The sequence below is a fragment of the Lysinibacillus sp. NPDC056232 genome, assembly GCF_042267565.1.
Lineage (GTDB): Bacteria > Bacillota > Bacilli > Bacillales_A > Planococcaceae > Lysinibacillus.
In genome coordinates this window covers 7,812-106,310 of record NZ_JBHJTF010000013.1, presented here as the reverse complement: position 1 = coordinate 106,310, position 98,499 = coordinate 7,812, and the positions used below count along the sequence as shown (strand labels likewise).

107 protein-coding genes, 1 tRNA gene, 2 pseudogenes and 2 other annotated features (1 of these 112 cut by a window edge) are annotated in these 98,499 nt (G+C 38.5%); of the genes and pseudogenes, 99 read left to right on the top strand and 11 right to left on the bottom strand.

Going from position 1 to position 98,499, the window contains the following annotated elements; all coding sequences use genetic code 11:
• The first annotated feature begins 417 nt into the window (after nt 1–417).
• Nucleotides 418–792, top strand: a complete 375-nt coding sequence (locus tag ACFCYJ_RS12240; RefSeq protein WP_376074208.1) for a VOC family protein — start codon at nt 418–420, stop codon at nt 790–792.
• Nucleotides 793–892: 100 nt separating this feature from the next.
• Here the strand turns inward: ACFCYJ_RS12240 and ACFCYJ_RS12235 are convergent, their stop codons facing one another.
• The gene (locus ACFCYJ_RS12235) at nt 893–1,639 is read right to left on the bottom strand and encodes a hypothetical protein (protein WP_376074207.1); all 747 of its coding nucleotides are present in this window, start codon (nt 1,637–1,639) and stop codon (nt 893–895) included.
• Nucleotides 1,640–1,910: 271 nt separating this feature from the next.
• Between ACFCYJ_RS12235 and ACFCYJ_RS12230 the strand changes: the two genes are divergently transcribed.
• The 5 genes from ACFCYJ_RS12230 to ACFCYJ_RS12210 all read left to right on the top strand — a co-directional run bounded on the left by ACFCYJ_RS12230 (nt 1,911) and on the right by ACFCYJ_RS12210 (nt 6,337).
• Entirely contained in the window at nt 1,911–3,098 is a 1,188-nt protein-coding gene (locus ACFCYJ_RS12230) for an acyl-CoA dehydrogenase family protein (protein WP_376074206.1), read from the top strand.
• A 13-nt stretch (nt 3,099–3,111) separates the two neighbouring features.
• A complete protein-coding gene (locus ACFCYJ_RS12225) occupies nt 3,112–3,981 on the top strand; it encodes a transporter substrate-binding domain-containing protein (RefSeq protein WP_376074205.1) in 870 nt (289 codons plus the stop codon).
• 165 nt (nt 3,982–4,146) lie between these two features.
• Nucleotides 4,147–4,854, top strand: coding sequence for an amino acid ABC transporter permease (locus tag ACFCYJ_RS12220; protein WP_376074204.1), 708 nt, complete (start codon nt 4,147–4,149; stop codon nt 4,852–4,854).
• Nucleotides 4,855–4,866: 12 nt separating this feature from the next.
• Nucleotides 4,867–5,568, top strand: coding sequence for an amino acid ABC transporter permease (locus ACFCYJ_RS12215; protein WP_134022231.1), 702 nt, complete (start codon nt 4,867–4,869; stop codon nt 5,566–5,568).
• Between the two features lie 13 nt (nt 5,569–5,581).
• A complete protein-coding gene (locus ACFCYJ_RS12210; RefSeq protein WP_370077824.1) occupies nt 5,582–6,337 on the top strand; it encodes an amino acid ABC transporter ATP-binding protein in 756 nt (251 codons plus the stop codon).
• A 63-nt stretch (nt 6,338–6,400) separates the two neighbouring features.
• Here the strand turns inward: ACFCYJ_RS12210 and helD are convergent, their stop codons facing one another.
• Nucleotides 6,401–8,707 carry an RNA polymerase recycling motor HelD gene (gene helD, locus ACFCYJ_RS12205; protein WP_376074203.1) on the bottom strand — a complete coding sequence of 769 codons (2,307 nt, stop codon included), beginning with the start codon at nt 8,705–8,707 and terminating at the stop codon, nt 6,401–6,403.
• Nucleotides 8,708–9,338: 631 nt separating this feature from the next.
• Here helD and ACFCYJ_RS12200 point away from each other — a divergent pair.
• From ACFCYJ_RS12200 to ACFCYJ_RS12180, 5 genes are all read left to right on the top strand, one after another.
• Nucleotides 9,339–10,295, top strand: coding sequence for an AAA family ATPase (locus ACFCYJ_RS12200; protein WP_376074202.1), 957 nt, complete (start codon nt 9,339–9,341; stop codon nt 10,293–10,295).
• 23 nt (nt 10,296–10,318) lie between these two features.
• A complete protein-coding gene (locus ACFCYJ_RS12195) occupies nt 10,319–10,954 on the top strand; it encodes an RNA ligase family protein (RefSeq protein ID WP_376074201.1) in 636 nt (211 codons plus the stop codon).
• Nucleotides 10,955–11,051: 97 nt separating this feature from the next.
• A tRNA-Cys gene (locus ACFCYJ_RS12190) sits at nt 11,052–11,123 on the top strand.
• Between the two features lie 334 nt (nt 11,124–11,457).
• Nucleotides 11,458–12,507 (top strand): YHYH domain-containing protein, encoded by a 1,050-nt coding sequence (locus ACFCYJ_RS12185; protein WP_376074200.1) that lies wholly within the window; start codon nt 11,458–11,460, stop codon nt 12,505–12,507.
• Nucleotides 12,497–13,120 carry a hypothetical protein gene (locus ACFCYJ_RS12180; RefSeq protein WP_376074199.1) on the top strand — a complete coding sequence of 208 codons (624 nt, stop codon included), beginning with the start codon at nt 12,497–12,499 and terminating at the stop codon, nt 13,118–13,120. Before ACFCYJ_RS12185 ends, ACFCYJ_RS12180 begins: the two co-directional genes overlap by 11 nt.
• A 64-nt stretch (nt 13,121–13,184) precedes the next feature.
• On the opposite strand, the gene ACFCYJ_RS12175 is transcribed toward ACFCYJ_RS12180, so the two are convergent.
• On the bottom strand, nt 13,185–14,375 hold the full coding sequence (locus ACFCYJ_RS12175; RefSeq protein ID WP_376074198.1) for a coenzyme F420-0:L-glutamate ligase: 1,191 nt from the start codon (nt 14,373–14,375) through the stop codon (nt 13,185–13,187).
• Nucleotides 14,376–14,673: 298 nt separating this feature from the next.
• On the opposite strand from ACFCYJ_RS12175, the gene ACFCYJ_RS12170 reads away from it, so the two are divergent.
• Nucleotides 14,674–15,594: a LysR family transcriptional regulator gene (locus ACFCYJ_RS12170; protein WP_376074197.1), complete on the top strand. Its 921-nt coding sequence runs from the start codon at nt 14,674–14,676 to the stop codon at nt 15,592–15,594.
• A gap of 310 nt (nt 15,595–15,904) precedes the next feature.
• Here ACFCYJ_RS12170 and ACFCYJ_RS12165 read toward each other — a convergent pair whose 3' ends face one another.
• Nucleotides 15,905–16,786: a LysR family transcriptional regulator gene (locus ACFCYJ_RS12165; protein ID WP_376074196.1), complete on the bottom strand. Its 882-nt coding sequence runs from the start codon at nt 16,784–16,786 to the stop codon at nt 15,905–15,907.
• Nucleotides 16,787–16,899: 113 nt separating this feature from the next.
• Between ACFCYJ_RS12165 and ACFCYJ_RS12160 the strand changes: the two genes are divergently transcribed.
• A complete protein-coding gene (locus ACFCYJ_RS12160; RefSeq protein WP_376074221.1) occupies nt 16,900–17,916 on the top strand; it encodes a YeiH family protein in 1,017 nt (338 codons plus the stop codon).
• A 124-nt stretch (nt 17,917–18,040) separates the two neighbouring features.
• Here the strand turns inward: ACFCYJ_RS12160 and ACFCYJ_RS12155 are convergent, their stop codons facing one another.
• The gene (locus ACFCYJ_RS12155) at nt 18,041–18,376 is read right to left on the bottom strand and encodes a heme oxygenase (RefSeq protein WP_053482858.1); all 336 of its coding nucleotides are present in this window, start codon (nt 18,374–18,376) and stop codon (nt 18,041–18,043) included.
• Nucleotides 18,377–18,604: 228 nt separating this feature from the next.
• Here ACFCYJ_RS12155 and ACFCYJ_RS12150 point away from each other — a divergent pair, with 228 nt between their 5' ends.
• From ACFCYJ_RS12150 to ACFCYJ_RS12085, 14 genes are all read left to right on the top strand, one after another.
• Nucleotides 18,605–19,291 carry a response regulator gene (locus tag ACFCYJ_RS12150; RefSeq protein WP_376074195.1) on the top strand — a complete coding sequence of 229 codons (687 nt, stop codon included), beginning with the start codon at nt 18,605–18,607 and terminating at the stop codon, nt 19,289–19,291.
• Nucleotides 19,275–20,702 carry a HAMP domain-containing sensor histidine kinase gene (locus ACFCYJ_RS12145; protein ID WP_376074194.1) on the top strand — a complete coding sequence of 476 codons (1,428 nt, stop codon included), beginning with the start codon at nt 19,275–19,277 and terminating at the stop codon, nt 20,700–20,702. The genes ACFCYJ_RS12150 and ACFCYJ_RS12145 overlap by 17 nt, the downstream gene beginning before the upstream one ends.
• A 124-nt stretch (nt 20,703–20,826) precedes the next feature.
• Nucleotides 20,827–21,690: a peptidylprolyl isomerase gene (locus ACFCYJ_RS12140; RefSeq protein ID WP_376074193.1), complete on the top strand. Its 864-nt coding sequence runs from the start codon at nt 20,827–20,829 to the stop codon at nt 21,688–21,690.
• Nucleotides 21,691–21,702: 12 nt separating this feature from the next.
• The gene (locus ACFCYJ_RS12135) at nt 21,703–22,404 is read left to right on the top strand and encodes a polyphosphate polymerase domain-containing protein (RefSeq protein ID WP_376074192.1); all 702 of its coding nucleotides are present in this window, start codon (nt 21,703–21,705) and stop codon (nt 22,402–22,404) included.
• A 28-nt stretch (nt 22,405–22,432) separates the two neighbouring features.
• A complete protein-coding gene (locus tag ACFCYJ_RS12130) occupies nt 22,433–23,116 on the top strand; it encodes a DUF4956 domain-containing protein (protein ID WP_376074191.1) in 684 nt (227 codons plus the stop codon).
• Between the two features lie 46 nt (nt 23,117–23,162).
• Nucleotides 23,163–24,956 (top strand): CotH kinase family protein, encoded by a 1,794-nt coding sequence (locus ACFCYJ_RS12125; protein WP_376074190.1) that lies wholly within the window; start codon nt 23,163–23,165, stop codon nt 24,954–24,956.
• An 86-nt stretch (nt 24,957–25,042) separates the two neighbouring features.
• Nucleotides 25,043–25,645: a class I SAM-dependent methyltransferase gene (locus ACFCYJ_RS12120; protein WP_376074189.1), complete on the top strand. Its 603-nt coding sequence runs from the start codon at nt 25,043–25,045 to the stop codon at nt 25,643–25,645.
• A 457-nt stretch (nt 25,646–26,102) separates the two neighbouring features.
• A complete protein-coding gene (locus tag ACFCYJ_RS12115; protein ID WP_376074188.1) occupies nt 26,103–27,326 on the top strand; it encodes an ABC transporter substrate-binding protein in 1,224 nt (407 codons plus the stop codon).
• 297 nt (nt 27,327–27,623) lie between these two features.
• On the top strand, nt 27,624–28,499 hold the full coding sequence (locus tag ACFCYJ_RS12110) for a branched-chain amino acid ABC transporter permease (protein ID WP_376074187.1): 876 nt from the start codon (nt 27,624–27,626) through the stop codon (nt 28,497–28,499).
• A gap of 13 nt (nt 28,500–28,512) precedes the next feature.
• Nucleotides 28,513–29,448 carry a branched-chain amino acid ABC transporter permease gene (locus tag ACFCYJ_RS12105; RefSeq protein WP_376074186.1) on the top strand — a complete coding sequence of 312 codons (936 nt, stop codon included), beginning with the start codon at nt 28,513–28,515 and terminating at the stop codon, nt 29,446–29,448.
• Nucleotides 29,448–30,227 (top strand): ABC transporter ATP-binding protein, encoded by a 780-nt coding sequence (locus tag ACFCYJ_RS12100; protein ID WP_376074185.1) that lies wholly within the window; start codon nt 29,448–29,450, stop codon nt 30,225–30,227. The genes ACFCYJ_RS12105 and ACFCYJ_RS12100 overlap by 1 nt, the downstream gene beginning before the upstream one ends.
• On the top strand, nt 30,227–30,934 hold the full coding sequence (locus ACFCYJ_RS12095) for an ABC transporter ATP-binding protein (protein WP_376074184.1): 708 nt from the start codon (nt 30,227–30,229) through the stop codon (nt 30,932–30,934). The genes ACFCYJ_RS12100 and ACFCYJ_RS12095 overlap by 1 nt, the downstream gene beginning before the upstream one ends.
• Nucleotides 30,935–30,974: 40 nt before the next feature.
• Nucleotides 30,975–31,136 (top strand): hypothetical protein, encoded by a 162-nt coding sequence (locus ACFCYJ_RS12090; RefSeq protein ID WP_376074183.1) that lies wholly within the window; start codon nt 30,975–30,977, stop codon nt 31,134–31,136.
• A gap of 336 nt (nt 31,137–31,472) precedes the next feature.
• Nucleotides 31,473–31,973, top strand: coding sequence for a cupin domain-containing protein (locus ACFCYJ_RS12085; protein WP_376074182.1), 501 nt, complete (start codon nt 31,473–31,475; stop codon nt 31,971–31,973).
• 116 nt (nt 31,974–32,089) lie between these two features.
• On the opposite strand, the gene ACFCYJ_RS12080 is transcribed toward ACFCYJ_RS12085, so the two are convergent.
• Together ACFCYJ_RS12080 and rluF are read right to left on the bottom strand one after the other, a co-directional pair.
• A complete protein-coding gene (locus ACFCYJ_RS12080) occupies nt 32,090–32,215 on the bottom strand; it encodes a hypothetical protein (protein ID WP_376074181.1) in 126 nt (41 codons plus the stop codon).
• Nucleotides 32,216–32,368: 153 nt separating this feature from the next.
• The gene (gene rluF / locus ACFCYJ_RS12075; protein ID WP_376074180.1) at nt 32,369–33,070 is read right to left on the bottom strand and encodes a 23S rRNA pseudouridine(2604) synthase RluF; all 702 of its coding nucleotides are present in this window, start codon (nt 33,068–33,070) and stop codon (nt 32,369–32,371) included.
• A 345-nt stretch (nt 33,071–33,415) separates the two neighbouring features.
• Here rluF and adh point away from each other — a divergent pair, with 345 nt between their 5' ends.
• The 6 genes from adh (at nt 33,416) to ACFCYJ_RS12045 (ending at nt 38,962) form a co-directional block, all read left to right on the top strand.
• Complete coding sequence (adh, locus tag ACFCYJ_RS12070) at nt 33,416–34,936, top strand: aldehyde dehydrogenase (RefSeq protein WP_376074179.1); 1,521 nt, start codon at nt 33,416–33,418, stop codon at nt 34,934–34,936.
• A 21-nt stretch (nt 34,937–34,957) separates the two neighbouring features.
• Nucleotides 34,958–35,317 carry a DUF779 domain-containing protein gene (locus ACFCYJ_RS12065; RefSeq protein WP_376074178.1) on the top strand — a complete coding sequence of 120 codons (360 nt, stop codon included), beginning with the start codon at nt 34,958–34,960 and terminating at the stop codon, nt 35,315–35,317.
• 457 nt (nt 35,318–35,774) lie between these two features.
• Nucleotides 35,775–36,002: a hypothetical protein gene (locus tag ACFCYJ_RS12060; RefSeq protein ID WP_376074177.1), complete on the top strand. Its 228-nt coding sequence runs from the start codon at nt 35,775–35,777 to the stop codon at nt 36,000–36,002.
• Entirely contained in the window at nt 35,983–36,945 is a 963-nt protein-coding gene (locus tag ACFCYJ_RS12055; RefSeq protein WP_376074176.1) for a DUF4003 family protein, read from the top strand. The genes ACFCYJ_RS12060 and ACFCYJ_RS12055 overlap by 20 nt, the downstream gene beginning before the upstream one ends.
• A gap of 42 nt (nt 36,946–36,987) precedes the next feature.
• Nucleotides 36,988–38,415: an aldehyde dehydrogenase family protein gene (locus ACFCYJ_RS12050; RefSeq protein WP_376074175.1), complete on the top strand. Its 1,428-nt coding sequence runs from the start codon at nt 36,988–36,990 to the stop codon at nt 38,413–38,415.
• A 67-nt stretch (nt 38,416–38,482) separates the two neighbouring features.
• A complete protein-coding gene (locus ACFCYJ_RS12045) occupies nt 38,483–38,962 on the top strand; it encodes an acyl-CoA thioesterase (protein WP_376074174.1) in 480 nt (159 codons plus the stop codon).
• Between the two features lie 48 nt (nt 38,963–39,010).
• On the opposite strand, the gene ACFCYJ_RS12040 is transcribed toward ACFCYJ_RS12045, so the two are convergent.
• A complete protein-coding gene (locus ACFCYJ_RS12040) occupies nt 39,011–40,321 on the bottom strand; it encodes a protoglobin domain-containing protein (protein ID WP_376074173.1) in 1,311 nt (436 codons plus the stop codon).
• Nucleotides 40,322–40,626: 305 nt separating this feature from the next.
• Between ACFCYJ_RS12040 and ACFCYJ_RS12035 the strand changes: the two genes are divergently transcribed.
• Nucleotides 40,627–40,836, top strand: coding sequence for a hypothetical protein (locus ACFCYJ_RS12035; RefSeq protein ID WP_376074172.1), 210 nt, complete (start codon nt 40,627–40,629; stop codon nt 40,834–40,836).
• A gap of 172 nt (nt 40,837–41,008) precedes the next feature.
• On the opposite strand, the gene corA is transcribed toward ACFCYJ_RS12035, so the two are convergent.
• Both corA and ACFCYJ_RS12025 read right to left on the bottom strand, forming a co-directional pair.
• Nucleotides 41,009–41,968 (bottom strand): magnesium/cobalt transporter CorA, encoded by a 960-nt coding sequence (gene corA / locus ACFCYJ_RS12030; protein WP_376074171.1) that lies wholly within the window; start codon nt 41,966–41,968, stop codon nt 41,009–41,011.
• A 270-nt stretch (nt 41,969–42,238) separates the two neighbouring features.
• Nucleotides 42,239–42,922: a class I SAM-dependent methyltransferase gene (locus ACFCYJ_RS12025; RefSeq protein ID WP_376074220.1), complete on the bottom strand. Its 684-nt coding sequence runs from the start codon at nt 42,920–42,922 to the stop codon at nt 42,239–42,241.
• A 122-nt stretch (nt 42,923–43,044) separates the two neighbouring features.
• On the opposite strand from ACFCYJ_RS12025, the gene ACFCYJ_RS12020 reads away from it, so the two are divergent.
• The 8 genes from ACFCYJ_RS12020 (at nt 43,045) to ispD (ending at nt 51,785) form a co-directional block, all read left to right on the top strand.
• Nucleotides 43,045–43,350, top strand: a complete 306-nt coding sequence (locus ACFCYJ_RS12020; protein WP_376074170.1) for a magnetosome magnetite crystal formation protein family — start codon at nt 43,045–43,047, stop codon at nt 43,348–43,350.
• Between the two features lie 201 nt (nt 43,351–43,551).
• Nucleotides 43,552–44,022 (top strand): CtsR family transcriptional regulator, encoded by a 471-nt coding sequence (locus tag ACFCYJ_RS12015; RefSeq protein WP_053596026.1) that lies wholly within the window; start codon nt 43,552–43,554, stop codon nt 44,020–44,022.
• Nucleotides 44,023–44,036: 14 nt separating this feature from the next.
• The gene (locus ACFCYJ_RS12010) at nt 44,037–44,585 is read left to right on the top strand and encodes a UvrB/UvrC motif-containing protein (protein WP_376074169.1); all 549 of its coding nucleotides are present in this window, start codon (nt 44,037–44,039) and stop codon (nt 44,583–44,585) included.
• Nucleotides 44,582–45,691, top strand: coding sequence for a protein-arginine kinase McsB (gene mcsB, locus ACFCYJ_RS12005; protein ID WP_376074168.1), 1,110 nt, complete (start codon nt 44,582–44,584; stop codon nt 45,689–45,691). The genes ACFCYJ_RS12010 and mcsB overlap by 4 nt, the downstream gene beginning before the upstream one ends.
• Nucleotides 45,681–48,125 (top strand): ATP-dependent Clp protease ATP-binding subunit, encoded by a 2,445-nt coding sequence (locus ACFCYJ_RS12000; RefSeq protein ID WP_376074167.1) that lies wholly within the window; start codon nt 45,681–45,683, stop codon nt 48,123–48,125. The genes mcsB and ACFCYJ_RS12000 overlap by 11 nt, the downstream gene beginning before the upstream one ends.
• Nucleotides 48,126–48,292: 167 nt before the next feature.
• Nucleotides 48,293–49,669 carry a DNA repair protein RadA gene (radA, locus tag ACFCYJ_RS11995; RefSeq protein ID WP_376074166.1) on the top strand — a complete coding sequence of 459 codons (1,377 nt, stop codon included), beginning with the start codon at nt 48,293–48,295 and terminating at the stop codon, nt 49,667–49,669.
• Between the two features lie 322 nt (nt 49,670–49,991).
• Complete coding sequence (locus tag ACFCYJ_RS11990) at nt 49,992–51,077, top strand: PIN/TRAM domain-containing protein (RefSeq protein WP_376074165.1); 1,086 nt, start codon at nt 49,992–49,994, stop codon at nt 51,075–51,077.
• A gap of 12 nt (nt 51,078–51,089) precedes the next feature.
• Entirely contained in the window at nt 51,090–51,785 is a 696-nt protein-coding gene (gene ispD, locus ACFCYJ_RS11985; RefSeq protein ID WP_376074219.1) for a 2-C-methyl-D-erythritol 4-phosphate cytidylyltransferase, read from the top strand.
• Between the two features lie 181 nt (nt 51,786–51,966).
• On the opposite strand, the gene ACFCYJ_RS11980 is transcribed toward ispD, so the two are convergent.
• A complete protein-coding gene (locus ACFCYJ_RS11980) occupies nt 51,967–53,625 on the bottom strand; it encodes an SWIM zinc finger family protein (RefSeq protein WP_376074164.1) in 1,659 nt (552 codons plus the stop codon).
• Nucleotides 53,626–53,900: 275 nt separating this feature from the next.
• Here ACFCYJ_RS11980 and ispF point away from each other — a divergent pair, with 275 nt between their 5' ends.
• The 57 genes and pseudogenes from ispF to ACFCYJ_RS11695 all read left to right on the top strand — a co-directional run.
• Complete coding sequence (gene ispF, locus ACFCYJ_RS11975) at nt 53,901–54,377, top strand: 2-C-methyl-D-erythritol 2,4-cyclodiphosphate synthase (RefSeq protein WP_376074218.1); 477 nt, start codon at nt 53,901–53,903, stop codon at nt 54,375–54,377.
• Nucleotides 54,378–54,468: 91 nt separating this feature from the next.
• Nucleotides 54,469–55,929 (top strand): glutamate--tRNA ligase, encoded by a 1,461-nt coding sequence (gene gltX / locus ACFCYJ_RS11970; RefSeq protein WP_376074163.1) that lies wholly within the window; start codon nt 54,469–54,471, stop codon nt 55,927–55,929.
• A gap of 50 nt (nt 55,930–55,979) precedes the next feature.
• Nucleotides 55,980–56,198, top strand: a binding site (T-box leader).
• Nucleotides 56,199–56,398: 200 nt separating this feature from the next.
• Nucleotides 56,399–57,049, top strand: coding sequence for a serine O-acetyltransferase EpsC (gene epsC / locus ACFCYJ_RS11965; protein WP_376074162.1), 651 nt, complete (start codon nt 56,399–56,401; stop codon nt 57,047–57,049).
• Nucleotides 57,046–58,446 (top strand): cysteine--tRNA ligase, encoded by a 1,401-nt coding sequence (gene cysS / locus ACFCYJ_RS11960; RefSeq protein WP_376074161.1) that lies wholly within the window; start codon nt 57,046–57,048, stop codon nt 58,444–58,446. Before epsC ends, cysS begins: the two co-directional genes overlap by 4 nt.
• Before the next feature lie 5 nt (nt 58,447–58,451).
• Nucleotides 58,452–58,871 carry a Mini-ribonuclease 3 gene (locus ACFCYJ_RS11955; RefSeq protein WP_483869481.1) on the top strand — a complete coding sequence of 140 codons (420 nt, stop codon included), beginning with the start codon at nt 58,452–58,454 and terminating at the stop codon, nt 58,869–58,871.
• The gene (gene rlmB / locus ACFCYJ_RS11950) at nt 58,871–59,623 is read left to right on the top strand and encodes a 23S rRNA (guanosine(2251)-2'-O)-methyltransferase RlmB (RefSeq protein ID WP_376074159.1); all 753 of its coding nucleotides are present in this window, start codon (nt 58,871–58,873) and stop codon (nt 59,621–59,623) included. Before ACFCYJ_RS11955 ends, rlmB begins: the two co-directional genes overlap by 1 nt.
• Before the next feature lie 2 nt (nt 59,624–59,625).
• Nucleotides 59,626–60,138, top strand: coding sequence for an NYN domain-containing protein (locus ACFCYJ_RS11945; RefSeq protein ID WP_323648548.1), 513 nt, complete (start codon nt 59,626–59,628; stop codon nt 60,136–60,138).
• 67 nt (nt 60,139–60,205) lie between these two features.
• The gene (sigH, locus tag ACFCYJ_RS11940) at nt 60,206–60,853 is read left to right on the top strand and encodes an RNA polymerase sporulation sigma factor SigH (RefSeq protein ID WP_376074158.1); all 648 of its coding nucleotides are present in this window, start codon (nt 60,206–60,208) and stop codon (nt 60,851–60,853) included.
• 7 nt (nt 60,854–60,860) lie between these two features.
• Nucleotides 60,861–61,076 carry a 50S ribosomal protein L33 gene (gene rpmG / locus ACFCYJ_RS11935; protein ID WP_376074217.1) on the top strand — a complete coding sequence of 72 codons (216 nt, stop codon included), beginning with the start codon at nt 60,861–60,863 and terminating at the stop codon, nt 61,074–61,076.
• A 48-nt stretch (nt 61,077–61,124) separates the two neighbouring features.
• The gene (gene secE / locus ACFCYJ_RS11930) at nt 61,125–61,310 is read left to right on the top strand and encodes a preprotein translocase subunit SecE (protein ID WP_053596042.1); all 186 of its coding nucleotides are present in this window, start codon (nt 61,125–61,127) and stop codon (nt 61,308–61,310) included.
• A gap of 312 nt (nt 61,311–61,622) precedes the next feature.
• Nucleotides 61,623–62,156 (top strand): transcription termination/antitermination protein NusG, encoded by a 534-nt coding sequence (gene nusG, locus ACFCYJ_RS11925; protein ID WP_376074157.1) that lies wholly within the window; start codon nt 61,623–61,625, stop codon nt 62,154–62,156.
• 227 nt (nt 62,157–62,383) lie between these two features.
• On the top strand, nt 62,384–62,809 hold the full coding sequence (gene rplK / locus ACFCYJ_RS11920; protein WP_004233593.1) for a 50S ribosomal protein L11: 426 nt from the start codon (nt 62,384–62,386) through the stop codon (nt 62,807–62,809).
• 119 nt (nt 62,810–62,928) lie between these two features.
• Complete coding sequence (gene rplA, locus ACFCYJ_RS11915; protein WP_376074156.1) at nt 62,929–63,627, top strand: 50S ribosomal protein L1; 699 nt, start codon at nt 62,929–62,931, stop codon at nt 63,625–63,627.
• 61 nt (nt 63,628–63,688) lie between these two features.
• Nucleotides 63,689–63,835, top strand: a sequence feature (ribosomal protein L10 leader region).
• A 32-nt stretch (nt 63,836–63,867) separates the two neighbouring features.
• Nucleotides 63,868–64,368 carry a 50S ribosomal protein L10 gene (gene rplJ, locus ACFCYJ_RS11910; protein WP_079562380.1) on the top strand — a complete coding sequence of 167 codons (501 nt, stop codon included), beginning with the start codon at nt 63,868–63,870 and terminating at the stop codon, nt 64,366–64,368.
• A gap of 71 nt (nt 64,369–64,439) precedes the next feature.
• On the top strand, nt 64,440–64,802 hold the full coding sequence (gene rplL, locus ACFCYJ_RS11905) for a 50S ribosomal protein L7/L12 (RefSeq protein ID WP_079562379.1): 363 nt from the start codon (nt 64,440–64,442) through the stop codon (nt 64,800–64,802).
• A gap of 77 nt (nt 64,803–64,879) precedes the next feature.
• Nucleotides 64,880–65,482, top strand: a complete 603-nt coding sequence (locus ACFCYJ_RS11900; RefSeq protein ID WP_376074155.1) for a class I SAM-dependent methyltransferase — start codon at nt 64,880–64,882, stop codon at nt 65,480–65,482.
• Between the two features lie 241 nt (nt 65,483–65,723).
• Entirely contained in the window at nt 65,724–69,299 is a 3,576-nt protein-coding gene (gene rpoB, locus ACFCYJ_RS11895; RefSeq protein ID WP_376074154.1) for a DNA-directed RNA polymerase subunit beta, read from the top strand.
• A gap of 208 nt (nt 69,300–69,507) precedes the next feature.
• Nucleotides 69,508–73,194, top strand: a complete 3,687-nt coding sequence (rpoC, locus tag ACFCYJ_RS11890) for a DNA-directed RNA polymerase subunit beta' (protein WP_376074153.1) — start codon at nt 69,508–69,510, stop codon at nt 73,192–73,194.
• Between the two features lie 137 nt (nt 73,195–73,331).
• Entirely contained in the window at nt 73,332–73,580 is a 249-nt protein-coding gene (locus ACFCYJ_RS11885) for a ribosomal L7Ae/L30e/S12e/Gadd45 family protein (protein ID WP_376074152.1), read from the top strand.
• Nucleotides 73,581–73,678: 98 nt separating this feature from the next.
• The gene (gene rpsL / locus ACFCYJ_RS11880; protein WP_008181595.1) at nt 73,679–74,098 is read left to right on the top strand and encodes a 30S ribosomal protein S12; all 420 of its coding nucleotides are present in this window, start codon (nt 73,679–73,681) and stop codon (nt 74,096–74,098) included.
• Nucleotides 74,099–74,247: 149 nt separating this feature from the next.
• Entirely contained in the window at nt 74,248–74,718 is a 471-nt protein-coding gene (gene rpsG / locus ACFCYJ_RS11875) for a 30S ribosomal protein S7 (protein WP_079562374.1), read from the top strand.
• A 42-nt stretch (nt 74,719–74,760) separates the two neighbouring features.
• Complete coding sequence (fusA, locus tag ACFCYJ_RS11870; protein WP_376074151.1) at nt 74,761–76,839, top strand: elongation factor G; 2,079 nt, start codon at nt 74,761–74,763, stop codon at nt 76,837–76,839.
• Nucleotides 76,840–76,978: 139 nt separating this feature from the next.
• Nucleotides 76,979–78,166 (top strand): elongation factor Tu, encoded by a 1,188-nt coding sequence (tuf, locus tag ACFCYJ_RS11865; RefSeq protein ID WP_079562372.1) that lies wholly within the window; start codon nt 76,979–76,981, stop codon nt 78,164–78,166.
• A gap of 201 nt (nt 78,167–78,367) precedes the next feature.
• Nucleotides 78,368–79,051, top strand: a complete 684-nt coding sequence (locus ACFCYJ_RS11860) for a response regulator (RefSeq protein ID WP_376074216.1) — start codon at nt 78,368–78,370, stop codon at nt 79,049–79,051.
• 6 nt (nt 79,052–79,057) lie between these two features.
• The gene (locus ACFCYJ_RS11855; RefSeq protein WP_376074150.1) at nt 79,058–80,074 is read left to right on the top strand and encodes a sensor histidine kinase; all 1,017 of its coding nucleotides are present in this window, start codon (nt 79,058–79,060) and stop codon (nt 80,072–80,074) included.
• Between the two features lie 96 nt (nt 80,075–80,170).
• The gene (locus tag ACFCYJ_RS11850) at nt 80,171–80,932 is read left to right on the top strand and encodes an ABC transporter ATP-binding protein (RefSeq protein WP_370077728.1); all 762 of its coding nucleotides are present in this window, start codon (nt 80,171–80,173) and stop codon (nt 80,930–80,932) included.
• Nucleotides 80,922–82,877 (top strand): FtsX-like permease family protein, encoded by a 1,956-nt coding sequence (locus ACFCYJ_RS11845; RefSeq protein ID WP_376074149.1) that lies wholly within the window; start codon nt 80,922–80,924, stop codon nt 82,875–82,877. The genes ACFCYJ_RS11850 and ACFCYJ_RS11845 overlap by 11 nt, the downstream gene beginning before the upstream one ends.
• A gap of 166 nt (nt 82,878–83,043) precedes the next feature.
• Complete coding sequence (locus ACFCYJ_RS11840) at nt 83,044–84,360, top strand: Na+/H+ antiporter family protein (RefSeq protein ID WP_376074148.1); 1,317 nt, start codon at nt 83,044–83,046, stop codon at nt 84,358–84,360.
• Between the two features lie 479 nt (nt 84,361–84,839).
• A complete protein-coding gene (gene rpsJ, locus ACFCYJ_RS11835; RefSeq protein ID WP_004233624.1) occupies nt 84,840–85,148 on the top strand; it encodes a 30S ribosomal protein S10 in 309 nt (102 codons plus the stop codon).
• A 44-nt stretch (nt 85,149–85,192) separates the two neighbouring features.
• On the top strand, nt 85,193–85,822 hold the full coding sequence (gene rplC / locus ACFCYJ_RS11830) for a 50S ribosomal protein L3 (RefSeq protein WP_376074147.1): 630 nt from the start codon (nt 85,193–85,195) through the stop codon (nt 85,820–85,822).
• A gap of 26 nt (nt 85,823–85,848) precedes the next feature.
• Entirely contained in the window at nt 85,849–86,472 is a 624-nt protein-coding gene (gene rplD / locus ACFCYJ_RS11825; RefSeq protein ID WP_376074146.1) for a 50S ribosomal protein L4, read from the top strand.
• Nucleotides 86,472–86,756 carry a 50S ribosomal protein L23 gene (rplW, locus tag ACFCYJ_RS11820; RefSeq protein WP_053482811.1) on the top strand — a complete coding sequence of 95 codons (285 nt, stop codon included), beginning with the start codon at nt 86,472–86,474 and terminating at the stop codon, nt 86,754–86,756. Before rplD ends, rplW begins: the two co-directional genes overlap by 1 nt.
• 48 nt (nt 86,757–86,804) lie before the next feature.
• Entirely contained in the window at nt 86,805–87,635 is an 831-nt protein-coding gene (gene rplB, locus ACFCYJ_RS11815) for a 50S ribosomal protein L2 (protein WP_049662846.1), read from the top strand.
• A gap of 60 nt (nt 87,636–87,695) precedes the next feature.
• The gene (gene rpsS / locus ACFCYJ_RS11810; RefSeq protein ID WP_376074145.1) at nt 87,696–87,974 is read left to right on the top strand and encodes a 30S ribosomal protein S19; all 279 of its coding nucleotides are present in this window, start codon (nt 87,696–87,698) and stop codon (nt 87,972–87,974) included.
• Between the two features lie 22 nt (nt 87,975–87,996).
• A complete protein-coding gene (gene rplV / locus ACFCYJ_RS11805) occupies nt 87,997–88,341 on the top strand; it encodes a 50S ribosomal protein L22 (protein WP_004233639.1) in 345 nt (114 codons plus the stop codon).
• Between the two features lie 3 nt (nt 88,342–88,344).
• Nucleotides 88,345–88,998 carry a 30S ribosomal protein S3 gene (gene rpsC, locus ACFCYJ_RS11800; protein ID WP_049662850.1) on the top strand — a complete coding sequence of 218 codons (654 nt, stop codon included), beginning with the start codon at nt 88,345–88,347 and terminating at the stop codon, nt 88,996–88,998.
• Nucleotide 88,999: 1 nt separating this feature from the next.
• Nucleotides 89,000–89,434 (top strand): 50S ribosomal protein L16, encoded by a 435-nt coding sequence (rplP, locus tag ACFCYJ_RS11795; protein WP_010860599.1) that lies wholly within the window; start codon nt 89,000–89,002, stop codon nt 89,432–89,434.
• Complete coding sequence (gene rpmC, locus ACFCYJ_RS11790; RefSeq protein ID WP_049662852.1) at nt 89,424–89,624, top strand: 50S ribosomal protein L29; 201 nt, start codon at nt 89,424–89,426, stop codon at nt 89,622–89,624. Before rplP ends, rpmC begins: the two co-directional genes overlap by 11 nt.
• Before the next feature lie 18 nt (nt 89,625–89,642).
• Nucleotides 89,643–89,906, top strand: coding sequence for a 30S ribosomal protein S17 (gene rpsQ, locus ACFCYJ_RS11785; RefSeq protein WP_049662854.1), 264 nt, complete (start codon nt 89,643–89,645; stop codon nt 89,904–89,906).
• Nucleotides 89,907–89,949: 43 nt separating this feature from the next.
• Nucleotides 89,950–90,318 carry a 50S ribosomal protein L14 gene (rplN, locus tag ACFCYJ_RS11780; RefSeq protein WP_376074144.1) on the top strand — a complete coding sequence of 123 codons (369 nt, stop codon included), beginning with the start codon at nt 89,950–89,952 and terminating at the stop codon, nt 90,316–90,318.
• Between the two features lie 35 nt (nt 90,319–90,353).
• A complete protein-coding gene (gene rplX / locus ACFCYJ_RS11775; RefSeq protein ID WP_079562363.1) occupies nt 90,354–90,662 on the top strand; it encodes a 50S ribosomal protein L24 in 309 nt (102 codons plus the stop codon).
• Nucleotides 90,663–90,689: 27 nt separating this feature from the next.
• Complete coding sequence (rplE, locus tag ACFCYJ_RS11770) at nt 90,690–91,229, top strand: 50S ribosomal protein L5 (RefSeq protein WP_079562362.1); 540 nt, start codon at nt 90,690–90,692, stop codon at nt 91,227–91,229.
• A gap of 21 nt (nt 91,230–91,250) precedes the next feature.
• Complete coding sequence (locus ACFCYJ_RS11765; RefSeq protein WP_004233656.1) at nt 91,251–91,436, top strand: type Z 30S ribosomal protein S14; 186 nt, start codon at nt 91,251–91,253, stop codon at nt 91,434–91,436.
• A 29-nt stretch (nt 91,437–91,465) separates the two neighbouring features.
• On the top strand, nt 91,466–91,864 hold the full coding sequence (gene rpsH, locus ACFCYJ_RS11760) for a 30S ribosomal protein S8 (RefSeq protein WP_008181717.1): 399 nt from the start codon (nt 91,466–91,468) through the stop codon (nt 91,862–91,864).
• Nucleotides 91,865–91,894: 30 nt separating this feature from the next.
• On the top strand, nt 91,895–92,434 hold the full coding sequence (gene rplF / locus ACFCYJ_RS11755) for a 50S ribosomal protein L6 (protein WP_376074143.1): 540 nt from the start codon (nt 91,895–91,897) through the stop codon (nt 92,432–92,434).
• A 32-nt stretch (nt 92,435–92,466) separates the two neighbouring features.
• Nucleotides 92,467–92,826: a 50S ribosomal protein L18 gene (gene rplR / locus ACFCYJ_RS11750; protein WP_376074142.1), complete on the top strand. Its 360-nt coding sequence runs from the start codon at nt 92,467–92,469 to the stop codon at nt 92,824–92,826.
• Between the two features lie 21 nt (nt 92,827–92,847).
• On the top strand, nt 92,848–93,351 hold the full coding sequence (gene rpsE, locus ACFCYJ_RS11745; protein WP_053482806.1) for a 30S ribosomal protein S5: 504 nt from the start codon (nt 92,848–92,850) through the stop codon (nt 93,349–93,351).
• Between the two features lie 13 nt (nt 93,352–93,364).
• The gene (gene rpmD / locus ACFCYJ_RS11740) at nt 93,365–93,547 is read left to right on the top strand and encodes a 50S ribosomal protein L30 (protein ID WP_049662869.1); all 183 of its coding nucleotides are present in this window, start codon (nt 93,365–93,367) and stop codon (nt 93,545–93,547) included.
• Nucleotides 93,548–93,581: 34 nt separating this feature from the next.
• Entirely contained in the window at nt 93,582–94,022 is a 441-nt protein-coding gene (gene rplO / locus ACFCYJ_RS11735) for a 50S ribosomal protein L15 (RefSeq protein WP_079562360.1), read from the top strand.
• A complete protein-coding gene (secY, locus tag ACFCYJ_RS11730; protein ID WP_376074141.1) occupies nt 94,022–95,317 on the top strand; it encodes a preprotein translocase subunit SecY in 1,296 nt (431 codons plus the stop codon). The genes rplO and secY overlap by 1 nt, the downstream gene beginning before the upstream one ends.
• A gap of 70 nt (nt 95,318–95,387) precedes the next feature.
• Complete coding sequence (locus ACFCYJ_RS11725) at nt 95,388–96,041, top strand: adenylate kinase (RefSeq protein WP_376074140.1); 654 nt, start codon at nt 95,388–95,390, stop codon at nt 96,039–96,041.
• Between the two features lie 252 nt (nt 96,042–96,293).
• Nucleotides 96,294–96,371, top strand: a pseudogene (locus tag ACFCYJ_RS11720) (type I methionyl aminopeptidase); the annotation flags it as partial.
• A gap of 86 nt (nt 96,372–96,457) precedes the next feature.
• Nucleotides 96,458–96,676: a translation initiation factor IF-1 gene (gene infA, locus ACFCYJ_RS11715; protein ID WP_004233690.1), complete on the top strand. Its 219-nt coding sequence runs from the start codon at nt 96,458–96,460 to the stop codon at nt 96,674–96,676.
• 37 nt (nt 96,677–96,713) lie between these two features.
• The gene (rpmJ, locus tag ACFCYJ_RS11710; protein ID WP_000868344.1) at nt 96,714–96,827 is read left to right on the top strand and encodes a 50S ribosomal protein L36; all 114 of its coding nucleotides are present in this window, start codon (nt 96,714–96,716) and stop codon (nt 96,825–96,827) included.
• Nucleotides 96,828–96,851: 24 nt separating this feature from the next.
• Nucleotides 96,852–97,217 carry a 30S ribosomal protein S13 gene (rpsM, locus tag ACFCYJ_RS11705; protein ID WP_049662875.1) on the top strand — a complete coding sequence of 122 codons (366 nt, stop codon included), beginning with the start codon at nt 96,852–96,854 and terminating at the stop codon, nt 97,215–97,217.
• A 25-nt stretch (nt 97,218–97,242) separates the two neighbouring features.
• Nucleotides 97,243–97,632 (top strand): 30S ribosomal protein S11, encoded by a 390-nt coding sequence (gene rpsK, locus ACFCYJ_RS11700; RefSeq protein ID WP_049662876.1) that lies wholly within the window; start codon nt 97,243–97,245, stop codon nt 97,630–97,632.
• A 139-nt stretch (nt 97,633–97,771) separates the two neighbouring features.
• Nucleotides 97,772–98,499: pseudogene (locus tag ACFCYJ_RS11695) on the top strand (DNA-directed RNA polymerase subunit alpha); it runs 181 nt beyond the window's last position.

Genomic DNA, 98,499 nt, shown 5'->3' with positions numbered 1-98,499 from the left:
CTACGTTAACACTACGCTTTCGCACAGACAAAACACGTTGCCGCTGCCGCTACGTTAACACTACGCTTTCGCACAGACAAAACACGTTGCCGCTGCCGCTACGTTAACACTACGCTTTCGCACAGACAAAACACGTTGCCGCTGTCGCTACGTTAACACTACGCTTTCGCGCAAAAAAACATCTATTGCGCTAAGAGGCTCATCGACTCAATCCTTATGGTGATAAGTCTATCCTTTACCGTTTATGAGGTAAATAATAGATAACTAGGATCATTTTATCAAAAATAAAATAAAAGTTAAGCATTTTGTAATATCTGTGCATTAATTGTAGAAATCATCAACACCGATAACCGTTAGATGACATATAAAGCTACTTTTTGATATATACTAATGCTCAAAAGAGGAGGGAATCGTTTCATGATTCGACAAATTGGACAAGTAATGTTATATGTAAATGATCAGGATACTGCCGTGAAGTTTTGGACAGAAAAAGTTGGATTTGTAGTAGTTGCTGACCAGGAAGAAGGAGGAGTACGTTGGATTGAAATTGCTCCAACTAAAGAAGCTCAAACTACCTTTGTTCTTCACAATAAAGAAATCATTGCAAAAATGCAGCCGGAATTAAATTTAGGGACACCTTCTATTATGTTTTATGCAGATCATATAGAAAATTTATATCAGGATTTTCAAGCAAAGGGCGTAAAAGTAGGAGATTTAGTAATGATGCCAATGGGTAGGGTTTTTAATTTTGCTGATCACGAAAATAATTATTTTGCATTGGTAGAAAAATAAACCTTGTCCTACCTAGAAGAAGCGAGTTTGAATCTGTCCAATTTCGATTGCGGAAATCGGACAGATTCTTGCTTTTTCCCCTAAATAAGTACAGGGATATTTATTTTAAATCTTCTCCAAAAATCCCTACAGTTTGACGGTCAACTATAAATTCATGACCATCCCATTTCAAAATATTTTCTACATAACCTAATCCATCGGCATGAAATCTGCCTGCAATAGCCTGATACGCTAAAATCTCATATATGCCATCACGTTCATAATCTACTGGATACAATCCGCTGATTGGATCTACCCATCCTTCAATAGGCTGCTTTAGTGTACCGTCTTGATTATAAATTTCCGCTAAATAATCTGTACCCTTGTATTGTAAATCGATGATATATTGTTTTTTTGGATTCATACTACGCACGGCTACTTTATATTGATTTTGATAATTAACAGTGTACTTTAGCTTATTATTAAACGTTTCGGCATCGAAAATTGAGCGTGTTTTTCCGTTTATTGAGGCAAATATTTCGCCGTTGATAATACCTCCACTACCTCCTGTATCAGAAATAGCTAAAATATCTTCTAGATGATTCCCGGTAAAGTCACCTAAAAATATAGTTGGGTTATAGCCGACGCTTTGTTTTAGCATTATTTTTTCGAATTGGTGCGTCTGTCCGTAAAAAATAGCAAGCGTTAGGTTTTTCCACAAAGGGCTATCTGAAGTTTTAGTCCCCATCAAAAGAACAGTTTCAAGTAAGCCATCACCATTAATATCGCCAAATTTCGTCTGAATAACCTGAGGAGTCATAGGTGAAATAGCCATATTCTTCAAAGATGGATTTATATTATTAGTCATACATGCACCTCTTTCTATAGTGTTAGCATATGTTATAAACATAGCTTGGTGAAAAAAGAAGACGTGTTAGTAATGGATATAAAACTTATAAAAAAACTTATAATTAACCCATTGACATTTTTAAATGCGAAAAGTATTATAAGTGTCAACGAATCAGAAAATTCAGTACCGATCATCATCTCTCTACTAAAAAGTAGGTAGAGATTTTTTTACAACTTTAATTCTTAGTAAGTATATATGTTTTATATATTTTGGGAAGAAGGAGATTTTCTTGAAGAATTTATTTATTAAAACAAAGCAACAGCAGTATTGGCTAGATCAGCTAGCATCTATTTCTGAGTCAATCAAGGCTGAGGCTAAAGAAGTAGATGAACAATCTCGTTTTCCATTCGAAGCACATAAACTACTTCTGCAAATTGGTTATCCAAAACTAACGTTACCGAAAGAATATGGCGGTGAAGGATTATCAGTCTATGATTTGATACTCGTTCAAGAAACGTTAGCAAGCTACGACGAGAATGCTTCACTCTCACTAGGGTGGACATTAGGTGTTATAGGCGAACTATATGAGAAAAAGCTATGGACAGACGATTTACTAAGTTCATTTGCTCAGGAAATAAAAAACGGAGCAATTATAAATAGGGCTGCGAGTGAAGCGGCAACTGGTAGTCCAACACGTGGAGGGCGACCAGGAACAAATGCTGTGTCAAAAGAGGCAGGTTGGCTCTTAAATGGACGTAAAATCTTTACGACAGCCTCCCCGGTACTAGATTACTTCTTAACATCAGCGTGGATTGAGGAGAAAAATCAAATTGGTTACTTCCTTATTCATAAAGATGCCCAGGGGCTTTCAATTGAAGAAAACTGGGAAATGTCTGCAATGCGAGGCACAAGCAGTCATGACCTAGTTTTAAAAGATGTGATAGTCCCTTCAAATCATTTAGTAGAGTTACCGGGTCACCCAAGTGGTGGCAAGATAAATGGTTGGATGCTACATATACCAGCAACATACTTAGGGATTGCGCAGGCAGCTCGTGATTATGCACTGCATTTTGCCAATCATTATCAGCCTAATAGTTTAAATGCTCCAATCAGTACATTACCAAATGTGCAGCAACTTCTAGGTGATATTGAATTGAAGCTATATCAAGCGCGCTTTGTACTGTATGGGGTTGCCGAAGCTTATGATGACCCAGCTAGACGTGAGCTTTTGGTAAATGAAATGGCAGTTGCTAAGCATACGGTAACAAATTTGGCGATTGAAATCGTCGATAAGGCAATGCGTGTAGTAGGAGCTAAAAGCCTACAATTAACAAATCCATTACAGCGCTACTATCGAAATGTTCGTGCAGGACTTCATAATCCACCGATGGATGATATGACAATTATTAAATTGGCAAAGGCAGCAATTGAACAACAAAAATCGACTGAACATCAATTACAAAACAATGGAGAATAAGGGGAAATGACATATGTTTAAACAAAAGAAAAAGATTTTCCAATTGGCAGCAATCGGATTGGCTTCACTTGCTATTTTAGCGGGCTGTAATTCAGGTGAAGCTTCAGATAAAGACTCAGAGGATGGCGCGAAAGTACGTACAGTGAAGGTTGCATATGATCAGGCATCTAAGCCTATTAGTTATATTGATGATAACGGAAATCCAACAGGTTACGATGTGGAAGTCATGAAGCTAGTAGATGAAATGTTACCTGACTATAAGTTTGAATTTGTAGGGACGACTAGTGATGATTTACTGATTGGTGTTGAGCAAGGGAAATATCAAGTAGGGATAAAAAATGCCTTCTTTACGCAAGAACGTACTGAAAAGTTTATTTTCCCAAAAGAATTTTTAGGCTTAAGTAGTGCGGGCTTAGTATTACGTAAAGAAGACGAGGGTGTGAAAACATTAGCCGACTTTGCGAAAAAAGGTTATTCATTAGCACCAATTGCTGCGAATAATGCCCAATACACAATTATTGATGAATATAATAAAGCCAACCCAGACAATAAAGTGAAATTACAAGCTGGAGATGCATTTACTGTCGATGTTGTGCAATGGGTAAATGAAAAACGTGTCGATGGTGGTGTGATGATTGAAGGTCCATTTAAACAACAAGTTTTAGCAGAAGATGGCCCATATCATAATTTAAAGGATGATGTAGTTTACAACGAATTTGCTGTTATTAAAACATGGCCGTTATTCAATAAAAAGGAACAAGAATTTGCTGATGCTTACGATAAAGCTATAGCAAAAATTAAAGAGCAAAAGAAAACAAATGAATTAAGCACTAAGTTTTACGGTCGAGATTTATTTGAAGTGTTAGAAACTGTGAAGCGCTAATAGGCGGTAGCTGATCAAAGGAGATACCTCTTTGAAAAGAAAGTGTTAGCAGCTACTACCAAATAAAAGGCTGTTGAGTCAGTATACTCAGCAGTCTTTATTAATACAGAGAGAACTATTACTTTTTGCTGTAGTCCAGACATTTATATAAAAGTTGGTGAGGAAATGGAGAAGTATTTTGATGCATCATACATTTGGAACTCAATTCCTGTATTATTACCGTTTTTAAAAGTTACCTTTTTAGTCGCGGGTTCTTCCATTGTACTAGGCACAATATTTGGCTTACTATTAGCGACTGCCAAGTTAAGTTCAATAAAATTGCTGCGAAAATTAGCGAACTTATATACAACGATTATGCGTTGTACACCATCTATCGTCTTATTATTCCTCGTATATTATGGTGTTCCAGCGTTAGCGGAAAACTTCGGCATCAATCTCCATTCAATCGAAACAGCCATTTTCGTAGTCGTAACGTTCACTTTGCAGTTTGCGGCGATTATGTCGGAAGTTATTCGTTCTGCTTATTTAGCGATTGATAAAGGGCAATTTGAAGCGGCTGTTAGTGTGGGATTAACGCCATTTCAGGCCTATCGACGTATTATTTTCCCACAGGCACTCGTTATCGCTTTACCGAACTTTGGGAATGGAATGATTGCCTTATTACAAGAAGGGGCGCTCGCTTATACAATCGGCTTAATTGATATTGTCGGAAAGGCAAATTTAATTATTGCAAGTAACATTAATGCACATGCATTAGAAATATATATTGCTTTAGCGATTGTTTATTGGGTGCTGTCGATTATTATAGAAAAATTCTTCGCTATGCTAGAAAAGTTCTTTGGTAAGGGGAAAAAGACATTAGAAACAACGTAAGGAGGCGAAACCATGAATTATCAATTTTTAGTTGAAACATTTTTTGTTGCATTATCAGGTGTACCTATCGCACTCCTTGTGACAATTGTTGCTATGCTCGTTGCTTTACCACTTGGCTTTCTACTAGCACTAACAAGAATCAATAAAATCCCAGTGATCCATCATATAGCAAAAATTTATGTCTCCTTTGTCCGAGGTACACCTATAATCATTCAAATCTTTATTATTTATAGTAGTATCCCATTACTACTTAAAATGATTTTTGAAAAATATAATATTGCCTACGATATTTATAAAATCAATCCGATTTGGTATGCATTTATCGTCTTCGCATTTAGTACAACGGCAATATTAATTGAGGTATTTCGTTCTGCTTTAAGTACGATTGAAAAAGGTCAGCTAGAGGCTGCTCATGCAGTAGGCTTAACAACATTTCAAGCCTATCGCCGTATTATTATTCCGCAGGCTTTAGTAGTAGCTATGCCAAATATTTGTACGGCTACAGTCAATCTCATTAAAGCGACGTCTTTAGGCTATGCAATGTCCTTACCTGAAATTACATTAAAGGCTAAGGTGGCTGCAAATGTTGGCTACAATTACGTCGAAGCATATATTGATATTTTCATAGTGTACTTAATTTTATGTAGTACAGTTGAATACATCTTTAAACGATATGAAAAACATTTAAGTAAATTCAAAGTGGCAAAAGCCTAAGGGGTGAACGAGTATGTTAGAAATTAAAAATATTCATAAATCATTTGGAGACAATGAAATTTTAAAGGGTGTCGATTTAGCCATTGATAAAGGCGATGTTGTTGTTATTTTAGGCCCGAGCGGCTCAGGGAAAACAACATTATTACGTTGCATTAACTTTTTAGAGAAGGCTGACCAAGGACATGCGACATTTGGTGATATCCAAGTAGATTTTCAAAATGTGAAGAAGAAGGACGTACATTCGATTCGTCAGCGTGTAGCCTTTGTATTCCAAAACTACAATCTTTTCACGAATAAAACAGCGCTAGAAAATGTGACAGAAGGGCTTATTATAGGACGTAAAATTCCGAAGGCAGAAGCGATTGAAGTTGGCAAAAAGGCGCTTGATAAAGTAGGCTTATCAGAAAAATATGATGCCTATCCAAGTCAATTGTCAGGAGGTCAGCAGCAGCGAGTCGGTATTGCACGAGCAGTAGCATTAAATCCTGATATTATTTTATTTGATGAACCGACTTCTGCACTTGACCCAGAGCTAGTAGGAGAAGTCCTTCAGGTTATGAAGAACATTGCAGCAGAAGGAACAACAATGCTTGTTGTCACACATGAAATGGGCTTTGCAAAAGACGTAGCAAACCGGGTGATTTTTATGGACGGTGGTGTCGTAGTAGAGGAAGGAAATCCTCATGATATATTTGTTAATCCGAAAGAGGAGCGCACGAAAAAATTCTTAAAACGTGTTATTCCAGAGGATTATACTTACTACATTTAAAGATAATAAAAGAAGAGAATCTGCAAGCCTTCAATGGAAGCTTGCGGATTCTCTTTTTTGAAATTAAAGCTTTAAAAAATGTGTTAATTCATTAATTGAGTAGATATGCAATTCGTGCATAGCTCGTGTACAAGCCGTGTAGAAATAATTACGTTCTGTTTCTCTAGAATAATTAGTTGCGGAAGCATTGTGTAGCAAGACGGCGTCAAATTCAATTCCTTTTGCCATATAAGCAGGTAACAGCAAAATGCCCTTTTTAAATTGAGTTGTATGATGGGTAATGAGTTGAAGATCTACGTGGTCTTTCATTTGCTCAAAAACTATTGTACATTCTTGCTCTGTTTTACAGATGACTGCAATTGTTTCGAACTTTAGGGACAAGCTGTTAATTTTTTCGACAAGCTGTTCAATTAAATCTATTTCATTTGGAACAATCGTGATAGTCGGTTCGGAACCAGTTCGATTAAAGGCTTCTACTTTGGCATCCTCATGTAAAATCTTCGAAGTTAGGTGAATAATTTGTTTTGTTGAGCGATAACTTTTCGTTAATATCATTTTTTCCGCTTGTTCACCATATAATTGTGGCGTTAGCAGGGAAGGGTTTTTAAAAGTATGAGGATGGATGGTTTGATGTCCATCGCCCAATATAGTCATACGTGCACGTGGGAATAATTGTTGTAATACAAATAGCTGAAATGGAGAATAGTCTTGTGCTTCATCAACTAAAACATGGCGAATCATCGTATTAGTTCGTTGACCTTCTATTTTGTCCTGCAAATATAAAAATGGAGCGGCATCTTCATATGAAATAATGCGCTTTGCTAAATTAGGGAGTGTATAATGACAGATTTCTTCCCATTGGTCGGGTAAAAAGTTCTGTAAGTGCTGATGAATAGTGTTGTTCATTTCAAACAATTGACGATAAATGCCTAACATATGAACGAACTTTAATTGTTTCACAGATTGACGAAGTGGCTTGAACTGTTTTTTTACAATTTGGAAGGCTAGTTTCTTACGCTCTTGCTCAAAATCATCAAAGGTGTTTTCTGAAAAACGACCTTCCTGTAAAAGCTCGCTATAGGTTTTTGTATACTCTTCAATGTCTAAAAGTTCACTAGCTTCTTCCACCCATTCTTTCGCCCGTTCTGCCTTTTCAATTTTCGATAATTGTTGTAACAACCATTCTTTCACTAACTGCAGTCGATTTGGGATAGGCATTGTGGCATTGAACGAATAAAAGTACTCAGCAATTTCTTGAGCTGTAATAATTCTTTCTCCTCGAAAAACAATATTTTTAAACAGCAAACCTTCATGTGCAAGGAGCTCTATATATTTGTCCATCAATTCTCGATATTGGAGGCTAGCTTTAAAAGAAATAATCGTAAGCTTCGTTTGGTAAAGTGAGTCATCTTTCTCCGTTAAAAGTGACTCTAATTGCTCATAAGGATATTCCAATTGGAACTGTCGACCTAAGCGTTTTGTTGCATATTCGGAGAAGGTTAATTGCTGCATATTATCTTCACCTAGATCCGGTAAAACGGTATGAACATATTGATTAAAGAGCTGATTAGGTGTAATCAATAAAATTTGATCAGCAGTAATTTGGTCTCGATAATGATACAACAAATAAGCAACACGTTGGAGAGCAACAGCTGTTTTTCCACTACCTGCGACACCCTCTACGATGAGATAAGGCGTGTTGACATGTCGAATAATTTTATTTTGCTCAGCTTGAATCGTTGCTACGATGCTACGGATATGTTCGTTTGCATTTTGAGCGAGAATATCGAGTAATAAGTCATCACCGATCGTTAAACCTGTATTAAACATCGATTGTAATTGGCCATTTTTAATGATAAATTGCCGTTTTAAAAGCATCTCACCTTGAATTTCGTCAGTCGCTGTTTCATAAGTAGCGGGGCCAGGGGTGTGATCATAATACATACTTGATATCGGGGCTCGCCAATCATAAATTAATATGTTTTCGTTCTCTTCATCCATTAAGGTTGCTACACCGATATAAATCTTTAAAGGTTCGTTATGATCATCCTGTAAAAAATCAATGCGAGCGAAATAGGGTGATTGCAGTAAACGGTCATAAATTTTTACATCCTTGATGACACGTTGCTGAGCATGCTGGGAATCAGATAAGAGCTCTGCCTGTTGTTTTATAGCATAAAAGGTTTCGTCTATATCCTCAGGCGTATCTAAATTCACTCTAACGTCGTCCCAAAAGGTTTTCTTTAACGCTAAAACATTGTCTTTAACAGCCTTTTCTTTTTGTAGTAACTCCTCTTTTTTATGATCAACTGTGTTTAAACAAAGAACAAGATACTGTTTTTCTTCTGTCCATTCATATTGCTTTTCCAATGTTACTCACATTCCTTTCAATATGGATTTAGAATCGGGAAATTTATCATACAGCTATTCCAGAAAGAAGTATAGTCTAGTAATTTTGGCAAATTTATGATATAATAAAGTTATAAGATAAAATCAATTTTTTAATAAAAAAGACTGTTCCGCAAAAGGTGGAGCAGTCTTTTTTGTAGTGAAATTTTCCCTTTTGAAGAATGTTGCTTTTTATGGATAGTCTCCGAAATTTTGGTATGACATCATGTATATAAGTTGATCTCCGTTCTGGCCGGGTGCTTTCCTTGGGTGTCCGATGAGCCGCTTGGGGCGACGAGTGTTTTCTGTGCGACAGCGTAGGACGTGGTGTTCTTAGTCTCCGTCCTAATACTCGCTCCGGGGGCTATCTGTGACCTGATGAGTTGCCCAGCCTCTGCTCCGGTTAACTTATATTCCTGGTATACGTTTCAACAAATGTTTTGTCCGACTTATATCATTTTAACCATCAAAAATTAATCCCAATACTTTAGAGTTGAGTGGATGATTGATTTTTGATAAATAACAGCTCAACGAGTAAGAGGAATAGACGTTAATTGCTAACTAAAGAATATGTTTCTATAAACGATATAGACACTTGAAAGGGGGTGGGAAAATGAAGGTGATATTTACAGTTGGATTACCTGGAAGCGGCAAGAGCACGTTTGTTAAAGGGCTAGCGAAAAGTGAAAATGCAGTTATTCTTTCGAGTGATGCCATACGTCAAGAGTTATTTGGTGACGCTTCAAGACAGAAATCGCGAATAATATTTCGTGTTTTGTATGAGCGTTTAAACGAATTTGTGGCTAAAGGTCAATCTGTCATTGTTGATGCAACAAATATCGAACGGGAACGCAGGATATTTGCACTAGGTAAATTGTCTGGTGATGTGAAGACAGTATGCTATTATTTTGATACACCTTATACGTTGTGTATAACAAGAAATCAACAAAGAAAGAGAAAAGTTCCGTTAGTAATAATGGATAAAATGAGGAAGAATTTAGAGTTTCCGATAGTGGGGGAAGGATTTGAAGAGGTGCATATTGTACATGAAGCGAGTCCGTATGAAATCTCAAAAGAGCAATTTCTTTCGCTAATCCGAAGCGAACCCACATATGATGAGCTTTTTCAAAAGTTGAAATCAGTCCAACCGTTTAAAGAGATTTATCAATTTAATCAAGAAAATCCTTATCATCAATTTTTACTTTGCCAGCATACGTATTTTGTTTATGAATATATGAACGAATACTATATGGAGAGTGACAAGTTAGCGCTACAAATAGCTGCTTTATTCCATGATGTAGGCAAACCGTTTTGTAAAAAATATAAAGAATTCCAACAAAGATATGGATATTATGGACATGAAAATGTATCTGCTCAAATGGTATGCCATTTTTTATTAGAGCTTGGCTTTGAAGAAGACTTTGTTTTAAAGGTTGTTAATTTAGTGCAATTTCATATGTTAATTCAATATGGGGGCGATAGGGGATCAAGTAAGATTTATCATTTATTAGATGGCGATTTATTAACAAAGCTTTATTTCTTTCGAGAAGCAGATCAATTTGCGAAGTAGATGTAAACAAAGGAAGTGAGTTTATGACCAATTTGATGAAATATCCAAGAAGCTTTCATTTGCCGTGGAGTAGAGGATATACACACGATGACAAGGTTGCTAAAAATGTTGATCATTTTATTGGAAAAGAGGTTATTGTAACCGAAAAATTAGACGGGGAGGGAACAACACTTTATCAAAACTATATGCATGCTAGAAGCTTAAATTCAGGAGATCATCCGTCGAGGCATTGGGTAAAAACGTTTCATGCTACATTTGCCTTCCAGATTCCAGAAGGTTGGAGATTATGTGGTGAAAATATTTATGCCAAGCACTCCATTTACTACAATGAGTTAACTAGTTACTTTTATTTATTTAGTATTTGGAACGAAAAAAATATTTGTTTAAGCTGGGATGAAACAGTCCGTTATGCAGCTGAATGGGGGATTGAAACGGTACCTGTATTATATCGAGGCATTTTCGATGAGAAAAAAATAAAGAAGACGTTTACAGGAAAATCACTTCTTGGGGGTGAGCAGGAAGGGTATGTTATTAGAAATGCGGCTGCCTTCCATTATGATGATTTTCGATATAACCTAGGGAAATTTGTGAGACAGAATCATGTTCGAACAAGCGAACATTGGTTAAATGAAGAAGTGATTCCTAATCAATTGAAATAAGTATGATTTGAAAAGGTAAAGTATACCTAACTATAAAACAAAAGGACTGAGAAAAATGTAATTCTTAAATATGAAACTAATAATATATAATGAATATGAGGAAGTATGCAGTGGTAGCGTGTCCCTTTACAGGAAAGGGATTTTACAGGTTCGATTCCTGTCATCCTCACTAAATGAAATGATAAATAAAATTAGTTTTGCCTTTTGATAAGTTTTATGGGTATATGTGCCCTCTTGTTGTAAAAGTTATAATGGACTCCCTAAATAAAATTGATATTACCCCCTCTAAGTAGACAATGTAAAAAGGATACTTAGAGGGGTTTTTCTATGAACGGGGTTACAATTATCTTCTTGGTGGGTGATTTTTGCCCCAAAACTAAACCCACTCTTTATCATTTGATTTTTTTAGATCAAAATCGAACATAGCAAAATCGTACTATACGTCATGGGGAATATGATATAAGATAAAATATGTTAATTATTATAATTAGGAGGAAGAAGTGGTGAGAAGTGGATATTTGTCAAAAATCAGTGTTTTAGTATGCAGTTTTTTACTTCTGTTACCGTTTACAGCAAGTGCCCATCCAGGTAGAACGGATAGTAATGGAGGACATACCTGTCGAACTAACTGTGAAAAATGGGGATTAGAATACGGAGAATATCATTATCATAATGGTGGTAGTAGCACATCTAATGGCAGTAGCGATACATCAAAACCTGTGCCTTCAACACCGGAGCCAAAAATAGATGAGGATCAAGTGAAGGCGGAAAACTATTACACAATGGCAACGAATCTATATAACAGTAAAGGTTATAAGGAAGCTATTAGTGAACTTGAAAAGATTTATGAATTGAATAAAGGTAGTAATAAAACAGATAGTCTTATTCAAAAGTCTGTGAATGCTATTTATGAATTGGCTGAATCTAAGGCTAATGCAGGGGAATATTCGGTAGCTAAAGATTATGCAGTTTATATCAAAGAAAATCGACATTCTAATGACGAGATTAAGCAAAGAGCTAATGATTTATTAAAACAAATAGAAGACAATGAAAAAATCGATGAATTACTTTATAAAGCAACAAATGCTAGGGATGAAAAAGATTACGAAGAAACTTTCGACATTATCCAAGAGGCTCAGAAGATAAAAGAGTTAGATAAGATTAAATCTTTTTATAATGAAACGGTCGAGTCTTTAACGAGTGATGCTGAAGAAGCATTCCACCAAAAGCAGTATGGGGATGCTAAAAAGCTTTATAAAATATTGGTCAAAAAAACAGAAACGCCAACATTAATCTCGCAATATCAAAAGAAACTTCAACGATTAGAAGGCGAACAATTACTACAAAAGAACTTTGATATTAAGACGACTGATTTTGAAGGGAAGTCTCTTTTTAATCATTTAATGGAAGATGAAAACAACACACCGTATGATGAAAATATTGTAAATATATTAAAAGACTCCTTACATGTAGGTACAGATAATGCTAGGAAATTTATATTTAATGTTAAAATTGAAGAATTGTTAAAAGGGGGAAAGAAAGATGCTGCATAAACCAGAGTTAAAACTTAGAACCCCGATTTTTAAAACAGCTTGGTTTATGTGGTTTTGGCTAATTATTTTCCCTCCTTTGGGCGTGTTTCTTATGTGGAAACAAGGACGGCTTACTAAGATGAAACGTACTATAGCTTCCGTAATAGCCGGTGTCTACTTTGTCTCTCCGATGATAATTGTAATGGCAACAACGCTGCCTCTTTATAATAACCAAGAAGAATTTATAGAGGCATTCAATAAAGAAGTAAAAAAACTAGACTTCTCATATGCTCTTGAAAATACAAAAAAAGAAGAAGAAACAATTACTTCGAAGTTGGGTAAGGATATTACTTTAATTGAAAATATTGATAAAAAAGGCGCAGTACATGAGTTAGTTGTGGTGGGGCAAGGTGAAGGGATGGATATCATACTTTCTGTGGGATTGTTAATTGGTATGACAAACCCCGACTTAAACCAAAATGAGATTGGCGCTGTTTTGAAGGATTTACGTTTGTTTGACGAAAGTTATGAATATCAAAAGAATGAAACAACTGTAGAGAAAAAAACGATTCGTTATAATTTAAAATATGATGAAGCTGCTGGTGTAATATTTAGTGTTTCAAAAGTGAATTAGTATATACAAATATGGATATTTTAGTAGAAAAAGTGCGAGCAACTAGCTCGCACTTTTTTGAAAATTACTTTGTATAGTTATCGAAATAACCTTGAATATAAATCATTGGTGTTCCTTTGTCACCTGAACCAGAAGTTAGGTCAGATAGTGAACCAATTAGGTCTGTTAAACGACGAGGCGTTGTACCTTGAGCGGCCATTTGCCCAGTTAAATCTTCATCTTTGTTTTGGATATACTCAGAAATTGCTGCTTTTAATTCTTCGCCGCGAAGCTCTGCAAAATCGTTATCTGCTAAGTATTTTAGTTTTACTTCGTTTGGCGTGCCATCTAATCCAGCCGTGTAAGCAGGAGAAACAACAGGGTCAGCTAACTCCCAAATTTTACCCACTGGATCTTTAAATGCACCATCACCGTAAACCATTACTTCAACTGTTTTACCAGTAGCTTCTTTGATTTTTGCTTGGATGCCATCAACGATTGGTTGGCAAGTATGTGGGAATAATTTTACGCTATCTTCAGTAGCTTTATTTGAACCAAGTAGACCATACTCTGCGTTAAAGCCAGAGTCGTTATTAGGTTCAGATAAAATATTATCAAGGCTGTATACTTTTTCAGCACCATTTGCCGTTAGAATACGTTTTGTACGTAAGCGTGTATGAATATCACAAGTTAAAACGCTCTTCGTAAAATCTAAAATTGTTTTTGGGTTATTTGAAAAGATAACTTCACAAGACGCGCCTTCAGCTTCGATTATTTCTTTATAATATTCAATATAATCTACGCCTGTAAATGTATGTTTTTTATAGCCGAAATGCTCACGGAATTCACCCTCAGTTAAAGTATCTGTCCAAGGATTAATCCCTTTTACATCTAGCTCATCGATATCAACTAGGTGATTACCAACTTCATCAGATGGATAGCTAAGCATAAGAACAACTTTTTTTACGCCTTTTGCAATACCGCGTAAGCAGTTAGCGAAACGATTACGGCTTAGGATTGGGAAAATAACACCAACAGTATCGTCACCAAATTTAGCAGCTACGTCAGCTGCGATGTCATCGATGGATGCATAGTTACCTTGTGCACGCGCTACGACAGATTCTGTTACTGTGACGATGTCACGATCTTCAATTGAATAGCCTTCAGTCTTTGCTGCGTTTAATACTGTATCCACAACGATTTGCTCAATATTATCGCCTTCGTTAATAATCGGGCCACGAAGACCTCTTACTACTGTACCAACTACACGTTCCAAAATAATCTCTCCTTATTAATAAGTAAATGTATGATTAATAGTTATGCCTCGGCATAATTGTAGCTGTCGCTTTGCTTTCGCTACAGAAAACATTTGCCGCTGTCGCTACGCTTTCGCGCAGAAAAACAATGCGTCTGGAATCGGCTGTGGGCTCCATGAAGAATGCCTTACTGATTCCTTTCCGCCAACTGAAAAAAGTTAAATATTTTGAAATTATACCAATATGATTTTACTATACGCCCCTTTAGTGATATAAGTAAAATTAATAGTTCGTATAATAGTTATAAGAGGTGCTTATATGATAGGGAAATTAGATTTATATCGTGTATTTAGTATTGTTGCTAAAAATAATAGCTTTTCAAGTGCTGCTAAAGATTTATATATGACTCAACCAGCTGTTAGCCAAGCTATGATGCAATTAGAAAAGGAGCTTGGCACACGTCTTTTTAATCGCACACCTAAAGGGGTGACGTTAACAACTGAGGGTAGTCTTCTATACGAGTATACGAATTCAGCGTTAGGCCTTTTAGATGCGGGTGAGGAGAAGTTGCTAGAATTTAGAAATTTAACAACAGGTCAGTTGAAAATTGGTGTAGGGGACACTATTTCTCGTTTCTTTTTAATGCCTTATCTAGAGGCGTTTCATACAATGTATCCAAATATAAAATTACAAATGTTAAATGGAACGACTTCGGAAATTTGTAACTTTATTAAATCTGGTGAGGTTGATATAGGACTTTGTAATTTTCCGATAGAAGATCCGACATTACAATTAACCGCTTGCACGGAGGTTCAGGATATTTTTGTATGCGGAGAGAAGTATAAAACGTTGGCGTCAAAAAGTTTAAGCTTTGAGGATCTGTTAAAGTTTCCACTTGTTTTTTTAGAGAAAAAGTCTAATTCAAGAAAGTATGTAGAAGATTATTTGTTTGCAAGAGGGATCTTTATTGAACCTGAATTTGAGCTCGGTTCACATGATCTAGTGCTGGAATTTGCACGCAGTAATTTAGGGATTGCTTGTGTAACGAAAGAATTTTCTAAGGATTATTTGCAACGAGGACTTTTATATGAGCTAACATTAACAGAAAGTATTCCAACAAGAAGCATTGGCATGTGTTATTTGAAAAGTGTACCTTTATCTCGAGCGGCATTGAAATTTGTAGAAATTATTGAGCAAAAGCAGGAGCGTAAACGTCTAAATCCAAGAACTATAAAGTGAGCTTAGCGAGTAGTGTTGAAAACCAAAATGGTGAAGGGAATCTATGTCACATTAAATAAAGTATGGCTCTTCTGCAAAACGAGAGGCTGATTTCCGTTCCGACTAGGCGCTTTGTTGCTGACGCTTCGCTTTCGCACAGATAAAACATTTGTTGCTGACGCTTCGCTTTCGCACAGAAAACATTCGCTTCGCTGCAGGGTCTCGGGCCAACATGATGTAGCCTCCACTCCTATCAACCACTTCACATAGTATATATCTTCTGACACATAATAGCTTTTCAACAACATGAAGCTTAGCGAATTACTAGTCGCTAAGCTTTTTTTAATAGTGCCTCTATAAGAATGTCGACATTGCGTTTATTTTTCATTGTAGGTGAGCACAAATAAGAAAATGTCCGCATAAAATGCTGTTCCTCGAGAGGTAAGATTTTTATATCGTTATTTTTTAATTCACGCTCAATGACACTAGCGGACAGTAATGAAAGTCCAAGCCCTTGAATCACGCTTTCTTTCACACCTTGATTACTACTAATTGTAAGAAGTGAACGTACTTGGAGCCCGTTTGCTCTAAATAAATGATCTAAGTAATAACGTGTACCAGAGCCTTCTTCACGTGCAACCCAATTTTGCTGCTGTAAGTCCGCAACCGTAATAGTTGGTACCTTTGCAAGAGGGTGATTACTCGCACTGACGATAAATAATTCATCTTGCATAAACGGATTAATAATAAGTTCATGGTCGTGTGCCTGTCCTTCAATAAGACCGATATCGACTTGTAACAATTTTGTATATTGAATGATTTCTTTCGTATTGCCAATAATAACTTGAAGCTCTAACTGAGGGAATTGTTGTTGCAAGCTCGCAATGATAGGAGGCAATATATATTCGCCAATTGTAAAGCTAGCGCCAATTACAAGTGTACCTTGGACTTCATGATGATAGGTTAAAATATCTTCCTTCGCCGCCTCTGCGATTGCCATCATTTGCTTAGCTCGTTTATATAAAATTTCCCCAGTTGGGGTGATTTGTACAGATTTTGGTGAACGGATAAATAAGGTCGTTTGAAATTCTTGCTCTAAGTTTTTAATGTGTAAACTGACACTTGGCTGTGAAATATGAAGTATTTCGGAGGCTTTCGTAAAATTTTTGACCTCCACCAGTATGATGAACGTTTTTAAAGCATCAAATTGCATATCACCACTCCTATTATTAGAAATATTAATAATTACGATTATATATATGTATTTTACTAATGATTAACTTTCTAATAAAGTAATAATCATCAAGGATGAAAGAAGTGAACAACATGGATAATGGCCAGCATAGGTTAAAAAGTTTCCTGACCCCAGCGTTTATGAAGGGGATCTTGTTGACACTCATTATTGCCTTAGTAGCAAAGTATATTTCGACATTTCCGTTCTTCTCAATATTAGGGCAGCTTGTTATTGCCATTATATTAGGTATGGCTTGGAGAGCTGCCTTCAAGGTGCAGGATTCATGGCAAACAGGCATCACATTTTCAAGTAAAAAATTATTACGCCTCGGTATTATTTTACTAGGTATGCGTTTGAATTTAATGGATATTTACAATGCTGGAGCGAGTGTCTTCCTTATTGCGTTTATTAATTTGGTATTTGCTTTACTGGTTGTATATGGTTTAACGAAGGTATTCCATGTTGATAAGAAGCTCGGCATATTAACAGCTTGTGGCACAGCTATTTGTGGAGCTGCTGCTGTTGTCGCTATTGCCCCTCAAATTAAAGCAAATGAAAAAGAAACGGCAGTGGGCGCAGCGATAGTAGCATTACTAGGGACTGTATTCACATTAGTCTACACGGTGTTATACTCAGTATTTAACTTAACTCCTACTGAATATGGCATTTTTGCGGGAGGCACTCTACATGAAATTGCTCATGTTATTGCAGCAGCCTCAGCTGGTGGAAATGAAGCCATTGATATGGCGGTTATTGTGAAGCTAACACGTGTCGCATTGCTTGTACCCGTAGCTATTGTCATCGGTATTTTATATCGGAGAAATGAAAAGGGGCAGGAAAAAGAAGGATTTTCACTGTCGATCATTCCGTGGTTTATTCTTGGGTTTTTAGCGATGAGCGCTATTAATTCGTTAGGGATTGTACCAGCTAATGTAGCGCAAACATTTGTAAATATCGCTTATATTTTAATTGGGATGGCGATGGCTGGACTAGGTTTAAATGTAGACATAAAAACCTTTAAACAATTAGGCGTAAAAGCGTTTGTTGCAGGACTTATCGGTTCGGTTTGCTTATCAATACTAGGCTATGTTTTAGTTATTTTCATGTAATAAAGAATTGGAAAAAATCCTGCATTTTCGAAAATGCAGGATTTTTTTAGATAGAATCAGAAGATATTTTAGTTTTTATCCCACTACCTCGTAAATAGTGGAGTTATGGTATACAAATCGAAAATTAGCGTGATGCTTCAATTGAAGAAGCTAATTCAGCTATAACTATTTTGCTACCAATCATTGGGCTGTTTTCAGGTTTTCCTCCCTCAGAGCCTTGTCCAGGACGGTGATGAGCTGCAGCGAATGCATCGCTGTTACGCCAAGCTTGGAAATGTTCCTTAGACTCCCAGTACATATTGACGCTCATTTCGTCATAAGTCGGATCATCAGTTGAAACTAATACCTCCACTTTATGGAAGCCTTCAAACTGCTGTAGAGGTCCTGGCTTTGTAAAGTTCGGTGCCATTTTTGCAGCAAAGCCAGGTTTTACTTGAATACGATTTGTAACAATAATCATGCTTTTCCCCCTAATCATTTTTTAGTTAACTATCTGAATGAATTATCAATGATTATCATTCGCAATCAATGATAATTCGCCTAGGAAGACATTGTCAATAGAAGAGCAATGTAAATTGCAAATAGCTCGATATTTGATACGCCACTATAAGAATGGTCCGGACATTTAACTGACATAATCCGATGATATAATGAAAACACGAATGAGCTGGTAACGAGGTGAAAGGGCATGATAAAAATATTAGTAATAGAAGACGAATATGCAATAAGCCAAGTTTTGAAGGCATATTTGAAAAAAGTAGGCTATGATGTTATGCAATGTTTTAATGGCGGGCAAGCATTGGATATATTTCAAGAGGTTCAGCCTGATTTAGTATTACTCGATATTATGTTACCAGAAAAAAATGGTTGGTTAATTTTAAAGGAAATTAGGGAAATTAGCTCTTGTCCAGTTATCATGCTAACTGCATTAGGCGATGTAAATTATCGATTAGAGGGTTTCGATCAAGGAGCAGACGATTATATTGCAAAGCCATTTATAGCTGATGAGGTGGTGGCAAGAGTAAAGGCAGTTTTAAGGCGTGCTAAAGGAAGTCGCGAAACTTCGGAAATAAAACGCTTTGGTGGGCTAGAGATTGATATGAAAGCCCATCGAGTGCTACTTAAGGGAGAAGAAATCATCTTAACGCCTAGAGATTTATCTGTACTTTTATTTTTGGCCGAGCATCCAAACCAAACATTTACACGTGACCAACTTATTGATCAAGTTTGGGGCTGGGAGTATGAAGGTAGTGATCGAGCGGTGGATTTAGCAGTGAAGCGACTGAGAAAGGTACTTAAGGAATGGGATGAGGAAGAAGGAGAAATAAAGACACTACGTGGATTGGGGTATCAGCTAAGTGTTCAAAAAAAATAAGCGAATATCTTTACGCAACTATTGGACAAGCCGCTATTTATTAACTCTCTTTGTAGGTCTAGCTATTATCTCTTTTATTTCTGCGGCATGGATTCGACATACGACGTTTCAAAATCGGCTAGAAATGATGGAATTTATAGCAGATGAGACTGTATTTCGCCTAACAGATACTTCTGGCCAAAATAATGGACCTATGATTGGTATTCCAGGGTTTATTGGTAACCGTGAGCGATCTACTATGCGAGAAATTGATCCCGTTTTATATGTTGTAGATACGGCAGGTAATATAGTAAGTAGCAATCGACCGATGCCTCCAGGGAGTGAAAAAAATGTTGCCAACTTACTGGATGGTGAAGAAGGGACAAAGAAAATAACTGTAACGAGTGAGGGACAAGAGTTAGTTCAATATGTCGTAAAAAGAAAACTTGAAAGGGACAATAAGGAAGTTGGCTGGGTGCTTGTCTTAGAGAAAAAGGAGAATTTAACGAAGGTTAACCAAGCATACGGGCTACTGGCATTACTTATTGGGGCACTTGCTATATTGGGGTGGAGTGCTATTTATTTTTTATCCAAACGTCTAGCACACCCAATAAAACAGGTTGCCGAAGCTGCAAAGCAAGTGCAAGAAGGAAACTATACATTTGATTTACCTCAAAATATAAAAGAAGAAGAAATTTATGAGCTCGTTACTTCCTTTAAGGAAATGGCGAATAAGCTAGAACAATTAGAAAAGACTCGAACAGAATTATTAGCGGGCGTCACCCACGAGCTAAAAACACCGGTTACGTCAATTAGTGGGTTATTGCAGGCGGTGAAAGATGGAGTCGTTACAGGTCAGGATGCTAGTGAATTTATTCAAATGGCATTAGTAGAAACGACGAAAATGAAAACGATGGTCGGTGATTTGCTAGCTTATAATCATTTTGCGGTAGATGCAATTCCAGTAAAGCTTGAAACAATGAATGTTAATCAGTTAGTGCGTGATGCTGTAGCTCAATGGGAAGTAATGCAGGATGACGAAAATGTTAAAATACAAATGGATTTCCTTGCAGACTCCGTTGATGTTCAGGCGGATGTTGTACGTATACAGCAAATAGTTACTAATTTATTGACGAATGCAAAGCAAGCAATGCAGGAAGGGATTGTCATCATTACGCTGGTGGAAAAAGAGGATGCTGTCTTCATTACTGTAAAGGACACAGGACATGGTATTCCTCAGGAAGATCAGGCATTTATCTTTGAACGTTTTTATAGAGGAGAAAATAAAAAATATGCGATCCGTGGCTTAGGCTTAGGATTATCACTTAGTAAAATGATGGCGCAATCTATAGGCGGTGATTTACGACTAATTGACAGTAATTCATCAGGAACATGCTTTGAAATAACACTTAAAAAGGCTACTACGCTCTAAAGGGCGTAGTAGTTTTTTTGTAAAGATTTTTTGAAGGAAATGTAAAGCTGACATCTGACTGACACATTAGGCCTTTATAGTAAGCATTGTAAACGAGAAACCAAAAGAAAGGACGGGATCAAGGATGACCGGAAACAAAAGGTTTTTCCAAATGATGACCTTACCTGCAGCATTATTAATACTACTAGTCGGTTGTGGTGAGAGTAGTGATTATGTGGCGAAGGTTGATGGTGAAAAGATTTTACAAACAGAACTAGATGACGCATTGCGTGAACAATACGGTACAGAGGTGCTAGATACACTAATTACCAATAAAATAGTTGAGCTAGAGGCGAAAAAAGAGGATATTTCTGTATCCGATGACGCTATTCAGGAAGAGTATAAAGAGTTAGCGGAGTCATATGGTGGGGAGGAATCGTTACAAGAAGCACTAAAAGCAAATGGACTAACAGAGCAGAGTGTGAAGGATAATATTCGGATGTATCAGCTTACCAAAAATGTCATTGCTGCAAGCATTGACATATCAGATGAGGAAGTAGCTCAATATTTTGAAGACAATAAAGATAACTATGGACAAAAGGAACAGATTGTAGCTAGTCATATTTTATTGGAGGATGAGGCAACAGCAAAGGATGTGCTAGCAAAAGTAAAAGCTGGTGAGGACTTTTCGGAGCTAGCAAAAACATATTCAATTGATTCATCAACGAATGAGGCTGGTGGGGAAATAGGTTATATTAGTCGAGGACAAATGGATGAGAAATTTGAAGAAGCCGCATTTGGCCTTGAAAAAGGTAGCGTCAGTGACATTGTTCAAACGTCAGATGGTTATCACATCATTAAAGTAACTGAAAAAGTACCTGCAGAAGAGGCCGTATTCGAGGATATAAAAGATGAAGTTTATGCGACTGTGCTTGAAGAACGCATAAATGACGAATACACGTCTTGGTTAGCTGAAAAACAAGAGCAATACAAAATTGAAAAAATGTAGGGAGTGAACTATATGCCTAATATTACTTCGTTTAATCCTAACGGTCGAAAGGAGATTAAACAGGCTATCTCCTATCCGGACTATGCATTATTAAAAACTAAGCTACGGCATGTAATGCAGTTAGACAAGAATGCTGGGACGAATGGTAAGTATTTAATTCGCAGCACATATTTCGATAATTTTGAAAACAAAGTTCTAAATGAAAAAAAAGAGGGTTATATCAATCGAGATAAATATCGAGTACGAATTTACGGTAAATCCACTACGACTATAAATTTGGAGCGAAAAAGCAAACGAAATAATTTAACCTTTAAAACGAAGTGTGCCATATCCCAAAAGGAATATGAAAAAATGCGTGGTGGGGATATCGCTTGGATGGAGGAAGACGAACGAGCGTTAATTCAAGATTTATATAAGGACATGAAGTATAACCAATTCAAACCAATGACAGTTGTCGATTATGAGCGTGAGGCTTACATCTATCCCTTTGGAAATGTGCGTGTCACATTTGATAGTAAAGTACAGTCGAGCCTACGTAATACAGATATGTTTAATCCGAAACTGCCGATGGTTGATGTACTTGAGCCAAACTTAGTTATTTTAGAAGTGAAGTACGATGAGTACTTGCCGGATATTATTAAGTACTTATTACAATCAGTAGATACACGTGCTGAGGCATATTCGAAATATCAGCTTAGTCGTATGTACGGCTAATTGGCTATTTATAAAGGAGAGTTGAACAATGGATACTATAAAATATAGCGATATTTTTAAATCCAGCTTTTTAGAGAAAACAACATCATTTTCATTAATAGATTCACTGATAGGGTTAGTTGTAGCGTTCTTTGTAGGGCTGTTTATTTACGCTGTTTACAAGAAAACCTTTAACGGAGTGATTTACTCTCATTCCTTCAATATTTCACTGCTCATTATGACGATGGCAACAGCACTAGTGATTATGGGAATAAGTTCAAATGTGCTGTTATCGTTAGGTATGGTTGGTGCGCTATCAATTGTGCGTTTCCGTACACCTATTAAAGATCCTATGGATTTAGTATATATTTTCTGGGCAATAGTTTCTGGAATTCTTTGTGGTGCAGGATTTATTCCACTTGTTATAATCGGTGCCGTTCTAATTGGTCTTGTACTACTCGTGCTAGTGAACAAAATTACTGTGGAAAATCCATATTTATTAATTGTTAAATTTGAAGAAGATTTTGCTTGTGAGGAAGTGGAGCGTATTATTGCGGCACAGTCTAAAAAATTCGCTTTAAAATCAAAATCTATTATGTCGAATGTTGAACTCGAAACAACCTATGAAATTCGTGTTAAACAAAATGATACAAAACTGATGGACAATCTTACAAAAGTACCTGGAGTAAAATCAGCAGTAATGCTTAGTTATGATGGTAATTTCACTGCTTAGTAACCACTTCAGAGGAGTTTTCTTACTATGAAGAGAGGTGCAGATAATGATTAAAACACGGGTTGTCTATATTTGTATGGCAATTCTGCTACTCCTCTTTGTTGTTGTATTTGCTGTGCTTCCAAACGCAGGCATTGAAACAAAAAATACCGAGTTTTCCTATGAGTCTATTGTGTTTAATGAAAATAAAGTAACAACGGTAGATATTGAAATAGCCGAGGAAGATTGGACAGACATGCTAGAAAGTGCAGCAGATAAGGAGTTGAAGCAAGCTAATATCACGGTAAATGGCAAGAGAATAGAGAATGTAGCTATTCGTACAAAAGGAAGTTCATCACTGAACTCGGTTGTAAATAGCGACTCGGATCGATATAGCTTAAAAATAGATTTCGATTATTACGATGATACACAAAGCTTATACGGCTTGAAAAAATTAAATTTAAACAATAATTTCAGTGATACAACATTAATGCGAGAATATATTTCTTATGAGCTCATGGAACAAATGGGATTACCTACACCCGCTCATTCATATATGTATGTCACAGTGAATGGTGAGGATCGAGGCTTATTTTTAGGGGTAGAAGCGGTGGATGAAACATTCCTAGCAAATAACTACGGTTCTAATGATGGATTTTTGTTTAAGCCAGATGGGACAGGCAGTGATTTAAAATATATTAGTGATGATATTGCTGATTATACGGGAATTGGCTTAAAAACGAACGAAGGTAATGTCGATCAATCAAAATTCATTGAAATGGTTAAAGCCATCAATAATGGCGGCAATATCGAAAAATATATTGATGTCGATGAAATGCTGCGTTACTTTGCTATGAACACAGCACTCGTAAATCTTGATAGTTATCAGGGAACTATGAAACACAATTACTATTTGTATGAGGAAAATGGCGTGTTTTCGATTATACCATGGGATTTTAATATGTCGTTTGGCGGCTTTGGCGTTGGTGGTAGAATGGGTGGCAACAATAAAATCCAAGACAATGCCGATATGAAAGCACCTAATGATGCACAGATAAATGATAAATCCGAAATGAAGCCTCCGAATAATGGTCAACAGCAACGGCCAAATGCTGACCGGAATCAGGGTGGACTCAATATGGGATTTGGATTATCTGGGGATCTGATGGAAGATAGTGCTATTAACTTTAGTGTGACTACACCTGTATCTGGCACAACTTTAGAGGAGCGGCCGCTATTAAACGCCTTACTTTCCAATGAAGAGTATCGTGCTAAATATGAAGGCTATTTAGAAGAGATAGCGACTAATTACTTAACAGAAGATAACGTACAAAACATTACCAAAAAATTAGCATTGCTATTAACAACGTATGTGGAAGCAGATCCTACGAAATTCTCTACAACAGAACAGTTTATAGAAGCGGTAGAAGGGGAAAAAAGTCTCCCTGAATTTGCAAAGCAGCGCTCCAAATCTATTTTAAAGCAGCTGTCAGGAGAACTTGTTGTGGAAGCAACAACACAAGGGGATATGGCAATGCCTAATCCAGGCGAAATGGGTGACATGAACATTCCGATGCAAAGACCAGATGACTTTGATCCGAATCAAATGCCAGAGGATTTTGATCCTTCACAAGCCCCTCCATTTAATCAAAATGGCGATAATCAGGGAGAAAGACCAAATGGTGATGGCCAAATGCAACGACCTGACCAAAATGGAGGACCTATGTGGCCTAACCAAGGCGACGAACTAAAGCAAGAAACCGTTATCGATAAAAATACAGTTCTTACAGCGATTGTTTGTTTTGCCTTGTTAATAGTGGCACTGCTGTTTGTTTTCAAATTTAAACGAAGAGGTCGTTAAAAAAATAACCATATCCAAAACTTTTGGGTATGGTTTTTGCTTTTTGTCGTGCTAAAATAAAGCATTCTTTTTTTAGGAGTAATAGTATGAATGAACATCAATTTGATAAACAATTGCATATTAACACAGTAGGCGAACAATACGGCTTCCCTAAACTAGCTCATTACCATCGCTATGAGCCAACTCCGTATGTTGGCTTAGAACAATTATTTTCGGAGTATGAAATGCCTGATAATCCAGTGTTTATCGATATGGGATGTGGAAAAGGGAGAGTCCCTATTTATGTACATGATAAATTTCATATTCCGACAATAGGGGTAGAAATGGATGCAGGTTTTTATGCAGAGGCTGAGAATAATAAAAGGAGCTATCTTCAAAAGAAGAGTGCTCAAGCTCCGGTTTCCTTTATTCATTCAATAGCGGAGGACTATGCTATTCAGCCAAGCGACACGGTTTTCTTTTTTTTCAATCCGTTTTCAGTCCATATTTTCCGTACAGTTATTTATAATATTTGGAAGTCTTATGAACTACATATGCGTGAGATTCATATTATTTTATACTACCCACCATATGATTATTTGCAGTTTTTACATCATGGGACGCCTTTTGAATTAATCCATGAGGTTCATCTTGAAAATGAAACAAATATTAACGAACGCCTCTGTGTGTTTGCGTTGAAAAAAGCTTAGAGCTGTAGAAATAACCCAGCTCTAAGCTTTTTTAATAAAATGTAGCAACTAAGACGAATTAGAAAAAATCTTACTATAGATTATTCCTTTTAGGATGTTATTTTATTTTCTAGGAAATAAATAGTTATTAGCAATTACAAATTAATACCTCCTGAGAACGAGATAGCGCCTTACATCCTAAATCTTGCAATTTTCGAAAAAAATAATAGTTTTATATTAATGTTTATTGACAATTAATAGAAAATTCATAAATTATTAATTATACTGAAAAATCACTCTAGACTAAATATAAAGAATGTTTTACAATATAAAAGGCTTAAATGAATAATAGTTTGATTCACTGTTAAATAGTTATAAATTATAACTTTGGTTATTTTTGTTATTGAGGAAATGCCGTGGATTGTTTATAATTATCAGAAATATCTAATATTTGAAAAAACTCAGGGGGAATAAAATTATGAGAGAGAACAAAAAGCTTAAAAAGTTTGGCTCACTTCTAGTTGCATCTTCACTACTTGCAGGCGTTCTTGCAGGCTGTGGTAACGGAGATAGTTCAAGTTCAGGAGGAGGATCATCATCAGGCGGTGGCGGTTCTTCTGACGGTGATACTATTAAAATCGGTGCAAACTTAGAGCTTTCAGGTAACGTAGCTTCCTATGGCTCTTCGATTGGTCTAGGTGCAGACCTTGCAGTGAAAGAAATTAATGATAATGGCGGAATCGACGGTAAAAAAATTGATCTTATTAAAGTAGATAACAAGTCTGAAAACTCAGAGGCTACTGCAGCAGCTCTTAAACTAGCAACACAAGATAAAGTAGTAGCAATGCTAGCCCCAGCAACTTCTGGTAATACAGTTGCTACTGTTCAAATTGCAAACAGTAATAAAATCCCAATTGTTACGGGTTCTGGTACTGCTCCTAACATTACAGTAAATGCTGATGATAGCGTTAACGAGTACGCATTCCGTACTTGTTTCATTGACCCATTCCAAGGGATTGTGGCTGCAAACTTCGCTTCAAGTGAATTGGAAGCTAAAAATGTCGCTATTTTTGCGGACAACGCATCTGACTATGCAAAAGGTTTAGCGAAATCATTTAAAGAAACAATCACTAAAAATGGTGGGAAAGTTGTAAAAGAAGAGGCGTATGTGGCTAAGGATACTGATTTCCGTACACAATTAACAAATATTAAAGCATCTAAACCAGACTTTATTTTTATCCCAGGATACTATGAAGAGGTTGGTTTAATTGTTAAACAAGCACGTGAAATGGGTATCGATGTTCCATTGATGGGAGCTGACGGTTGGGATTCACCAACTTTAGTAGAACTAGCTGGTGCGAAAGCATTGAATAACACGTACATCACAAACCACTACTCTGCAGAAGACCCAGATCAAAAAATTCAAGATTTCGTAAAAGCGTTTAAAGCAGCGAACGGTGATAAAGCACCAGATGCATTCAATGCACTTGGCTATGACACAGTTTACTACATTGCTGATGCTATTAAGCGAGCGGGCTCTACAGATGGAGAAGCTATTAAAAATGCTTTAGCTGGCACAAAAGATCTTTCTTTAGTAACAGGTACTTTCTCAGTTGACAAACAACATAATCCAATTAAAACAGCAACAGTTCTTGAATTTAAAGACGGTAAACAAGTGTTCAACTCTAAAGTTAATCCTTAATGTTTTCTAAGCAAGGGGAGGCGGGTAAACACGCCTTCCTTTTTATATTTTAACTTCATTCAGTGAAGACTCCCGCTATTGAAGGTGGTGAGATGAATGCGGATCTGGTTTCTTTATAGTGTCCAAACATCTACTGAATGGAAATATAGTCTCCGTACACAATTACGCCAGGGTGAAATTGATAGACCATGCAAAAAAATTTTTTAAGAGGACACAATTTACTCTATTTTCAGTAATAACATGTAGTAGGAAGTTCTATTTTTGTAATTTTCGAAAAATAAGAAGGGGTGAACGCTCATGGAATGGATACAGCAGCTTGTGAATGGTATTTCACTAGGTAGTATCTACGCATTAATAGCGCTAGGATATACGATGGTATACGGGATTATTAAGCTAATCAACTTTGCCCACGGCGATGTCTTCATGATTGGGTCATTTATTGGCTTTTATGCAATTGCTAAATGGGAGCTTGGCTTCTTCCCAGCACTATTATTGGCGATGGCGGTCTGTGCAATTTTTGGTGTTTTAATTGAACGTATTGCTTATAAGCGTTTGCGAAATGCCACACGTATTGCAGCTTTAATTACGGCAATAGGTGTATCGCTATTAATTGAATATACAACGATCTACTTCAGAGGTGCGCAACCGGCGGCATATCCTGAAGTCATTACTAATAAATCATTTGATGTTTTCGGTGTTCAAATCAGTAGTACATCAATATTAATTTTATCTGTCGCAATTGTACTGATGATTCTTTTACAATTCATCGTACATAAAACAAAAATCGGAAAAGCGATGCGTGCGGTTTCTCATGACGCAGATGCAGCACGTTTAATGGGCATTAATGTAGATAATACAATTTCAGCAACATTCGCAATTGGTTCAGCTCTAGCTGGTGCAGCAGGTGTTATCTTTGGTGTTTACTATACGAAAATAGATCCATTAATGGGTGTTATTCCAGGGGTTAAAGCGTTTATCGCTGCAGTACTTGGTGGTATTGGTATTATTCCTGGTGCCATGGTTGGCGGTATGTTACTAGGTGTAGTGGAATCATTAGTAAGTGCACTTGGTTTCTCTTTATGGCGCGATGCAGCGGCATTCGTTATTTTAATTTTAATTTTAATCTTCAGACCATCGGGTATCTTTGGTAAAAATGCCCGTGAGAAAGTGTAGGTGAGCGGTAATTATGAAAAAGTCTAAAGTTTTCTGGGGCTATGGCGTATTAGCGCTAGTCATCTATGCAGTTGTTCAAATCCTTATTTCAACAAACGTTCTCGATATTTACTATCAAAATATGTTGATCACAATGTGTATTAACATCATGCTTGCGGTCAGCTTGCATATTGTTATTGGGATTACTGGTCAGTTCTCGATTGGGCATGCCGGCTTCTTAGCAGTTGGAGCATATGTTTCTGCAATTATTACAACTAAGCTATTGCTTCCGTTCCCATTAGCTATTTTCTTAGGAGCACTAGCAGCAGCGGTAGCAGGTTTAATCGTAGGTATTCCGACATTACGTTTAAAGGGTGACTATTTAGCAATTGCAACCCTTGGTTTTGCGGAAATTATACGTATTATCTTTTTAAATACGGACTATGTTGGTGGCGCGGCAGGGATGCAGGTTCTATATTTATCAAACTGGACTTATGCATTCATAGGTGTTGTTCTAACAATTCTAGTCATCTCAAACTTTACGAATTCTCGTCATGGACGCGCATGTATATCGATTCGTGAGGACGAAATTGCGGCAGACGCAATGGGGATTAATACAACCTACTATAAAGTTGTAGCTTTCGCAATTGGTTCCTTCTTTGCCGGTCTTGCAGGGGCCATCTTTGCACATAACTTTTACATTATTCAACCGACAACTTTCGGTTTCTTAAAATCATTTGATATTTTAATCTATGTAGTTCTTGGTGGCTTAGGAAGTCTTTCAGGGTCTGTCATAGCTGCGGTTTTCTTAACAGTAGTCTCAGCGTATCTAGCAAACTTCCCAGAAACACGTATGATTATTTATAGTTTAGTATTAATAGTCGTCATGCTGTACCGTCCAACCGGCTTGATGGGAACAAAAGAAGTTACGGATTTATTTAAGTTTGGTAAAAAAGGAGGTACAAAATAATGACTGGAAACCTTCTTATCCATGTGGAAAACATGGGCATTCAATTCGGTGGTTTAAAGGCGGTACAGGGCGTTAACATGTACCTAAATCAAGGTGAGCTAGTAGGTCTTATAGGGCCTAATGGTGCTGGTAAAACAACAAGTTTTAACATGCTTACCGGAGTGTATAAGCCAACTGAGGGCACGATTACATTTGACGATATAAAATTGAACGGGCTTGCACCCTATCAAGTAACACAAAAAGGTATTAGTCGTACATTCCAAAATATTCGTTTATTTAAAGAGCTATCTGTTTTAGATAATGTTAAGGTAGCGAACCATTCACTTGCAAAGCATTCCATGTGGTCTTCTATTTTCCGCTTGCCGAACCATTTTAAAGGTGAGGCAGAAATGGAGCTTCAATCTATAGAGTTCCTAAAAATCTTTGGCTTAGATGTTTATAAGGATGAGCTTGCGAAAAATTTACCTTATGGAATGCAGCGCCGATTAGAAATTGCGCGTGCCCTAGCTGCGAATCCTAAGCTGCTTTTATTAGATGAGCCAGCAGCAGGGATGAACCCGCAGGAGACACATGATTTAATGGAATTAATAGCGTTTATTCGTAAAGAATTTGGCTTAACCATTCTTCTAATTGAGCATGATATGAGCTTAGTTATGGGGATATGTGAACGTATATATGTGCTCGATCACGGTCAATTAATCGCTGATGGGACACCAGAAGAAATTCGCAACAATCCAAAGGTAATTGAAGCGTACCTTGGTGAGGAGGTTATCAGCTAATGCTAAAAGTACAAAATATAGATGTATTTTACGGTAACATTCAAGCATTGAAGGGCCTCTCTTTAGAAGTAAATGAGGGTGAAATCGTAACGTTAATCGGTGCAAACGGTGCTGGTAAAAGTACATTATTAAAAACATTGTCAGGTTTAATAAAACCAAAGGGTGGCATCATTGAATATGAAGGCTTTTCTATCGCAGGGAAGGCTGCACAGACAATTGTAAAATCAGGCATTTCACATGTTCCAGAGGGACGTCGTGTTTTTGCCAATATGTCTGTTGAAGAAAACTTAGAGCTTGGAGCATATCTCCGTAACGATAAAGCTGGTATCAAAAAAGATCTGGATCATGTGTATGAATTATTCCCACGTCTTTTGGAGCGTCGTAAACAGCAATCAGGTACATTATCTGGTGGTGAGCAACAGATGCTAGCGATGGGGCGAGCATTAATGGCAAAACCGAAATTGTTATTAATGGATGAACCTTCAATGGGACTTGCGCCACTCATGGTAAAAAATATTTTTAATATTATTGAGCAAGTCAATAAAGAGGGTACAACCGTATTGCTTGTTGAGCAAAATGCGAATATGGCCTTATCAGTAGCAAATCGTGCGTACGTACTTGAAACGGGACGTATAGTATTATCAGGCACAGCAAAAGAGCTTCAAGAGAGTGAACAAGTAAAGGCAGCTTATTTAGGTGGTTTATAGAAGGAGAAGGCGTCTCAATTTTCGAGGCGTCTTTTTTTGTATGAGCGCAGAGAGTGAACAGACGTATAGATCTGTCAAAGCGACGGAAAGAAAGGCTAGAGCGACGGATAGAACAGTCAAGGTGACGGAAAGAAAGGGCAAAACGACGGAAGGAATGATCAAAGTGACGGAAAGAAGTCAAAGCGACGGAAAGAAAGGCTAGAACGACGGATAGAACAGTCAAGGTGACGGAAAGAAAGGGCAAAACGACGGAAGGAATGATCAAAGCGACGGAAAGAAGTCAAAGAGACGGAAAGAAAGGCTAGAACGACGGATAGAACAGTCAAGGTGACGGAAAGAAAGGGCAAAACGACGGAAGGAATGATCAAAGCGACGGAAAGAAGTCAAAGAGACGGAAAGAAAGGCTAGAACGACGGATAGAACAGTCAAGGTGACGGAAAGAATGGCCAAAACGACGGATACACTTATCAAAGTGACGAAATAGCAGTAGCATTCGTTGTTTATTATTTGGTAATGTGGACGAAAGGAGTGATATTTTATGAAGTATTCAGCACAATATTTTATTGAGAAATTAAATTTAACAGAGCATCCAGAGGGAGGGTATTATATATCCTCATTTAGAGCAGCTGAGGATATGACTGTAAGAGATGTGCAGAGACCAATTTATACGAGTATTTATTTCTTACTTCGTTCACGGGATATATCGCATTTGCATCGTTTGAAATCGGACGAACTTTGGTATTATCATGCTGGCAGTCCGTTAACGGTCCATATGATTTTCCCAGATGGTACATATGAGGCGAAGAAGCTAGGATTAAATGTTGAAGCAGGAGAAGTACCACAAATAGCAGTATCGAAAAATACTATATTTGGCTCATCCGTAGAGGATGCAGATACATTTAGTTTAGTGGGCTGTATGGTTGCACCAGGCTTTGATTTTGAAGACTTCGAATTATTTACACAGGATGAGCTTTTAACTGACTATCCACAGCACGAGGAAGTTATTCGAAAAATGGCTTACACGACAATTCAAGAATAGAAGAAAAGTAGCCGTCTCAAATCAGTTGAGACGGCTCATGCCATTGAAAAATGATTATATCAATGAAATTAAGTTGTCAAATTTAATAAGGTATGGCTCTTCGGCAAAAAGAGGGGTTAATTTCCGTTCTGGCGGGCGCTTTGTTGCTGACGCTTCGCTTTCGCACAGATAAAACAATTGTTGCTGACGCTTCGCTTTCGCAGCAAAGCTTCCTGGGGCGTCCGATGAGCCGCTTGGGGCAACAGATGTTTTTTGTGCGAAAGCGTAGTGTAACGTAGCGGCAGCAACACGATGTTGGTCACGAAGGCGTTATCCAAAAATCACCGCTAATACGTGCTCCGGTTAACTGCTCAGTACTTTGAATTGACAGCATAGTCCCATCCCCTTAAACGGCTTTATTTTGGTGTGTATTTAAGTAGTTTGAATAGTTCTGTTCGTTCTTTATCTGTTAAATCGCGCCACTGTCCAACCTTTAAATTGCCAAGCTTAATATTCATAATACGAATGCGTTGTAGACGCTTAACGGAGTAGCCAAGTGCCGAACACATACGACGTATTTGACGGTTTAAACCTTGCTCTAAAACGACTTTAAAGACTTTATCAGATATTTTTTCAACATAACAAGGTAGGGTTGTAGTATCTAAAATATCTACACCAGCGCCCATTTTCTTTATAAATTGTTCCGTAATAGGTTTATCAACTTGCACGATATATTCTTTTTCATGATGGTTTTCTGCACGTAAAATTTTATTAACGATGTCCCCATCATTGGTCAGTAATAATAGCCCTTCTGACTCTTTATCTAGTCGTCCAATATGGAAAATACGAAGGGGGTGATTAACAAAATCAACGACATTTCCTTTTATATGACGTTCAGTTGTGCTTGTAATTCCTACTGGTTTGTTTAAGACAATATAAACGAGCTGTTCTTCTTTTTTTACCTCTTTTCCATCAACACAAACCATGTCACCAGTCTCAACCTGACTGCCGACTGTAGCAAGTTCACCATTAATCGTTACTTTACCTTCTGCTATCCATTTATCTGCGCCTCGACGAGATACAATACCTGTTTCACTTAAATATTTATTAATCCGCATACTGTTCTCCTATACATTTATATTATTTTTAAGTATACATTATAGTTGGTCTCACCGTGAATCCTTGAGGCTTTTCTGATAAATATAGCCTCTCTAGGAAACCATTTTCCGCTGGCCTTCTCGTCGTTCATACTTCGTTCCATATGCTTTCATACCAACCTACTTTTTTAATAAAACTAGATTTTTAGTATTGATTCGAAAAAAATTTAAAAAAGTTGAAATTATTTTTCGTTTCTGACAATATATTGTGTAAGAGGGTATCTATGAAAATATTGTTATTTCGATATAAAATGACGATATTTGTAGAATATTTTCTCATTATTTTGTGTAAAGGGGAGAAGTAAAATGGTTTATGCATTTCCAAACACTGAAGGATCGGTAGTTCAATTCAAAGAGAAATATGAAAATTACATTGGTGGGGAATGGACACCTCCAGTGAAAGGACAATACTTCGATAATGTCACACCTGTTACTGGACAAGTTTTTACACAATTAGCTCGTTCTACTGCTGAGGATATTGAACTTGCAATTGATGCAGCACATGCCGCGAAAGAAGAATGGGGCAAAACATCTCCAACAGAGCGTGCAAACATTTTACTTAAAATTGCGGACCGCATAGAACAAAACTTAGAAAAGCTAGCCGTTGCCGAAACATGGGATAACGGAAAAGCGGTACGTGAGACATTAAATGCAGATATCCCTCTTGCCATTGATCATTTCCGTTATTTTGCGGGGGCTTTACGTGCACAAGAAGGCGCGGTAAGCCAAATCGATAATGATACAGTCGCTTATCATTTCCATGAGCCAATTGGGGTAGTAGGTCAAATTATCCCTTGGAATTTCCCGTTATTAATGGCTGTTTGGAAGCTAGCACCTGCACTTGCAGCTGGAAACTGTGTAGTATTGAAACCTGCAGAGCAAACGCCAGCTTCGATTATGGTGCTCGTTGAATTAATAGAAGATTTATTGCCGTCAGGTGTACTGAATGTTGTCAATGGCTTTGGTTTAGAGGCAGGGAAGCCGCTAGCATCGAATCCACGCATCGGTAAAATTGCTTTTACTGGTGAAACAACGACTGGTCGCTTAATTATGCAATATGCTTCACAAAACCTTATTCCTGTTACATTAGAATTGGGCGGCAAGTCACCAAACATCTTCTTTGAAGATATTATGGATGAAGATGATGCCTTTTTAGATAAAGCAGTTGAGGGCTTTGTATTATTCGCTTTAAACCAAGGTGAAGTATGTACATGTCCTTCTCGTGCACTAATCCAAGAATCTATTTACGATAAATTTATGGAGCGCGTCCTACAGCGTGTTGAAGCGATTAAAGTTGGGAATCCACTTGATCCGAATACGATGATGGGAGCACAGGCTTCGAGTGAGCAAATGGAAAAAATCCTTTCTTACTTAGATATTGGTAAGCAAGAAGGTGCTGAATGTCTAATTGGAGGAGAGAAAAACAGTGTAGGAGCAGGCTTTGAAAATGGCTACTACATTAAACCAACTGTCTTCAAAGGACATAATAAAATGCGCATTTTCCAAGAAGAAATTTTCGGGCCAGTTGTTGCTGTAACAACATTTAAAACAAAAGAGGAAGCATTAGAAATTGCAAATGACACATTATACGGTCTAGGAGCAGGTGTATGGACTCGTGATATGAATACAGCTTATCGCTTCGGTCGAGGTATCCAAGCAGGTCGTGTTTGGACAAATTGCTACCATGCTTATCCTGCACATGCAGCGTTCGGTGGTTATAAAATGTCGGGTGTTGGTCGTGAAAACCATAAGATGATGTTAGCGCATTATCAGCAAACGAAAAACTTATTAGTTAGCTACAGCGAAAACAAACTTGGTTTCTTCTAATTAGTATGGAGGTGCATGTGCGTGGTCGTGCGTGTTTTAGCAACAGAAGAAGCGCTAGCACTAATCGAATTATTGAAAGAAAAGCATGGGCCCATTATGTTTCATCAATCAGGTGGATGCTGTGATGGTTCCTCGCCGATGTGTTATCCAGAGGGAGACTTACTATTAGGCGATCAGGATGTTTGCCTTGGAGAGATTGGTGATGCTCCCTTCTACATGCATAAAAATCAATATAACTATTGGAAGCATACACAAATAATCCTGGACGTTGTCGATGGTAGAGGTGGCATGTTTTCACTGGAAGGCGTTGAAGGTAAGAGGTTTTTAACAAGATCAAGAGCCTTTTCTGCTGAGGAATTAAAAGAATTAGAGTTAATTTAAAGACTTTAGTGACAGCGGCAAAAAATATTGCCGCTGTTTTTCTATGTTAATTTTTCTGGGAGAATGTATGTAAGGCTATATTTCTTGGAGAGTTACGTAATATCAAAAATAATTGTAATCGATCTGGTTGGGTTTCTTTGAATATGACTTTCTATTGGTCATTTCAATCAGTGTCAGCTCCGCCATTCATTTTTAATTATTTCTATTAAACCACTCATATTGAGTAACACGCACATTACATTAATGTTACTTTATAGGTTATCTGTTACAAAATCGAGATTCACGACTAAAAGGTGGGTATGACATTTGTATATCATGTATAAAAGTTGATCTTCGTTCCGGCTGGGCGACTCCTTGGGGATCAGCAATAGAGGAACGAAGGCTAAAACCATTATGTCCTGTGATAACGCCTTCGTGACCAACATCGGCTCATCGGACGCCCCCAGGAAGCTTTGCTTTGCGCGAAAGCGAAGCGACAGCAACAAATGTTTTAACTGTGCGAAAGCGAAGCGACAGCAACAAATGTTTTAACTGTGCGAAAGCGAAGCGACAGCAACAAAGCTCCCAGACGGAACGGAAATCAACCCCTCGTTATGGCGATGAGTCAAAATGGATGAATCCTTTTTTGTTTTTTTACGTAAATATGGAAAAGGAGCGTGTTAAACATGGACTTTGTTATGATTGAAAATCAGTTTACAAATACAGTGGAGGATGTCTCAAAGGCTGCTGGTCGGACGGTTGATCGTAAAATTGTGTTGGCAATCGCTAGCAAATATGTGGCATCCGGGAAACCTTTTGATTCCGTTAAATATAAAAAAGTATTACAAGAAATGAAAAAGCAAACGTCATGGTCATCTCCGTTAAGAACAACGGTAGGTTATAGTATTGCTGCAAATTTGATGGAGCAAGAGGATACAGAACAAGCAGTAAAAAATTTGCTGACTAACGTTTGCATAATGAAGGAAGCCAAATTTAGAAGTGGGAATTTTAGTTTTATAGGAGCACAGTTTTTAACGGAAGAGGAAAGTGAGAAACGTGCACATGCACAGGCAGCACGTGCATTATTTGACGCAATTCGCAAACATCATCGTTTTTTAACATCATACGATGATATTCCCTATGCCGTATTGTTAAGTAGCCCATCTGACGACGCTGAGCTACGTGCAGAAACAATGAATCGTTATTATAAAGAATTACGTACATATAGTTTTAATGCAGGTAATGAGCTTCAATGGCTATCGCAAGTACTGACTTTTTTATCACCTCAATATGATAATAAGTTAGTGCCTAATGTTGTAACGATCCGTGACACACTAAAAAATCAGGATGTAAAGGTCAAGACGATGCACTATCCATTACTGGGCTTTTTAGCAATCCTTGAAGTGAATCAAGCACAGCTTCAACAGATTGTTGATTTATATCATGAGTTAAAGGATCTGAAACTTTTAAAATGGCATCGTGAATTCGTGTTATTTATGGCCACGCAAATTGCTATTTATGATATGGCAAAGGTACAACAATCCTTATCAATGTCAATCATGTCATCCATTGAATTGTTAATTCAAGCACAACAGGCAGCAATGTTAGCAGCAGTTAGTGCAGCAGCTGTAGCATCAAGCTCTTCGTGATAAAATAAGGAAGAACTTGATTTTTGGAGGTGCATTTGAAGGATGAAGGAAACAAAGCTTTGGATGAATGGCCAGTGGCAGAATGCAAAGGAAACATATGAACTGAAATCACCCTATAGTGGTGAGGTTATTGCAAAGATAGCTAAGGCGTCAATTTCTGATGTTGAACGAGCAATAGAAGGTGCACAGGAGACATTCCAAACGTTTAAAAAGACAACAGCCTACGAACGTGCCGAAATATTATATAAAGTGGTCGACATCATGCGCCAACGTAAAGCGGAATTAGCTGAAATTTTAGCCTTAGAGGCAGGTAAACCAATATCAGCAGGTTTAACCGAAATAGAACGTACAATAGCAACCTATCAATTTGCCGCAGAGGGAGCTAAGCAAGCAAAGGGTGAAACGGTACCGATGGATGCTGCACCTGGGGCAGGAGATCGTATTGGCTGGACAAAGCGAGAACCTCTAGGTGTAATTTCAGCCATTACACCGTTTAATTTTCCCTTTAATTTAGTGGCACATAAATTAGGTCCTGCCTTTGCAGTTGGAAATACGGTCGTATTAAAGCCTGCGACGCAAACGCCATTAAGTTCTATCGTGATGGCGGAAATTTTCCAGCAAGCGGGTCTACCTAATGGCGCGCTTCAAATTATGACAGGTAGCGGTGGGGAGCTAAGTGATACACTTGTGACCCACCCGCTTGTGAAAAAAGTAACATTCACGGGAAGCGGTAAGGTTGGATTGGGCATTAAAGAAAAGGTAGGTTTGCGTAAAGTTACTTTAGAGCTTGGTTCCAATGCAGCTGTAATTGTCGAGCCATCGACACCGATTGATAAAATTATTTCGCGCTGTGTCGGTGGTGCCTTTAATTTTGCTGGACAAGTTTGTATCTCCTTACAACGTATTTATGTGCACGCATCTATTATGGATGAATTTACAAAGGCATTTGTAGCTGAGACGGAGAAATTAGTGGTAGGTGATCCACTAGATACAAATACTGATGTTAGTGCAATGATTAACCCAAAAGAAGTTGAACGTATGCGTCAATGGATTGAGGAAGCCAAGTCACAAGGTGCGGTAGTTGCTACAGGAGGAACATTTACGGAGCGTACTTTAACGCCGACTGTAATGACGAATGTGACGGCGAATATGAAAATTGTTTGTCAGGAAACATTCGCGCCAATCGTCTCAATTGTTTCATATGAAACATTAGACGACGCTATTCGACTAGTGAATGAGTCGGAGCTTGGCTTAAATGCTGGAATATATACGAATGTATTACAAGATGCATTACAAGCAGCGGATGAATTACAGGCAGGTGCTGTTATGATTAATGATATTCCGACATTCAGGGTTGATAATATGCCATATGGTGGTGTAAAAATGAGTGGCTACGGACGCGAAGGCATTAAGTGGGCAATCGAAGAAATGACAGATATGAAATTTATTACGATGAAAAAATCATTCTAATTTGCATCAGCACTTTTTCTACGATACGATGGCGAAAGAACATTCATGAAGGGAAGTTGCAAGAACTATGACAAACAACGCAATACCGATGGGTCAGTCACGTACAGTTCAAACGCGTCTCGTATTACCGCCAGATACAAATAATCACAACTCCATTTTCGGTGGAAGAGTGTTAGCGTATATTGATGAAATTGCTGCTATTACAGCAATGAAGCATGCAAAAGGGCATGTAGTCACAGCCTCTATTGATTCAGTTGATTTTTTATCGGCAGCACATGTAGGGGCTATTTTAGAAATTGAAAGTATTGTTTCGTCAACGGGACGTTCTTCAATGGAAGTTTATGTTCGAGTTATTTCACGAAACATTGAAACTGGTGAGGAAAAGTTAACGACGGAATCCTTTGTAACGATGGTTGCAGTAGATGATGACGGAAAACCTAAGCCAGTTCCTGCAATTTATCCTGAAACAGATGCTGAAAAACGTCTGTTTGAAACCGGCCCTGCAAGAAGAGAACATCGTAAACAAAAACGGGAATTACCGCATTAAAAATAAAAAGGGAAATTGACGTATACTGTCAGTTTCCCTTTTTCGTGCTTACATTTTTAATTCATTTACCACGTTAATAAGTGAATCGGAAGAAGAAGAAACAAGTGTAGCACCTTGTGACAGTTCGGTAATCAAATTAGAGATTGCAGAAATATCTCTTGATGTATTTACATACTGCTGTTGAATTCCAGAAACAGCATCGGCGATATCATTAAACGATTTAGATAAACTGTTTTGTGTATCTACGCTATGTTGAATCTTTTGATCAACGTTAATAACCGAAGTCGACATGGTTGTAATATTACTTTCTGTTTCTTTAATGAGATGGGAAACATTTTGTACAGCATTTTTTGTTTCCTCAGCAAGCTTACGAACTTCCTCTGCAACAACAGCAAAGCCTTTACCATGCTCACCTGCACGGGCTGCCTCGATAGAAGCATTCAGTGCTAATAAGTTCGTTTGATCGGCAATTCCTGTGACCAGTCCTACAATTTCCGATATTTTTTGAGAAGATGTGCGTAACTGGTTCATCGTAACTTCGAGGCTGTTTACACTTTGTAAAATTACCTGTATTAAATCATTTTGATCTTGCAGCTGCTGCTGTCCACGTCTGGATTTTTCCTGTGTATCAGCAACAAAGCTTAAGCCTTGCTTAGTAGCTACTGCGATATCATCTGTTTGAGAGGAAATGACTAATAAAGAAGCTGCTGTTTCTTCACTAATCTCATTGAGTTCCTCTGCCGTTTTTTGAATGGTAGTAACAAGTGCATGTTTTGTTTCACCGTCTACTGCACGAATGCGTTCCTCTTCTTTTTCATAGGCTTCGATTACAAGCTGCTGTTCAAAGTTAATGATTTTGCAGAAGGCATTGATAGCACGAATTGCATCATGTTTTGATATATCTAACTCATCTGTAAAGCGTGTAAAGGTAGCTGTTAACGATTGGAATGAGGCGATATACCACTTTGATTGTAGACCAATTCGAACATGGGTTTCGGCAATGGCCTTCCGTTCATTAATATAAGAGTCATTAATACGACTTTCAAAAATATCACTCAAATGTTTATGTAAAGTAACTTTTAAACGCTCGATTTGTGACGTTCTGTTTATAATTTCTAACAAATCTTGGCTCAAACTAATGGCTGCATAAAATTGATCCACCATTTCAGGAACTAAATCCTTAGCTAAAGGCTGTAGTTGTTTAATGATGGCTAAATCCTCAATTGTTAAATCTAAAAGCTGTAACTGTTTTTGAAGTTTTGGATGGTTTGATACATCCAATTGTACATTGCTCTTATAATTTTCAGGTGTTAATGTAATTGAGTAGCTAGAATCGCTCTTTTTTGTAAACCAACTCATCGTTGTTTGCTCCATTTCTTAAGTCCGTATTATGTATAGAATAGTAAACTAAATACCTATTAAATTGCTTGGGTCGTTAATTTGCGGAATATATAGTATTTAATATATTCTACTATTTTTTGTACTATATTTGGTTGAAATTTTAGTTTATTTCTATATTTTTTTATCAATTACAGATGATTGTCAATTAAAAGTCATGAAATAGACTACTAAAAAGGTAATAGGTAAATTGAATTTGAAATAGGAAACCTGTAAAATACGAACTGTTTAGCTTGAACGTAACAATAGTTTTGAGGAGGTATTATATGGAGAAGAAACGTTTCAAATTTGTCATTCCGGTTATGGTAATTGTAGCAATTGGGTCGGTTTACATGTTAAGAAACTACTATGCTGAAGTACCAAACTTAGATCAACTATTAATTACTATCTGTGCAACATTAGTATCTGGGGTGCTTGCATACTTTTTATTTCCACAGCAAGGTGAAGATAAAGTTGATGACCGCGGTCCTTACTAACAGTGAAAGGCACCTTAGAAAATCTCTAAGGTGCCTTCAGCTTGTCGACAAAAGAATAATTGGTGGATTTCCAAGCCGAGGGACACTTTCCGTGGCTTGGCTTCAATCTTCTCGTCACTCCGTTCCTGTGATCCCGATTGTAATGTTAATATTCAAGGATAAACGATTACTTTTAAGTTTTAAATAAATTGAACCAACCTTTAAGTTTAAAGATTGCCAACATAAATAAAGCGATAAGAATCATAATTCCGAGTACGACAAAGTAGCTAAATTTCCCATGTAGTTCGGGCATATAGTCAAAATTCATTCCATAAACACCGGCAATAAATGTTAGAGGAATAAAGATTGTTGAAACAATTGTTAAGGTCATCATAATGCCATTCATGCGACTAGAGCTCATCGCCATATAGCTATCACGCATATCAGCAGTGAGCTCGCGGTTAGATTCGATCATTTCGGTGAGTTTTAGTAGATGATCGTAAATATCTCCGAAATAAGCACGTTCTGATTTTTTAAGAGAAAATCGGTAAGAGTTAAGGATACGATATAATAAATCACGCATTGGTAAAATGGTGCGTCTTAAATCGAGCAAATCACTACGGAATTCAAATACAATTTTCATGGCATTGGGGTTACTTTGGTAGGTAAGCTCATCTTCAAGTTCATTTAAATGATCCTCAATTTTATAGACAAGTGGGAAATAGCTATCAACGATTTTATCGATTACCTGGTACGTTAAATACACTGTGCCACGTTCCCAATTCTTTGGCTGTTTTTCTAACATCTTTTGTACTCGATCTATTTCCGGTGCTACATTTTTGTGGAATGTGACAATATATTTATTAGAAACAAAAATATTTACTTCCTCAGATGTTAATTCTTCGTTCATCCTTTGAATAACAAAGAAATGGAAATCATCATAAAAATCGAGCTTTGGCCGCTGTAAACGCATTAAACAATCTTCTATAGCGAGTGGATGGAAGTGGAAAAATGTGTCTAACAGTAATTCTTCCTCATCGGTCGGACAATTAAAATCGACCCAGTACCATTCAAATTCGTTTTTGTGTATATCTTCAAGCGGAAATTCCTTTATAAGTTTTTGGTCTTTTGTAATTCCAAATGTGCGTATCACAGCATTCACCTCAATTCTTTTAATTCTATCCTAACAGGTGTATTGATCTTCACATGAAAGAATGCCTTAAGTTATCAATTATGCCTCGGCATAATTGCGTCCAGAATCGGCTTTGTGGTTAGGCATGCACGAGGGTTGACACGATGTCGGTCATTTCAGTAATGCCACAGGACGTGGTGTTCTTAGGCTGAGTTCCTCTATTTCAGCGGGTGTTTGGACACCTGTACCTGTCGCTACGCTTTCGGTACAAAAGACATTTGCTGAAAGAAGTTATACGCTTTCTTTATAACATATCCAACCGCCAAATAAAGTAGTGGCAAAGAATCTAGATGGTTTTGTAAAGCCTGCCTGCTGTAATAGTGATAAAATGTCCTCTTCACACATAAATGAAAGAGAACGGATGGATTTCTCCATTTCCGCTACGTCTGATGGTGAGAGCTTTGTATGCTGTAGCCAATAAGCACGCCATAAATTAAATTGTAGCTCGGTTTCTAAGGAACCTGGCTGCCCGTATTTTGAGACGAGCACAAATGGAGCATCAGGCTTTAAATTATTTGCTATTTCTTTTAATGTTGCAAGCTTCTCTTGATCATCTTTTATAAAATGAAGCACTAGTACACAGCTTGCTGCATCAAATTTTACTGAAGACGGCTTAGTATCCAGTATAGTTCCTTGATATAAAGAAATATTATTAGGTAGAGATTTTAAACGTTCGCTAGCTATTTGTAGCATCGCTTCTGATGGATCGATGCCAACAAATGACCAATGAGGTCTTTTCTCAGCGAGCTGTAAAATTTCATTACCGCTTCCGGAACCAATTACTAAAAATTCAGCGTTCTCAGGTAATGCAGATTGATAAAAGGTTTGTGTTAAACGCAGCATTGCATCGTAGCTTGGTAGCGTACGACGAATACCTTTTTCATATTCATTTGCAAGTGTGTTATTAAATTCCATCAAGTATCACATGCCTTTCAAAAAAATTTTAATAAAGCCAATTCATATTTGAAACTATTTGAGGGGTAGTTTCGTAAAAAGTAGTACATAAACTAAAAAATTATATGGAAGGGTTGATATAAATGGAAACAAAATGGTCTAAGGTAATCATACACGCAAGTGCATTTTTTGCGCCATGGTTAGTACCTATTATATTTTTCTTGATTGGCTCGGATGAAGAGGTAAAGAGTGTTTCTGTGCAAGCTTTATTATTCCAAATTGTCATTGGAGCATTACTTACAATTTCGGGTATTTTAAGCTTCCTGCTCATTGGTATACCGTTCGTGATTGCTTTCGGCATTATGTATGTTATCGTACCAATTATCGGTATTGTGAAGGCTTTATCTGATGAGCCTTGGCGTTATCCAATTGTTGGTCGCTGGGTATAATTTTTATAGACGCAAGTATATGCTAGTTGCATATGCTTGCGTTTTTTCTTTTGCCGATAAGGGTATCTTATAGTTAAAGCATTCGGTGGATTTTTTCTGTGTGCGAAATAATTGCAATTATTTTCAAGCGTTTTGTATAATATACTCAAAGAAAGTCAAAGATAGTCAAAGTCAGTGTAGTAAGCGAGGTGTATTCCTAAAATGCGTAATATATCAGACATCATAGAAGGCTACTTAAAGCAAGTACTTGAATTAGGTGGAGAAGGGCATATTGAAATAAAACGTAGTGAAATCGCAGATAAATTTCAGTGCGTGCCCTCACAAATAAATTATGTAATTAATACAAGATTTACTGCCGAACGAGGTTACCTTGTTGAAAGCAAACGTGGTGGTGGTGGATACATTCGAATTTTACGTGTCCGCGCGAATTCACAAATTGATCTAATCGATGATGTCCTTAGGCAAATAGAAGGTGGGGCATCGCAAACAATGGCAGAAGATTTAGTTTATCGACTAATTGATGAGCAGGTAATTTCAAGGCGAGAAGCGAAAATAATATTAGCAGCAGTTGATCGTTCAACTATTGATTTGCAACTCCCGTTACGGGATCATATTCGAGCAAAAATTTTACGAGCGATGCTAACAACGATTAAATATGAACAGCAAAAATAAAAGAGGTGATGGAAATGATATGCGAACATTGTAAGCAGCGTAATGCGACAGTTACCGTAACACAAGTTCAAAGTGGTCAAAAGGTGGAGCACCATTATTGTGACGTCTGCGCCTCGCAGTTCCATCCATTTCATGCTGAATTTAAGCAAGAGCCAATATCTATTCAACAGCTATTATCTAATTGGTTTGGCTCACCTTCATGGCAGCAACAAAAAGTGGGTGAAAAACAGCAGGCACCAGCACAACCGCAAACATGTCCACAATGTGGATTTACGTATAAGCAGTTTTTAAAAGAAGGCAAATTTGGATGCCCTAGCTGCTATGATACCTTTAGCGAGCACTTACCGAAGCTCTTTAACCGCATACAGGCTGGGCCTCAACATATAGGGAAAATGCCCGGTGCTCGAAGCAATGTTTATGTCATCAAAAAGCAAATTGAGGATATTCGTAAACGTATGAAGCTTGCTGTAGATAAAGAACAATTTGAAGAGGCAGCTAAGCTTCGCGATGAAGCGAAGGAACTTGAGAAGCAGGTACAATTTGAAGGTGGTGATGTGTCGTGATGATTGAATCGTTTTTAGAGCGTGCTACACCAATATGGATGAGTGTGGAGGATGATTATTCAGATATTGTCATTAGTACACGCATTCGCCTTGCTCGAAATTTAGATGGTTATCGTTTTCCATTAGCTTTTACAGAGGATGAAGCATTACATGTAGAACAGGCAGTTACACATGCAATAAAGGACAGTACAGAACTTCAAGAAAATTATTCATATTTTGCTATTAAGGATTTAACGCCTTTACAACGTCAAATACTTGTAGAAAAACATTTAATTAGTCCTCAGCTTGCAAAAAAAGAGCAAGTTGGCTCCATGCTCTTATCTGATGACGAATCAATTAGCATTATGGTGAACGAAGAAGACCATTTACGCATTCAATGTATGACAGCGAGTTTTCAACTTCAACAGGCATACGAGCAGGCCAATAAAATTGATCGTACCTTAGAGAAAGCTTTGCCTTATGCATTCCGAGATACATTTGGTTATTTAACAAGTTGCCCAACAAATATTGGTACTGGTTTGCGAGCATCTGTCATGATGCACCTGCCAGCCCTTACACTCACGGCTCAGATGAATCAAATCATTAATGCAATGACACGATTAGGAATGACGGTAAGAGGAATATATGGAGAAGGTAGCGAAAATATAGGTAACGTTTACCAAGTGTCAAATCAGATTACACTAGGAAAAACAGAGGATGACATTTTAGCGGACATCCAAAGTGTCGCTGAAAAAATAATTCAAAAAGAACGGCATGCAAGAGGCAAGTTAATGGAAAAAGCAGAACTTGCTCTAGAAGACCGTGTGTACCGTGCTTTAGGTACGTTAACATATGCTCGAATTTTAACGAGTGAGGAAGCCGCTACCTGTCTATCAAATGTTCGTTTAGGCGTAGATTTACAGTTAATTGAAGGTATTAAAGCGACTAAATTAAACGAATGTGTAGTCAGTATGCAACCTGGATTTTTACAGAATTACGCAGGGGACGTTTTGCCGCCTGCTGAGCGAGATCGCGTACGGGCTGAAATGCTTCGTGAGGCACTGTCTCGAGAAAATGTGAGTAAGCCTATTATTCGGGGAAAAGGAGAGGATTCATTTGATGTTTAATCGTTTTACACAACGCGCACAAAAAGTATTACAGCTTGCACAAGAAGAGGCAATTCGTTGGAAGCACGAATCAATTGGAACAGAGCATATTCTTTTAGGGCTTATCCGTGAAGGTGGCGGTATTGCTGCAAAAGCATTAGAAGCCATTGATATTAGCCCTCAAATGATTGAAGCGGGTATTGAAGAACTTGTAGGGAAGGGGAAAGAGGATGTTGGCCCAATTGTCCACTACACACCTCGAGCTAAAAAAGTAATAGAGCTATCAGTCGATGAATCACGTAAATTAGGTCATTCCTATATTGGAACAGAGCATTTACTATTGGCGCTTATTCGTGAAGGTGAAGGGATAGCGGCTCGCGTATTAAATAATGCTGGTGTCGGATTGAATAAGGCTCGTCAGCAAGTGCTATTGTTATTAGGCAATAACGACAATGCTCAATCTGGTCAACAAGCTGCACAGGCTGCCAATACACCAACATTGGATAGCCTTGCTCGTGATTTAACGCAAATTGCTCGTGAAGGTACTTTAGATCCAGTCATTGGTCGAAGCAAGGAAATTACACGTGTTATCGAGGTTCTATCTCGCCGTACAAAAAATAACCCTGTATTAGTCGGGGAGCCAGGTGTTGGTAAAACAGCTATTGCTGAAGGCTTAGCGCAGCAAATTATTAATAATGAAGTGCCAGAAATTCTTCGTGATAAACGTGTTATGACACTTGATATGGGGACAGTTGTTGCTGGAACAAAATATCGCGGTGAATTTGAGGATCGCTTGAAAAAAGTAATGGATGAAATTCGCCAAGCAGGTAATGTTATTTTATTTATCGATGAACTGCATACATTGATCGGTGCAGGCGGTGCAGAAGGTGCCATTGATGCGTCAAATATTTTAAAACCATCTTTAGCACGTGGCGAGCTTCAATGTATTGGCGCGACAACACTTGATGAGTATCGCAAATATATTGAAAAGGATGCGGCATTAGAGCGCCGGTTCCAACCAATTCAAGTTGATGAGCCGACTGTAGAAGAAGCGATCCTAATTATTCAAGGTTTACGTGATCGCTATGAAGCACATCACCGTGTGAAAATTACAGATGAAGCAATTGAAGCGGCAGCAAAAATGAGTGACCGATATATTTCTGACCGTTTCTTACCAGATAAGGCGATTGACTTGATTGATGAAGCGGGTTCTAAAGTACGCTTACGTTCATTCGCGGTACCACCAAACTTAAAAGCGCTTGAAGATAAATTGGAAAATGTACGCTCTGAAAAGAATGCAGCCGTTTCTGGTCAAGAATTTGAAAAGGCAGCATCTTTAAGAGATACAGAGCAAAAGCTAAAAGATGAAATTGAAACTACGAGAAAAAATTGGAAGGAAGAGCAAGGTAAGGCTGAATCAAAAGTGACAGTGGATGATGTAGCAGCGGTAGTATCTATGTGGACTGGAATTCCAGTATCAAAAATTGCTTCCGAAGAATCTTCTAAGTTATTACAACTTGAAGAAGAGTTACACAAACGTGTTGTAGGTCAAGGAGAAGCGGTAGAGGCAATTTCTCGCGCAATTCGTCGTGCAAGAGCTGGCTTGAAAGATCCGAAACGACCAATTGGTTCATTTATTTTCTTAGGCCCTACAGGGGTTGGTAAAACAGAGCTTGCTAGAGCATTAGCGGAAGTTATGTTTGGCGACGAGGATGCAATGATTCGCGTTGATATGTCAGAGTACATGGAAAAACATTCGACTTCACGTTTAGTTGGTTCACCTCCTGGCTATGTAGGCTTTGATGATGGCGGTCAACTAACAGAAAAGGTTCGTCGTAAACCATATTCTGTAGTATTACTAGATGAGATTGAGAAGGCTCATCCAGATGTTTTCAATATCTTACTTCAAGTACTTGAAGATGGCCGTTTAACAGATTCTAAAGGTCGAGTGGTGGATTTCCGCAACACAGTTGTTATTATGACATCCAACGTTGGTGCGGACGCTTTAAAATATCGTAAAAACCTTGGTTTCAATGTAGGTAGTACGGATACGAAGTATAAAGATATGAAGGGTACAATGCTCGAGGAATTGAAAAAAGCATTCCGCCCAGAGTTCTTAAACCGTATCGACGAAATGATCGTCTTCCACTCACTAGAAAAAGAACATTTAAAAGAAATCGTAGCGATGATGGCGAATGCTTTAACAAAACGTCTGAAAGAGCAAGACATTTCGTTAGAGTTAACGGAATCGGCTCTTGAAAAAATTGCAGAGGAAGGCTACGATCCTCAATACGGTGCTCGCCCACTACGTCGTTCATTACAAAAACAAGTAGAGGACCGTTTATCGGAAGAACTACTGAAAGGCAATGTAGAGAAGGGTAACCAAGTAATCATTGATTACGTGAATAATGAGTTTGTTGTGAAGAAAAAAGAGGAAGTATCTACTTCTAAATAATCTTCATATCATACGATAAAGTGAACCTTCGCTTTCGGTACAGATAAATTACTGCACATTCATGCGGGGTAAACATTTCATTTGAAAAGGACAGCAAGGCTATAGTGCCAAGCTGTCCTTTTTTATGTACAATAAACATAAGAACAAATATTCGAGGTGGATGCAATTTGGCAAAGAAAAAAACAAAATTTGTATGCTCAAGCTGTGGTTATGAATCTGCAAAATGGATGGGGAGATGTCCAGGGTGTGGGGAATGGAATAAGATGGTTGAAGAGGTGGAGGTCGTTGCAAAAGGGCCGCGCGGTGCATTCCAACATTCTGCTACGGTTACCCAAAAGGCCCTCCCGATTATGCAAATTGAAACTGCTGAGGAATCACGAGTTGCTACAGAAATGGGCGAGCTTAACCGAGTATTAGGAGGAGGCATCGTACCAGGTTCTCTTGTGTTAATTGGGGGAGATCCTGGAATTGGGAAGTCAACGTTATTATTACAAGTATCTGCGTTGCTGTCGAATAAGGGACATCGTGTGCTCTATATTTCCGGTGAGGAATCCATCCGTCAAACAAAGCTGCGTGCAGAACGTTTAGGGGTGATCTCACAGGAGCTTTATATATATTCTGAAACGAATTTAGAGTTTTTAAATCAGACCATTGATGATGTGCAGCCAAAGTTTGTTATTGTCGATTCTATTCAAACTGTTTTTCATCCAGAGATAACGAGTGCACCTGGTAGTGTATCACAAGTGCGTGAATGTACAGCAGAACTTATGCGAATTGCAAAAACAAAAGGAATTGCCATATTTTTAGTCGGACATGTAACAAAAGAGGGGCAAATTGCAGGACCACGTATTTTGGAGCATATGGTTGATACGGTATTGTATTTTGAAGGAGAACGACATCATAATCACCGTATTTTACGCAGCCAAAAAAACCGCTTTGGCTCTACGAATGAAATTGCAATTTTTGAAATGCTTCAGGGGGGCTTAAAGGAAGTGTTAAACCCGTCTGAGTTGTTCCTACAGGAGCGTTCACAGGGTGCGGCTGGATCAACAATCGTAGCCTCAATGGAAGGTACACGGCCAATTCTAGTTGAAATTCAGTCACTGGTAACACCAACAAGCTTTAATTATCCGAAACGAATGGCAACGGGTGTCGATCAAAATCGTGTGCAACTGCTTATGGCTGTCCTTGAAAAGAGAATGGGTCTCATGCTACAGGCACAGGATGCATATATTAAAGTTGCTGGCGGCGTGAAGCTTGATGAGCCTGCCATTGATTTGGCTGTGTTGACAAGTATTGTTTCGAGTTTTAAGGATCAAGCTGTTCGGGCAACGGATTGCTTTATTGGGGAAGTAGGTTTGACAGGCGAGGTGCGTCGTGTATCTCGTATTGAACAACGTGTGATCGAGGCAGCAAAGCTCGGATTTAAGCGGGCCTTCATACCAGCCTCAAATATCGGTGGTTGGGATTTCCCTCAAGGTATTGAGATTGTTGGTGTAGAAACGATAAAGGATGCATTGAATGCTTGCTTTAGAGAGCTATAAAGAAGTTTGTGCATGTTGGACAATGTTCTGACATGCACTTTTAATTGCATGAGTGGAGATTTGGTTTTTTTAAATTCATAGATAGAAGGTAGGAAACTCAAAGAGGGGAAATGGCGTCTATGATAACGTCCGTGAAAATGCTTGTTTAATGCCGAGCTGGTGCCAAAGAGCATTTCGGATTTTAGAATTTTAGAAATTGATTTTCAGTAGACTTGGGATGATCAATTGATGGATGAAATTACCGATGCTTTGATAGGGTCATAAAAGATTTTCTGCAGTAAACTATGTATAATTATATATTAAGAATGGGAGGTGACAGTTTATGAAAAAATTTGTTCAAATTGCTTTTTTACTGATTGGAGGAGCATTAGGCCTTGTTTTCTTACCGCCATTATACGAATTGCTTCATTTATCATCTAATCCTTGGCTTGATAACCCTTATGTATCAGTAGCTTTAGGAGCGCTTTTACTATTTACATTATCATTTGCCTTTTCAGATTATTTTGTAAGGCTCATTAGCTGGATGGAAGAGGTGCTATTTAAAGTACCGGTTGGTGACTTATTATTTGGTACACTTGGACTTATTATTGGACTAATCGTTGCGTATTTCTTAGGATTTGCAATCGATAGTATTGATTTACCGAGTTTTACAAAGGTTTTACCAATTATACTGTCATTTATGCTTGGGTATTTAGGGTTCCGTGTAGGCTTTAAAAAGCGAGATGAATTAATCCAGCTATTTACTTTGCGTGGTAATACTTCAAAGAAAAAATTAGCGGAAGGTGTAGAGGCTCAAGAGGTACGAGGAAGCTATAAACTGTTAGATACTAGTGTTATTATTGATGGTCGTATTGCAGATATTTCTGAAACAGGCTTTATAGAAGGTACACTAGTTGTACCCCAATTTGTCCTTACTGAGCTCCAGCACATTGCTGATTCTTCGGATACATTGAAGCGTACAAGAGGTCGCCGCGGCTTAGATATTTTAAAAAAATTACAAGATGAACGTATGACGAAGGTTGAGATTACTGAAGAGGATTTTGAGGATGTTCAAGAGGTTGACTTAAAGCTAGTCCGCCTTGCAAAGAAAAGGGGCTACGATACACAAATTGTGACGAACGACTTTAACCTTAACAAAGTTTGCGAGCTACACCACGTTAAAGTGCTAAACATCAATGATTTAGCAAATGCAGTCAAACCTGTCGTAATTCCAGGTGAGGATATGCAAGTGATGGTCATTAAAGATGGGAAAGAGCATAATCAAGGGGTTGCTTATTTAGATGATGGCACAATGATCGTTGTTGAAGGTGGACGTAGCTATATAGGACAGGCAATTACAGTAACCGTAACAAGTGTTCTTCAAACATCAGCAGGTCGTATGATTTTTGCTAAACCAAAGGATGACTAGGAAGTGGGAAATGTGCAATATGAAGTAGTATTGCCTGCTGCGGGAAGCGGAAAGCGAATGGGTGCAGGGCAAAATAAGTTATTTTTAAATCTTTTAGAAAAACCGATCCTCATACACACACTGGAGGTATTTGAACAGGATGGTCAGTGTACAGGTATTTGGCTTGCAGTAAAGCCTGAAGAGCGTGTATTTATTCAAGAAATGCTAGAGAGGTATGGAATTACTAAAGTTAAAGGTTTACCTGATGGTGGAGCAGAGCGACAGCATTCCGTCCATTCGTGCATGAAAGAGATGAAGCAGGTTGATATTGTGCTTGTGCATGATGCTGCGCGTCCATTTATTACTCACGACATTATAGCGAATCTTGTGCAAAGTGCGCATGATTTTGGCGCTGCGATTGCGGGTGTTCGTGCGAAGGATACGATGAAAAAAGTACGTGATGGTGTTATTGAAGAGACGATTGATCGAGAAAGCTTATGGATGATTCAAACCCCACAAGCGTTTCAATTTGATTTGATTGTAGAGGCAGAGGATGTCGCTGAGAAGGTGGGCTTCCTTGGTACCGATGAGGCAATGCTTGTTGAACGTCTTGGTCATGAGGTGCATATTGTAGAAAGTAGCTACGAAAATGTAAAAATGACGACGCAAGAGGATTTAGTTTTCGGTGAAGCGATCTTGCGTAAACGTGCTTTGAATGCGAGTAGTTGAAGTGACACCCATAGGTAAATTAAAATGGTAGCGGCTAGAGCAACTATACAAAATCCCGTAAAGAAGTAGCATTATAACTTCTTACGGGATTTTATTTTAAGTTCTTTCAGCAATGTTCTTAAATGCCTCAATTCCTCAAAATGTAAAGCGGTTAAGCAACTCTTTTTGCAGTGAAAATCCACTATTTCATAATACTCTTTAATTCCTCTATAAAAGCAGACCGTCTTGGGTAAGTTTGCAGTAAATCAGCAATTAACCGTTCTGCTTCTATGGCATAGCCAGCCTTCCGCATAATATTGATAGAACGACAGACATCTTTATAATTTTTTCGATTAGTGGAAGATTGAGCATCGATAGTGACGGCGTCAATGAAGAGTGCACAAACTTCTTCATAGTACTGCTCTTTAATGAATTGATAATAGTCCTCTATTCGTGTTGGGTATTTTTTGCAATAGTCTAGAATACGTTTAGTTTGTTGTTCTTCTACAATAAGTCTTGCATATAATTGTGAATTGGCAAGGCTATTTAATAATTCTTCTAGAACCTCAGGCCATTGTTCAGTAGAGTGAAGAGCTTTGAATTCCTTGTAAAAATCATAATCACCTTGTTGTAATAGCTTTAAAGCTAATTCACGCATTTCTTCTGTATGCCCTAAATGCTGATGAGCTATAAAAGCATAGCGTTGCCACATGCTCACAATGCCAGGAAGTTGTTGATCTTGCTGGATCCCATCCGCTGTCAATTGTAATGTTTTTTCATATTCGCCATGGTTAATGGCAGATTGAATAAGTTGTTCACGCATATGGTAGTCCTCAATATGCTTTTCCAAAAATGCCTCTACTTCCTTACTACTGTATTTATTCTGCAATAAGTGAAGCTCAATCTGCTTTAACTCTTTATTAATATATTGTGCATTCCAATCATCTGATGTACTTTCCATCGAATGAATAAGGGTTTTGAATTGCTCCTCAATCGCATCATCCATACAAAGAGGAACACAGGCATGGAGCAAATGAATTCGACAGTCTACCCAGCCATCTAACTCGTGTTGCATTGCTTTTTGAATAACAAGTTCATATACTGTTTCATACTGCTCTTTTGACCAAAGACTAACTCCTTCTTCAATCGCTTGACTAATTAATTCAAGACTTTCATTTATGGCATCACCGAAATGACCATCGGAATCATCACCATATTGTAGTGCCTCTAATGTGTATTGAAGGCACAGAAAACTAAGCTCAATAGCTGTAATATAATTCTCTTCGTCAATATGCTCCTTAGCGTGTTGAAGTGTTGAGTAGACACCTTTTAGTGCTTTCGATGCCCGATGACGTGGGATAAAACCGCTACGCCCCTCCTGCCCGCTTTTTAGATGCTGGACAATCATTTTTTTAGCGGCCTTTACTATATCTGTTGGCTCCATTAGTCGCATTTCTAATTCTTGCAAAAAATTCGGGGAGTTCTTCCCCACTGTTAGAATTAGGCTTATTAAATTTTCTTTTGTTTGTGTTGTTAGCAATTGCTGTAATGTTGATTTTTTGACTTTAGATGATCTAGATACTGGTGCAGGAGGGTTGTTAAGCTGTTCCTTAATCGCGTATAGCACAGCGGCAATATGCTTGCAATCATCATCGAAAGGGCAGTCACAATTCGCATATGTAATATCGCCATTTGATGTGATGACGACGTCTACAGTATACGGTTCAGTTCCTTCAACCTCTGCCTGCCAATTGCTATTGTCAATTTGCATAATATCAATGACATGATTTTTTACATAATAATCGTGTCCACGCTGTACAATTACTTTTTTAAATTGCTTTTCAAAAGTATTGATGTTCATTTTAGTCCCGCCTTATCGTATTAGATTAATGCAAGCATAACAAAAAATACGAGGGAAATGAGAGCTCAATAGTATATAACTTTGTCGAGACACTCATTTCCTAGGAAATATGTTAAAATGTGAGGGTATAATATAGAGTAAATATAAAAGTGAAAGAAGGTGAATGAGACTGCCTTATGAGCTGAATAGACGCTTTTTAAGTCTGCATATTTTTTAAAGTGAATGGGCTTCGTGTGGTGGATTTTATTTATCTTATTAGACAGTCTCAAAATCATATGTTTCGAGTGGGACAAGGATTTGACGTGCATGCATTTGAAGAAGGGCGTCCATTAATTATTGGTGGTATAACAATTCCTCATGAAAAAGGGTTAGTAGGGCATTCGGATGCAGATGTTTTATTACACACTGTAACAGATGCAGCGTTAGGGGCTATTGGTGAGGGAGATATCGGTCGTCATTTCCCAGACACAGATCCTGCGTTCAAAGATGCTGATTCAGCGAAATTATTAGAGCATATTTGGAAGATTGTTGAGGACAAGGGTTATGTTCTAGGCAATGTGGATTGTACGATTATGGCACAACGTCCGAAAATGGCACCATATATTGAACAAATGCAAAATCGTATTGCTGAATTACTTCATGCAGAGCCTTCTCAAGTGAATGTTAAAGCAACAACAACTGAACGTTTAGGTTTTACAGGTCGCGAGGAAGGGATTGCGGCTTTGGCGACAATCCTATTGATAAAGAAGTAAAAGCAGGCTCTCAGCGCTTTTATTTCCTGTAACAGAGTGGTAAAATGAACAAAGTCAATTTTTTGAACGAAAATTTAGGAGGCTTTTAATTATGGCGAAAGAAGTTCGTGTTCGTTACGCGCCATCCCCTACTGGTTTCTTACATATCGGTGGAGCGCGTACAGCGTTATTTAACTATTTATATGCAAAACATCATAACGGTAAATTCATCGTACGTATTGAGGATACAGATATCGAGCGTAATGTAGAGGGCGGAGAAGCATCTCAACTAGATAACTTAAAATGGTTAGGTATGGAATATGATGAGTCGATCGATATTGGTGGACCGTATGCACCTTATCGTCAAATGGAGCGTCTTGATATTTATAAAGAGCACGCTGAGAAACTATTAGAGCAAGGTGTAGCTTACAAATGCTTTTGTTCTTCTGAGAAATTAGAAGCGTCTCGTGAAGAACAAAAAGCACGAGGTGTTGCAGCTCCAACTTATGATGGTACTTGTCGTCATTTATCAGCAGAGGAAGTTGCCGCTAAAGAAGCTGCTGGTGAACAATATACAATTCGTATGCGCGTACCTGAAAATGTAACATACGAATTTGAAGATTTAGTACGTGGACAAGTAACATTTGAATCAAAAGATATTGGTGACTGGGTACTTGTTAAAGCAAACGGTATCCCAACGTATAACTATGCGGTAGTGCTAGATGATCACTTTATGGAAATTTCACATGTATTCCGTGGCGAAGAGCATTTATCGAATACACCAAAACAAATGATGATTTTTGATGCGTTTGGCTGGGAATATCCACGCTTTGGTCATATGACATTAATCATTAATGAAAACCGTAAAAAATTATCAAAACGTGATGAATCAATTATTCAATTCGTAACACAATATAAAGATTTAGGCTACCTACCTGAAGCGATGTTCAACTTCTTTGCATTACTTGGCTGGTCTCCTGAAGGGGAAGAAGAGATTTTCTCAAAAGAAGAATTTATTAAAATCTTTGATGAAAAACGTCTTTCAAAATCACCATCTATGTTCGATAAACAAAAGCTTACTTGGATGAATAATCAATACATTAAAAAATTATCTTTAGAAGAAGTAGTGGCATTATCTTTACCACACTTACAAAAAGCTGGTTTATTACCAGAAGAACTAACAGAAGAAGAACGTACATGGGCTACAGATTTAATCGCACTTTATCATGATCAAATGAGCTTTGGTGCTGAAATTGTAGAACTATCTCGCCTATTCTTTAACGATCATATTGAATATGATGAAGAAGCAAAAGCAGTTTTAGCAGGTGAGCAGGTACCTGAGGTAATGACTGCATTTAAAGCACAGCTTGAAGGTTTAGAGGAATTTACGCCTGATACTGTCAAAGCGGCTATTAAAGCTGTTCAAAAAGAAACAGGTCACAAAGGTAAAAATCTATTTATGCCAATCCGCGTCGTAACGACGGGTGAAACGCATGGTCCAGAGCTTCCTAACGCGATTTGCTTAATTGGCAAACAGAAAACAATTGATCGTGTAGAAAAAATTGCGCAATAAGTAGAAATTGATTGACAATTTATTAGTTCGTTGTAAAATGTATTTACATTGAAAAAGCGTTGATAAGGAGAAGTAAGTGGCGCATGCTCTAAAGAGAGGACCATCACCGGCTGAAAGTGGTCTGAGCCTAGGCAAAACTGAAATGCACCTTTGAGCATAAAGCTGAACAAAAAGTAGGCTTTATCGATTCGTTCCCGTTACAGAACGTCCAGAGTGGGAGGCTTTCGCCTTCAATCAGAGTGGAACCGCGCATATTTAGCGTCTCTGTCATTCCTTTTTTAGGGATGATAGGGGCGCTTTTTTATTTTCCGGACATGTGACTTGAAGCGATGGATGCGCCGAATTCTGCTCGACTACTCTGCGGTGAAATCAACGTCAGCTATAGTATTTCAAAGGTCAGGGATGCAGTTGATTTGTATGGCATTTTCAAAGGGTCAAAGCAGATCAAAATGAAAAGGGGGAGCTTTTTGTGTTTAAAAGAATGAAGGAAGATGTAGAAACAATTTTTGAGAATGATCCAGCAGCGCGCAGTGTATTCGAAGTGATATTAACATACTCGGGCCTGCACGCTACTTGGGCACATCGAGTTGCCCATTGGTTCTTTAAAAAGCGTTTTTATTTTATAGCCCGTGCTATTTCACAAATTAGTCGCTTCTTTACTGGAATTGAAATTCACCCTGGAGCGAAAATCGGTCGACGTTTCTTTATTGACCATGGGATGGGCGTTGTCATTGGCGAAACATGTGAGATTGGTGATAATGTAACGTTGTATCAAGGTGTTACTTTAGGTGGTACAGGGAAAGAAAAGGGAAAACGCCATCCGACATTAGAGGATAATGTGCTAGTTGCGACAGGTGCAAAAGTGTTAGGTTCTATTACAATTGGTGAAAATAGTAAAATTGGTGCAGGCTCAGTTGTCTTAAAAGAAGTGCCACCTAATGCTACGGTTGTTGGTATTCCTGGTAAAATAGTGATTAAGGATGGAGTCCGTCTAGAGAAAAAACTAGACCACCAAAATATACCTGACCCTGTAGAAGAACGTTGTCAAGCTTTCGAGAAGCAGATTGCAGCATTGAATCAGGAAATCGAACGCTTACAAAAGGAGAGAGAAACCCAATGAGTATTCAAATTTTCAACTCATTAACACGACAAAAGGAAACGTTTGTACCGCTGGAGGAAGGCAAAGTAAAAATGTACGTTTGTGGTCCGACAGTTTATAACTACATTCATATTGGGAATTCACGTCCTGTAATTGTCTACGATACAGTGCGTCGTTATTTTCAATACAAAGGCTACGATGTGAAATTTGTTTCAAATTTCACAGATGTGGACGACAAAATTATTAAGGCTGCTAATGAGCTTGGAGAAGAAGTTCATGAATTAACGGAACGCTTTATTGCTGCATACTTTGAAGATGTTACAGCGTTAGGCTGCAAGAAAGCGGATGTACATCCACGCGTAACAGAGCATATGGATGATATCATTCAATTCATTCAAGTTTTAGTCGATAAAGGTTATGCTTATGAGTCAGCTGGTGATGTTTATTACCGAACTCGTAAATTTAATGGTTACGGTAAATTATCTCACCAAGCGGTAGATGATTTAAAAATTGGTGCTCGTATAGAAGCAGGCGAGAAAAAAGATGATGCGTTAGATTTCGCTCTATGGAAAGCTGTGAAGCCAGGTGAAATTTACTGGGAAAGTCCGTGGGGCAAAGGGCGTCCAGGTTGGCATATTGAATGCTCAGTAATGGCGCGTGAGCATTTAGGAGATACTATTGATATTCATGCTGGTGGGCAAGATTTAACATTCCCACATCATGAAAATGAAATTGCACAATCTGAAGCTCATAATGATAAAACATTTGCACGTTATTGGATGCACAATGGGTATATTAATATTGATAATGAAAAAATGTCCAAATCCCTTGGTAATTTTATACTCGTTAATGATATTCGTAAACAAATTGACCCGCAAATTTTACGCTTCTTTATGCTTTCTGTGCATTATCGTCATCCAATTAACTTTGCGAAGGATTTAGTAGATGCAGCCGCAAATGGTTTAGAACGAATTCGTACTGCCTACAACAATGTCAAACACCGTTTAACAGCAACTGCGAGCTTAGGTGATCACTCAGAAGAATGGCTTGAAAAAATTGCTGAACAAAAAGCTCATTTTGAAGAAGCAATGGATGATGATTTTAATACAGCCAATGCCATTTCCGTATTATTTGAATTAGCGCGTATCGCAAATATTTATTTAAATGAAACGAATACTGATGAAAAAGTATTATTGAGTTTTACTGAAACTTTTGAGGTGTTAGGTGACGTCTTAGGTATTGAATTTGCAAAAGAAGAAGAGTTATTAGACGAAGAAATTGAAGCGCTTTTACAGGAGCGTATAGAAGCACGTAAAAATCGTGATTTTGCTCGTTCAGATGAAATTCGTGACCATTTGCAAGCGCAAGGTATCATTTTAGAAGATACGCGACAAGGAACTAGATGGAAACGAGGGTAAGTAATTTGGGTAAACTCCGCAACGAAGATGTTAAGCAATTAAATGCATTAGCGTTAGCCTATATGGGGGACGCAGTTTTAGAACAAAAGGTACGAGAGCATTTACTACGTGCCGGCCGCGTCAAACCTAACACACTTCATAGAGAAGCGACACATTACGTATCAGCGAAAGCACAATCTATGATTGTACATCGAATGATGGATGAAGGTTTTTTAACAGAGGAGGAATTGGCTGTGTTCCGTCGTGGGCGCAATGCCAAATCCGGCTCTGTGCCAAAAAATACAGATGTTCAAACATACCGTAATAGCTCAGGCTTTGAGGCTGTGCTAGGTAGTTTATATTTATTAAATGACTTAGAACGCGTTTATGCAATCATTGCATACGCTATTCAAATAATCGAGGAATCGAAAGGAGTGTCGAATTAATGGCAGAGCAAAATGGTGAAATTATTGCCGGTAAAAACCCAGTGTTAGAAGCGCTTCGTTCAGGCCGCGATATGAATAAAGTATGGATTGCAGAAGGTGTGAAAAAATCGGGGGTTAACGAACTTCTAGATTTGGCACGAGAACGTGGTGTCATTGTTCAATTTGTCCCGAAGAAAAAGGTCGATCAATTATCAGATGCCAATCACCAAGGAATTGTTGCCTCTGTTGCAGCATATCAATATGCAGAGCTAGAGGATTTATTTGCTGCCGCTGCAAAAAAACAAGAAGATCCATTTTTCTTAATTTTAGATGAGCTAGAGGACCCGCATAATCTAGGCTCTATTATGCGAACAGCTGATGCGATAGGTGCGCATGGCATTATTATTCCGAAGCGCCGTTCTGTGAGTTTGACAGCTGTAGTGGCAAAGGCATCAACTGGAGCAATTGAGCATGTACCTGTTGTGCGTGTTAATAATCTAGCGCAGACGGTAGATGAGCTAAAAGAACGAGGGGTATGGATTGCAGGTACAGATGCCAAAGGTTCTGCAGACTATCGTAAAATGGATGCAACACTGCCGCTTGCAATTATTATTGGTAGTGAAGGCAAAGGAATGGGCCGCTTATTAAAAGAGAAATGTGACTTTTTATATCATCTACCGATGGTTGGGCATGTCACATCACTAAATGCATCGGTAGCTGCTGCACTTTTAATGTACGAAGTGTATCGTAAACGTCAAGAAGCGAATGATTGACAATGAACAATATTTTGCTTGTTGACGGCTATAATATGATAGGAGCTTGGAAAGAGCTACGACCATTACGTGATACTAATTTTGAAGATGCCCGTAAGAGATTGATTGAGCTTATGGCTGAGTATAAGGCAGCTATGGGGTGGCGCGTAATTATAGTTTTTGACGCGCATCTTGTACCGGGTGTGGAGCAAACTTATTTAGAAAACGATGTCGAAATCATTTATACACGGAAAAACGAAACAGCAGATGAACGTATTGAAAAAATGACACACGAACTAAAGGCTAGAAATGTACAGATTCACGTAGCAACCTCCGATATGGCAGAGCAAAACGTTATTTTTGGTAATGGTGCTCTGCGAAAATCGGCAAGGGAGCTAGAAATTGATATGGGTATTATCCAACATAAAATTTCTCATGATGTGAAACAAAAACATGATAGCAAACCGCCATCTCGCATGGAGCTTAAGCCGGATGTTGCTTTAGCCTTTGAAAAGTGGCGGCGTGGTTTGAAATGATTGATTGACTCATATTTTCCAATTCCGTTATACTGTTCCTATTATCTGTTGTGGCTGAGGTGATACCATGTTTAAAAATAGTATTGTACAAGTGACACAAGATTTTGAACGATTCAATGATGAAGAACTTATTGAAATGGTGCATCAAGGTAATACAGATGCGTTGGATTATTTAATTACGAAATACCGTTTGTTAGTAAGAGCAAAGGCTAGATCTTATTTTTTAATTGGTGCAGATAAGGAAGACATTGTGCAAGAGGGCATGATTGGTTTATATAAAGCCATTCGCGATTTTAAGGGAGATAAGCTTGCTTCTTTTAGAGCTTTTGCTGAGTTATGTATTACAAGGCAGATTATTACGGCTATTAAAACAGCTACAAGACAAAAGCATATTCCACTAAATTCATATGTTTCTTTGGACAAGCCTATTTTTGATGAAGAGTCAGATCGTACTTTAATGGATGTATTAACTGGTGCTATTATGGATGATCCGGAAGAGTTAATAATTCATAGAGAAGAGTTTGGCTACTTAGAAGAAAAGATGGGTGAGATTTTAAGTGAACTAGAACTACAAGTGTTAGCTCTTTACTTAGATGGTCAGTCTTATCATGAAATTTCTGAGAAACTAAATCGTCATGTGAAATCTATTGACAATGCTTTACAACGAGTAAAGCGTAAATTAGAGCGACATTTAGTTCTTGAAGAAATGTCTTAGCGGTTGTATGCCTTTGTTGACATTGACAAATATAGGTGTTAGTCTTGAAAAGACAAAGTGCCGAAAAGGTGATTATGTGGCAAAAAAAGTCGTTCTAAATTGCGAAAAATGCGGATCGAGAAATTATACGTTTCCAGCTAAGGCAGATTCAACTGTACGCCTCGAATTAAAGAAATTTTGCTCGCATTGCAATGAACATACAGTGCATAAACAAACGCTATAAAATAATATGTAAATAGACAGATATGATTGATTCGGAGGTTAGGCTAGAATGGGCAAGATTAAAGGCTTTTTCAGCAATGTAATGTCGGAAATGCGCAAAACAAGCTGGCCAAAAAGTAAAGAACTGACGAAATATACAGTCGTTGTAATTTCAACTGTTGTAATTATGGCTTTATTTTTTGTGTTAGTAGACTTAGGTATTTCATCATTATTCCGCTGGTACTTAGAGTTATAATTTAGTAAATAGCATGTTAATACTTCTGAAATAGCCCGTCATTACAATAAACGGGTTTTTTCGTTTGTTTTATGAAGTAATCAGCAGTAAAATATTCTCAATATGATAAGTATGCTACTAGAGATAGTATGAGGGTAGCAATAGATGACTATGCTAGATTTGGTATATATCATCAGGCTTTCGCTAGCTATTAGCGAAAGCTATGTTTTTCTAATGAGCAGTTTGTGAAAAGAGTAAAGAATGCACTTAGCATATCCGATGCATTTTCACTTTTATTTGTAAGGGAGGGACGGACGAGGAGTCCTAGTAGTTATGGAGAAAAATTGGTATGTTGTTCATACGTATTCAGGGTATGAAAACCGCGTAAAAGCAAACCTAGAGAAACGTGTAGAAACAATGGGTATGCAAGATAAGATTTTCCGTGTTATTGTGCCTGAACACGAAGAAACGGAAATGAAGGATGGGAAAAAGCGTACAATGATGCGTAAAGTTTTCCCTGGTTATGTTTTAGTAGAGCTAATTATGACAGATGATTCATGGTATGTTGTACGTAATACGCCAGGTGTAACTGGTTTTATCGGTTCATCTGGTGGTGGTGCTAAGCCAACGCCTTTATTACCTGAAGAAGCGGATCGTCTACTACAGCAAATGGGCATGACTGACAAAGTTGTCGAGATTGATATTTCTGTTGGAGAAGCGGTAGAAGTATTAGAAGGGCCTTTCGCACACTTCCAAGGACGTGTTGAAGAAATTGACACGGAAAAAGGAAAAGTGAAAGTTTCTGTCGACATGTTTGGTCGCGAAACAATTATGGAACTTGATTTTGAGCAAATACAAAAAATGTAGTTTTAGCAACTAAAGTGTCATATGTCTGATGAGTATGTCACAGATTTTGTTATTTACTACTTGCTTTAAAAAAATAAAAGTGGTATCATTTCAAAGGTCAGACTGTCATACTTTGGTTTGACGTCTGTAATGATAATTTTAATGTTATCGGCAATTAGCTGACAGACAGATATTGAGTGGGAGGGGCAACCCAATTACCACATCACGGACTTAAGGAGGTGTGTCTCGTGGCTAAAAAAGTTATTAAAGTTGTTAAACTTCAAATCCCTGCTGGTAAAGCAAATCCAGCTCCACCGGTTGGTCCTGCATTAGGTCAAGCGGGTGTGAACATCATGGGATTCTGTAAAGAATTCAACGCGCGTACTGCAGATCAAGCTGGTCTTATTATTCCAGTTGAAATTTCAGTATTCGAGGATCGTTCATTCACTTTCATTACAAAAACTCCACCTGCAGCAGTACTACTTAAAGTAGCAGCTGGTATCCAATCTGGATCTGGTGAACCAAACCGTAAAAAAGTGGCAACGGTTAAACGTGATAAAGTTCGCGAAATCGCTGAAACTAAAATGCCAGACCTTAACGCTGCTTCAGTTGAAGCTGCAATGTTAATGGTTGAAGGTACTGCACGAAGCATGGGTATTGTTATCGAAGACTAATCCCATTACTTGATGATGTATTTGTTTTTTGGAAGGTTGCGGAGTTTCTTTGTGAACGCGCAACCTTTATTCGTGGGAGGTAAAATCCGCTATAACCACAATCAAGGAGGAATTATATAATGGCTAAAAAAGGTAAAAAACTGCAAGATGCAGTAAAATTAATCGACCGTAACGCAGTATACGGCGCACAAGAAGCAATCGAACTTGCTCAAAAAACTAGCTCAGTGAACTTCGACGCTACTGTAGAAGTTGCTTTCCGTTTAGGAATCGATACTCGTAAAAATGACCAACAAATCCGTGGTGCAGTAGTGTTACCAAACGGTACTGGTAAAACTCAACGCGTATTAGTATTCGCTAAAGGTGAAAAACTTAAAGAAGCTGAAGCAGCTGGTGCTGATTATGTAGGCGATGCAGAATACATCCAAAAAATCCAACAAGGTTGGTTCGATTTCGATGTAATCGTTGCAACTCCTGATATGATGGGTGAAGTTGGTAAACTTGGTCGTGTATTAGGACCTAAAGGTTTAATGCCAAACCCTAAAACTGGTACAGTTACTTTCGATGTAACAAAAGCGATCGCAGAAATTAAAGCTGGTAAAGTAGAATACCGTGCTGATAAAGCTGGTATCATCCACGCTCCTATCGGTAAAGTTTCTTTCTCTGCAGAAAAATTAGTAGAAAACTTCTTAACTGTATTTGATGTAGTACAAAAAGCAAAACCTGCTGCTGCTAAAGGTACTTACATGAAATCTGTAAACGTTACAACTACAATGGGTCCAGCTATTAAAGTTGATGCTTCAAGCGTAGCTGTAAAATAATTAGTTTTTTTATATAAATCTGTTGACGGCTCTGTCTATCTGTGATATGATGGATGCTGTTGTGAATCATCCATTTGTACCGTAGACAGTAGGAGTGACTTGTCACTTAATGATCCTACCGAGGACATCGGAATTCGGATTCTTATTTTAAAGATGATGACTTTCAGCCTCTGTGTCTATTTGACCCGGAGGCTTTTCTTTTGTCGGTATAAATGACCCATTCTAATAGGAGGTGTCATCATGAGCAAAGCAATCGAAAACAAACAAGTACAAGTTCAAGAGATTACTGAGAAATTCCAAAACGCTGCTTCTGTAGTAGTTGTGGATTATCGTGGTCTTAACGTTACACAAGTGACTGAACTTCGTAAACAACTTCGTGAAGCTGGTGTTGAGTTCAAAGTTTATAAAAACACTTTAACACGTCGTGCTACTGAAGCTGTTGGTCTTGAAGGAATCAATGACGTATTAGTTGGTCCTAACGCAATTGCGTTCTCAAATGAGGATGTTGTAGCTCCTGCTAAAATCATCAATGAGTTCGCTAAGAAAAACGAAGCTTTAGAAATTAAAGCAGGTATTATCGAAGGTACAATCTCTTCTGTTGAAGATGTTAAAGCACTTGCAGAACTTCCATCACGCGAAGGTCTTCTTTCTATGCTTTTATCTGTACTTCAAGCTCCAGTGCGCAACTTCGCACTTGCAACAAAAGCTGTTGCAGAACAAAAAGAAGAACAAGGCGCGTAATTCCATACGCACTATAACTTCTGCGGCCTAACCCGCAACAATAAAACATTATCCATTAGGAGGAAATTATAATGAATAAAGAGCAAATCTTAGAAGCTATCAAAGCTATGACAGTTCTTGAATTAAACGATTTAGTAAAAGCAATCGAAGAAGAATTCGGTGTAACAGCTGCTGCTCCTGTAGCAGTAGTAGGTGGTGCTGCTGCTGGCGCTGCTGAAGAAAAAACTGAGTTTGACGTAGTACTAGCATCTGCTGGTGGCGAAAAAATCAAAGTAATCAAAGCGGTTCGTGAAATCACTGGTTTAGGTCTTAAAGAAGCTAAAGAAGTAGTAGATAACGCTCCTAAAGCTCTTAAAGAAGGCGTTTCTAAAGATGAAGCTGAACAAATCAAAGCTAAACTTGAAGAAGTTGGCGCATCTGTAGAAGTTAAGTAATCTCGCATTACTTTTAAACAAAAGGAAAGCTCGTCATTGCGGCGAGCTTTTTTTCTTCATTCTGAGGAGGCGTGGAAATGTCAGATCACTATTATACAAGTAAGCCTCAAACTGAGAGTAAACCTCGTCACTGGACATTCAAATTGTTAGGGCATACGTTTTCCTTCGAAACGGATGCAGGGGTATTTAGTAAAAGCGAAGTAGATTTTGGATCCCGTGTTTTAATAGATGCTTTTCAAATGCCTGCTATTGATGGTGCAATTTTTGATGTGGGGTGTGGGTATGGACCAATCGGATTATCGATTGCCAAAGCAAACCCGGATCGTACCGTTCTTATGATGGATATCAATGAACGTGCAGTTGCACTTTCACAAAAAAATGCGCAAGTAAACGGTGTTCAAAATGTACGGATATTTGTGAGTGACGGACTATCGATGGTTGACAACGATGTAAAAGCCGCAGCTATTTTAACCAATCCTCCGATTCGCGCAGGAAAGGAAACAATTTTCCGTTTTTACGATGGAGCTTATGATAAGTTAGTGTCATCTGGCGAGCTGTGGATAGTCATACAGAAGAAGCAAGGTGCACCATCAACGGTAAGTTATTTAGAAGAAAAATTTTCTGAAGTCGATGTTGTGGAGAAGAAAAAAGGGTACTGGATAGTACGTGCGAAAAAATAAATGAAATATGCATAATTTATTGACTTGACAAATCGGCTATGATAATATGGTAAAATGCAAAAATATTATTTTGAGGTCGTATGCCCTTTTGTATATGATTGTTATAATGTGGGTATACTTGCCAAGATAAGTTTAGTTAACCGAAAATGAGATCTTTTTGAAGACTCGTTTTCTTTTTGTCTTTCGAAATCATACACTATTTGTATGATTTTGCAAAGACCTAATATCGCTTTATTGAGGGGTGAATGAGTTGACAGGTCAACTAGTTCAGTATGGACAACACCGCCAGCGTAGAAGCTTTGCGCGTATTAACGAGGTGCTTGAGCTTCCAAATCTGATTGAGATTCAAACGGCGTCTTACGAGTGGTTCCTTGAAGAAGGTCTACGTGAAATGTTCCGTGACATTTCGCCGATCGAGGACTTTACAGGTAATCTTTCATTAGAATTCATCGATTATTCATTAGGAGATCCTAAGTATGAAGTTGATGAATGTAAAGAGCGAGATGTTACTTACGCAGCTCCATTACGTGTGAAAGTACGTCTTTACAACAAAGAAACAGACGAAGTGAAGGAACAGGATGTCTTCATGGGTGACTTCCCATTAATGACAGAAACAGGTACGTTCATTATCAATGGTGCTGAACGTGTTATCGTTTCACAATTAGTTCGTTCACCAAGTGTGTATTTCCATGATAAAACTGATAAAAACGGTAAGAAAGGTTTCGGAGCAACAGTTATTCCGAACCGTGGTGCATGGTTGGAATATGAAACTGACGCGAAAGATGTAGTATATGTGCGTATTGATCGTACTCGTAAGCTACCAGTAACAGTGTTACTTCGTGCATTAGGCTTCGGTTCAGACCAAGAAATTATCGACATTATCGGTGACAATGAATATTTACGTAATACGTTAGAAAAAGATAACTCTGAAAGTACTGAAAAAGCACTTTTAGAAATCTATGAACGTTTACGTCCAGGTGAGCCACCAACAGTTGAAAGTGCGAAGAGTTTATTATACTCTCGTTTCTTTGATGCGAAACGCTATGATTTAGCGAATGTTGGTCGCTACAAAATGAATAAAAAGCTTCATATCAAAAATCGTTTATTTAACCAAACGATTGCTGAAACGCTTGTAGACCCAGAAACAGGCGAAATTTTAGTAGAAAAAGGTACAGTTCTTGACCGTCGTACTTTAGATAAAATCTTACCGTATCTAGAAGATTCATCAAAAGGAATCGGTTACCGCACTTTATCACAAGTAGGTGGAGTGCTTGAGGATGATGTAACAATCCAGTCTATTAAAATTTATGCACCAAAAGATGAAGCGCAAAAAGAAATCAATATTATTAGTAATGCGTACATCGATGAAGAAGTGAAGAATATTACGCCTGCTGACGTATTATCTTCAGTAAGTTATTTCTTCAACTTACTTTACCAAGTAGGGGCAACAGATGATATCGACCACTTAGGTAACCGTCGTCTACGCTCTGTTGGTGAGCTTTTACAAAACCAATTCCGTATCGGTTTATCTCGTATGGAACGTGTAGTACGTGAGCGTATGTCTATTAACGATACAGCTGCTATCGTACCACAACAATTAATTAATATTCGTCCAGTGATTGCGTCAATTAAAGAGTTCTTTGGTAGCTCTCAATTATCACAATTCATGGACCAAACAAACCCACTGGCAGAGTTAACGCATAAACGTCGTCTATCTGCATTAGGACCTGGTGGTTTAACACGTGAGCGTGCTGGTTTCGAAGTACGTGACGTTCACTATTCTCACTATGGTCGTATGTGTCCAATCGAGACACCAGAGGGTCCAAACATTGGTTTAATCAACTCATTATCTTCATTTGCCAAAGTAAATAAATTCGGATTCATTGAAACACCTTATCGTCGTATTGACCACGAAACAGGTCAAGTATCGGATCAAATTGATTATTTAACAGCTGATGAAGAAGACAACTACTATGTAGCACAAGCGAACTCACTATTAAATCCTGATGGTACATTCGCTAAAGAAGAAGTAGTAGGTCGTTTCCGTGGAGATAATACAGTATTTAACAAATCGCAAATGGACTACATGGATGTATCTCCTAAACAAGTAGTATCAGCTGCGACTGCATGTATCCCGTTCTTGGAAAATGATGACTCGAACCGTGCACTTATGGGTGCCAACATGCAACGTCAAGCAGTTCCTCTTCTTAACCCAGAAGCACCATTTGTTGGTACTGGTATGGAACACGTTGATGCGCGTGACTCAGGTGCGGCTGTAGTAGCGAAATATGATGGTATTGTTGAGCACGTTGAAGCTCGCTCTATCCATGTTCGCCGTATTGAAGTCGTTGACGGTAAAGAGGTTAAAGGCGATTTAACAAAATATAAATTACAAAAATTCATTCGTTCTAACCAAGGTACTTCATACAACCAACGTCCACTTGTAAAAGTTGGCGAACGTGTGAAACCTCGTGACATTTTAGCAGACGGTCCATCTATGGAAAAGGGTGAACTTGCTCTTGGTCGTAACGTACTTGTTGCGTTCATGACTTGGAATGGCTATAACTATGAGGATGCTGTTATCATGAGCGAACGCCTTGTAAAAGATGATGTTTATACATCTGTTCATATTGAAGAATATGAATCAGAGTCTCGTGATACAAAATTAGGACCTGAAGAAATCACTCGCGATATTCCAAACGTTGGGGAAGATGCACTTCGTAATTTAGACGAACGTGGTATCATCCGCATTGGTGCAGAAGTACGCGATGGTGATATTCTTGTAGGTAAAGTAACACCTAAAGGGGTTACAGAATTAACTGCTGAAGAACGCCTATTACATGCTATCTTCGGTGAAAAAGCTCGTGAAGTTCGTGATACTTCATTACGTGTACCACATGGTGCCGGCGGTATTATTCTTGACGTGAAGGTATTTAACCGTGAAGATGGCGATGAATTACCACCAGGTGTTAACCAATTAGTTCGTGCTTACATTGTTCAAAAGCGTAAAATTCGCGTTGGGGACAAAATGGCCGGACGTCACGGTAACAAAGGGGTTATCTCTCGTATCTTACCGGAAGAGGATATGCCATTCATGCCAGACGGTACTCCTGTCGATATCATGTTAAACCCACTTGGTGTACCTTCTCGTATGAACATCGGACAAGTTTTAGAATTACACTTAGGTATGGCTTCTCGTTCCCTAGGCGTTCATATGGCAACTCCAGTATTTGATGGTGCCAACGAAGAAGATGTTTGGGAAACGATGGAAGAAGCAGGTATGAACCGCGATGGTAAAACAACCCTGTATGATGGACGTTCAGGTGAACCGTTCGATAACCGTGTATCAGTAGGGATCATGTACATGATCAAACTTGCTCACATGGTTGACGATAAACTTCACGCGCGTTCAACTGGTCCTTACTCACTTGTTACGCAACAGCCACTTGGTGGTAAAGCACAGTTCGGTGGACAACGCTTTGGTGAGATGGAGGTATGGGCACTTGAAGCATACGGTGCTGCCTATACACTTCAAGAAATCTTAACAGTTAAATCCGATGACGTTGTTGGTCGTGTGAAAACATACGAAGCAATCGTTAAAGGTGAAAGTGTACCAGAGCCAGGCGTTCCTGAATCATTCAAAGTATTGATTAAAGAACTTCAATCTCTTGGTATGGATGTGAAAATGTTAACAGTTAATGATGAAGAGGTAGAGCTTCGCGACTTAGACGAAGAAGAAGATCTTCAACCAGCTGATGCACTTAACATTGCACCACAGCAAGATAAAGAAGAAGAGCCAGTAGAGTCTTTTGAATAATGGAAAACGTTAATTCACATTATTAGTGGACACGGTCAAAGTTATTTTTCAAATTAGTCGGGCAGGATTTAACGCCCTGTCCGGCTTTTTCTTTCAATAAATCATTCTATTTTTAATCTTTTGCTAAAGAGCAATGATTCTTGCAAACGATTATCGAGCTGCGTAAAAGAGTCTTTATAAAGACCTATACTAGAGGGAGGTAGGCTCCTTGATAGACGTTAATGAATTTGAATATATGAAAATCGGTTTAGCTTCTCCTGACAAGATTCGTTCTTGGTCATACGGTGAAGTTAAAAAACCTGAAACAATTAACTATCGTACATTAAAACCAGAAAAAGATGGTTTATTCTGTGAGCGTATTTTCGGTCCAACTAAGGACTGGGAGTGTCATTGTGGTAAATACAAACGTGTACGCTATAAAGGCGTAGTTTGTGATCGTTGTGGAGTTGAAGTAACACGCGCTAAAGTTCGTCGTGAACGTATGGGTCACATCGAATTAGCAGCACCAGTATCTCATATCTGGTACTTCAAAGGTATTCCTAGCCGTATGGGTCTTATTTTAGATATGTCCCCACGTGCACTAGAAGAAGTAATTTACTTTGCTTCTTACGTTGTAATCGAGCCAGGTGCTACAAACTTAGAAAGTAAACAACTACTTTCTGAAAAAGAGTACCGTGCATATCGCGAAAAATTCGGAAACACATTCGAAGCAGCTATGGGTGCAGAAGCAATTAAAAAATTATTAGGCAAAATTGATCTTGAAGATGAAACTCAATCTTTAAAAGAAGAGTTAAAATCAGCACAAGGTCAACGTCGTACACGTGCCATTAAACGTCTTGAAGTTGTAGAATCATTCCGTAACTCAGGTAACTCTCCTGAATGGATGATTTTAGATGTACTACCGGTTATTCCACCAGAGCTTCGTCCGATGGTGCAATTAGATGGTGGTCGTTTTGCAACTTCTGACTTAAATGATTTATATCGTCGTGTAATCAACCGTAATAACCGTTTAAAACGTTTACTAGACCTTGGTGCTCCAAGCATCATCGTACAAAACGAAAAACGTATGTTACAAGAAGCTGTTGATGCATTAATCGATAACGGTCGTCGTGGTCGTCCTGTTACAGGTCCTGGTAACCGTCCATTAAAATCACTTTCACATATGCTGAAAGGTAAACAAGGTCGTTTCCGTCAAAACTTACTTGGTAAACGTGTTGACTACTCTGGTCGTTCGGTTATCGTAGTAGGTCCAAACTTAAAAATGTACCAATGTGGTCTACCAAAAGAAATGGCAATTGAATTATTCAAGCCTTTCGTAATGAAAGAGTTAGTAGAACGTGGTCTTGCTCATAATATTAAATCAGCTAAACGTAAAATAGAGCGTTTAAACAACGATGTATGGGACGTTTTAGAAGATGTTATTCGTGAGCATCCAGTATTACTAAACCGTGCACCTACGCTTCACCGTCTTGGTATTCAAGCGTTTGAACCAACACTAGTTGAAGGTCGTGCTATTCGTCTTCACCCATTAGTATGTACAGCTTATAACGCTGACTTCGATGGTGACCAAATGGCGGTTCACGTACCATTATCAGCGGAAGCGCAAGCAGAGGCTCGTCTTCTAATGCTTGCTGCACAAAATATCCTGAACCCGAAAGACGGTAAACCAGTTGTAACACCATCTCAAGATATGGTATTAGGAAACTACTACTTAACACTTGAACGTGAAACAGTTCGTGGCGAAGGAACAACTTTCTATGGACCAAACGAAGTATTAATTGCATATGATACAGGTCATGTTCATTTGCATACTCGTATTGCGATTAAAGCAAGTTCGTTAAACAACCCAACATTTACTGAGGAACAAAATAATATGTTCCTATTAACGACTGTTGGTAAAGTAATCTTTAACGAAATCTTGCCTAAATCATTCCCATACATTAATGAGCCAACTGCAGTCAACTTAGAACAAGAAACACCAAGCAAATACTTTGTTAACTTAACAATTGATGAAGAAACGCTAAAAGAGCTTGAGGCAGATGCTGCTTATAATGGGCTTGATGAAAAAGGTAAAGTTGATGCACAACGCACAGCTGTACTGCGCAAACACTTTGCATCAGTACCAGTTGTAAACCCATTCCGTAAAAAATTCTTAGGTAATATCATTGCTGAAGTATTTAAACGTTTCCACATCACTGAAACATCTAAAATGCTTGACCGCATGAAGAACCTAGGTTTCAAATATTCAACACGTGCTGGTATCACTGTAGGTGTATCTGACATCGTCGTATTACCAGACAAAGGCGAAATTTTAGCGGAAGCTCAAGAAAAAGTAGATAAAGTTCAAGCGCAATTCCGTCGTGGTTTCATCACGGAAGATGAGCGTTATGATCGCGTTATCTCAAGCTGGAGTGCTGCGAAAGATGAAATTCAATCGAAGCTGATGAAGTCGCTTGAGAAAACAAACCCAATCTTTATGATGTCTGACTCAGGTGCCCGTGGTAACGCATCTAACTTTACACAGTTAGCAGGTATGCGTGGTCTGATGGCCAACCCGGCTGGTCGTATCATCGAACTTCCAATTAAATCTTCATTCCGTGAAGGTTTAACGGTATTAGAATACTTCATCTCAACTCACGGTGCTCGTAAAGGTCTTGCCGATACAGCCCTAAAAACTGCCGATTCAGGTTACTTAACACGTCGTCTTGTTGACGTAGCACAAGATGTTATCGTTCGTGAGGATGACTGTGGAACTGACCGTGGTTTAACAATTGGTGCGTTAATGGAAGGTACAGAGCTAATTGAAGCGTTAGATGAACGTATTATCGGTCGTCATACGAAGAAAACAATCTACCATCCAGAAACAGGCGAAGTAATTTTAGAAAAAGACGGTTTAATCGACCAAGATATCGCTCGTATCATTATAGAGCTAGGTATCGAAGAAGTTACAATCCGTTCTGCGTTTACATGTAATACAAAACATGGCGTATGTAAAAAATGTTACGGCATGAACTTAGCAACAGGTGAAGAGGTTGAAGTTGGAGAAGCAGTTGGTATTATTGCGGCTCAATCAATCGGTGAACCAGGTACACAATTAACAATGCGTACATTCCATACAGGTGGGGTTGCCGGAGATGATATTACACAAGGTCTTCCACGTATCCAAGAGATCTTTGAAGCACGTAATCCTAAAGGTCAATCAGTTATTACTGATATCGCAGGTACTGTTTCAGACATCACTGAAATCCGTGAAGGTCTAAAAGAGATTACAATTGAAGGTGAAGTAGAAACACGTAAGTACGCGGCGCCTTACAATGCTCGTCTGAAAGTACAAGAAGGCGACTTTGTAGAACGTGGTCAAGTATTAACAGAAGGTTCTATTGATCCAAAACAATTGTTAAAAGTTAAAGACGTTTCAACAGTTCAAGTATACCTCTTAAAAGAAGTGCAAAAAGTATACCGTATGCAAGGGGTAGAAATTGGTGACAAACATATCGAGGTAATGGTTCGCCAAATGCTTCGTAAAGTGCGTGTAATTGAAGCTGGGGATACAGAATTATTACCAGGTTCATTACTAGATATTCACCAATTCTCAGAGGCAAACGTAGATGCTGTTATGAATGGCAAAAACCCTGCAACTTGTCGTCCTGTTATCCTAGGTATTACAAAAGCGTCTCTTGAAACAGAATCATTCTTATCTGCTGCATCATTCCAAGAAACAACTCGTGTGTTAACGGATGCTGCTATTAAAGGTAAACGTGATGAACTTCTTGGTCTGAAGGAAAACGTAATTATCGGTAAACTTGTTCCTGCAGGTACTGGTATGCAACGTTACCGTCAAATCCGTATTGAAAAAGATGAGCTTGACACAGAAAATTTAATTTCTGCTGAATAATCATTAGATAAGTGCCGAGGAGATGAATTTCTATCATCTCTTCGGACTTTTTAAAGATATGAGTTGACAGTCGAAATTGGTAATGATAATATATTGAAGGTTGATAGTTAACTGTCTGTACTTCGGAGGATATGAAAATGTCTTATGATAGAGTAAGGGATAGTCAAACAATCATAGGTACAAAGCAAGCAGTAAAAGCAATACGAGCCGGTTCAGTGAAAGAACTTTTTGTGGCACTTGATGCAGACAATTGGGTAACCGATTCGGCCATATCTTTCGCGAGAGAAATCGGTATACCAGTTACTCTTGTTGAGTCGAAAAAGGAACTGGGCAAGGCCTGTGGAATCCACGTTGGAGCTGCGGTAGTTGCGATTACTGTAGAGTAGTTTTTGTGTATTAAACACAAAGACTTTGTTTTTACCCAAAAAATGAACCACCTGGATGTGTGGTATTAACAAGGAATAAATGAAGGGAGGAAAAACCGATGCCTACAATTAACCAATTAGTACGTAAGCCTCGTCAATCTAAAAGCACGAAATCAAAATCACCAGCGTTAAACAAAGGATATAACTCATTTAAAAAATCTTTAACTGATGTTAAATCTCCACAAAAACGCGGAGTTTGTACTCGTGTAGGTACAATGACACCTCGTAAACCAAACTCAGCGTTACGTAAATACGCTCGTGTACGTTTAACTAACCAAATCGAGGTAACTGCTTATATCCCAGGTGAAGGCCACAACTTACAAGAGCACAGTGTTGTTCTTATCCGTGGCGGACGCGTAAAAGACTTAGCGGGTGTTCGTTACCATATCGTACGTGGTGCTCTTGATACAGCTGGTGTAAACGGTCGTTTACAATCACGTTCTAAATACGGAACAAAACGCCCTAAAGAAAAAAAATAATTTAACATTATTGAGCGTTGCTTAATAATGAACTTGAAGTAGTAGTCGCAAATTTCCAACCTTGCTAGCAGATTGGAGATTTGCCCGACAACTATGACAAGGTAATTCTTATAAAATAATTCGATAACTATTCGAAAGGAGGAAAACACATGCCTCGTAAAGGTCCTGTTTCCAAACGTGACGTGTTACCAGATCCAATTTATAGTTCAAAACTAGTAACTCGTTTAATTAATAAAATGATGGTTGATGGTAAAAGAGGTACTTCTCAAAAGATTTTATACGGTGCGTTCGATATTGTTAAAGAACGTTCAGGTGAAAATCCAATTGAAGTATTCGAAGCTGCTCTAAACAACGTAATGCCAGTTCTTGAAGTTCGTGCTCGCCGTGTTGGTGGTTCTAACTACCAAGTGCCAGTAGAAGTACGTCCAGAACGTCGTACAACTTTAGGTCTTCGTTACCTAGTTAACTACGCTCGTCTTCGTGGTGAAAAAACTATGGAAGAGCGTTTAGCTAACGAAATCCTTGATGCTTCTAACAACACTGGTGCATCAGTTAAAAAGCGTGAAGATATGCACAAAATGGCAGAAGCGAACAAAGCATTCGCTCACTACCGTTGGTAATCTAAACATCGCATAAGCCCAATATGGAAGGAGAAATACCTTATGAAACGCGAATTCTCTCTTGAGAATACTCGTAATATTGGGATCATGGCTCACATTGATGCTGGTAAAACAACAACTACTGAGCGTATCCTTTATTACACAGGTAAGATTCACAAAATCGGTGAAACTCACGAAGGCGCTTCTCAAATGGACTGGATGGAGCAAGAGCAAGAACGTGGTATCACAATCACTTCTGCTGCAACAACAGCTCAATGGGACGGCCACCGTGTAAACATCATCGATACTCCTGGACACGTAGACTTCACTGTAGAAGTTGAACGTTCACTACGCGTACTTGATGGTGCTGTAACAGTTCTTGATGCTCAATCTGGTGTTGAACCTCAAACTGAAACAGTATGGCGTCAAGCTACAACTTACGGCGTTCCACGTATCGTGTTCATTAACAAAATGGATAAAACAGGAGCAGATTTCCTATATTCTGTAGGAACTCTACACGAACGTTTACAAGCAAACGCTCATCCTATCCAATTACCTATCGGAGCTGAAGATCAGTTCTCAGCAATCATTGACTTAGTTGAAATGAAAGCTACTTTCTACGGCGACGAAAAAGGTACAGCAGTAACTGAAGGTGAAATTCCTGAAGAACACCGCGCACAAGCTGAAGAATACCGTGAAAAATTAATCGATGCTGTTGCAAGTGTTGATGAAGAAATCATGGAAAAATATTTAGAAGGTGAAGAAATTTCTGTTGCTGAACTTAAAGCGGCTATCCGTCGTGCTACGATCGCAGTAGAATTTTACCCAGTAATCTGTGGTACAGCATTCAAACACAAAGGCGTACGCCCAATGTTAGATGCAGTTATCGATTACTTACCATCTCCATTAGATGTACCAGCAATCAAAGGTACTGATATTGATGGTGACGAGGAATTAGAACGTCATTCTTCAGATGAGGAGCCATTCTCAGCTCTTGCATTTAAAGTTATGACTGACCCATTCGTAGGTAAATTAACTTTCTTCCGTGTGTATTCTGGAACTTTAGAATCAGGTTCATACGTACAAAACTCTTCTAAAGGTAAACGTGAACGCGTAGGCCGTATCCTACAAATGCACGCAAACTCTCGTGAAGAGATTTCTAAAGTATTTGCTGGGGACATCGCTGCAGCAGTAGGTCTTAAAGATACTACTACTGGTGATACTCTATGTGACGAGAAAAACCTAGTTATTCTTGAATCAATGGAATTCCCTGAACCAGTAATTTCTCTTTCTGTAGAACCAAAATCAAAAGCTGACCAAGATAAAATGGGTCAAGCTTTACAAAAACTTCAAGAAGAGGATCCAACTTTCCGTGCTCACACTGACACAGAAACTGGTCAAACAATCATCTCAGGTATGGGTGAGCTTCACCTTGATATCTTAGTTGACCGTATGCGCCGTGAATTTAAAGTAGAAGCTAACGTAGGTGCTCCAATGGTATCTTACCGTGAAACATTCCGTAGCTCTGCAAAAGTTCAAGGTAAATTCACTCGCCAATCTGGTGGTCGTGGACAATACGGAGACGTAACGATTGAGTTCTCTCCAAATGAAGAAGGTAAAGGCTTTGAATTCGAAAACGCTATCGTTGGTGGTGTAGTACCTCGTGAATACATTCCTGCAGTAGAAGCTGGTCTTCGTGACTCTCTTGACCGCGGTGTAGTTGCTGGTTACCCACTTATCGACATTAAAGCGAAATTAGTATTCGGTTCTTACCATGATGTTGACTCGAATGAGATGGCGTTCAAAATTGCTGCATCTATGGCTCTTAAAGAAGCATCGAAGCAATGTGATGCAGTTATTTTAGAACCAATGATGAAAGTAGAAGTTGTAATTCCAGAAGAATACCTTGGTGATATCATGGGTAACATTACTTCTCGTCGCGGACGCGTTGAGGGTATGGAAGCTCGCGGTAACTCTCAAGTTGTTCGTGCAATGGTTCCTTTAGCGGAAATGTTTGGTTATGCAACAACTCTTCGTTCAGCAACGCAAGGTCGTGGTGTATTCTCAATGACATTCGATCATTATGAAGAAGTTCCAAAATCAATTGCTGCTGAAATCATCAAAAAAAATAAAGGTGAATAATTGAATTTTCATCTTGCATAAAGTATAACTAATTTGTAAGCTATGATTGTGGGATGGTGGATGGGCCCGTTCGCCATCAGCAATCATTCTATAAATTTTAAAAAAATATAAACATATAATTTTGAGGAGGCAATCTCTAATGGCTAAAGAAAAATTCGACCGTTCAAAAACGCATGCTAACATTGGTACAATCGGACACGTTGACCATGGTAAAACAACTTTAACTGCTGCTATCGCAACAGTTCTTTCTAAAAAAATGGGTGGAGAAGCTAAATCATACGCTGATATCGATAACGCTCCAGAAGAAAAAGAACGTGGTATCACAATCAATACTTCTCACGTAGAATACGAAACTGATACTCGTCACTATGCACACGTTGACTGCCCAGGACACGCTGACTATGTTAAAAACATGATCACTGGTGCTGCACAAATGGACGGCGGTATCTTAGTAGTATCTGCTGCTGATGGCCCAATGCCACAAACTCGTGAACACATCCTTTTATCTCGTCAAGTAGGTGTTCCATACTTAGTAGTATTCATGAACAAATGTGATATGGTTGACGACGAAGAATTATTAGAATTAGTAGAAATGGAAATCCGTGACCTACTATCTGAATATGACTTCCCAGGTGACGATCTTCCAGTAATCAAAGGTTCTGCTCTTAAAGCTCTTGAAGGCGAAGCAGAATGGGAAGAAAAAATCGTTGAATTAATGGACGCTGTAGATTCTTACATCCCAACTCCAGAACGTCAAACTGACAAACCATTCATGATGCCAGTAGAGGACGTATTCTCAATCACTGGTCGTGGTACAGTTGCAACTGGCCGTGTTGAACGTGGTCAAGTTAAAGTTGGTGACGTAGTTGAAATCGTAGGTATTACTGAAGAAGCTAAATCTACAACTGTAACTGGTGTAGAAATGTTCCGTAAATTATTAGACTATGCTGAAGCTGGTGACAACATCGGTGCTTTACTTCGTGGTGTAGCTCGTGAAGATATCCAACGTGGTCAAGTATTATCTAAACCAGGTTCAATCACTCCACACACAAGCTTCAAAGCTGAAGTTTATGTTTTATCAAAAGAAGAGGGTGGCCGTCATACTCCATTCTTCACTAACTACCGTCCTCAGTTCTACTTCCGTACAACTGACGTAACAGGTATCTGTAACTTACCAGAAGGCGTTGAAATGGTAATGCCTGGCGATAACATCGAAATGACAGTAGAACTTATCGCTCCAATCGCTCTTGAAGAAGGTACTAAGTTCTCTATCCGTGAGGGTGGCCGTACTGTAGGCGCTGGCGTAGTTGCTTCTATCCAAAAATAATTTTAGCGCAAGCTAATTTTCCAAACCAATCTGTAGGGACGCTTACAGATTGGTTTTTTATGTTAAAATAAGAATATAATTATGGGTAATCTAGGATTAATTAGATTATTTTATGTATACATAATAGATGAAATACCAAAAAAAGTAGAAATATTCCAACGCGATAACAGTGAGAATAGAAAGGAGAATTTGCAAATGGAAATGAAAATATTGCTGATTGAAGATGATCCATCAATTTTCGAGATGATTCAGACACGTTTTGCACAGTGGTCGCTTCAAGTTGTGGGTCCTAAAGATTTTCAAAAGGTGATGGATGATTTTATTGAACAAAAGCCACAGCTTGTATTGATTGACATTCAGCTACCTGCCTATGATGGCTTTCATTGGTGTCGTGAAATACGTCATATCTCAAAGGTGCCAATTCTCTTTCTATCTTCACGAGACCATCCAATGGATATGGTTATGGCAATGCAAATGGGTGCAGATGACTTTGTACAAAAGCCGTTCCATATGGAGGTATTACTTGCAAAGGTTCAAGCCGTTTTACGTCGTACATATGATTATATAGAAGAATCAATGGATGTCACACGGTTTAATGGTGCAGTTATTGACTATGCGCGCAGTGAGATTATGTATGAGGGTAAGCTTGCTTCATTAACTAAAAATGAACTCTTTATTTTACGTATTTTAGTGGAAAAGGCCGATCAAATTGTATCTAGAGATGATTTAATGAGAAAGTTATGGGACGATGAACGCTTTGTCAATGATAATACATTGTCGGTAAATGTTAATCGATTACGCACTAAGCTTGAGGATATAGGTTTACAAGAAGTGATTTTAACTAAAAAGGGACTTGGTTATATGGCTGTAACACAAGGGACGTGATGGACAATGCTCATTTTATTTTTAAAAGAACGCCTCGCATGGATAGGCTTTTTTGTTTTTATCATCGTTATAATCAATGTTTTATTTTCTTTAGATGCTGGATTAGAGGGAATATCTATTTGGTATATGAATGTTAGTGTACTTATTAGTTTTATGGTCTTTCTTATTTGGCGATATGCAGTAGAAGTAAGGCAGGTAAAGGATTTCTTGGGAAATGTGGAAAGTCAACTTGATGAAGTGCATAGCAAAAATTTGACGTTATCACCTTTTCAAACTGCATATCTAACGAAAGTTGAAGATGTTTTTTATGATAATAACATAAAGTTAAATCAAGCAAAGGTACAGCTGCAGGAATATTCGGATGAACTTCTAGCGTGGGTTCATGAAGTAAAGGCACCTTTGACTTCAATTAATTTAATGCTGGATCACATAGAAGATTTGACACTACGTCGTAAATTAGAGACTGAGTGGATAAGACTGCATTTATTGGTTGATCAGCAGCTACACCAAACACGTTTAGCTTCTATTGAAAAAGATAATTATATGATGGAGATTGAGCTAAAAAGCGTTGTCTATAAAGAAATAAGAGCTATGCAGGCATGGTGTATTGAAAAAGGTATCGGTTTTGATGTTGAAGAGTTAACAGACACAGTGACGACGGATGGCAAATGGCTAGCCTTTATCATCCGACAAATTCTGTCCAATGCGATTAAATATAGTCCTGCAAATTCAGAGGTATTGATATTTACTGAAGTAGAGACTAATGGAGCAACACTATTACATATAAAAGATGCAGGTATTGGTATTCGTCAGGAGGATCTACCACGAATTTTTTATAAATCGTACACTGGAACAGCCGGACGGGAGTCTGCACAATCGACAGGCATGGGTCTATACTTGGCGCATAATGTGGCGCAGAAAATTGGCGTTCGTATTACTGTCCAATCTAGTGTGGGTGAAGGTTCGATATTTACATTACGTTTTCCATTACAAAATGAATATGTCAAACTAACAGGTAGATGACGAAATTGTCACCTACCTTTTTATATTGTCATGTAAAACGCACGAATTGACGACATAGACAGGGTACACTTGAACTATAGAAAGGGGCGTTTACAAGTGGCGGTTTTAATTGGTCGTAAAGTAAAAAAAGTATATGGTAAAAAATCAACAGCCCAAGAGGTGTTAAAGGGTATTGATGTAGAAGTGAATCAAGGTGAATTTGTTGGCATTATGGGACCTTCAGGCTCTGGGAAGACAACACTCTTAAATGTTCTGTGTTCGATTGACTTTGCAACTGAAGGTGTTATTGAAATAAATGGTCAAAACTTACGTGGTATGAAGGAGAAGGCGTTAGCTAATTTCCGTCGCGAACAATTAGGGTTCATTTTCCAAGATTACAATTTATTAGATACACTAACGGTGAAAGAAAATATTTTACTACCATTAGCTATTGGTAGGCTACCAAAGGCTGTTGCAGAGAGCCGTGTAAAGGAGCTTACACATTTATTAGGTATTGCTGAGATTTTAAATAAATATCCAAACGAAATATCAGGTGGTCAAAAGCAACGTACATCAGCGGCTCGGGCACTAATTACAAATCCTTCGCTTGTATTTGCTGATGAACCTACAGGCGCACTTGATTCAAAATCAGCCACTGCACTGTTAAAAAATCTGCAAAGTATTAATGAATCAAAAAAAGCAACGATTATGATGGTTACGCATGATGCGGTAGCAGCGAGCTTTTGTACCCGTGTTCTATTTTTGAAGGACGGACTCATTTATAGTGAGCTATATAAAGGAGATAAAACGAGACAGGCATTTTTCCAAGAAATCATGCATACGCAAAGTGTGCTAGGCGGTGACGGCTATGAGTCTTAGTAAGCTCGTGTTACGCAGCATGAAGAAAAATATGAAGCATTATTATTTATATTTTTTCGCACTTATTTTTAGTGTTACTTTATATTTTTCTTTTGTGACATTGCAAAATAATGCTGAAGTGTTGGCTACAGTAGACAAGAGTGGTACGGCCAAAGCGGGATTTGTTGCGGCAACATATATGCTGTACTTTATTGTCTTGTTTTTCGTCCTATATGCCAACCATCTATTTATGAAGCGTCGCAGTAAGGAAATAGGCTTGTATCAGCTAATAGGGATGACAAAGGGGCTTATCGTACGCTTATTAGCGGTAGAAAGTATCCTCTTATTTGTAGGAGCAATCGTTTTAGGGATGCTTGCAGGGTTCTTTAGTTCGCGCTTATTTGCAATGATTTTACTGCGGGTACTCGAAAAAGAGGCACTTGTGACGATGACATTTAGTACAGAGGCATTACAGCAGTCTATCGTAGTATTTGCCATTCTACTAGTTATTGTACTTGTACAAATGGCTTGGATGATTTACCGCGTATCATTACTATCATTATTTAGTGCTTCCAAGCAAGCCGATGAGCGCGTAAAACGTTTCAGCCCATTACAAATGGTCATTGGTGTTTTGGGGCTTGTACTAATTGCATATGGCTACTATGCATCAACGAAGCTCTTCGATATTAACTCTCAGGGTAATTTAACACTTAATATGATGATTATTTTAGCAACTACCATTGGCGGAACATTCCTTGTTTTCCGTTTCTCTGTAGCATTTATTATGAATTCCATTCGTCTTAAGAAAAATGGACATTTAACTGCTCGTGATGTATTAGCATTAACACCGATTATGCATCGTATGAAGGGTAATGCGAAATCCTTAACACTTATTACGGTTTTAACGGGTTTTTCACTTGGGGTTACAACTTTAGCTTATATTTCGTATTATTCATCAGAATCGTCGGCATATAGTCAAGTACCCGGAGATTATGTATTACTTGAAGATAAGGACCAGGAATTTTTAAAGAAGCTAGAGGACAATAATATAGCTTTTGACAAAATAGATTACCGATTACAGAGTGTTTCAGCTTCGTTTACACAATTATTATCAGAAGACCAGCAAAATGAAGATAATCCCCTTAATGGTGTAGAAGGAATCATTTATACAATTCCACTTTCTGATTATCAGCAAATAGTTCCTGAAGCTTCGGTTTCGGATAATGATGTTATATTAACAAACTATGGTGGTTATATGGCAGAGATGTTTCCGCTTGAAAAGGATCGTGATGTAGTTGTCACTACAGGAGATCCGGCGGAAACTATGGAAGAGACGCTTCATGTCAAAGATGTTCGACATGAAAGTATTATAAGTGGCTTTGTTACTTCTGGGCCTGGGGGGCCAATTTTCGTAGTTCCTGATGCATTGTTTAAAAAACTAGCTACTCATTCAAGTACTTCTCAATGGCACAAACAAACTTCTATTAATCTAAAGAATAAAAGTGACTTAGCTCTAGCCGAGAGTTTATATATGCAATCAATTTATTCCTATCTACAATCCTATGAAGAAGAGCGTAAGGGGAATATTGAATCATTAGGAATAACGATATTTACCCTAGCATTTTTAGGATTAGCATTTTTAATGACAACCGGTAGTATTTTATACTTTAAACAAATGTCTGAGGCTGAAGAGGAGCGAGGTTCTTATACGATATTAAGAAAGATTGGCTTCGCTGAAAAAGATATTATGAAAGGTATATATATGAAACAAGCCTTTAATTTTGGTGTTCCGTTAATAATAGGGCTACTCCATAGTTACTTTGCTGTTAAGTCAGGGTGGTTTTTATTCGGCTCAGAGTTAACCGCACCATTATGGATTGCTATGAGCTGCTATATAGCGTTATATGCTATTTTCGCTGTGCTTTCTGTTGGTTATTATAAAAAAGTCATTCGTGAATCATTATAATAGGAAGAAATATAAAACAGTATGGTTATTTAAGATCATACTGTTTTTTCGTGTCGTTTAAATTTGTAAGATTATTATAGGGATATAAAAATATCTTGACTTTTAATTATTAGACGGTTAAAGTTTAACGTATTAGTAATCTAGTGTACGAAAGTGAAGTGTTGAAATGAACGCAGTAATTGTGGCAGTGGCCGTCATGTTAATATTAAGCTTGCTCCGTATCAATGTTGTTCTTTCTCTTGTATTGGGGGCCTTTGCAGGAGGTCTAACAAGCGGCATGGGTATTGAAGCAACTGTACAATCATTTACAGAAGGATTAGGAGCAGGCGCAACGATTGCTTTAAGCTATGGATTGCTTGGCGGTTTCGCTATTGCCATTTCAAAAACAGGAATTCCTGAATTAATGATTGCAGGGATTTTAAAAATATTAAATAAAAACGGTACAAGTAATCGAAATGGTTTAGTAAAGGTTTTAATCTTTTTTCTAATCTTTATGATGTCTATTTTCTCACAAAACATAATTCCAATTCATATAGCCTTTATCCCACTATTGATCCCTCCGATTTTAAAGGTATTAAATATGCTAGAGGTAGACCGACGAATTATCGCTACATTAATTGCTGTTGGTTTAATAGGGACGTATAGTTTCGTACCTGCTGGCTTCGGGGCTATATTCCAAGATATCGTTTCTACTCAAGTAACCAAGGCAGGTATGGAAGCATCCTCACGTGATGTACCAGTAGCGATGGCTATACCCGTTCTGGGGATGTTAATTGGATTATGTGTAGCCTTTTTCGTATATCGAAAACCTCGACAATATCAAAACAATGATATTGAGACAGAATCTTTAAATGTTCATGTCAGTAAGTTCGTTATTTTTTCTACGACTGTGGCTTTAATTGTCTCTCTAGGTGCACAAATTTATACAGATTCGATGATTGTAGGCGCTTTTGCAGGAATTATGATGATGTATTTTACTGGTGCCCTTAAATGGAAAGAGGCAGATGAGATTCTTTCAGAGGGAATGAAGATGATGGCCTTTATTGGTTTTGTTATGATCGCTGCAAATGGTTTTGCATCTGTTATTAACGCTACAGGTCATGTGGATAGCTTAATTTCAAACTCTTTAACAATTCTTCAAGGAAATAAGAGTCTAGCTATATTGATTATGTTGGTCATTGGTTTAATAGTGACGATGGGGATTGGTTCATCCTTTGCGACAGTACCTATCATTGCAACTTTATTTGTTCCTCTTGCACAAGGGTTAGGAATGAGTCCTTTGGCGATTATCTGTCTTATAGGTACAGCAGGTGCTTTAGGTGATGCCGGTTCTCCTGCTTCAGATTCTACTCTTGGACCAACGGCAGGTTTAAATGTAGATGGACAACATAATCACATTTGGGATACATGTGTGCCAACGTTTATTTTTATAAACATCCCACTCATTATATTTGGCTGGGTTGCATGTGTGTTTTTCTTATAAGTAATAGAAAGAGCAGTTTCTAACTATTAGAGGCTGCTTTTTTTATTGTCACTATGAAATTATAGATTCTTAATGGTGGCATAATTAAGTGCATCGTTTTCGTCTAGGATAAAGTGCATCATCTACAAATTGAGTTCACCAGTGCTTTAGCGAACACGTTCTTGCAGCTGATTATTGTTAGAAATATTCGAAAACGTTGATATAACAACCTTATGTGTTGCAATGTTCATGGGAATTTTATATACTAGTAAACGGCTTAGATAAGCGAGAAATATTAGTAGTAAGAACATCAGCAACATTTAAAAGAATTTAGCGAAAAGACTTGCTTATTCTTTTTTTATTGTGTATAATGTTGAATGTTGGTCTTTGACTGCGATGAAACGAGAGGTTGCCGACACACCCGGCCGCATTGCCATGGCGGTGTGTAGGATAATTTTCGTGGAGAATGTCTAGAAAATAGGCGAGAAGGAGGGAAAATAATGGCAAAACAAAAGATTCGTATTCGTTTAAAAGCGTATGATCACCGTATTTTAGATCAGTCTGCTGAAAAAATTGTGGAAACTGCAAAACGTTCAGGTGCAAGTGTATCAGGTCCGATTCCACTTCCAACTGAGAAGTCTGTGTACACGATTCTTCGTGCTGTTCACAAGTATAAAGATTCTCGTGAACAATTCGAAATGCGTACGCATAAACGTCTGATCGATATCGTTAACCCAACACCACAAACTGTTGATGCGTTAATGAAACTTGATTTACCATCTGGCGTTGATATCGAAATCAAACTTTAATGGTAAAAAATATAACTTTTTAAAACTTACAGGAGGTGTGACAAATGGCTAAAGGAATCTTAGGTAGAAAAATTGGTATGACACAAGTTTTCGCTGAAAACGGCGATTTAATCCCGGTAACAGTTATCGAAGCTACTCCAAACGTAGTACTTCAAAAGAAAGCTGTTGAAACAGACGGCTACGAAGCGATCCAAGTTGGTTTCGAAGACAAGCGTGTTAAGCTTTCTAACAAACCAGAACAAGGTCACGTAGCAAAAGCGAACACTGCTCCTAAGCGCTTCATTCGTGAATTCCGCAATGTGAACGTGGAAGAATACGAAGTTGGTCAAGAAGTCAAAGTAGAAATTTTCGCAGAAGGCGATGTAATTGATGTAACAGGTGTTACTAAAGGTAAAGGTTTCCAAGGTGTAATTAAACGCCATGGTCAATCTCGTGGTCCTATGGCCCACGGTTCTCGTTACCACCGTCGTCCTGGTTCAATGGGTCCAGTTGCTCCGAACCGCGTATTCAAACAAAAGAAATTACCTGGTCAAATGGGTGGCACTGTAGTTACAATCCAAAACTTAGAAATCGTGAAAGTTGATGCGGAACGTAACTTACTACTTGTTAAAGGTAATGTTCCTGGTTCTAAAAAAGCTCTTGTTACAGTTAAAACTGCAATTAAAGCTAAGTAATCACCTAAGGAAAGGAGGAAACAGGAATGACAAAAGTATCTATACTTAGTCAAACAGGTGCTTCAGTTGGTGAAATCGAATTAAACGATGCGATTTTTGGAATCGAGCCAAATGAAGCAGTATTATTCGACGCTGTAGTAGCACAACGCGCTTCTCTTCGTCAAGGTAATCACAAAGTTAAAAATCGTTCTGAAGTTGCCGGTGGTGGTCGTAAACCATGGCGTCAAAAAGGAACTGGTCGTGCTCGTCAAGGTTCTATCCGTTCTCCACAATGGCGCGGTGGTGGTGTCGTATTCGGCCCAACTCCACGTAGCTATTCTTACAAATTACCGAAAAAAGTTCGTCGCTTAGCTCTTAAATCTGCTTTATCAGCTAAAGTAGTAGAACAGAACTTCTTAGTTCTTGATGCTCTTTCACTAGCAGCACCAAAAACAAAAGAATTCACAAAAATCCTTAAAGATCTTTCTTTAGAGAAAAAATCTTTATTCGTAACTGCTGACCTAGATGAAAACGTAGCATTATCTGCTCGTAACATCCCTGGTGTAACAGTTTTAACTGCAAACGGAATCAATGTTCTTGATCTATTAGGTCATGATAAAGTTGTATTCACTAAGTCTGCAGTAGAAAAAGTTGAGGAGGTGCTTGGATAATGGAAGCACGTGATATTTTAAAACGTCCGGTCATTACTGAGCGTTCTTCAGAACTTATGGCAGAGAAAAAGTATACTTTCGAAGTAGACACTCGCGCTAACAAGACTCAAGTAAAAGACGCTGTAGAAGAAATCTTTGGTGTAACAGTTGAGAAAGTAAACGTTCTTAACTACAAAGGTAAATTCAAACGCGTTGGCCGTTATGGTGGTTACACTAACAAACGTCGTAAAGCGATTGTTAAATTAACTGCTGATAGCAAAGAAATTGAATTATTCGAAATGTAATCCTTAATGGATTTATGATTTGAACACTTAAGAAGGAGGGAATACACAATGGCGATTAAAAAGTATAAACCTACCTCTAATGGTCGTCGTAATATGACGTCTTTAGACTTTGCGGAAATTACAACTAACAAGCCTGAGAAATCATTGCTTGAACCAACTAAACGCAAAGCTGGTCGTAACAACCAAGGTAAAATCACTGTTCGTCATCATGGTGGTGGTCATAAGAAGCAATACCGTGTTATCGATTTCAAACGTGTGAAAGATGGCATTCCGGCAAAAGTTGCTACTATTGAATATGATCCAAACCGTTCTGCGAATATCGCATTAATCAACTACGCTGATGGAGCAAAAGCTTACATCTTAGCACCAAAAGGTCTAGAGGTTGGTCAAACAATCGTATCTGGTCCAGATGCTGATATTAAAGTAGGTAACACATTACCATTAGCAAACATTCCAATGGGTACTACAATCCATAACATCGAGTTAAAACCTGGTAAAGGTGGACAATTAGTACGTTCTGCCGGTACTTCTGCTCAAGTACTTGGTCGTGAAGATAAATACGTAATCGTTCGTCTACAATCTGGTGAAGTACGTTTAGTTCTAGCTACTTGCCGTGCAACAATCGGTCAAGTTGGTAACGAACAACACGAACTTGTACACATCGGTAAAGCAGGTCGTAGCCGTTGGTTAGGTAAACGCCCAACAGTTCGTGGTTCTGTAATGAACCCTAACGATCACCCACACGGCGGTGGTGAAGGACGTTCTCCAATCGGACGTAAATCACCAATGACTCCTTGGGGTAAACCAGCACTTGGTTACAAAACTCGCAAGAAGAAAAACAAATCGGATAAATTCATCATCCGTAGTCGTAAAAAATAAAGTGGTTAAACTACGGTTCTATGTGAGAGCCGTGGTGGAATCACGAAGGGAGGTTCCTACATGGGTCGCAGCTTGAAAAAAGGACCTTTTGTTGATGGTCACTTAATGAAAAAAGTGGAAGCACAAGAGGCTTCTGAGAAAAAACAAGTTATTAAAACTTGGTCACGCCGTTCTACAATTTTCCCGACATTCATCGGTTTAACTATTGCTGTTTATGATGGACGTAAACACGTTCCTGTATACGTAACAGAAGATATGGTAGGCCACAAACTTGGTGAGTTCGCACCGACACGCGCTTACAAAGGTCACGGTGCAGACGACAAGAAAACAAGACGCTAATTTTGAGAGGAGGTAAATCCTAATGACACAAGCTAAAGCTATCGCTCGTACTGTTCGCATTGCTCCGCGTAAAGTCCGTCTAGTTGTAGACTTAATCCGAGGCAAGCAAGTTGGTGAGGCAGTTGCAATTTTACGTCATACTCCAAAAGCGGCGTCTCCAGTCGTTGAAAAAGTATTAAAATCTGCAGTTGCTAACGCTGAGCATAACTACGATCTTGACATCAACTCTTTAGTAGTTTCTGAAGTATTCGTTGATGAAGGTCCAACATTAAAACGTTTCCGTCCACGTGCACAAGGACGTGCAAGCGCAATTAACAAACGCACAAGCCACATTACTCTAGTGGTATCTGAGAAGAAGGAGGGTTAATCCATGGGTCAAAAAGTACATCCAATAGGACTGCGCGTTGGTATTATTCGTGACTGGGAGTCAAAATGGTACGCTGAAAAAGACTATGCAACTCTACTTCACGAAGACATCAAAGTGCGTAAATATATTGAAACGGCTCTTAAAGACGCTTCTGTTTCTAAAGTAGAAATCGAACGCGCTGCAAACCGTGTAAACATTACAATTCACACTGCGAAACCAGGTATGGTAATCGGTAAAGGTGGTTCTGAAGTTGAGAATCTTCGTAAATACCTTAGTGATTTAACTGGTAAACGTGTACACATCAACATTATCGAAATCAAACGTGCTGATCTTGACGCTCGTCTAGTAGCTGAAAACATCGCTCGTCAATTAGAAAACCGTGTATCATTCCGTCGTGCGCAAAAGCAAGCGATCCAACGCACAATTCGTGCTGGTGCAAAAGGAATTAAAACACAAGTATCTGGTCGTTTAGGTGGCGCTGATATCGCGCGTGCTGAACACTATAGTGAAGGAACTGTTCCACTTCATACTCTACGTGCTGACATCGACTATGCACACGCAGAAGCTGACACTACTTACGGTAAATTAGGCGTTAAAGTATGGATCTACCGTGGTGAAGTTCTTCCTACGAAGAAATCTGTGGAAGGAGGCAAATAATATGTTATTGCCTAAACGCGTAAAATACCGTCGTGAACACCGCGGAAACATGCGTGGCGAAGCGAAAGGCGGTAAAGAAGTATCTTTCGGCGAATGGGGCTTACAAGCTCAAACAGCTAGTTGGATTACTAACCGTCAAATCGAATCTGCACGTATCGCGATGACTCGTTACATGAAACGTGGCGGTAAAGTTTGGATTAAAATCTTCCCGCACAAACCTTACACTAAAAAACCTCTAGAAGTCCGCATGGGTTCTGGTAAAGGTTCTCCTGAAGGTTGGGTTGCAGTAGTAAAACCAGGAAAAGTAATGTTCGAAATCGCTGGTGTATCTGAAGAGATCGCACGTGAAGCACTTCGTTTAGCATCACATAAGCTTCCTGTTAAATGTAAGATCGTAAAACGTCAAGAAACTGGTGGTGAATCTAATGAAAGCTAATGAAATCCGTGACCTTGCCACTTCTGAATTAGAATTGAAAGTGAAATCACTGAAAGAAGAGCTTTTCAACCTTCGCTTCCAATTGGCGACTGGTCAATTAGAAAACACAGCTCGTATTCGTGAAGTGCGTAAAGCAATCGCGCGTATGAAAACTGTTATTCGTGAAAGAGAAATCAGTGCAAATAACTGATAAAGGAGGTTTTCAAGTATGACTGAGCGTAATCAACGCAAAGTTTACACGGGCCGCGTTGTTTCAGATAAAATGGACAAAACTATTTCTGTTTTAGTTGAAACTCACAAAAAGCACAAGCTTTATGGTAAACGTGTAAAATACTCAAAAAAGTTTAAGACTCATGATGAGTTAAACACAGCGAAAATCGGTGATATCGTACGTATCATGGAAACTCGCCCGCTATCAGCTACTAAACGTTTCCGTCTAGTTGAAGTTGTAGAAAAAGCGGTTATTATTTAATAACTATTTCGGAACAACCAATTTCCGAAGGGAGGTAACCTAAGTGATCCAACAAGAAAGTCGTATGAAAGTTGCTGACAACTCAGGTGCACGTGAAGTTCTTACAATTAAAGTCCTTGGTGGCTCTGGCCGTAAAACTGCTAACATCGGTGATGTTGTTGTTTGTACAGTTAAGAAAGCAACACCAGGTGGCGTTGTTAAGAAGGGTGACGTTGTTAAAGCTGTTATCGTTCGTACTAAATCAGGCGTACGTCGTAAAGATGGTACGTACATCAAATTTGATGAAAATGCTTGTGTAATTATTCGTGATGATAAATCACCACGCGGAACTCGTATTTTCGGACCTGTTGCACGTGAATTACGTGACAGCAACTTCATGAAAATCGTTTCTCTAGCTCCAGAAGTTCTTTAATTTCATGATAGTGCCAATCAAGGAGGTGCGACAGCATGCATGTAAAAAAAGGTGACAAGGTTAAGGTTATCACTGGTAAGGACAAAGGCAAAGAAGGCGTTATCCTTGCTTCTTACCCTAGACAAGATCGCGTTCTTGTTGAAGGTGTGAACATCGTGAAAAAACACGTAAAACCTAACCAATTGAATCCACAAGGTGGAATTGTAAGCCAAGAGGCTGCAATTCACGTTTCGAACGTAATGCTTATCGATCCTAAATCTGGCGAGCCGACTCGTGTAGGTTATAAAATCGAAAACGGTAAAAAAGTTCGTGTTGCAAAAAAATCAGGTGCAGTAATCGACTAATTTCTATAAAAGAAGGGAGGTACACAAATGAGCCGCCTAAAAGAAAAATATTTAAATGAAGTTTCAACTGCTCTTATGAGCAAGTTTGGATATAAATCAGTTATGCAATTGCCGAAAGTTGACAAAATCGTTATCAACATGGGTGTTGGTGATGCAGTTCAAAACTCAAAAGCATTAGATGCAGCTGTAGAAGAATTAACAATTATCACTGGTCAAAAACCAGTTGTAACTAAAGCGAAAAAATCGATCGCAGGTTTCCGTCTACGTGAAGGTATGCCAATCGGTGCTAAAGTTACATTACGCGGTGAGCGTATGTATGAATTCTTGGACAAATTAATCTCAATTTCACTACCTCGTGTACGTGACTTCCGCGGTGTTTCTAAAAAAGCATTCGACGGTCGCGGTAACTACACTTTAGGTGTTAAAGAGCAATTAATTTTCCCAGAAATCGATTACGATAAAGTTTCAAAAGTACGCGGTATGGACATCGTGATCGTAACGACAGCGAATTCTGATGAAGAAGCTCGCGAGTTATTGACACAATTCGGTATGCCGTTCCAAAAGTAATTAAACAAGGAGGGCGAAAACGTGGCTAAAAAATCTATGATCGTTAAACAACAACGTAAGCAAAAGTTTAAAGTGCAAGAATATACACGTTGTGAACGCTGTGGCCGTCCACACTCTGTATATCGTAAATTTAAACTTTGCCGTATTTGTTTCCGAGAACTTGCATATAAGGGACAAATTCCTGGCGTGAAAAAAGCCAGCTGGTAATCCCCTAATTTGGGAAGGAGGTAAATGTAATGACAATGACTGATCCGATTGCAGATATGCTTACTCGCATTCGTAATGCGAACATGGTTCGTCACGAGAAGTTAGAAGTACCAGCTTCCAACGTGAAAAAAGAAATCGCTGAAATTTTAAAGCGTGAAGGTTTCGTACGTGACGTAGAATACGTGGAAGACAACAAGCAAGGTATTATCCGTATTTTCTTAAAATACGGTAAAGATAACGAACGCGTTATCACTGGCTTAAAACGTATTTCTAAACCTGGTCTACGAGTATATGCAAAAACAAATGAAGTGCCTAAAGTACTGAACGGTCTTGGTATCGCTTTAGTGTCAACTTCACAAGGTTTATTAACAGATAAAGAAGCTCGCGCTAAACAAGTTGGCGGCGAAGTTTTAGCATACGTTTGGTAATTAGCAATAAATGAATGGAGGTGCAACTAAATGTCTCGTGTAGGTAAAAAAATTATCGAGGTACCAGCTAACGTAACTGTTACTGTTGCAGCTGACAACTCAGTTACCGTTAAAGGTCCTAAGGGCGAACTTGTTCGTTCTTTCCACCAAGATATGAAAATTGAGCAAGAAGGTAATGCGATTTCTGTATCTCGTCCTTCTGACTCAAAAGAACACCGCACAAACCACGGTACAACTCGTGCGCTATTAGCGAACATGGTTACTGGTGTTTCTGCAGGTTTCGAAAAATCATTAGAACTAATCGGTGTAGGTTACCGTGCGCAATTACAAGGTAAAAAACTTGTTCTTAACGTAGGTTATTCACATCCAGTTGAGTTCACACCTGAAGATGGTCTAGAAGTTGAAGTTCCTTCTAACACTAAGATCATCGTTAAAGGTATTAGCAAAGAACGCGTTGGTGCTCTTGCATCTAACATCCGTGACGTGCGTCCACCAGAGCCTTACAAAGGTAAAGGGATCCGTTATGAAGGCGAATATGTTCGTCGTAAAGAAGGTAAAACAGGTAAATAATGCTGCTTAAGCATTAGAAAGGAGTGACCCTTGTGATTACGAAACAAGATAAAAATCAGGTTCGTAAAAAACGTCATGCACGCGTACGTTCTAAAATTTCGGGTACTGCTGAGCGTCCACGCTTAAACGTATTCCGTTCAAACAAGAACATTTACGCTCAACTTATCGATGACGTAGCAGGCGTAACAATTGTTAGCGCATCTTCTCAAGAAAATGATTTTGAAGCTGCTGGTAGCAATGTTGATGCTGCAACTAAAGTCGGTGAAACAATCGCAAAACGCGCTACGGAAAAAAATATTACTGCTGTAGTATTTGACCGTGGTGGTTACTTATATCATGGACGTGTAAAAGCTTTAGCTGAAGCTGCACGTGAGAACGGTTTAGAATTTTAATAAAAAGGAGGGACACATTTCATGAGTCGAATTGACGCAAACAAACTTGGAGAACTTGAAGAACGCGTAGTTACTATTAACCGTGTTGCTAAAGTTGTTAAAGGTGGACGTCGCTTCCGCTTCACAGCATTAGTTGTTGTTGGCGATAAAAACGGTCACGTTGGATTCGGTACTGGTAAAGCTCAAGAGGTGCCAGATGCTATCCGTAAAGCTGTTGAAGATGCGAAGAAAAACTTAATCGAAGTGCCACGCGTAGGTGGAACAACTCCACACTTAGTGCAAGGTCGCTTTGGTGCAGGAGAAATCCTAATTAAACCTGCTGCTCCTGGTACAGGGGTTATCGCTGGTGGTCCAGTACGTGCCGTACTAGAGCTTGCTGGTATTACTGATATTCTTTCAAAATCTCTTGGAACTAACACACCAATCAATATGGTGCGTGCAACTATTCAAGGTTTAACTGAATTAAAACGCGTAGAGGACGTAGCTAAATTACGTGGTAAATCAGTGGAAGAAATATTAGGATAAGGGGGGAAAGATAATGGCTAACAAATTAGAAATCACCCTTACAAAATCTGTGATTGGTTCTAAACCAGCACAACGCAAAACTATTGAAGCATTAGGTTTACGTAAATTAAACCAAACTGTTGAGAAAGCTGACAATGCAGCAACTCGCGGTATGATTGATGTAGTAGCGCACTTAGTTACTGTAAAAGAAAACTAATTTTTAATTAACGAACAAGGAGGTGCCATCCAATATGAAACTTCATGAGTTAAAACCAGCAGAAGGTTCCCGTAAAGTACGTAACCGCGTAGGTCGCGGTATCGGTTCTGGTAACGGTAAAACTGCAGGTAGAGGTCATAAAGGTCAAAACTCTCGTTCTGGCGGCGGTGTACGCCCAGGATTCGAAGGTGGTCAAAACCCTTTATTCCGTCGTTTACCGAAACGCGGCTTTACTAACATTAACCGTAAAGAGTACGCGATCGTTAATCTTGACACATTAAACCGTTTTGAAGATGGTGCAGAAGTAACAACTGCATTATTACTTGAATCAGGTTTAGTGAGCAATGAAAAAGCTGGAATTAAAGTTCTTGGAAACGGAACTCTTAACAAAAAGCTTACAGTAAAAGCTCATAAATTCTCAGCTTCGGCTAAAGAAGCAATTGAAAATGCCGGCGGAACTACTGAGGTGATTTAATGTTTCAGACAATCTCTAACTTTATGCGTGTTCGAGATATACGAAATAAAATCATTTTCACTCTTTTAATGTTAATCGTTTTCCGTATTGGTACGTTTGTACCAGTACCAAACGTTGACGCTAATGTATTAAAGGCAACTGATGAGTTCAATCTCGTTGGTTTCCTAAATACTTTTGGCGGTGGTGCTTTGAAAAACTTCTCTATCTTTGCGATGGGAATTATGCCTTACATCACTGCTTCAATCATTGTTCAGTTATTGCAAATGGACGTAGTACCGAAATTTGCAGAGTGGGCAAAGCAAGGTGAAGTCGGAAGACGAAAACTTGCTCAATTTACTCGTTACTTTACAATTATTCTTGCTTTTATCCAATCATTCGCAATGTCATTTGGTTTTAACAGAATGTACGGCGGATCATTGATTAAAGAAGAAGGAATTTTAACATATGTTATAATTTCTATTGTATTAACGGCGGGTACAGCATTCCTAGTATGGCTTGCTGATCAAATTACTGCGCATGGTGTTGGGAATGGTATTTCTGTTGTAATTTTCGCAGGTATCGTTGCGGCATTACCGAATGGCATTAACCAAATCTATGCACAGCAAATCGAGGGTGCTGGTGATAAGTTATTTATCAATCTAGTGATTCTTGGTTTACTTGTTTTAGTTTTGCTTGCAGTTGTTGTTGGAGTTATCTATGTGCAACAAGCACTACGTAAAATTCCAATTCAATATGCAAAACGAGTTACTGGACGCAATCAACAAACAGGTTCTCAACAAACGCATTTACCGTTAAAAGTAAATGCTGCAGGGGTTATTCCGGTAATCTTTGCATCAGCGTTTCTGATGACACCTCGTACGTTAGTTCCGTTCTTTGGTGATGGTGCTGTATCAACATTTATTAATAACACGTTTGATTATACAAAACCTGTTGGAATGATTGTTTACGTTGCCTTGATCATCGCGTTCACATATTTCTATGCATTCATACAAGTGAATCCAGAAAATGTGGCAGATAACTTGAAAAAGCAAGGTGCTTACATTCCAGGTATTCGTCCTGGTGAAAGTACTCAAACGTATTTAACAAGCGTGTTATATCGTCTGACATTTGTCGGTGCGATTTTCTTAACTGTTATATCAGTAATGCCGATTATAATCATAAACTTTATGAATCTACCTGCCACAGTGCAAATCGGTGGTACTAGTATAATTATCGTAGTCGGCGTTGCGCTCGAAACGATGAAACAGCTAGAATCTCAACTTGTTAAACGTCACTACAAAGGCTTTATGAAATAATGTTGGTTTTTAGGGAACGTTTCATCGTTTCCTGAAATCAGCAAACCTTTTGTGGGAGGAATATTTCCGTATGAATATCGTTTTAATGGGTCTGCCAGGTGCTGGTAAAGGTACTCAGGCAGATAAAATCGTTGAGAAGTACGCGATTCCTCATATTTCTACAGGCGATATGTTCCGTGCTGCTATTAAAGATGGTACAGAACTAGGCTTGCAAGCTAAATCGTTCATGGATCAAGGTGCTCTAGTACCTGATGAAGTAACGATTGGTATTGTTCGCGAGCGACTTGCTAAACATGATTGTGAAAAGGGCTTCTTATTAGATGGATTCCCACGTACTGTTCCTCAAGCTGAAGCTTTAGACAGCATCCTTGCTGATCTTGGTAAAGCTATTGAACATACAATTAACATCCAAGTTGAAAAAGATGAGCTAGTTGCTCGTCTCTCAGGTCGTCGTATTTGTAAAACTTGTGGTACATCGTATCATCTAATTTTCAATCCTCCAGCTGAGGAAGGAAAATGTGATAAAGATGGTGGCGAGCTTTACACACGTGCGGATGATAATCCTGAAACGGTTGCAAACCGTCTGGAAGTAAATATGAAACAAGCACAACCTTTACTGAACTACTATGACGTAAAAGGTGTGTTAACAAATATAGATGGACAGCAAGATATTAACAATGTGTTTGCTGATCTTGATGCTCTTTTACAGGGCAGCCGCAGCTGATACCCGGCTCCGGGCGCAGAATACTGCTTCCGCGGGAGGCATGCGGGAGCAACAACGAAACATAATTTTTTTTTTGAGAGTTGCAAAAGCATATTGTGCCCGGTATATATTTCTTTTAAAAAGTGCAACATGACTTTTGGAAGAGTATAATGGGTTTCGTGGAAGCATCTGTGTAACGGGTATGAATATCTCATCAAAGACATTCCGGTATTCGTGTAAACATGGGAGGTTCAGTGCCCTTAATGGTTCTGTGTATTCCGTGGATTGTGTGAAGCGAAACCAGACGAGCGTCTTTCAAACATCTCTCATACAATCCAAACATATGTTGAAACGAGGTTGCTTCTATAGTTGCAGCAGATATCCGTTTGATGTAACGATGAGAACTTTAATTTGCATATAGAGAGGAGACAGAGTAGATGGCGAAAGATGATGTAATTGAAGTCGAAGGGACAGTCGTTGAGACTTTGCCAAACGCGATGTTTAAGGTAGAATTAGAAAATGGACATGTGATTCTAGCACACGTATCTGGTAAGATTCGTATGCACTTTATCCGTATTCTACCTGGAGATAAGGTTACTATCGAGTTATCTCCTTATGATTTAACTCGCGGTCGTATCACATACCGTTTTAAATAATCTTTTGCGCTCCGGACTACTAAGGAGGTTAGGTTAGATGAAAGTGAGACCATCTGTGAAACCGATCTGCGAAAAATGTAAAGTAATTCGCCGACGCGGTAAAGTAATGGTAATCTGTGAAAATCCTAAACACAAACAAAAACAAGGGTAATTCTAAAGGAGGTGCACAACGTACATGGCACGTATTGCTGGTGTTGACATTCCTCGCGACAAACGCGTGGTAATTTCATTAACTTACATTTACGGTATTGGTAAAACTACAGCTCAGAAAGTATTAGCTGACGCAGGTATTTCAGAAGATACACGCGTACGCGACTTAACTGAAGATGAGTTAAACAAAATCCGTGAACAATTAGACTCATACAAACTTGAAGGTGACTTACGTCGCGAAACTTCATTAAATATTAAACGTCTGATGGAAATCGGTTCATTCCGTGGTATCCGTCACCGTCGTGGTTTACCTGTTCGTGGTCAAAATACGAAGAACAATGCGCGTACGCGTAAAGGTCCTCGTAAAACAGTTGCGAACAAGAAAAAATAATAAGTAAAGGAGGTTCCTTCTTAACATGGCTCGTAAACAACAAACTCGTAAACGTCGTGTGAAAAAGAATATCGAATCTGGTATCGCACACATTCGTTCTACATTTAACAATACAATCGTAACGATTACAGATATGCAAGGTAACGCTGTATCTTGGTCAAGTGCTGGTTCTCTTGGTTTCCGTGGTTCACGTAAATCTACACCATTCGCTGCTCAAATGGCTGCAGAAACTGCTGCTAAAGCATCCCTTGAACATGGTCTGAAAACGTTGGAAGTAACTGTTAAAGGTCCTGGTGCTGGTCGTGAAGCTGCAATTCGTGCACTTCAAGCTGCTGGTTTAGATGTAACTGCTATTAAAGACGTTACTCCAGTTCCTCATAATGGTTGCCGTCCGCCAAAACGTCGTCGCGTGTAATGGGTGCGTCTCATATTGTATGAGAACATCATTTTTTGTACAGACTGTCTTGTGCAGATAATAAACGATACGTCAATGACGATCGAATCTATGATGGAAAGAACCTATACATTCGATGTTTTGAAGGAGGGTAAATAAAATGATCGAAATTGAAAAACCAAAGATTGAAACGGTGGAGATCAGCGAAGATTCCAAATATGGAAAGTTTGTTGTAGAACCGCTTGAACGCGGATATGGAAACACTTTGGGTAATTCTTTACGTCGTATCCTTCTGTCTTCATTACCAGGAGCTGCTGTCACTTCAATTCAAATTGACGGTGTTCTTCACGAATTCTCAACTGTAGAAGGCGTTGTAGAGGATGTAGCTTCAATTATTTTGAACGTGAAAAAACTAGCTCTTAAAATCTACTCTGACGAAGAAAAAGTTATTGAGATTGATGTAAAAGGCGATGGTACAGTTACAGCTGCTGACATTACACATGACAGTGATGTAGAAATTTTAAACCCGGATCTATATATTGCAACAATCGCTAAAAACGGTCATTTACGTATGCGTATGTACGCTCAACGCGGCCGTGGTTACACTCCTGCTGATCAAAACAAACGTGAGGATCTTCCTATCGGCGTGATCCCGATCGACTCTATTTACACTCCAGTATCACGCGTCAATTTCCAAGTGGAAAATACTCGTGTAGGTCAGTCTTCTGACTACGATAAACTTTCTCTTGATGTGTGGACAGATGGTAGCATCGGTCCGAAAGAGGCGATTTCGCTCGGAGCAAAAATTTTAACCGAGCATCTAAACATCTTCGTGGGCATGACAGATGAGGCACAAACTGCTGAAATCATGGTCGAAAAAGAAGAAGA

Bases quoted from the DNA above. Each gene is read 5' to 3' on its own strand.
- ACFCYJ_RS12240 (WP_376074208.1), top strand. From the start codon at position 418: ATGATTCGACAAATTGGACAAGTAATGTTATATGTAAATGATCAGGAT.
- ACFCYJ_RS12235 (WP_376074207.1), bottom strand. From the start codon at position 1,639: ATGACTAATAATATAAATCCATCTTTGAAGAATATGGCTATTTCACCT.
- ACFCYJ_RS12225 (WP_376074205.1), top strand. From the start codon at position 3,112: ATGTTTAAACAAAAGAAAAAGATTTTCCAATTGGCAGCAATCGGATTG.
- ACFCYJ_RS12220 (WP_376074204.1), top strand. From the start codon at position 4,147: ATGGAGAAGTATTTTGATGCATCATACATTTGGAACTCAATTCCTGTA.
- ACFCYJ_RS12215 (WP_134022231.1), top strand. From the start codon at position 4,867: ATGAATTATCAATTTTTAGTTGAAACATTTTTTGTTGCATTATCAGGT.
- ACFCYJ_RS12210 (WP_370077824.1), top strand. From the start codon at position 5,582: ATGTTAGAAATTAAAAATATTCATAAATCATTTGGAGACAATGAAATT.
- ACFCYJ_RS12200 (WP_376074202.1), top strand. From the start codon at position 9,339: ATGAAGGTGATATTTACAGTTGGATTACCTGGAAGCGGCAAGAGCACG.
- ACFCYJ_RS12195 (WP_376074201.1), top strand. From the start codon at position 10,319: ATGACCAATTTGATGAAATATCCAAGAAGCTTTCATTTGCCGTGGAGT.
- ACFCYJ_RS12180 (WP_376074199.1), top strand. From the start codon at position 12,497: ATGCTGCATAAACCAGAGTTAAAACTTAGAACCCCGATTTTTAAAACA.
- ACFCYJ_RS12170 (WP_376074197.1), top strand. From the start codon at position 14,674: ATGATAGGGAAATTAGATTTATATCGTGTATTTAGTATTGTTGCTAAA.
- ACFCYJ_RS12165 (WP_376074196.1), bottom strand. From the start codon at position 16,786: ATGCAATTTGATGCTTTAAAAACGTTCATCATACTGGTGGAGGTCAAA.
- ACFCYJ_RS12160 (WP_376074221.1), top strand. From the start codon at position 16,900: ATGGATAATGGCCAGCATAGGTTAAAAAGTTTCCTGACCCCAGCGTTT.
- ACFCYJ_RS12155 (WP_053482858.1), bottom strand. From the start codon at position 18,376: ATGATTATTGTTACAAATCGTATTCAAGTAAAACCTGGCTTTGCTGCA.
- ACFCYJ_RS12150 (WP_376074195.1), top strand. From the start codon at position 18,605: ATGATAAAAATATTAGTAATAGAAGACGAATATGCAATAAGCCAAGTT.
- ACFCYJ_RS12140 (WP_376074193.1), top strand. From the start codon at position 20,827: ATGACCGGAAACAAAAGGTTTTTCCAAATGATGACCTTACCTGCAGCA.
- ACFCYJ_RS12135 (WP_376074192.1), top strand. From the start codon at position 21,703: ATGCCTAATATTACTTCGTTTAATCCTAACGGTCGAAAGGAGATTAAA.
- ACFCYJ_RS12130 (WP_376074191.1), top strand. From the start codon at position 22,433: ATGGATACTATAAAATATAGCGATATTTTTAAATCCAGCTTTTTAGAG.
- ACFCYJ_RS12125 (WP_376074190.1), top strand. From the start codon at position 23,163: ATGATTAAAACACGGGTTGTCTATATTTGTATGGCAATTCTGCTACTC.
- ACFCYJ_RS12120 (WP_376074189.1), top strand. From the start codon at position 25,043: ATGAATGAACATCAATTTGATAAACAATTGCATATTAACACAGTAGGC.
- ACFCYJ_RS12115 (WP_376074188.1), top strand. From the start codon at position 26,103: ATGAGAGAGAACAAAAAGCTTAAAAAGTTTGGCTCACTTCTAGTTGCA.
- ACFCYJ_RS12110 (WP_376074187.1), top strand. From the start codon at position 27,624: ATGGAATGGATACAGCAGCTTGTGAATGGTATTTCACTAGGTAGTATC.
- ACFCYJ_RS12105 (WP_376074186.1), top strand. From the start codon at position 28,513: ATGAAAAAGTCTAAAGTTTTCTGGGGCTATGGCGTATTAGCGCTAGTC.
- ACFCYJ_RS12100 (WP_376074185.1), top strand. From the start codon at position 29,448: ATGACTGGAAACCTTCTTATCCATGTGGAAAACATGGGCATTCAATTC.
- ACFCYJ_RS12095 (WP_376074184.1), top strand. From the start codon at position 30,227: ATGCTAAAAGTACAAAATATAGATGTATTTTACGGTAACATTCAAGCA.
- ACFCYJ_RS12090 (WP_376074183.1), top strand. From the start codon at position 30,975: ATGAGCGCAGAGAGTGAACAGACGTATAGATCTGTCAAAGCGACGGAA.
- ACFCYJ_RS12085 (WP_376074182.1), top strand. From the start codon at position 31,473: ATGAAGTATTCAGCACAATATTTTATTGAGAAATTAAATTTAACAGAG.
- rluF (WP_376074180.1), bottom strand. From the start codon at position 33,070: ATGCGGATTAATAAATATTTAAGTGAAACAGGTATTGTATCTCGTCGA.
- adh (WP_376074179.1), top strand. From the start codon at position 33,416: ATGGTTTATGCATTTCCAAACACTGAAGGATCGGTAGTTCAATTCAAA.
- ACFCYJ_RS12055 (WP_376074176.1), top strand. From the start codon at position 35,983: ATGGACTTTGTTATGATTGAAAATCAGTTTACAAATACAGTGGAGGAT.
- ACFCYJ_RS12050 (WP_376074175.1), top strand. From the start codon at position 36,988: ATGAAGGAAACAAAGCTTTGGATGAATGGCCAGTGGCAGAATGCAAAG.
- ACFCYJ_RS12045 (WP_376074174.1), top strand. From the start codon at position 38,483: ATGACAAACAACGCAATACCGATGGGTCAGTCACGTACAGTTCAAACG.
- ACFCYJ_RS12040 (WP_376074173.1), bottom strand. From the start codon at position 40,321: ATGAGTTGGTTTACAAAAAAGAGCGATTCTAGCTACTCAATTACATTA.
- ACFCYJ_RS12035 (WP_376074172.1), top strand. From the start codon at position 40,627: ATGGAGAAGAAACGTTTCAAATTTGTCATTCCGGTTATGGTAATTGTA.
- ACFCYJ_RS12025 (WP_376074220.1), bottom strand. From the start codon at position 42,922: ATGGAATTTAATAACACACTTGCAAATGAATATGAAAAAGGTATTCGT.
- ACFCYJ_RS12020 (WP_376074170.1), top strand. From the start codon at position 43,045: ATGGAAACAAAATGGTCTAAGGTAATCATACACGCAAGTGCATTTTTT.
- ACFCYJ_RS12015 (WP_053596026.1), top strand. From the start codon at position 43,552: ATGCGTAATATATCAGACATCATAGAAGGCTACTTAAAGCAAGTACTT.
- ACFCYJ_RS12010 (WP_376074169.1), top strand. From the start codon at position 44,037: ATGATATGCGAACATTGTAAGCAGCGTAATGCGACAGTTACCGTAACA.
- ACFCYJ_RS11990 (WP_376074165.1), top strand. From the start codon at position 49,992: ATGAAAAAATTTGTTCAAATTGCTTTTTTACTGATTGGAGGAGCATTA.
- ACFCYJ_RS11980 (WP_376074164.1), bottom strand. From the start codon at position 53,625: ATGAACATCAATACTTTTGAAAAGCAATTTAAAAAAGTAATTGTACAG.
- ispF (WP_376074218.1), top strand. From the start codon at position 53,901: ATGTTTCGAGTGGGACAAGGATTTGACGTGCATGCATTTGAAGAAGGG.
- gltX (WP_376074163.1), top strand. From the start codon at position 54,469: ATGGCGAAAGAAGTTCGTGTTCGTTACGCGCCATCCCCTACTGGTTTC.
- cysS (WP_376074161.1), top strand. From the start codon at position 57,046: ATGAGTATTCAAATTTTCAACTCATTAACACGACAAAAGGAAACGTTT.
- rlmB (WP_376074159.1), top strand. From the start codon at position 58,871: ATGGCAGAGCAAAATGGTGAAATTATTGCCGGTAAAAACCCAGTGTTA.
- ACFCYJ_RS11945 (WP_323648548.1), top strand. From the start codon at position 59,626: ATGAACAATATTTTGCTTGTTGACGGCTATAATATGATAGGAGCTTGG.
- sigH (WP_376074158.1), top strand. From the start codon at position 60,206: ATGTTTAAAAATAGTATTGTACAAGTGACACAAGATTTTGAACGATTC.
- rpmG (WP_376074217.1), top strand. From the start codon at position 60,861: ATGCCTTTGTTGACATTGACAAATATAGGTGTTAGTCTTGAAAAGACA.
- secE (WP_053596042.1), top strand. From the start codon at position 61,125: ATGGGCAAGATTAAAGGCTTTTTCAGCAATGTAATGTCGGAAATGCGC.
- nusG (WP_376074157.1), top strand. From the start codon at position 61,623: ATGGAGAAAAATTGGTATGTTGTTCATACGTATTCAGGGTATGAAAAC.
- rplA (WP_376074156.1), top strand. From the start codon at position 62,929: ATGGCTAAAAAAGGTAAAAAACTGCAAGATGCAGTAAAATTAATCGAC.
- rplJ (WP_079562380.1), top strand. From the start codon at position 63,868: ATGAGCAAAGCAATCGAAAACAAACAAGTACAAGTTCAAGAGATTACT.
- rplL (WP_079562379.1), top strand. From the start codon at position 64,440: ATGAATAAAGAGCAAATCTTAGAAGCTATCAAAGCTATGACAGTTCTT.
- ACFCYJ_RS11900 (WP_376074155.1), top strand. From the start codon at position 64,880: ATGTCAGATCACTATTATACAAGTAAGCCTCAAACTGAGAGTAAACCT.
- ACFCYJ_RS11885 (WP_376074152.1), top strand. From the start codon at position 73,332: ATGTCTTATGATAGAGTAAGGGATAGTCAAACAATCATAGGTACAAAG.
- rpsL (WP_008181595.1), top strand. From the start codon at position 73,679: ATGCCTACAATTAACCAATTAGTACGTAAGCCTCGTCAATCTAAAAGC.
- rpsG (WP_079562374.1), top strand. From the start codon at position 74,248: ATGCCTCGTAAAGGTCCTGTTTCCAAACGTGACGTGTTACCAGATCCA.
- fusA (WP_376074151.1), top strand. From the start codon at position 74,761: ATGAAACGCGAATTCTCTCTTGAGAATACTCGTAATATTGGGATCATG.
- tuf (WP_079562372.1), top strand. From the start codon at position 76,979: ATGGCTAAAGAAAAATTCGACCGTTCAAAAACGCATGCTAACATTGGT.
- ACFCYJ_RS11860 (WP_376074216.1), top strand. From the start codon at position 78,368: ATGAAAATATTGCTGATTGAAGATGATCCATCAATTTTCGAGATGATT.
- ACFCYJ_RS11855 (WP_376074150.1), top strand. From the start codon at position 79,058: ATGCTCATTTTATTTTTAAAAGAACGCCTCGCATGGATAGGCTTTTTT.
- ACFCYJ_RS11845 (WP_376074149.1), top strand. From the start codon at position 80,922: ATGAGTCTTAGTAAGCTCGTGTTACGCAGCATGAAGAAAAATATGAAG.
- ACFCYJ_RS11840 (WP_376074148.1), top strand. From the start codon at position 83,044: ATGAACGCAGTAATTGTGGCAGTGGCCGTCATGTTAATATTAAGCTTG.
- rpsJ (WP_004233624.1), top strand. From the start codon at position 84,840: ATGGCAAAACAAAAGATTCGTATTCGTTTAAAAGCGTATGATCACCGT.
- rplC (WP_376074147.1), top strand. From the start codon at position 85,193: ATGGCTAAAGGAATCTTAGGTAGAAAAATTGGTATGACACAAGTTTTC.
- rplD (WP_376074146.1), top strand. From the start codon at position 85,849: ATGACAAAAGTATCTATACTTAGTCAAACAGGTGCTTCAGTTGGTGAA.
- rplW (WP_053482811.1), top strand. From the start codon at position 86,472: ATGGAAGCACGTGATATTTTAAAACGTCCGGTCATTACTGAGCGTTCT.
- rplB (WP_049662846.1), top strand. From the start codon at position 86,805: ATGGCGATTAAAAAGTATAAACCTACCTCTAATGGTCGTCGTAATATG.
- rpsS (WP_376074145.1), top strand. From the start codon at position 87,696: ATGGGTCGCAGCTTGAAAAAAGGACCTTTTGTTGATGGTCACTTAATG.
- rplV (WP_004233639.1), top strand. From the start codon at position 87,997: ATGACACAAGCTAAAGCTATCGCTCGTACTGTTCGCATTGCTCCGCGT.
- rpsC (WP_049662850.1), top strand. From the start codon at position 88,345: ATGGGTCAAAAAGTACATCCAATAGGACTGCGCGTTGGTATTATTCGT.
- rplP (WP_010860599.1), top strand. From the start codon at position 89,000: ATGTTATTGCCTAAACGCGTAAAATACCGTCGTGAACACCGCGGAAAC.
- rpmC (WP_049662852.1), top strand. From the start codon at position 89,424: ATGAAAGCTAATGAAATCCGTGACCTTGCCACTTCTGAATTAGAATTG.
- rpsQ (WP_049662854.1), top strand. From the start codon at position 89,643: ATGACTGAGCGTAATCAACGCAAAGTTTACACGGGCCGCGTTGTTTCA.
- rplX (WP_079562363.1), top strand. From the start codon at position 90,354: ATGCATGTAAAAAAAGGTGACAAGGTTAAGGTTATCACTGGTAAGGAC.
- rplE (WP_079562362.1), top strand. From the start codon at position 90,690: ATGAGCCGCCTAAAAGAAAAATATTTAAATGAAGTTTCAACTGCTCTT.
- rpsH (WP_008181717.1), top strand. From the start codon at position 91,466: ATGACAATGACTGATCCGATTGCAGATATGCTTACTCGCATTCGTAAT.
- rplF (WP_376074143.1), top strand. From the start codon at position 91,895: ATGTCTCGTGTAGGTAAAAAAATTATCGAGGTACCAGCTAACGTAACT.
- rpsE (WP_053482806.1), top strand. From the start codon at position 92,848: ATGAGTCGAATTGACGCAAACAAACTTGGAGAACTTGAAGAACGCGTA.
- rpmD (WP_049662869.1), top strand. From the start codon at position 93,365: ATGGCTAACAAATTAGAAATCACCCTTACAAAATCTGTGATTGGTTCT.
- rplO (WP_079562360.1), top strand. From the start codon at position 93,582: ATGAAACTTCATGAGTTAAAACCAGCAGAAGGTTCCCGTAAAGTACGT.
- secY (WP_376074141.1), top strand. From the start codon at position 94,022: ATGTTTCAGACAATCTCTAACTTTATGCGTGTTCGAGATATACGAAAT.
- ACFCYJ_RS11725 (WP_376074140.1), top strand. From the start codon at position 95,388: ATGAATATCGTTTTAATGGGTCTGCCAGGTGCTGGTAAAGGTACTCAG.
- infA (WP_004233690.1), top strand. From the start codon at position 96,458: ATGGCGAAAGATGATGTAATTGAAGTCGAAGGGACAGTCGTTGAGACT.
- rpmJ (WP_000868344.1), top strand. From the start codon at position 96,714: ATGAAAGTGAGACCATCTGTGAAACCGATCTGCGAAAAATGTAAAGTA.
- rpsM (WP_049662875.1), top strand. From the start codon at position 96,852: ATGGCACGTATTGCTGGTGTTGACATTCCTCGCGACAAACGCGTGGTA.
- rpsK (WP_049662876.1), top strand. From the start codon at position 97,243: ATGGCTCGTAAACAACAAACTCGTAAACGTCGTGTGAAAAAGAATATC.